Annotated in this window: 108 protein-coding genes and 1 pseudogene (1 of these 109 running past the window's edge); 76 read left to right on the plus strand and 33 right to left on the minus strand. The window is 69.9% G+C overall.

All coding sequences use genetic code 11. The annotated features are described in order from the left end of the window. Positions 1 to 298: 298 nt before the first annotated feature. On the minus strand, positions 299 to 1,210 hold the full coding sequence (locus tag ACWEOW_RS10595) for a DUF3152 domain-containing protein (RefSeq protein WP_452269160.1): 912 nt from the start codon (positions 1,208 to 1,210) through the stop codon (positions 299 to 301). A gap of 454 nt (positions 1,211 to 1,664) precedes the next feature. On the opposite strand from ACWEOW_RS10595, the gene rplJ reads away from it, so the two are divergent. Then, positions 1,665 to 2,285 (plus strand): 50S ribosomal protein L10, encoded by a 621-nt coding sequence (rplJ, locus tag ACWEOW_RS10600; RefSeq protein ID WP_452269161.1) that lies wholly within the window; start codon positions 1,665 to 1,667, stop codon positions 2,283 to 2,285. Between the two features lie 67 nt (positions 2,286 to 2,352). After that, complete coding sequence (gene rplL, locus ACWEOW_RS10605; protein WP_452269162.1) at positions 2,353 to 2,745, plus strand: 50S ribosomal protein L7/L12; 393 nt, start codon at positions 2,353 to 2,355, stop codon at positions 2,743 to 2,745. A 177-nt stretch (positions 2,746 to 2,922) separates the two neighbouring features. Here rplL and ACWEOW_RS10610 read toward each other — a convergent pair whose 3' ends face one another. Next, positions 2,923 to 4,323, minus strand: coding sequence for an FAD-binding oxidoreductase (locus ACWEOW_RS10610; protein WP_452269163.1), 1,401 nt, complete (start codon positions 4,321 to 4,323; stop codon positions 2,923 to 2,925). Between the two features lie 626 nt (positions 4,324 to 4,949). Here ACWEOW_RS10610 and ACWEOW_RS10615 point away from each other — a divergent pair. The 14 genes and pseudogenes from ACWEOW_RS10615 to ACWEOW_RS10680 all read left to right on the plus strand — a co-directional run bounded on the left by ACWEOW_RS10615 (position 4,950) and on the right by ACWEOW_RS10680 (position 18,361). Beyond that, positions 4,950 to 5,702: a hypothetical protein gene (locus tag ACWEOW_RS10615; RefSeq protein ID WP_452269164.1), complete on the plus strand. Its 753-nt coding sequence runs from the start codon at positions 4,950 to 4,952 to the stop codon at positions 5,700 to 5,702. A 101-nt stretch (positions 5,703 to 5,803) separates the two neighbouring features. After that, positions 5,804 to 6,811 (plus strand): ABC transporter ATP-binding protein, encoded by a 1,008-nt coding sequence (locus ACWEOW_RS10620; protein WP_452269165.1) that lies wholly within the window; start codon positions 5,804 to 5,806, stop codon positions 6,809 to 6,811. Next, a complete protein-coding gene (locus tag ACWEOW_RS10625) occupies positions 6,812 to 7,582 on the plus strand; it encodes an MlaE family ABC transporter permease (protein WP_452269166.1) in 771 nt (256 codons plus the stop codon). A gap of 7 nt (positions 7,583 to 7,589) precedes the next feature. Next, positions 7,590 to 8,435 carry an MlaE family ABC transporter permease gene (locus ACWEOW_RS10630; RefSeq protein ID WP_452269167.1) on the plus strand — a complete coding sequence of 282 codons (846 nt, stop codon included), beginning with the start codon at positions 7,590 to 7,592 and terminating at the stop codon, positions 8,433 to 8,435. Then, entirely contained in the window at positions 8,432 to 9,850 is a 1,419-nt protein-coding gene (locus ACWEOW_RS10635) for an MCE family protein (RefSeq protein WP_452269168.1), read from the plus strand. The genes ACWEOW_RS10630 and ACWEOW_RS10635 overlap by 4 nt, the downstream gene beginning before the upstream one ends. Then, complete coding sequence (locus tag ACWEOW_RS10640) at positions 9,847 to 10,884, plus strand: MCE family protein (RefSeq protein WP_452269169.1); 1,038 nt, start codon at positions 9,847 to 9,849, stop codon at positions 10,882 to 10,884. The genes ACWEOW_RS10635 and ACWEOW_RS10640 overlap by 4 nt, the downstream gene beginning before the upstream one ends. Then, a complete protein-coding gene (locus ACWEOW_RS10645; protein WP_452269170.1) occupies positions 10,881 to 11,918 on the plus strand; it encodes an MCE family protein in 1,038 nt (345 codons plus the stop codon). Before ACWEOW_RS10640 ends, ACWEOW_RS10645 begins: the two co-directional genes overlap by 4 nt. Continuing rightward, positions 11,915 to 13,132, plus strand: a complete 1,218-nt coding sequence (locus ACWEOW_RS10650; RefSeq protein ID WP_452269171.1) for an MCE family protein — start codon at positions 11,915 to 11,917, stop codon at positions 13,130 to 13,132. The genes ACWEOW_RS10645 and ACWEOW_RS10650 overlap by 4 nt, the downstream gene beginning before the upstream one ends. Then, positions 13,132 to 14,148, plus strand: coding sequence for an MCE family protein (locus ACWEOW_RS10655; RefSeq protein WP_452269172.1), 1,017 nt, complete (start codon positions 13,132 to 13,134; stop codon positions 14,146 to 14,148). The genes ACWEOW_RS10650 and ACWEOW_RS10655 overlap by 1 nt, the downstream gene beginning before the upstream one ends. Next, positions 14,145 to 15,443 carry an MCE family protein gene (locus tag ACWEOW_RS10660; protein WP_452269173.1) on the plus strand — a complete coding sequence of 433 codons (1,299 nt, stop codon included), beginning with the start codon at positions 14,145 to 14,147 and terminating at the stop codon, positions 15,441 to 15,443. The genes ACWEOW_RS10655 and ACWEOW_RS10660 overlap by 4 nt, the downstream gene beginning before the upstream one ends. A gap of 56 nt (positions 15,444 to 15,499) precedes the next feature. Next, positions 15,500 to 16,159, plus strand: coding sequence for a hypothetical protein (locus ACWEOW_RS10665; protein WP_452269174.1), 660 nt, complete (start codon positions 15,500 to 15,502; stop codon positions 16,157 to 16,159). Then, positions 16,143 to 16,865 carry a hypothetical protein gene (locus ACWEOW_RS10670; protein ID WP_452269175.1) on the plus strand — a complete coding sequence of 241 codons (723 nt, stop codon included), beginning with the start codon at positions 16,143 to 16,145 and terminating at the stop codon, positions 16,863 to 16,865. Before ACWEOW_RS10665 ends, ACWEOW_RS10670 begins: the two co-directional genes overlap by 17 nt. Before the next feature lie 207 nt (positions 16,866 to 17,072). Further along, positions 17,073 to 17,302: pseudogene (locus tag ACWEOW_RS10675) on the plus strand (nitrilase-related carbon-nitrogen hydrolase); the annotation flags it as partial. 48 nt (positions 17,303 to 17,350) lie between these two features. After that, positions 17,351 to 18,361, plus strand: coding sequence for an agmatine deiminase family protein (locus ACWEOW_RS10680; protein WP_452269176.1), 1,011 nt, complete (start codon positions 17,351 to 17,353; stop codon positions 18,359 to 18,361). 119 nt (positions 18,362 to 18,480) lie between these two features. Here ACWEOW_RS10680 and ACWEOW_RS10685 read toward each other — a convergent pair whose 3' ends face one another. After that, positions 18,481 to 19,014: a DUF4282 domain-containing protein gene (locus ACWEOW_RS10685; protein WP_452269177.1), complete on the minus strand. Its 534-nt coding sequence runs from the start codon at positions 19,012 to 19,014 to the stop codon at positions 18,481 to 18,483. A gap of 798 nt (positions 19,015 to 19,812) precedes the next feature. On the opposite strand from ACWEOW_RS10685, the gene rpoB reads away from it, so the two are divergent. The 7 genes from rpoB to tuf all read left to right on the plus strand — a co-directional run bounded on the left by rpoB (position 19,813) and on the right by tuf (position 33,160). Beyond that, complete coding sequence (rpoB, locus tag ACWEOW_RS10690) at positions 19,813 to 23,295, plus strand: DNA-directed RNA polymerase subunit beta (RefSeq protein WP_452269178.1); 3,483 nt, start codon at positions 19,813 to 19,815, stop codon at positions 23,293 to 23,295. Positions 23,296 to 23,424: 129 nt separating this feature from the next. After that, positions 23,425 to 27,324 (plus strand): DNA-directed RNA polymerase subunit beta', encoded by a 3,900-nt coding sequence (locus ACWEOW_RS10695; protein ID WP_452269179.1) that lies wholly within the window; start codon positions 23,425 to 23,427, stop codon positions 27,322 to 27,324. Between the two features lie 305 nt (positions 27,325 to 27,629). After that, positions 27,630 to 28,310 carry a hypothetical protein gene (locus tag ACWEOW_RS10700; RefSeq protein ID WP_452269180.1) on the plus strand — a complete coding sequence of 227 codons (681 nt, stop codon included), beginning with the start codon at positions 27,630 to 27,632 and terminating at the stop codon, positions 28,308 to 28,310. Between the two features lie 440 nt (positions 28,311 to 28,750). After that, complete coding sequence (gene rpsL, locus ACWEOW_RS10705; RefSeq protein ID WP_020143255.1) at positions 28,751 to 29,125, plus strand: 30S ribosomal protein S12; 375 nt, start codon at positions 28,751 to 28,753, stop codon at positions 29,123 to 29,125. Beyond that, on the plus strand, positions 29,125 to 29,595 hold the full coding sequence (gene rpsG / locus ACWEOW_RS10710; RefSeq protein WP_452269181.1) for a 30S ribosomal protein S7: 471 nt from the start codon (positions 29,125 to 29,127) through the stop codon (positions 29,593 to 29,595). Before rpsL ends, rpsG begins: the two co-directional genes overlap by 1 nt. A gap of 135 nt (positions 29,596 to 29,730) precedes the next feature. Next, entirely contained in the window at positions 29,731 to 31,848 is a 2,118-nt protein-coding gene (fusA, locus tag ACWEOW_RS10715) for an elongation factor G (RefSeq protein WP_452269182.1), read from the plus strand. Between the two features lie 115 nt (positions 31,849 to 31,963). Continuing rightward, entirely contained in the window at positions 31,964 to 33,160 is a 1,197-nt protein-coding gene (gene tuf / locus ACWEOW_RS10720; RefSeq protein WP_452269183.1) for an elongation factor Tu, read from the plus strand. Between the two features lie 228 nt (positions 33,161 to 33,388). On the opposite strand, the gene ACWEOW_RS10725 is transcribed toward tuf, so the two are convergent. Continuing rightward, positions 33,389 to 34,312, minus strand: coding sequence for an LLM class flavin-dependent oxidoreductase (locus ACWEOW_RS10725; RefSeq protein WP_452269184.1), 924 nt, complete (start codon positions 34,310 to 34,312; stop codon positions 33,389 to 33,391). Between the two features lie 174 nt (positions 34,313 to 34,486). Between ACWEOW_RS10725 and ACWEOW_RS10730 the strand changes: the two genes are divergently transcribed. The 28 genes from ACWEOW_RS10730 (at position 34,487) to ACWEOW_RS10865 (ending at position 52,941) form a co-directional block, all read left to right on the plus strand. After that, positions 34,487 to 35,797 (plus strand): M18 family aminopeptidase, encoded by a 1,311-nt coding sequence (locus ACWEOW_RS10730; RefSeq protein WP_452269185.1) that lies wholly within the window; start codon positions 34,487 to 34,489, stop codon positions 35,795 to 35,797. 260 nt (positions 35,798 to 36,057) lie between these two features. After that, positions 36,058 to 36,471: a thiol-disulfide oxidoreductase DCC family protein gene (locus ACWEOW_RS10735; RefSeq protein ID WP_452269186.1), complete on the plus strand. Its 414-nt coding sequence runs from the start codon at positions 36,058 to 36,060 to the stop codon at positions 36,469 to 36,471. Positions 36,472 to 36,889: 418 nt separating this feature from the next. After that, positions 36,890 to 37,198, plus strand: a complete 309-nt coding sequence (rpsJ, locus tag ACWEOW_RS10740) for a 30S ribosomal protein S10 (RefSeq protein WP_009775966.1) — start codon at positions 36,890 to 36,892, stop codon at positions 37,196 to 37,198. Positions 37,199 to 37,212: 14 nt separating this feature from the next. Next, entirely contained in the window at positions 37,213 to 37,869 is a 657-nt protein-coding gene (gene rplC / locus ACWEOW_RS10745) for a 50S ribosomal protein L3 (protein WP_452269187.1), read from the plus strand. Continuing rightward, on the plus strand, positions 37,866 to 38,501 hold the full coding sequence (gene rplD / locus ACWEOW_RS10750; protein ID WP_452269188.1) for a 50S ribosomal protein L4: 636 nt from the start codon (positions 37,866 to 37,868) through the stop codon (positions 38,499 to 38,501). Before rplC ends, rplD begins: the two co-directional genes overlap by 4 nt. Next, entirely contained in the window at positions 38,498 to 38,797 is a 300-nt protein-coding gene (gene rplW / locus ACWEOW_RS10755) for a 50S ribosomal protein L23 (RefSeq protein WP_452269189.1), read from the plus strand. The genes rplD and rplW overlap by 4 nt, the downstream gene beginning before the upstream one ends. Before the next feature lie 27 nt (positions 38,798 to 38,824). After that, positions 38,825 to 39,661: a 50S ribosomal protein L2 gene (gene rplB, locus ACWEOW_RS10760; RefSeq protein ID WP_452269190.1), complete on the plus strand. Its 837-nt coding sequence runs from the start codon at positions 38,825 to 38,827 to the stop codon at positions 39,659 to 39,661. 15 nt (positions 39,662 to 39,676) lie between these two features. Further along, positions 39,677 to 39,958, plus strand: a complete 282-nt coding sequence (gene rpsS / locus ACWEOW_RS10765) for a 30S ribosomal protein S19 (protein ID WP_026864141.1) — start codon at positions 39,677 to 39,679, stop codon at positions 39,956 to 39,958. A gap of 38 nt (positions 39,959 to 39,996) precedes the next feature. Beyond that, positions 39,997 to 40,377 carry a 50S ribosomal protein L22 gene (gene rplV, locus ACWEOW_RS10770; RefSeq protein ID WP_452269391.1) on the plus strand — a complete coding sequence of 127 codons (381 nt, stop codon included), beginning with the start codon at positions 39,997 to 39,999 and terminating at the stop codon, positions 40,375 to 40,377. Beyond that, positions 40,377 to 41,201: a 30S ribosomal protein S3 gene (gene rpsC, locus ACWEOW_RS10775; protein ID WP_452269191.1), complete on the plus strand. Its 825-nt coding sequence runs from the start codon at positions 40,377 to 40,379 to the stop codon at positions 41,199 to 41,201. The genes rplV and rpsC overlap by 1 nt, the downstream gene beginning before the upstream one ends. 3 nt (positions 41,202 to 41,204) lie before the next feature. Continuing rightward, positions 41,205 to 41,624, plus strand: a complete 420-nt coding sequence (gene rplP / locus ACWEOW_RS10780) for a 50S ribosomal protein L16 (protein ID WP_452269192.1) — start codon at positions 41,205 to 41,207, stop codon at positions 41,622 to 41,624. Next, positions 41,624 to 41,989 carry a 50S ribosomal protein L29 gene (gene rpmC, locus ACWEOW_RS10785; RefSeq protein ID WP_452269193.1) on the plus strand — a complete coding sequence of 122 codons (366 nt, stop codon included), beginning with the start codon at positions 41,624 to 41,626 and terminating at the stop codon, positions 41,987 to 41,989. The genes rplP and rpmC overlap by 1 nt, the downstream gene beginning before the upstream one ends. After that, positions 41,986 to 42,297, plus strand: coding sequence for a 30S ribosomal protein S17 (gene rpsQ, locus ACWEOW_RS10790; protein WP_452269194.1), 312 nt, complete (start codon positions 41,986 to 41,988; stop codon positions 42,295 to 42,297). The genes rpmC and rpsQ overlap by 4 nt, the downstream gene beginning before the upstream one ends. Before the next feature lie 91 nt (positions 42,298 to 42,388). Then, positions 42,389 to 42,757, plus strand: coding sequence for a 50S ribosomal protein L14 (gene rplN / locus ACWEOW_RS10795; RefSeq protein ID WP_142181405.1), 369 nt, complete (start codon positions 42,389 to 42,391; stop codon positions 42,755 to 42,757). Positions 42,758 to 42,759: 2 nt separating this feature from the next. Beyond that, positions 42,760 to 43,137: a 50S ribosomal protein L24 gene (rplX, locus tag ACWEOW_RS10800; RefSeq protein WP_452269195.1), complete on the plus strand. Its 378-nt coding sequence runs from the start codon at positions 42,760 to 42,762 to the stop codon at positions 43,135 to 43,137. Position 43,138: 1 nt separating this feature from the next. Continuing rightward, entirely contained in the window at positions 43,139 to 43,699 is a 561-nt protein-coding gene (rplE, locus tag ACWEOW_RS10805; protein WP_452269196.1) for a 50S ribosomal protein L5, read from the plus strand. 1 nt (position 43,700) lies between these two features. Beyond that, complete coding sequence (locus ACWEOW_RS10810; RefSeq protein ID WP_013493557.1) at positions 43,701 to 43,886, plus strand: type Z 30S ribosomal protein S14; 186 nt, start codon at positions 43,701 to 43,703, stop codon at positions 43,884 to 43,886. 130 nt (positions 43,887 to 44,016) lie between these two features. Next, positions 44,017 to 44,415: a 30S ribosomal protein S8 gene (rpsH, locus tag ACWEOW_RS10815; RefSeq protein WP_452269197.1), complete on the plus strand. Its 399-nt coding sequence runs from the start codon at positions 44,017 to 44,019 to the stop codon at positions 44,413 to 44,415. A gap of 12 nt (positions 44,416 to 44,427) precedes the next feature. Next, the gene (rplF, locus tag ACWEOW_RS10820; RefSeq protein WP_452269198.1) at positions 44,428 to 44,964 is read left to right on the plus strand and encodes a 50S ribosomal protein L6; all 537 of its coding nucleotides are present in this window, start codon (positions 44,428 to 44,430) and stop codon (positions 44,962 to 44,964) included. A gap of 3 nt (positions 44,965 to 44,967) precedes the next feature. Beyond that, entirely contained in the window at positions 44,968 to 45,342 is a 375-nt protein-coding gene (gene rplR / locus ACWEOW_RS10825) for a 50S ribosomal protein L18 (protein ID WP_452269199.1), read from the plus strand. 43 nt (positions 45,343 to 45,385) lie between these two features. After that, on the plus strand, positions 45,386 to 46,045 hold the full coding sequence (rpsE, locus tag ACWEOW_RS10830; protein WP_452269200.1) for a 30S ribosomal protein S5: 660 nt from the start codon (positions 45,386 to 45,388) through the stop codon (positions 46,043 to 46,045). Then, a complete protein-coding gene (rpmD, locus tag ACWEOW_RS10835; protein WP_034801586.1) occupies positions 46,045 to 46,227 on the plus strand; it encodes a 50S ribosomal protein L30 in 183 nt (60 codons plus the stop codon). Before rpsE ends, rpmD begins: the two co-directional genes overlap by 1 nt. Before the next feature lie 2 nt (positions 46,228 to 46,229). Continuing rightward, the gene (gene rplO, locus ACWEOW_RS10840) at positions 46,230 to 46,709 is read left to right on the plus strand and encodes a 50S ribosomal protein L15 (RefSeq protein WP_452269201.1); all 480 of its coding nucleotides are present in this window, start codon (positions 46,230 to 46,232) and stop codon (positions 46,707 to 46,709) included. Between the two features lie 180 nt (positions 46,710 to 46,889). Then, positions 46,890 to 48,212 (plus strand): preprotein translocase subunit SecY, encoded by a 1,323-nt coding sequence (secY, locus tag ACWEOW_RS10845; RefSeq protein WP_452269392.1) that lies wholly within the window; start codon positions 46,890 to 46,892, stop codon positions 48,210 to 48,212. A 52-nt stretch (positions 48,213 to 48,264) separates the two neighbouring features. Then, the gene (locus ACWEOW_RS10850) at positions 48,265 to 48,831 is read left to right on the plus strand and encodes an adenylate kinase (protein WP_452269202.1); all 567 of its coding nucleotides are present in this window, start codon (positions 48,265 to 48,267) and stop codon (positions 48,829 to 48,831) included. An 8-nt stretch (positions 48,832 to 48,839) separates the two neighbouring features. Continuing rightward, on the plus strand, positions 48,840 to 49,682 hold the full coding sequence (gene map, locus ACWEOW_RS10855; RefSeq protein ID WP_452269203.1) for a type I methionyl aminopeptidase: 843 nt from the start codon (positions 48,840 to 48,842) through the stop codon (positions 49,680 to 49,682). Between the two features lie 98 nt (positions 49,683 to 49,780). Then, positions 49,781 to 51,304 (plus strand): serine hydrolase domain-containing protein, encoded by a 1,524-nt coding sequence (locus ACWEOW_RS10860; protein ID WP_452269204.1) that lies wholly within the window; start codon positions 49,781 to 49,783, stop codon positions 51,302 to 51,304. A gap of 74 nt (positions 51,305 to 51,378) precedes the next feature. Further along, positions 51,379 to 52,941 carry a DHA2 family efflux MFS transporter permease subunit gene (locus ACWEOW_RS10865; protein ID WP_452269205.1) on the plus strand — a complete coding sequence of 521 codons (1,563 nt, stop codon included), beginning with the start codon at positions 51,379 to 51,381 and terminating at the stop codon, positions 52,939 to 52,941. Positions 52,942 to 52,970: 29 nt separating this feature from the next. Here the strand turns inward: ACWEOW_RS10865 and ACWEOW_RS10870 are convergent, their stop codons facing one another. After that, positions 52,971 to 53,645 (minus strand): hypothetical protein, encoded by a 675-nt coding sequence (locus tag ACWEOW_RS10870; RefSeq protein WP_452269206.1) that lies wholly within the window; start codon positions 53,643 to 53,645, stop codon positions 52,971 to 52,973. Positions 53,646 to 53,804: 159 nt separating this feature from the next. Between ACWEOW_RS10870 and ACWEOW_RS10875 the strand changes: the two genes are divergently transcribed. Then, positions 53,805 to 54,149 (plus strand): iron chaperone, encoded by a 345-nt coding sequence (locus ACWEOW_RS10875; protein ID WP_452269207.1) that lies wholly within the window; start codon positions 53,805 to 53,807, stop codon positions 54,147 to 54,149. A 340-nt stretch (positions 54,150 to 54,489) separates the two neighbouring features. Here ACWEOW_RS10875 and ACWEOW_RS10880 read toward each other — a convergent pair whose 3' ends face one another. From ACWEOW_RS10880 to ACWEOW_RS10905, 6 genes are all read right to left on the minus strand, one after another. Next, positions 54,490 to 55,245, minus strand: a complete 756-nt coding sequence (locus ACWEOW_RS10880) for a M15 family metallopeptidase (protein ID WP_452269208.1) — start codon at positions 55,243 to 55,245, stop codon at positions 54,490 to 54,492. Positions 55,246 to 55,256: 11 nt separating this feature from the next. Beyond that, entirely contained in the window at positions 55,257 to 56,306 is a 1,050-nt protein-coding gene (locus ACWEOW_RS10885; RefSeq protein WP_452269209.1) for a D-alanine--D-alanine ligase family protein, read from the minus strand. Next, on the minus strand, positions 56,303 to 57,487 hold the full coding sequence (gene alr, locus ACWEOW_RS10890; protein ID WP_452269210.1) for an alanine racemase: 1,185 nt from the start codon (positions 57,485 to 57,487) through the stop codon (positions 56,303 to 56,305). Before alr ends, ACWEOW_RS10885 begins: the two co-directional genes overlap by 4 nt. A 334-nt stretch (positions 57,488 to 57,821) precedes the next feature. Further along, positions 57,822 to 58,463 carry a response regulator gene (locus ACWEOW_RS10895; RefSeq protein WP_452269393.1) on the minus strand — a complete coding sequence of 214 codons (642 nt, stop codon included), beginning with the start codon at positions 58,461 to 58,463 and terminating at the stop codon, positions 57,822 to 57,824. A gap of 8 nt (positions 58,464 to 58,471) precedes the next feature. Then, entirely contained in the window at positions 58,472 to 59,818 is a 1,347-nt protein-coding gene (locus ACWEOW_RS10900; RefSeq protein WP_452269211.1) for a histidine kinase, read from the minus strand. Then, the gene (locus ACWEOW_RS10905; protein WP_452269212.1) at positions 59,815 to 59,955 is read right to left on the minus strand and encodes a hypothetical protein; all 141 of its coding nucleotides are present in this window, start codon (positions 59,953 to 59,955) and stop codon (positions 59,815 to 59,817) included. Before ACWEOW_RS10905 ends, ACWEOW_RS10900 begins: the two co-directional genes overlap by 4 nt. 214 nt (positions 59,956 to 60,169) lie before the next feature. Here ACWEOW_RS10905 and infA point away from each other — a divergent pair, with 214 nt between their 5' ends. The 7 genes from infA (at position 60,170) to rplQ (ending at position 64,338) form a co-directional block, all read left to right on the plus strand. Further along, positions 60,170 to 60,391: a translation initiation factor IF-1 gene (gene infA, locus ACWEOW_RS10910; protein WP_013493543.1), complete on the plus strand. Its 222-nt coding sequence runs from the start codon at positions 60,170 to 60,172 to the stop codon at positions 60,389 to 60,391. 159 nt (positions 60,392 to 60,550) lie between these two features. After that, on the plus strand, positions 60,551 to 60,664 hold the full coding sequence (gene rpmJ / locus ACWEOW_RS10915) for a 50S ribosomal protein L36 (protein WP_006592630.1): 114 nt from the start codon (positions 60,551 to 60,553) through the stop codon (positions 60,662 to 60,664). A 217-nt stretch (positions 60,665 to 60,881) separates the two neighbouring features. Continuing rightward, positions 60,882 to 61,256 (plus strand): 30S ribosomal protein S13, encoded by a 375-nt coding sequence (gene rpsM, locus ACWEOW_RS10920; protein WP_452269213.1) that lies wholly within the window; start codon positions 60,882 to 60,884, stop codon positions 61,254 to 61,256. 60 nt (positions 61,257 to 61,316) lie between these two features. After that, positions 61,317 to 61,712 (plus strand): 30S ribosomal protein S11, encoded by a 396-nt coding sequence (gene rpsK / locus ACWEOW_RS10925; RefSeq protein WP_034801606.1) that lies wholly within the window; start codon positions 61,317 to 61,319, stop codon positions 61,710 to 61,712. 31 nt (positions 61,713 to 61,743) lie between these two features. Further along, positions 61,744 to 62,352, plus strand: coding sequence for a 30S ribosomal protein S4 (gene rpsD / locus ACWEOW_RS10930; protein ID WP_452269214.1), 609 nt, complete (start codon positions 61,744 to 61,746; stop codon positions 62,350 to 62,352). 161 nt (positions 62,353 to 62,513) lie between these two features. Further along, positions 62,514 to 63,545 carry a DNA-directed RNA polymerase subunit alpha gene (locus ACWEOW_RS10935; protein ID WP_452269215.1) on the plus strand — a complete coding sequence of 344 codons (1,032 nt, stop codon included), beginning with the start codon at positions 62,514 to 62,516 and terminating at the stop codon, positions 63,543 to 63,545. A gap of 82 nt (positions 63,546 to 63,627) precedes the next feature. Next, positions 63,628 to 64,338: a 50S ribosomal protein L17, sunset domain variant gene (gene rplQ / locus ACWEOW_RS10940; RefSeq protein ID WP_452269216.1), complete on the plus strand. Its 711-nt coding sequence runs from the start codon at positions 63,628 to 63,630 to the stop codon at positions 64,336 to 64,338. Positions 64,339 to 64,689: 351 nt separating this feature from the next. Here the strand turns inward: rplQ and ACWEOW_RS10945 are convergent, their stop codons facing one another. After that, positions 64,690 to 65,244 (minus strand): AMIN-like domain-containing (lipo)protein, encoded by a 555-nt coding sequence (locus tag ACWEOW_RS10945; RefSeq protein WP_452269217.1) that lies wholly within the window; start codon positions 65,242 to 65,244, stop codon positions 64,690 to 64,692. A 156-nt stretch (positions 65,245 to 65,400) separates the two neighbouring features. Between ACWEOW_RS10945 and truA the strand changes: the two genes are divergently transcribed. Next, on the plus strand, positions 65,401 to 66,309 hold the full coding sequence (gene truA / locus ACWEOW_RS10950) for a tRNA pseudouridine(38-40) synthase TruA (RefSeq protein ID WP_452269218.1): 909 nt from the start codon (positions 65,401 to 65,403) through the stop codon (positions 66,307 to 66,309). On the opposite strand, the gene ACWEOW_RS10955 is transcribed toward truA, so the two are convergent. Beyond that, positions 66,277 to 67,509 (minus strand): cation:proton antiporter, encoded by a 1,233-nt coding sequence (locus tag ACWEOW_RS10955; RefSeq protein ID WP_452269219.1) that lies wholly within the window; start codon positions 67,507 to 67,509, stop codon positions 66,277 to 66,279. The genes truA and ACWEOW_RS10955 overlap by 33 nt on opposite strands. Before the next feature lie 62 nt (positions 67,510 to 67,571). Here ACWEOW_RS10955 and ACWEOW_RS10960 point away from each other — a divergent pair, with 62 nt between their 5' ends. The 5 genes from ACWEOW_RS10960 (at position 67,572) to ACWEOW_RS10980 (ending at position 72,393) form a co-directional block, all read left to right on the plus strand. Further along, a complete protein-coding gene (locus ACWEOW_RS10960; RefSeq protein ID WP_452269220.1) occupies positions 67,572 to 68,192 on the plus strand; it encodes a hypothetical protein in 621 nt (206 codons plus the stop codon). Between the two features lie 5 nt (positions 68,193 to 68,197). Further along, on the plus strand, positions 68,198 to 68,833 hold the full coding sequence (locus tag ACWEOW_RS10965; RefSeq protein ID WP_452269221.1) for a hypothetical protein: 636 nt from the start codon (positions 68,198 to 68,200) through the stop codon (positions 68,831 to 68,833). 152 nt (positions 68,834 to 68,985) lie between these two features. Continuing rightward, positions 68,986 to 70,668, plus strand: a complete 1,683-nt coding sequence (locus ACWEOW_RS10970) for an ABC-F family ATP-binding cassette domain-containing protein (protein WP_452269222.1) — start codon at positions 68,986 to 68,988, stop codon at positions 70,666 to 70,668. A gap of 27 nt (positions 70,669 to 70,695) precedes the next feature. Next, a complete protein-coding gene (locus ACWEOW_RS10975) occupies positions 70,696 to 71,751 on the plus strand; it encodes an NAD(P)H-dependent flavin oxidoreductase (protein ID WP_452269223.1) in 1,056 nt (351 codons plus the stop codon). Positions 71,752 to 71,811: 60 nt separating this feature from the next. Further along, complete coding sequence (locus ACWEOW_RS10980; protein ID WP_452269224.1) at positions 71,812 to 72,393, plus strand: YbaK/EbsC family protein; 582 nt, start codon at positions 71,812 to 71,814, stop codon at positions 72,391 to 72,393. Positions 72,394 to 72,493: 100 nt separating this feature from the next. On the opposite strand, the gene ACWEOW_RS10985 is transcribed toward ACWEOW_RS10980, so the two are convergent. Next, positions 72,494 to 72,775: a WhiB family transcriptional regulator gene (locus ACWEOW_RS10985; protein WP_452269225.1), complete on the minus strand. Its 282-nt coding sequence runs from the start codon at positions 72,773 to 72,775 to the stop codon at positions 72,494 to 72,496. Positions 72,776 to 72,928: 153 nt separating this feature from the next. Here ACWEOW_RS10985 and ACWEOW_RS10990 point away from each other — a divergent pair, with 153 nt between their 5' ends. Next, on the plus strand, positions 72,929 to 74,116 hold the full coding sequence (locus ACWEOW_RS10990; RefSeq protein WP_452269226.1) for a MerR family transcriptional regulator: 1,188 nt from the start codon (positions 72,929 to 72,931) through the stop codon (positions 74,114 to 74,116). A gap of 225 nt (positions 74,117 to 74,341) precedes the next feature. Further along, on the plus strand, positions 74,342 to 80,182 hold the full coding sequence (gene pulA / locus ACWEOW_RS10995; protein ID WP_452269227.1) for a pullulanase-type alpha-1,6-glucosidase: 5,841 nt from the start codon (positions 74,342 to 74,344) through the stop codon (positions 80,180 to 80,182). 233 nt (positions 80,183 to 80,415) lie between these two features. Here the strand turns inward: pulA and ACWEOW_RS11000 are convergent, their stop codons facing one another. From ACWEOW_RS11000 to ACWEOW_RS11020, 5 genes are all read right to left on the minus strand, one after another. Beyond that, complete coding sequence (locus ACWEOW_RS11000) at positions 80,416 to 81,414, minus strand: carbohydrate ABC transporter permease (RefSeq protein ID WP_452269228.1); 999 nt, start codon at positions 81,412 to 81,414, stop codon at positions 80,416 to 80,418. Then, positions 81,411 to 82,328 (minus strand): carbohydrate ABC transporter permease, encoded by a 918-nt coding sequence (locus ACWEOW_RS11005; RefSeq protein WP_452269229.1) that lies wholly within the window; start codon positions 82,326 to 82,328, stop codon positions 81,411 to 81,413. The genes ACWEOW_RS11000 and ACWEOW_RS11005 overlap by 4 nt, the downstream gene beginning before the upstream one ends. 34 nt (positions 82,329 to 82,362) lie before the next feature. Continuing rightward, positions 82,363 to 83,742, minus strand: a complete 1,380-nt coding sequence (locus ACWEOW_RS11010; RefSeq protein ID WP_452269230.1) for an ABC transporter substrate-binding protein — start codon at positions 83,740 to 83,742, stop codon at positions 82,363 to 82,365. 91 nt (positions 83,743 to 83,833) lie between these two features. Continuing rightward, on the minus strand, positions 83,834 to 85,555 hold the full coding sequence (locus ACWEOW_RS11015) for a glycoside hydrolase family 13 protein (RefSeq protein WP_452269231.1): 1,722 nt from the start codon (positions 85,553 to 85,555) through the stop codon (positions 83,834 to 83,836). Between the two features lie 63 nt (positions 85,556 to 85,618). After that, on the minus strand, positions 85,619 to 86,629 hold the full coding sequence (locus ACWEOW_RS11020; RefSeq protein WP_452269232.1) for a LacI family DNA-binding transcriptional regulator: 1,011 nt from the start codon (positions 86,627 to 86,629) through the stop codon (positions 85,619 to 85,621). A gap of 315 nt (positions 86,630 to 86,944) precedes the next feature. Here ACWEOW_RS11020 and ACWEOW_RS11025 point away from each other — a divergent pair, with 315 nt between their 5' ends. Then, positions 86,945 to 87,886 (plus strand): aldo/keto reductase, encoded by a 942-nt coding sequence (locus tag ACWEOW_RS11025; protein WP_452269394.1) that lies wholly within the window; start codon positions 86,945 to 86,947, stop codon positions 87,884 to 87,886. A gap of 382 nt (positions 87,887 to 88,268) precedes the next feature. Here the strand turns inward: ACWEOW_RS11025 and ACWEOW_RS11030 are convergent, their stop codons facing one another. Together ACWEOW_RS11030 and ACWEOW_RS11035 are read right to left on the minus strand one after the other, a co-directional pair. Continuing rightward, complete coding sequence (locus ACWEOW_RS11030) at positions 88,269 to 89,642, minus strand: MFS transporter (RefSeq protein WP_452269233.1); 1,374 nt, start codon at positions 89,640 to 89,642, stop codon at positions 88,269 to 88,271. Beyond that, positions 89,639 to 90,286: a winged helix-turn-helix domain-containing protein gene (locus tag ACWEOW_RS11035; protein WP_452269234.1), complete on the minus strand. Its 648-nt coding sequence runs from the start codon at positions 90,284 to 90,286 to the stop codon at positions 89,639 to 89,641. Before ACWEOW_RS11035 ends, ACWEOW_RS11030 begins: the two co-directional genes overlap by 4 nt. A gap of 281 nt (positions 90,287 to 90,567) precedes the next feature. On the opposite strand from ACWEOW_RS11035, the gene rplM reads away from it, so the two are divergent. From rplM to ACWEOW_RS11060, 5 genes are all read left to right on the plus strand, one after another. Further along, positions 90,568 to 91,011, plus strand: coding sequence for a 50S ribosomal protein L13 (gene rplM / locus ACWEOW_RS11040; protein ID WP_452269235.1), 444 nt, complete (start codon positions 90,568 to 90,570; stop codon positions 91,009 to 91,011). A 34-nt stretch (positions 91,012 to 91,045) separates the two neighbouring features. Then, the gene (rpsI, locus tag ACWEOW_RS11045; RefSeq protein WP_452269236.1) at positions 91,046 to 91,549 is read left to right on the plus strand and encodes a 30S ribosomal protein S9; all 504 of its coding nucleotides are present in this window, start codon (positions 91,046 to 91,048) and stop codon (positions 91,547 to 91,549) included. Positions 91,550 to 91,853: 304 nt separating this feature from the next. Beyond that, entirely contained in the window at positions 91,854 to 93,200 is a 1,347-nt protein-coding gene (gene glmM / locus ACWEOW_RS11050) for a phosphoglucosamine mutase (protein WP_452269237.1), read from the plus strand. Positions 93,201 to 93,242: 42 nt separating this feature from the next. Then, positions 93,243 to 95,297, plus strand: a complete 2,055-nt coding sequence (locus ACWEOW_RS11055; protein ID WP_452269238.1) for a M3 family metallopeptidase — start codon at positions 93,243 to 93,245, stop codon at positions 95,295 to 95,297. Positions 95,298 to 95,358: 61 nt separating this feature from the next. Further along, on the plus strand, positions 95,359 to 96,558 hold the full coding sequence (locus tag ACWEOW_RS11060) for a low temperature requirement protein A (RefSeq protein ID WP_452269239.1): 1,200 nt from the start codon (positions 95,359 to 95,361) through the stop codon (positions 96,556 to 96,558). A gap of 3 nt (positions 96,559 to 96,561) precedes the next feature. On the opposite strand, the gene ACWEOW_RS11065 is transcribed toward ACWEOW_RS11060, so the two are convergent. The 8 genes from ACWEOW_RS11065 to glpX all read right to left on the minus strand — a co-directional run bounded on the left by ACWEOW_RS11065 (position 96,562) and on the right by glpX (position 106,484). Further along, positions 96,562 to 97,035: a beta-class carbonic anhydrase gene (locus tag ACWEOW_RS11065; protein WP_452269395.1), complete on the minus strand. Its 474-nt coding sequence runs from the start codon at positions 97,033 to 97,035 to the stop codon at positions 96,562 to 96,564. A gap of 83 nt (positions 97,036 to 97,118) precedes the next feature. Continuing rightward, positions 97,119 to 98,831, minus strand: coding sequence for a fumarate hydratase (locus tag ACWEOW_RS11070; RefSeq protein ID WP_452269240.1), 1,713 nt, complete (start codon positions 98,829 to 98,831; stop codon positions 97,119 to 97,121). Positions 98,832 to 99,022: 191 nt separating this feature from the next. Next, positions 99,023 to 99,886 carry a carbohydrate ABC transporter permease gene (locus ACWEOW_RS11075; RefSeq protein ID WP_452269241.1) on the minus strand — a complete coding sequence of 288 codons (864 nt, stop codon included), beginning with the start codon at positions 99,884 to 99,886 and terminating at the stop codon, positions 99,023 to 99,025. Then, entirely contained in the window at positions 99,883 to 101,040 is a 1,158-nt protein-coding gene (locus ACWEOW_RS11080) for a carbohydrate ABC transporter permease (protein WP_452269242.1), read from the minus strand. The genes ACWEOW_RS11075 and ACWEOW_RS11080 overlap by 4 nt, the downstream gene beginning before the upstream one ends. After that, positions 101,040 to 102,392: an ABC transporter substrate-binding protein gene (locus ACWEOW_RS11085; RefSeq protein WP_452269243.1), complete on the minus strand. Its 1,353-nt coding sequence runs from the start codon at positions 102,390 to 102,392 to the stop codon at positions 101,040 to 101,042. Before ACWEOW_RS11085 ends, ACWEOW_RS11080 begins: the two co-directional genes overlap by 1 nt. A gap of 289 nt (positions 102,393 to 102,681) precedes the next feature. Next, entirely contained in the window at positions 102,682 to 104,409 is a 1,728-nt protein-coding gene (locus tag ACWEOW_RS11090; protein WP_452269244.1) for a substrate-binding domain-containing protein, read from the minus strand. A 127-nt stretch (positions 104,410 to 104,536) separates the two neighbouring features. Next, the gene (locus ACWEOW_RS11095) at positions 104,537 to 105,484 is read right to left on the minus strand and encodes a PfkB family carbohydrate kinase (RefSeq protein ID WP_452269245.1); all 948 of its coding nucleotides are present in this window, start codon (positions 105,482 to 105,484) and stop codon (positions 104,537 to 104,539) included. A gap of 7 nt (positions 105,485 to 105,491) precedes the next feature. Beyond that, a complete protein-coding gene (gene glpX / locus ACWEOW_RS11100; protein ID WP_452269246.1) occupies positions 105,492 to 106,484 on the minus strand; it encodes a class II fructose-bisphosphatase in 993 nt (330 codons plus the stop codon). Between the two features lie 97 nt (positions 106,485 to 106,581). On the opposite strand from glpX, the gene ACWEOW_RS11105 reads away from it, so the two are divergent. Beyond that, entirely contained in the window at positions 106,582 to 107,262 is a 681-nt protein-coding gene (locus ACWEOW_RS11105; RefSeq protein ID WP_452269247.1) for a DUF4245 domain-containing protein, read from the plus strand. Between the two features lie 39 nt (positions 107,263 to 107,301). Here ACWEOW_RS11105 and ACWEOW_RS11110 read toward each other — a convergent pair whose 3' ends face one another. Continuing rightward, a complete protein-coding gene (locus ACWEOW_RS11110; RefSeq protein ID WP_452269248.1) occupies positions 107,302 to 107,610 on the minus strand; it encodes an exodeoxyribonuclease VII small subunit in 309 nt (102 codons plus the stop codon). 10 nt (positions 107,611 to 107,620) lie between these two features. Next, positions 107,621 to 108,955: an exodeoxyribonuclease VII large subunit gene (gene xseA, locus ACWEOW_RS11115; RefSeq protein WP_452269396.1), complete on the minus strand. Its 1,335-nt coding sequence runs from the start codon at positions 108,953 to 108,955 to the stop codon at positions 107,621 to 107,623. Positions 108,956 to 109,142: 187 nt separating this feature from the next. Between xseA and ACWEOW_RS11120 the strand changes: the two genes are divergently transcribed. Then, the gene (locus tag ACWEOW_RS11120; protein WP_452269249.1) at positions 109,143 to 110,186 is read left to right on the plus strand and encodes a 4-hydroxy-3-methylbut-2-enyl diphosphate reductase; all 1,044 of its coding nucleotides are present in this window, start codon (positions 109,143 to 109,145) and stop codon (positions 110,184 to 110,186) included. Positions 110,187 to 110,262: 76 nt separating this feature from the next. Here ACWEOW_RS11120 and ACWEOW_RS11125 read toward each other — a convergent pair whose 3' ends face one another. Together ACWEOW_RS11125 and ACWEOW_RS11130 are read right to left on the minus strand one after the other, a co-directional pair. Continuing rightward, positions 110,263 to 111,972, minus strand: a complete 1,710-nt coding sequence (locus ACWEOW_RS11125; RefSeq protein ID WP_452269250.1) for a substrate-binding and VWA domain-containing protein — start codon at positions 111,970 to 111,972, stop codon at positions 110,263 to 110,265. A 97-nt stretch (positions 111,973 to 112,069) separates the two neighbouring features. Next, positions 112,070 to 113,278: a DNA recombination protein RmuC gene (locus tag ACWEOW_RS11130; protein ID WP_452269251.1), complete on the minus strand. Its 1,209-nt coding sequence runs from the start codon at positions 113,276 to 113,278 to the stop codon at positions 112,070 to 112,072. Between the two features lie 246 nt (positions 113,279 to 113,524). On the opposite strand from ACWEOW_RS11130, the gene ACWEOW_RS11135 reads away from it, so the two are divergent. After that, positions 113,525 to 113,564, plus strand: the beginning of a protein-coding gene (locus ACWEOW_RS11135; RefSeq protein WP_452269252.1) for a thioesterase family protein. 800 nt of this gene lie beyond the right edge of the window; 40 of the gene's 840 nt are visible here — the first part of the coding sequence; its start codon is at positions 113,525 to 113,527; its stop codon lies beyond the right edge, outside the window.

The raw sequence follows: 113,564 nt of genomic DNA on the forward strand, positions 1-113,564 counted from the left end.
ATGGCGGGGCCACTCGACGGGGCGTGTCCGCTCGAGTGGCCGCTGGGCCCCACCCGGCTGGGGGCGGCGTGTGATGGCGGGGCCACTCGACGGGGCGTGTCCGCTCGAGTGGCCGCTGGGCCCCACCCGGCTGGGGGCGGCGTGTGATGGCGGGGCCACTCGACGGGGTGTGTCCGGTCGAGTGGCCGCTGGGCCCCACCCGGCTGGGGGGCGGCGTGTGATGGCGGGGCCACTCGACGGGGTGTGTCCGCTCGAGTGGCCGCTGGGCCCCACCCGGCTGGGGCGGCGCCGAGCGCACTCAGACAGTCTTGGGGGGCACCGGCCAGGGCCAGGACGTGCAGCCCCTGAGACCGTAGGTCTGCTGCATCATGACCGGTGCCGGCTTGCCCTGGCCGCCGCAGTAGGCGTGTGCGTGGCCGATGCCGTGGCCCACCTCGTGGTTGACGAGGTAGGTGCGGTAGCCGTCGAGGTCGGAGCCGTATGCCGTCGCACCGAGCAGCCAGCGCCTCGCGTTGAGGACGACGCGGCCGCCGTTGTGACAGCTGACCTCGCCCCGGGTCTCGAGCGGCGCGCAGAGCTTGTCCGTCGTGTCAGGGCTGGCGAGCGTGATCCGCAGGTCGACGTGGCCGCCGGCGGCTGCCTGGGCAGGCGAGACGTCGACGAACCGGACGTGGTCGCGGGTCTGCCAGCCGCGCGGGTCGAGCAGCACTGAGGAGACCTTCGCGGCGACCTCAGCCGCGGACACTCCCAGCCCCCCTTCGAGCTCGACCGTGTAACTGACGGGCCGACCGGTGGCGCGGGCCACCTTCTGGCCCGGTGCCGGCACCGGGACCACGGCGAACGTACCGGTCCCGGACTCGACCACCGTGGGCGCCTTCGTGACGCCCGTGCCGGTGCTCGGCGCTCGGGCGCTGCTCGGCGGCGACGCGGCGGCGAGGCGCTCGGAGACCTGGGAGTCCGTCCCCGCGCCGGGGACCCGCTCGACCGGGTCGAGCAGGATCGCCGGGCCGGTCCCGGCGGCCACCGCCGCGCGGCTCGCCGCGACGAGCCGGCTCGCGGCCGTCGGCTCACGCGCACCGGCCGTGGTCACCGACCAGACGTCCGCCGCGATGCAGACCAGGACGGCCGCACCCGCGAGCGCGCGGCGCCGGCGCAGCGCCTGCCGCTGCTGCGCGCGGGTCGGACGCCCGTGGCCGTGCTCGGAGCCCATGGATGCCACGCTAGGGCAGAACCGCGCGCAGCTGCGGGACCGCGCGCCGCGCGTCCGTGAGGTCAGGGACACGGCAAAGGCCCAGCGACCCGGCGAAGGCCCAGCGACCCGGCGACGGGCCAGCGACGGCGCAGCGCGGCGGCGTCGCTGACCAACCCGAACGTCGCTGACCTTCTCGGCGCACACCGGCCAGCCGTATGCCGCCGATTTGGTCGGAAGCGCCCGCACCCCGTACTCTGGTCCGCGACCGATGACCGCCGGTTGGAGGGCGTGGGCAACCACGATCTCCCGAAGGTCCCGCACGATGTGGGCAGCCAGCGCAGGACACTCAGCAAGACGGCATACCTCCGTGTGTGCATTCGAGCCCCGAGCGCCCTGCGCCGGGGCTCTTTTCGTGTCGGCCCTTGGGGCTCCCTTCCATGCCGGTGGCAACACGCAAGGGAAGGAGGCCCCGATGGCGCACACCGACAAGACGGCAGCCATCGCCGAGATCGCGGACCGGTTCCGTGAGTCCGGCGCGGCCGTTCTCACCGAGTACCGCGGCCTGACCGTGAAGCAGCTGTCGCAGCTGCGCAGCTCGATCCGAGAGCACGCCACCTACGCCGTGGTCAAGAACACGCTCACGGAGATCGCCGCCAAGGAGGCCGGGATCACGGCCTTCGACGGCCAGCTCCAGGGCCCCAGCGCCATCGCCTTCGTTACCGGTGACCCGGTCGAGGCGGCCAAGGGCCTGCGTGACTTCGCCAAGGCTCACCCCCTCCTCGTGATCAAGGCTGGCGTCCTCGACGGCAAGCCGCTGACCCCCGAGGAGATCACGAAGCTCGCCGACCTCGAGTCGCGCGAGGTTCTCCTGGCCAAGCTTGCGGGCGCCATGAAGGGCTCCCTCAACAAGGCCGCCTACCTCTTCGTCGCTCCTCTGTCGCAGACGGCCCGCGTGGTCGACGCCCTGCGTCAGAAGGTCGAGGCGCAGGGTGGGCAGACCGCCGCGCCGGCTGCCGCCGACGAGGCTCCCGCCACGGAGGCTGCTGCCGCCGAGGTGACCACCGACGTCGCCGAGGGTGGCGACGAGAGCTGAGCGCCCCCGCGCTCCAGCTCGTGACAACAAACCGCCACTCACGGCAAGTAACAGGAAGGAAGCCATCATGGCGAAGCTCAGCACCGAAGAGCTCCTTGACGCCTTCAAGGAGATGACCCTCATCGAGCTCTCCGAGTTCGTGAAGCAGTTCGAGGAGACCTTCGAGGTCACCGCTGCCGCCCCGGTCGCCGTTGCGCCCGCCGGCGCTGCGGCCGCTGGCGGCGGCGCCGCCGAGGCCGAGGAGGAGAAGGACTCCTTCGACGTCATCCTCGCCGCTGCCGGCGAGAAGAAGATCCAGGTCATCAAGGAGGTCCGCGCGCTCACGAGCCTCGGCCTCAAGGAGGCCAAGGACCTCGTGGACGGCGCCCCGAAGCCCGTTCTCGAGAACGTCGACAAGGCTGCGGCCGAGAAGGCCAAGGAGCAGCTCGAGGGCGCCGGCGCCACCGTCGAGCTCAAGTGAGCCGTCCCGGCTAGTCCGGGGCTCCAGCATCACCGCGAAGGCGGGTCCGACCACCAGGTCGGGCCCGCCTTCGTCGTCCCCGGCGCCCGCCACTCTCTCCCGGGTCGATGTATCGGCGCGCCGTATGGCGCGCAGGAATACATCGAACTGCGTGGTCGGGGTCAGCGGGCGTGGCCGCTAGAAGCCTGCTCCCGGGTTGAGGATGCCCTGCGGGTCGAGGGCGTTCTTGATGCGGTGCGTCAGGGCCATGACGTCGGGTCCGAGCTGTTCGGGCAGAGCGGACCGCTTGAGACGGCCGACGCCGTGCTCACCGGTGATGGTGCCACCGAGGCTGATGGCAAGTGACATGACCTCGGCGAACGCCAGGGCCGCACGGGCCTTCGCGCCCGGGTCGCCGGGCGGGTGCACGACGATCGGGTGGGTGTTGCCGTCGCCGGCGTGCGCGACCACAGGGATCTCGACCTCGCGGTGGGCCGCGATCGCGGCAATGCCGGTGAGCAGCTCCGCCAGGCGCGGCACGGGCACGCCGACGTCCTCGAGCATGAGCATCCCGCGCTTCTCGATGGCGACGATGGCAAGGCGTCGCGCCGCGACGAACAGCTCGCCCTCCGCGGGGTCTGTCGTCGTGAACGTCTCGACCGCGCCGTTCGCCGAGCACAGCCGCTCCATCTCGGCGATCTCCTCGCCGCGGGCTGCGCCGGGTGCGTCCGACTGGGCGATGAGCAGGGCGCCGGCGGTCCGGTCGAGCCCCATGGACCGGTAGTCCTCGACGGCGTTGATCGACGCCTGGTCCATGAGCTCCATCATCGAGGCGCGGATCGTCGCGCCGATCGCGACAACCGCTCGCGCCGCGTCGGACACGTCGGCGAACGTCGCGACGAGCGTGGCTGCCGGCGCTTGGGCGGGCACGAGCCGAAGGATCGCCCGCGTCACGATGCCCAGGGTGCCCTCGCTGCCGACGAAGAGCTTCACCAGCGAGAGCCCGGCAGAGTCCTTGATCCGCTTTCCCCCGAGCTGGACCAGGGTGCCGTCCGCGAGCACGACGTCGAGTCCGAGCACGTAGTCGGTCGTCACGCCGTACTTCACGCAGCAGAGGCCACCGGCGTTGGTGGCGACGTTGCCGCCGATCGAGCAGATCTCGAACGAGGAGGGGTCGGGCGGGTACCAGAGCCCGTGCTCGGCCGCCGCGCGCTTGACCTCGACGTTGAGCGCGCCCGGCTCGACGACGGCCGTGCGCGTGGTGGGGTCGATCTCGATCGACCGCATCCGCTCGAGGCAGAGCACGACGCACCCGTCGACGGCGTTGGAGCCGCCGGACAGTCCGCTGCCCGCACCGCGCGGCACCACGGGTATGCCGTGTGCTCCGGCCCAGCGCACCGTTGCCTGCACGTCGGCCGCGGACGACGCGCGGACGACAGCCAGCGGCATACCCGCGTCCTCGTCGGCCGTGAAGTCGAAGCGGTAGGCCGCGACGCTGTCGCGCCCGGTGAGCAGCGCGCCGGGCGTCAGCGCCTCGGCGAGCCCGGTCAGTTCGTTGAGGTCGCTGAGGTCGGCAGCGTCGCTGCTGGTCGTCGACACGTCTCCACCGTAGTCACGTCGGCTGCGATCCAGCGGCCAGGTGGCCGGCAGGTCGGGTGCCATGGCGCTGCGGCGGCACCGCACCCGCTCGGGCGCCCGCCCCAGGTAGGTTTGCCGCCATGGGATGGCTATCGCGCAACAAGAGGCCCGCCGAGACCAGCGGTGCCGAGACGGCGGAGTCGCCGGCCGCCCCGGCCGACTCGTCCGGCCCATCAGACACCTCCGCGCCCGCCGACGCGTCGAGCACCGCGGACGCGCCGACACCAGCCGCGCCCGTCCCGTCCACCCCGCCGCCGTATGCCGTGCCCCCGGCTCCGGCGGAGCCCGAAAGTGCCGCGCCGGCGCCGCAGGCCCCGCCGGCCGTTCCACCTGCGCAGGCCCCGGCAGCCGCCCAGGTGCCGGAGGCGCCGACCACACAGATCCCGCAGACTGCGGCGCCCGACCCGCAGGCCCCGGCAGCTGCGCAGGCCCCTGATGCCGCGCCTCCTGCGCAGGCCCCGCCAGCTGCGCCTCCTGCGCAGGCCCCGCCAGCCGCGCCTCCTGCGCAGGCCCCGCCAGCTGCGCAGGTCCCACAGGCGGCACCGGCACCGCGGGCACCGCGTCCGATGGGGACCTACGGCCCGCTGGTGAGTGTCACCCGGTTCGACACGGCCCCCGCCGAGCTCGAGTGGCAGCTGCCGCTCAACGGCGAGCTCTACCGGCTCATGCCCGGCTCGGACCGACCCGACTACTCCCTGCTCGTGCTTGACCGGCCACTGCACTTCTACCCGAAGAAGGACTTCGACGTCTCGCGGGTCGAGCCGGAGATGCGGGTCGAGGACCGCAAGGGCCGACCGATGGTGCGCGTCCACGCGATGCTGCTCTGCGCCCGGTTCGTCGGCCAGCAGCTGCACCCCGGCATGGTCGACCTGGCCGTCAACCTCGCCTACGTCATCGACAACTCGCTCGCCCGTGACCCGCAGGTCGACTTCGGCAAGATCGAGTTCGCGGCGGTCGGCTTCCTCACCGAGGGCCACACCCCGCGACCCGACCCGCATGCGCACGGCGAAGCCGACCGGCATACCGGGGACGCGCTCGACGACAGCCTCGAGGACGTCCTCGACGAGCTCGCGCGAGAGCTGCACGCAGGAATCGTGGCCAAGCGCAGCGCGCCGGTGCAGAAGCTCACCGCCGCCCTCACGGTGAGCGCCGACCACCGGCTCACCGGGCTCAGCGGCAACGCCGACGGCCACGCGCCGGTGCCGACCGAGGAGACGTTCATCGAGCTCAACGACACGCTGGCCCGGCTCGAGGACCTTGGTGAGCAGGGCCGGGTAGCAGCCGTCACCATCCATGTCATCGACGGCGTCATCTCGCACGAGGTGACGGCAGCCCACTGATGGCCTGACCCGCCGAGCGCGCCGAACCGGCGCGTAACCTCCGCGCTCCCGCCTCGTTCTCCCCGGCATGACGCACTGCCGGTCGAGAGCGTAGGAGCCACATGGGCGTGGAGATCGAGGTCCGGAGCCTGACCAAGGCCTTCGGACCCCAGACCATCTGGAAGGACGTCTCGCTGACCCTTCCGGCCGGGGAGATCTCGGTCATGCTCGGGCCCTCGGGCACCGGCAAGTCCGTCTTCCTCAAGACCCTCGTCGGGCTCCTCAAGCCGGACCACGGGTCGGTCGTCGTCGACGGCGTCGACCTGACCCGCCTGCGCGAGCGCGACCTCTACGCCGTGCGCCGGCGGTTCGGGGTGCTCTTCCAGGACGGTGCGCTCTTCGGGTCGATGAGCCTCTACGACAACATCGCCTTCCCGCTGCGCGAGCACACGCGCAAGTCGGAGGCGGAGATCAGGCGGATCGTGGGGGACAAGATCGACCTCGTCGGCCTTCAGGGTGCGCAGGGCAAGCTCCCGGGCGAGATCTCGGGCGGCATGCGCAAGCGCGCCGGGCTGGCGCGCGCCCTGGTGCTCGACCCGGAGGTCATCCTCTTCGACGAGCCGGACTCCGGCCTCGACCCGGTCCGCACGGCATACCTCAACCAGCTCATCGTCGACCTCAACGCGCAGATCGAGGCGACCTTCCTCATCGTCACCCACGACATCAACACCGCCCGCACCGTGCCCGACAACATCGGGCTGCTCTACCACCGGCACCTGGCGATGTTCGGCCCCCGCGAGATGCTGCTCAGCTCCGAGGAGCCGGTCGTGCGGCAGTTTCTCAATGCGCAGCGGGTCGGCCCGATCGGGATGTCGGAGGAGAAGGACGCCGACGAGCTGGCGGCCGAGTCCGGCCAGGAGCTCCCGCCGCTGCCGCCGATCGCCCCCCAGCTCATGCCCTCCGACGGTTCGGTCCGGCATACGTCCCGGCCACCCGGACAGTGGTGCCGCGAGCACGGCGTCACGCCGCCGCCGGGGTCCTTCACGGACGCGCGCAGCGAAGCGGCCGCGCCTTCATCACCACCCTCCGCGTATGCCGCCGAGCTGGCTCTCACCGGGGAGGTGGGCTGAGTGCCCGCCGTGGTCACGGGCGCGCTGCGCCAGTCCGGGTCACTGTTCGCTCTCGCACTCGACGTGCTCCGGGCTGTGCCGCGGCGGCCGTTCCAGGTCAAGGAGCTGGTCTCGCAGGCGTGGTTCATCGCGAGCGTCACCATCCTGCCCACGGCGCTCGTCTCGATCCCGTTCGGCGCGGTCATCGCCCTGCAGCTCGGCACCCTGACGCGCCAGCTCGGCGCGCAGTCCTACACCGGTGCGGCGTCCGTGCTCGCGGTGCTGCGCGAGGCCAGCCCGATCGTCACGGCGCTGCTCATCGCCGGGGCGGGCGGCTCGGCGATCTGCGCCGACCTCGGATCGCGCAAGATCCGTGAGGAGATCGATGCGATGGAGGTGCTCGGCATCAGCCCCGTCCAGCGGCTCGTCGTGCCCCGGGTGCTGGCATCGATGCTCGTGGCGGTGCTGCTCAACGGGCTCGTATCGGTCGTCGGGGTCGTCGGCGGCTACTTCTTCAACGTCATCCTCCAGGGCGGCACCCCGGGCGCGTATGTCGCGTCGTTCACGGCGCTCGCCCAGCTGCCTGACCTCTGGACCGCGGAGGTCAAGGCGCTGATCTTCGGCGCCATCGCGGCGATCGTCGCCTCGCACAAGGGACTCAACGCCGGCGGCGGTCCCAAGGGCGTCGGTGATGCGGTCAACCAGAGCGTCGTCATCACGTTCATGCTGCTGTTCGTCGTCAACTTCGTCATCACGGCCGTGTACTTCCAGGTCGTCCCGCAGAAGATCTAGGCCTACCGTGTCGACGAACCTGACTCCAGAACGCCTGCTCGCCATCGCCGGCCGGCCGGCCCGTGCCATCGACTCGCTCGGTGAGCAGATGCGGTTCTATGTCCGCTCGCTCGCGTGGAGCGGACGCACCATCCGCCGCTACAAGCGGGAGGTGGTGCGGCTGCTGGCCGAGGTCTCTCTCGGGACCGGGGCACTCTCGGTGATCGGCGGCACCGTCGGCGTCATCGCGTTCCTCGCCTTCTTCACCGGCACCGAGGTCGGGCTCCAGGGCTACTCGTCCCTCGACCAGCTCGGCACCGGGGCGTTCACCGGCTTCCTGTCGGCCTACCTCAACACCCGGGAGATCGCCCCACTCGTCGCGGGCCTCGCCCTGGCGGCGACGGTCGGCTGCGGCTTCACCGCACAGCTCGGCGCGATGCGGATCTCGGAGGAGGTCGACGCCCTCGAGGTCATGGGCATCCCGTCCCTGCCGTTCCTCGTGACGACGCGGATGATCGCGGGCTTCGTCGCCGTCGTCCCGCTCTACGTGCTTGGCCTGCTCAGCTCGTATGCCGCGACCCGGTTCATCTCGACCGCGTACTTCGGGCAGTCCAAGGGGACCTACGACCACTACTTCCACCTGTTCCTGCCCCCGGGTGACGTCTTCTGGTCGTTCGCCAAGGTGATGGTCTTCGCGGTCGTCATCATCCTCATCCACTGCTACTACGGCTACACCGCGTCCGGCGGCCCGGCCGGGGTGGGAGTGGCCGTGGGCAAGGCGGTCCGCACCTCGATCGTCGCGATCAATGTCGTCGACTTCTTCCTGTCGCTGGCCATCTGGGGCGCCGGCTCGAGCGTGCGGATCGCCGGATGAGCGACACGAGCGAGACGAGCGACAGGAGGGACACCGGCGACACGGGCGACGCTGCGGCCGGCCCCCTCACCCAGCTGACCCGGTTCCGGATCGGCGTCCGGCTCTACGGCCTCGTCTTCCTGGTCGTCGTCGGGCTGTTGGTCGCGCTCGCGGTCGCCGTGTACCAGAAGGCATTCACTCCCGTCGCCCTCGTCACACTCGAGACCACGCGCGCCGGTAGCCAGCTCCAGGACGGTGCCGACGTCAAGCTCCGCGGCCTCGTCGTGGGCGAGGTCCGCCGGGTCGAGGCGACCCCGGACGGGGCACGGCTGACTCTCGCGATCCAGCCGGACCAGCTGGGCCAGATCCCGGCCGACGTGCGCGCGCGCCTGCTCCCGAAGACCCTCTTCGGCGAGCGCTACGTCGACCTGGAGACGGTCGCCCAGCCGAGCCGGGCCCGGCTCGCCGACGGAGATGTCATCGGCCAGGACCGCAGCGCCGTCGCGATCGAGCTCGAGACCGTCCTCGACAACCTCTACCCACTGCTGCGCACCGTCCAGCCGGGCCAGCTCGCGACCACCCTCAACGCACTCTCGACGACCCTCGAGGGGCGGGGCGACGAGCTGGGCCGGAACCTTGTTCTCGTCGACCGGTACCTGCGGGCGTTCAACCCGTCGATGCCCGTGCTCAAGCAGGACATCTCGCTGCTCGCCGACACGCTCGACGTCTACGCCGACGTGGCCCCCGACGCGTTCCGGCTCATGGAGTCGTTGCGGGTGACGAACCGGACCGTCGTCGAGAAGGACCAGCAGCTGGCCGCGTTCCTGGTCGGCACGGCCGGTTTCGCCAACACGACCGCCGGCTTCCTGCGGGACAACGAGGCACGCATCATCCAGGTGGGCGAGGTCGGCCGCCCGACCCTGCAGCTGCTGGCGGAGTACTCACCGGTCTACCCCTGCCTCGCACGCGGCCTGGTCGCGTGGCTGCCACGAATCAACGCTGCCTTTTCCGGTGGTGTCTTCCACATCACCCTGGAGGTCGTCCCGCCGAGGGCGGCGTACCGGCCCGGCGAGGAGCCGCGATGGGGTGAGAAGCGTGGGCCGAACTGCTTCGGGCTCCCGAACCCACCCGGCTCGCAGTCGAACCCGTTCCCCGGTCATCACTTCGACGACGGCACCCAGCCGGCCGGCGACGGCTCGCTGCAGTCGGCCCTTCCGGCTGCGCTGCTGGGCAACGCCGCAGCGGACTCGGGCACCGCGGGCACCGTCGAGGAGCAGCAGGTGGTGTCAGCACTGCTCGCACGCGACGGCACCGACGCGAGCCGCACAGGCGACGGGAGCGGTGCGGACGGAGGCTCAGCGGCGGCTCAGCCCAGCGGCATACAGACGCTGCTCGCGGGCCCCATCCTGCGCGGGACGGTGGTGAGCACGCGATGAAGGTCACCGGCTCGCTCGTCAAGCTCCTCGTCTTCGCCGCGGTCCCTCTCGCCGCGACGACCGTCCTCGCGATGACCATCGCCAACATCCAGCTCGGCTCGAAGGCGACGTACACCGCCGTCGTCAGCGACGCCACGGGGGTCAGCCCCGGGCAGGACGTGCGGATCGCGGGAGTCCGGGTCGGCGAGGTCACGGACGTGAGGGTTGCCGACAGGGACCAGCAGGGCTCGGGGCCGGCGACGGCGGAGATCGACTTCCAGGTGCTCAAGTCGTCGGTCCTCACCCAGGGGACGGAGGTCACCGTGCGGTACCGCAACCTCGTGGGCGAGCGCTACCTCGCACTGAGCCAGGGCACCGGGGCGTCCACGCCGCTCGCGGACGGGTCGACCATCCCGCTGTCGCGCACGCACCCGGCCCTCGACCTCACCGTGCTGTTCAACGGGTTCAAGCCGCTGTTCGCGGCGCTCTCCCCGACGGACGTCAACGAGCTCTCGGGGCTGCTCATCACGACACTGCAAGGGGAGGGCGGCGACATCGACGCACTGCTCTCACGGACGGCGAGCCTCACCTCGGCGATCGCCGACCGGGACGCGGTGATCGGGCGCACGGTCGACAACCTCAACGCGGTGCTCGGCACGGTCGACGCCCATGACCAGCAGCTGCTCGACCTCATCGACCAGCTGCAGCGGTTCACCAGCGGCCTGGCGGCCGACCGCGAGACGATCGGCCGCTCTCTCGCGGGCATCAACAGCCTGTCCGCCGAGACGGCCGACCTGCTCGTCTCCACGCGTCCGCTCGTCAAGGACGACATCGCCCAGCTTCGCACTCTCGCAACGATGCTCACGAAGCCGGCCAACGCCAAGGAGTTCGAGGACTTCATCACCCGTGCCCCGGACCGGATCACGACACTGACCCGCACAGCGACGTACGGCTCGTGGTTCAACTTCTACCTGTGCCGCTTCGACACGAAGAGCCCGATCCTGCCCGGCCTCTCTCCGGCCTATGACGTGGCGTCCGCGAGGTGCGACCGATGAGCGTGTTGACCCGACGGCTTCGACGGCACCCAGGGGTGCCCTTCCGCGACCGCAACCCGGTTCCGATCGGCGCGATCGGGCTGCTCGTCATCGCCCTGATCGTGCTGCTCGCCTTCAACGCCTCGAGCCTTCCGCTGATCGGTGGAGGAACGGCATACAGCGCCGCGTTCACGGAGGCCGGCGGCATCCGGCCCGACGACGACGTGCGCGTCGCGGGCGTCAAGGTCGGCAAGGTCACCGGCGTCGACCTCGAAGGCGACCACGTCCGGGTCGACTTCCTCGTCACCACCGACACCCCCCTCGGCAGCCGCACCGGCGCCTCGATCCGGATGAAGACGCTCCTCGGCGAGAAGTACGTCGCCCTCGACCCGGCCGGCTCTGGGTCGCTGGACCCCGGCACCCAGATCCCCACCTCGCGGACGGTGAGCTCGTACGACGTCATCGACGCGTTCTCGGACCTCACCACGACCACCGAGCGCATCGACACCGACCAGCTCGCGCGGTCCCTGTCGGTGATCGCCACGGAGTTCAAGGACAGCCCGCCGCACGTGCGCGCGGCCCTCGACGGGCTCAGCCGGCTGTCGCGGACCGTCGCCGGCCGCGACGAGCAGCTGTCCACGCTGCTTGCGCGGGCCAACCGCGTGACCGGCCTGCTCAAGAGCCGCAACGACCAGGTCGCCCGGCTCGTCAACGACGCCGACCTGCTCATGGTCGAGCTGGCCAGGCGCCGCAACGAGATCCGGACCCTGTTCACCAACACGTCGGCACTCGCACAGCAGCTCACGGGACTCGCCCGGGACAACCGCGCCCAGCTGCGGCCCGCCCTCGACGAGCTCGACCAGGCCCTCGCCCTGCTGCAGAAGCACGATGCCGACCTCCAGCGGACGATCCAGGCGATGGCCCCGTTCACCCGGGTCTACGCCAACACACTGGGCACCGGCCGCTGGTTCGACACCTGGGTCTCGAACCTCGTCGTGCCGGTCGGCACCCCGGGACTCGAGCTGCCGGGGACGACGGGAGGCACTCGCCGATGACCCGCATCACCAAGACCCTGGCGGCGCTCGTCGCGGTGGGACTCGTGGCGGCTGCGGTCGCCTTCTGGCCCCGCGGCGGCCAGGTCAGTGTCAGTGCAGACTTCACGCGCGCCGTCGGCCTCTACCCGGGGTCGGACGTGCGCATCCTCGGGGTCCGGGTCGGTCAGGTCGACGCCGTCGAGCCGGCCGGAGACCACGTGCACGTGACGTTCAGCTACGACGACCGCTATCGCGTGCCCGCCACGGCGAAGGCCGCCATCGTGGCTCCGTCGCTCGTCTCCGACCGTTACGTCCAGCTGCTCCCGGTCTACGAGTCAGGCCCGATCCTCGCAGGAGGTGCACGAATCCCATTGGGGCGCACGGCAGTCCCCGTCGAGCTCGACCGAGTGTCGCAGAGCCTCGATGACCTCATGGTCGCTCTCGGGCCGGACGGCGCCAACAAGGACGGCGCGCTGTCCGAGCTGCTGCGCACCTCGGCCGCGAACCTCGACGGCAACGGCGACCGGCTGGGCTCCACGGTTCACGACCTGTCGACCGCCCTCGCCACCCTGTCGGGCAGCAAGGAGGACCTGTTCGGCACGGTGCGGAACCTCCAGTCGTTCACGTCCATGCTGGCCGCGAACAACGCCCAGGTGCGGCGGCTCAACTCCGACCTGGCCACCGTCGCCGTGCAGCTGCGCGGGGAGCGTCAGGACCTGAAGGCCACCCTGGCCCAGGTTGGCACGGCGGTGGACGAGGTGTCGTCGTTCGTCCATGACAACCGAGCGCTGCTGCACCGCGACCTGTCGCGCGCGGTCGCAGTGACGAGCACGCTCGTGACGAACAGGCAGGCGCTGGCCGAGACCCTGGAGAACGCACCCGTGGCCCTGTCGAACCTTCAGAACGCCTACCACCCCCAGACCGGCACCCTCGACACCCGCAACAACGCCAAGGGTCTTGACGACCCGCTGCTGCTGGTCTGCTCGATCCTCACCGGCCCCACACGGACCGGCAACACCCGGCTGTGCGATGCGCTCAGGGCCGCCCTCCTGCCCAAGGTCGCCGCGATGCCTGCGGTTCCCGGACTGCCGACGCCACCGACGCTGCCGACGCTGCCGGCGCTGCCATTAGGCGCGGGTAGCCTTGCCCCGCAAGGGAGTCCGCTGAGCGCAGGGCCCGTCGACGTCCGCGGCGCCGACCCCACCCTCGGTGGCCTGCTGGGAGGTGAGCGCTGATGTATGCCGTCCGGTCGCGCTCCTGTCGCGCTGTCCTCTCGCTCGGGCTGGCGATGGTCGCGCTCGGGGGCTGCAGCGCCTACGACCTGCCACTACCCGGTGGCGCCGCCTCGGGCGACGACTCGTACACCGTCACGGCGGAGTTCGCCGACGTGCTCGACCTCGTGCCCCAGTCGTCCGTGAAGGTCAACCAGGTCACCGTCGGCACGGTCGAGGACATCTCGGTCAACGGGTGGACAGCCCTGGTGCGCATGCGGATCCCGCGGTCGGTGGTCCTCCCGGACAACGCCACCGCCGAGCTCGAGCAGACCTCGCTGCTGGGCGAGAAGTACGTCGCCCTCGCCGCGCCCACGGACGCCGCGCCGGTCGGTCGCCTGGGCGAGGGAGACCGGATCCCGCTCGCCAGGACGAACCGCAACCCGGAGGTCGAGGAGGTCCTCGGGGCGATGTCGCTGCTCCTCAACGGCGGTGGCGTGGCGCAGCTCAAGACGATCGAGGTCGAGCTCGGCGACGCACTGCGTGGCCGCAGCGGCGCCGTCAAGGACCTCGTCGGCCAGCTCAACACGTTCGTCGCCGGGCTCGACGCCCAGCGGTCCGAGATCGTCAGGGCCATCGACAGCATCGACCGGCTCTCCTCGACTCTTGCCAAGCAGCGCGACACGATCGGCCATGCCCTCGAGGAGCTGCCGAAGGGCCTGGGCATCCTGGCCGACCAGAGGTCCCAGCTCACCGCGATGCTCACGTCGCTGCGCGACCTCGGCGAGGTCGGCACGCGGGTCATCCGCGGGTCGCGGGACGACCTCGAGGCGAACCTCCGGGCCGTCGGCCCGATCCTGCGCCAGCTCAACGCGGCCGGCGACGACCTGCCGAAGAGCTACGAGCTGCTCCTGACCTACCCGTTCCCGAACCAGGCACAGAGCGCCATCCACGGCGACTTCACCAACCTCTGGGCCACCCTCGACACGAACGTCGCCACCATCGCAAAGAACCTCGGGGTCGCAGGAGGTGGCCGGTGATCACGCGCACGGTCCGGCTGCAGCTCGCCGCCTTCGCCCTGATCACGGTGACCCTGGTCGCCGTGCTGTCCGCCGGGTACGTCGGGCTGGCCGACAAGGTCCTCGGCGGCGGCTACCTCGTCTCGGCGGACCTGGCGCAGTCGGGCGGCATCTTCGTCGGGGCCGAGGTCACCTACAGGGGGGTGACCGTCGGCCGCGTGGAGGCGCTGCGCCTCTCGGGCGACGGCGTCGCGGCCCAGGCCCGGCTCGACCGCGGCACCCAGGTCCCCAAGGACACCGTCGCAGTCGTCGAGAACCGCTCGGCAGTGGGGGAGCAGTACCTCGACCTCCAGCCACGCACACCCTCCGGCCCGTACCTGAGTGCAGGCGACGTCATCCCACGCGACCGGACGGCATACCCGCTGCGGATCGACCTGCTGCTGCGTCATGTGAGCGACACGGTCGCGTCGGTGCCCAAGGATGCGCTCGTCACGACGGTCGACGAGCTGGGCCGCGCCTTCCGGGGCGGCGGAGCGGACCTCCAGCGCCTGGTCGACAGCGGCGATGCGCTCACCGCGGCAGCCACCGGTGCGCTGCCGGAGACGACCCGGCTCATCGACGACGGCCGGACCGTGCTCGGCACCCAGGTCGACAGCCAGGACGACCTGCGGTCCAGCCTCGCCGGCCTGGCGGACGTCGCCGACGCGCTGCGTGAGGCCGATCCCGACCTGCGACTCGTCCTCGACCGCGGATCCGTGGCTGTGCGGGAGCTCGACGCTCTCATCTCCGAGAACAAGCAGGGCCTTGCCGCGCTGCTCGCGAACCTCATCACCATCGGCAACGTCACGACGGCGCGTATCGACGGCATCGAGCAGATCCTCGTCACGTACCCGGACGTCGTCACGGGCGGCTTCACCGTCGTCCCCGGCGACGGGACCGCCCACTTCGGGCTGGTCCTCAACGCCGATGACCCCAAGGCGTGCGAGGTCGGCTACGAAGGCACCCACAAGGTGGACCCGCACCGCACCACCGGCCTGCCTCCGGTCAACACCGACGCGCACTGCGCCGCATCCCGCGCTTCCGGGATGAACGTCCGCGGAGCCCAGAACGCGCCCAGGCCGACTCCTTCAGGGCAGCAGGGCTCGAGCTACCCGCTCGCGCTCGGCTCCACACCCGTGCCCCTGACGAACCCGGGCGTGACCTCAGCGGACCCTGCCTCGTTGTCTGTGCAGTCACCGGTCGCCCCGGCCGGTGCGAACGACTCGACCGGCGACGGGACGAGCTGGCTCTGGCTGATGCGGGAGGCCCTGCGATAGGGCACCGACGGGCGGGCCGCGCGGACCGGGTCCGGGCACGGAAGGACGACCCCTCGATGACGATGGTCACCAGCCGCCCCAAGGGGCACCTGCGCGCCGTTCGCGACCCCGCCACAGAGGACCCGGGCCCAGCAACGGAGGGCCCGCGCCCCGCCACGGAGAGCCCGCGCCCCTACGCCCAGCCGGCCCCACGGCATACCGCGAGGTATGCCGTCCCGTCCCTGCGCGGTCGGCGTCCCTCCCCGCGCGTCCTCTGGGCGGCGACGGCGGTGCTCGTCCTCGCCGTCGTCGGCGTGGCGCTGACGCTCGGGCGGGCGACCTGGACGGACCAGCGGGCGGCGGACGACCGGGCTGCGGCGCTCGCTGCCGGACGCCAGATCGCCGTCAACTTCGTGACAGTGAGCGCGGCGGCGTTCGACACGGACACCAGGCGGGTGCTCGACGACGCCACCGGGAGCTTCAAGAAGGAGTACGAGGCGACCCTCGCGCAGCTGAAGCCGGTCGTCACAGCGAACCACACAGACTCCCGCGTCGAACGCGCGGAGGCGGCCCTCGTCTCGGCTGATGACCACTCGGCAAAGGTCATCGTGGGCATCGTCGCGCCCACCACGAACTCGGCGACCTCGACGCCGGAGAAGAAGACGTACCGGCTCCGCCTCGACCTGGTGAAGGTCGGCGACGCATGGAAGGTGAGCACCCTTGACTTCGTCAGCTGACCCGCGCCGCAGGCGCGTTGCGGGCGCACGCCGCCCGCGGCCGGTCGTGGAGCGGTCCGTCGTGGGGCGGCCGGTCGTGGAGCGGCCGGTCGTGGAGCGGCCGGTCGTGGAGCGGCCCGGCCGGAAACGGCCGTTGCTCAGGCGGCCCGCCCTGGGTCGTCACCCCGCGCACCACCCGGCCGCTCCCGGCGAGACGCTCCAGAGCGCCGGTCACCCTCAGCGCCCGCGGCTCTGGCCGGCACTGACCGCCGCCGCGCTCGCGGTCGCCGCTCTCGCCGCACTGCTCGCGTTCGCCCTTCCTGCGCGGCTGACCGACGCCGACCGGGCGGCGGCCGTCGCCTCCGCGCGCACGACGCTCGAGAGCCTGCTCAGCTACCGGGGCGCCGACTTCGACGCGCACGTCGCGCAGGTCACCCCGCAGCTCACCTCGCCGTTCCGCGAGCAGTTCGCCACGGTCGCGACCTCCGACATCAAGCCGATGGCCGTGAAGAACGCGGCCACCGTGCAGGCCAAGGTCTACGAGGCCGGCGTCATGGACTCGACCGGCGACGGTGCCGGCGGGTCGACGGTCCGCGTGCTCGCCTTCATCAACCAGGCGACGACGACGGCCGCCCAGAAGGCCCCGGCGATCGACCAGAACCGCGTGCTGGCGACCATGCGGAAGGTGGGCGACCGCTGGCTCGTCAGTGACCTCTCCGCGTTCTGAACGCCGGCCACCCCAGCTCGCAGCGTCGAGCGCGCCCACCACCCGCTCGGCGCTGCGGCATACTGCGGCGTGTGAAGCTCATCCAGGCCGATGGCGTCCCCGAGTCCTTCGCCCGCGTCGACCAGCCCGATGCCGCCCCGGTGCGGGTCGCTCTCGTGCAGCATGCGTGGGTCGACGACCCCACTGCGCTCGTCGAGACCCTCCGCGGGCACCGAGGGCCTTCGCACCTTCTACGGGTCGTCGTTCATCTCCGACCCGTACGGCCGGATTCTCGCCCAGGCACCGCGCGACGAGGCCGCCGTCCTCGTCGCGGACCTCGACCTGGCCCAGCGGCAGAACGGCTGGAGCTCTTCCCGTTCCTGGCCACCCGGCGCCCTGACTCGTATGCCGCCCTGACCGCCCCGATCCGCGACGAGCACCGTCGCGAGGTCGGCTGAGGCCCGACGGTGGCGGGGGAGGACGCGACTGCCGCGCCGGTCTGGCGGATGCCGTCGGAGACGGCGCCGCACGACTGCACCTGGATGGCGTGGCCGAGCCAGGGCTACACGCTCGGCGACACCCCTGACGAGGTCGACCTGGCCCGGCGCACCTGGGCCGCGGTCGCCAACGCCGTCATCGAGTTCGAGCCGGTCCGGATGGTCGTCGTGCCCGACGACCTCGCCGTCGCGGAGACGCTGCTGCACCCGCAGGTCGAGCTGGTGCCGGCCGCCCTGGACGATGCCTGGATGCGCGACATCGGCCCGAGCTTCGTCCACTCTGCCGACGGGACGCGCCTCGGCGCCGTCGACTGGGTCTTCAACGGGTGGGGCGCCCAGGAGTGGGCCACCTGGGAGCACGACGCACGCATCGCGTCCTTCGTCGCCGAGCTCGCCGGCGCGCAGCGGATCGGCTCGGAGCTGGTCAACGAGGGCGGCGGCATCCATGTCGACGGACTCGGCACGGTGCTGCTGACGGAGACGGTGCAGCTCGACCCGGGGCGCAATCCCGGCCTGACTCGGGCCGATGTCGAGGCCGAGCTGGCCCGGACGATCGGTGCGACGACGTGCATCTGGCTGCCGCGGGGTCTCACCCGCGACTACGACGAGTTCGGCACCCGTGGCCACGTCGACATCGTGGCGACGATCCCGAGCCCGGGCGTCATCCTGCTGCACGACCAGCGGGAGGCGGCCCACCCCGACCATGCGGTCAGCCGTGAGCTCCGGGAGCTGCTCGAGGACGCCCGCGACGCCCGCGGGGAGCGCTTCGAGGTCGTCGGGGTGCCGGCGCCGCGCACGCTCGCCGACGACGACGGCCCGGTCGACTGGTCCTACCTCAACCACCTCGTCGTCAACGGTGGCGTCATCGCGTGCACCTTCGGCGACGAGCAGGACGACGCCTCGCTGGGGGTCCTCGCCGACGCCTACCCGGGCCGTCGGGTGGTGGGGGTCGACGCCCGCCCGCTGTTCGACCGTGGCGGCGGGATCCACTGCATCACCCAGCAGCAGCCCACCCTCTGACATCGAGTGGCCGCTTCTATACCGCTCGACTGCTATGGAAGCGGCCACTCGACTCTGTCTAGCTCAGGCGACCCCGGCGAGCTCGACGGAACTCAGACGGCTCAGACGGCTCAGACGGCTCACGCCTGGGGGAGACGCTGGTGGATGTCCATGCTCATGCGCACGACCGACAGGTAGAACTCGAGGGTCATGCGGATGACGGCCAGGTAGATGATGAGGAAGACCGGGCCGAGGATGAGCACCGTGATGCCGCTGCCCACGTTCTGGGCGAAGGCCGCGAAGAGGAACACGAGCCACGACGCGACGAGCGCCGCCGTCGCGAGCAGGTAGACGATGCGCACGAGGATGGGGGTGACGAAGTTCGTGAAGCTGAAGTCGAAGAGCGCGTTGAAGAACCCGGCGCCCTCCTTGGCCGGGTCGGGAATGCTCGAGACGCCCGACGGGCCACCCGTCGGAGGTGCGGGCGGCGGAGGCGGGGGCGGCTGGGTGCCGCCTCCGACGGGCGGCGGTGTGCTGCCCACGGCCGGCATCGGCACGTCTTCTGGCGATCCGGGCGGTGGTGTCGCCGGCCCGCCAGTGGGCATCGGAGCCGTCGGGTCGCCCGGGGCGGGCTGGTTGAACGACGGCTGCTCGGGCGGGTTGGGGTCTGACATGGTGCTCCCCTCGATGAGTGATCGGTCGGTGGGTGATCGGTGAGGTGAACTCGGACGAAGCCATCGTAGGTATGCCGCACCCGTCCACCGGGGAAGCGCGCGGGCCACGTTCTCCCCGGCCGGGCTCCCGCGCCCGTCCACACCCAGTCGAGTGGGCGCCCCGTCACAGGGGCACCACCCGTCACGTGACCCGTGGGACGGAGCGCCCACTCGACAGTGAGGAATGGGGCGCGCGGGCGACGGGGGATGGAGCTCGCGGGCGACCTCGGGGATGGAGCGCGCGGTCCACATTCGCCCGACCCGGCCCCGCGCCCGTCCACACCCAGTCGAGTGGGCGCCCCGTCACAGGAGCACCACCCGTCACGTGACCCGTGGGACGGAGCGCCCACTCGACCACGACGGGGCTGGCAGGTTTCCGGCTTCGTCAGGGGGGCGGCATACGGGAGGTTGCGCCCGGTTGGGGCTGCTTTGGCCTCACGCTCTGCCGTCGCGCCACGCACGGAGGGTGGCAAGGCCCTTGACGTCGCGCCGCGAAGGGTCCATATTCGTCGCGTTCCTTCACGGGACTCCCGGTTCGGGAGGCGTAGAGGTCGTTCGAACTCCGCTTCTTGACCCGGCTGGACACACCTGCCCTTTGGGGGTAGGCTAGGCCTTTGCGCTGCCCATGCCCACCCTTCGCGATCTCAGTCAGGCATCTGCCCATGCCACCCGGCATTCGGTCTGACCCTTGGGACCTGCGAGCGGAGCCATGCGGCAACGCGGATCTGAAGATTCGAAAGGCCCGTGGAAGGACCCTCCTTGGCTGCCGCGCGTACTGCGACCAACATGTCCACCGCACAGACCCCTTCGGGGCGTCTGTCCTTCGCGAAGATTCGCGAACCACTCGAGGTCCCCGACCTCCTGGCCCTTCAGACGGAGAGTTTCGACTGGCTGCTCGGTAACGAGCGCTGGCAGGCTCGCGTCGCTGCGGCCAAGGCCGAGGGTCGTACCGACGTCCCCGACCGGTCCGGGCTGGAGGAGATCTTCGAGGAGATCTCCCCGATCGAGGACTTCAGCGGCTCGATGTCGCTGTCGTTCCGTGACCACCGCTTCGAGGAGACCCGCAAGACGATCGAGTCGTGCAAGGAGCGCGACCAGACGTACGACGCGCCGCTCTTCGTGACGGCCGAGTTCATGAACACCGTCACCGGCGAGATCAAGAGCCAGACGGTCTTCATGGGCGACTTCCCGCTCATGACCGAGCGCGGAACCTTCATCATCAACGGCACCGAGCGGGTCGTCGTCTCGCAGCTCGTCCGCAGCCCGGGCGTGTACTTCGAGCGCACCCCCGACAAGACGTCCGACAAGGACATCTTCACCGCCAAGATCATCCCGAGCCGCGGTGCCTGGCTCGAGTTCGAGATCGACAAGCGCGACATGGTCGGCGTCCGCGTCGACCGCAAGCGCAAGCAGTCCGTCACGGTGCTGCTCAAGGCCCTCGGCTGGACCGAGGCCCAGATCCTCGAGGAGTTCGGCGACTTCGAGTCGATGCGCCTCACCCTGGAGAAGGACCACACCCAGGGTCAGGACGACGCGCTGCTCGACATCTACCGCAAGCTGCGCCCGGGCGAGCCGCCGACCAAGGAGGCCGCGCAGACGCTGCTGGACAACCTCTACTTCAACAGCAAGCGCTACGACCTGGCCAAGGTCGGCCGCTACAAGGTCAACAAGAAGCTCGGTCTCGAGGCCCCGATCAACGACTCGACGCTGTCCATCGACGACATCGTCAAGACGATCAAGTTCATCGTGACCCTGCACGCCGGTCTGGACTCCATGAAGGGTCACCGCAACGGTGAGGAGATCGACGTCCGCGTCGAGGTCGATGACATCGACCACTTCGGCAACCGTCGCCTCCGCTCCGTCGGCGAGCTCATCCAGAACCAGGTCCGCACCGGCCTGTCCCGCATGGAGCGCGTCGTGCGTGAGCGCATGACGACCCAGGACGTCGAGGCGATCACGCCGCAGACCCTGATCAACATCCGCCCGGTGGTGGCGTCGATCAAGGAGTTCTTCGGCACCTCGCAGCTGTCGCAGTTCATGGACCAGAACAACCCGCTCGCGGGCCTGACCCACAAGCGTCGCCTGTCTGCTCTCGGCCCGGGTGGTATCTCCCGTGACCGTGCGCAGATGGAGGTCCGTGACGTCCACCCGTCGCACTACGGCCGCATGTGCCCGATCGAGACGCCGGAAGGCCCGAACATCGGCCTCATCGGCTCGCTCGCCTCGTACGGCCGGATCAACGCGTTCGGCTTCATCGAGACGCCGTACCGCAAGGTCGAGCGCGGCGTGGTCACCGACGAGATCCACTACCTGTCCGCCGACGAGGAGGACAAGTTCGTCGTCGCCCAGGCCAACGCGGCCTTGGACAAGGACGGCAACTTCGTCGACGAGCGCGTGCTCGTGCGCACCAAGGGTGGCGAGGTCGAGCTCGTGCCCGGCGACGAGGTCGACTACATGGACGTCTCGCCGCGCCAGATGGTCTCGGCCGCGACCGCGATGATCCCGTTCCTCGAGCACGACGACGCCAACCGCGCGCTCATGGGCGCGAACATGCAGCGTCAGGCCGTGCCGCTGGTCAAGAGCGAGGCGCCGCTGGTCGGCACCGGCATGGAGTTCCGTGCCGCGCTCGACTCCGGTGACGTCGTCCGGGCCGACAAGGCCGGCGCCGTCCAGGAGGTCTCCGCCGACCTCGTCACCGTCGCCAACGACGACGGCACCTACCAGACGTACCGCATCGCGAAGTTCAGCCGCTCCAACCAGGGCACGAGCTACAACCAGGTCGTCCGGGTCGACGAGGGCCAGCGGCTCGAGGCCGGCGACGTCATCGCCGACGGTCCGGCGACCGACGGCGGCGAGATGGCGCTCGGGCGCAACCTGCTCGTGGCGTTCATGTCGTGGGAGGGGCACAACTACGAGGACGCGATCATCCTGTCCCAGCGCCTCGTCCAGGACGACGTCCTCTCCTCGATCCACATCGAGGAGCACGAGGTCGACGCCCGTGACACCAAGCTGGGCCCCGAGGAGATCACCCGGGACATCCCGAACGTCTCCGAGGACGTCCTCGCAGACCTCGACGAGCGCGGCATCATCCGCGTGGGCGCCGAGGTGCGCGACGGCGACCTGCTCGTCGGCAAGGTCACGCCCAAGGGCGAGACCGAGCTGACCCCGGAGGAGCGCCTGCTCCGCGCGATCTTCGGTGAGAAGGCGCGCGAGGTCCGCGACACCTCGCTCAAGGTCCCGCACGGCGAGACCGGCACGGTCATCGGTGTCAAGGAGTTCCGCGCCGACCAGGGCGACGACCTGCCCCCGGGCGTCAACCAGCTGGTGCGCGTCTACGTGGCCAACAAGCGCAAGATCACCGACGGCGACAAGCTCGCCGGCCGGCACGGCAACAAGGGCGTCATCTCCAAGATCCTGCCGGTCGAGGACATGCCGTTCCTCGAGGACGGCACCCCGGTCGACGTCGTGCTCAACCCGCACGGTGTGCCGCGGCGCATGAACCTCGGCCAGATCCTGGAGCTGCACCTCGGCTGGGCCGCGAGCCGCGGTTGGAAGATCGAGGGCAGCCCCGAGTGGGCCGGCCAGATCCCGGGCGACGCGCACGAGGCCCCGGCCGGCACGCGCGTCGCGACCCCGGTGTTCGACGGTGCGTCGGAGGAGGTCGTGACGGGCCTGCTCGACTCGACCCTGGTGACGCGCGACGGCGTGCGTCTCGTCGACTCCTCGGGCAAGGCCCGCCTGTTCGACGGCCGCTCCGGCGAGCCGTTCCCGGAGCCGGTGTCCGTGGGCTACATGTACATCCTCAAGCTCCACCACCTCGTCGACGACAAGATCCACGCTCGCTCGACGGGTCCGTACTCCATGATCACGCAGCAGCCGCTCGGCGGTAAGGCCCAGTTCGGTGGCCAGCGCTTCGGTGAGATGGAGGTGTGGGCGCTCGAGGCGTACGGCGCGGCATACACCCTGCAGGAGCTGCTGACGATCAAGTCCGACGACGTCCCCGGACGCGTCAAGGTGTACGAAGCCATCGTCAAGGGCGAGAACATCCCCGACTCGGGCATCCCGGAGTCGTTCAAGGTCCTCCTCAAGGAGATGCAGTCGCTGTGTCTCAACGTCGAGGTCCTGAGCTCGGACGGCACGAGGATCGAGATGAAGGAAAGCGACGAGGAGGTCTTCCGCGCAGCGGAGGAGCTCGGCATCGACCTGAGCCGGCGCGAGCCGTCCAGCGTCGAGGAGGTCTGACGCGAGCTCACGTATGCCGCCGGGCACCGTCCCGGCGCGCGCCGGGACCGTCCGCGGCATACGTGAGCCCCCAGCCCCATCCAGTCAGACCACTTGAGACTTAACGAGAGTTACGAGAGAAGGAACCACGTGCTCGACGTCAACTTCTTCGACGAGCTGCGCATCGGCCTGGCCTCCGCGGAGGACATCCGTGGGTGGAGCCACGGCGAGGTCAAGAAGCCCGAGACCATCAACTACCGCACCCTCAAGCCGGAGAAGGAGGGCCTCTTCTGCGAGCGCATCTTCGGCCCCACCCGGGACTGGGAGTGCAACTGTGGCAAGTACAAGCGCGTCCGCTTCAAGGGCATCATCTGTGAGCGCTGTGGCGTCGAGGTCACGCGCGCCAAGGTGCGCCGCGAGCGGATGGGCCACATCGAGCTCGCCGCCCCCGTCACCCACATCTGGTACTTCAAGGGCGTCCCGTCGCGCCTCGGGTACCTGCTCGACCTCGCCCCGAAGGACCTCGAGAAGGTCATCTACTTCGCGGCCTACATGATCACGCACGTCGACGAGGAGCAGCGCCACCAGGACCTGCCCTCGCTCGAGGCGCAGATCCAGGTCGAGAAGAAGGAGCTCGAGAACCGCCGCGACGCCGAGATCGAGGCGCGTGCGCAGAAGCTCGAGAAGGACATCGCCGAGCTCGAGGCCGAGGGTGCCAAGGGCGACGCGAAGCGCAAGGTCCGTGACTCGGCCGAGCGCGAGATGAACAACATCCGCAAGCGCTCCGAGCAGCAGGTCGAGCGTCTCGAGCAGGTCTGGGACCGCTTCAAGAACCTCAAGGTCCAGGACCTCGAGGGCGACGAGATCCTCTACCGCGAGATGCGCGACCGGTTCGGCCTCTACTTCGAGGGCGGCATGGGCGCGGCGGCGATCCAGAAGCGCCTCGAGTCCTTCGACCTCGAGGCCGAGGCGGACGCGCTGCAGGAGATCATCGCGACCGGCAAGGGCCAGAAGAAGACCCGCGCCATCAAGCGCCTCAAGGTCGTCGCGGCGTTCCAGACCACGACCAACCGCCCGAGCGGCATGGTCCTCGACGCGATCCCGGTCATCCCGCCGGACCTGCGCCCGATGGTCCAGCTCGACGGTGGCCGTTTCGCGACCTCCGACCTGAACGACCTCTACCGTCGCGTCATCAACCGCAACAACCGGCTCAAGCGCCTGCTCGACCTCGGTGCTCCCGAGATCATCGTCAACAACGAGAAGCGGATGCTCCAGGAGGCTGTCGACAGCCTCTTCGACAACGGCCGTCGCGGCCGCCCGGTCACGGGCCCCGGCAACCGTCCGCTCAAGTCGCTGTCCGACATGCTCAAGGGCAAGCAGGGCCGGTTCCGCCAGAACCTGCTCGGCAAGCGCGTCGACTACTCCGGCCGTTCGGTCATCGTCGTCGGCCCGCAGCTCAAGCTGCACCAGTGCGGCCTGCCCAAGCAGATGGCGCTCGAGCTGTTCAAGCCGTTCGTGATGAAGCGTCTGGTCGACCTCGACCACGCGCAGAACATCAAGTCGGCCAAGCGCATGGTCGAGCGGGCCCGCCCGGTCGTGTGGGACGTGCTCGAAGAGGTCATCACCGAGCACCCGGTGCTGCTCAACCGTGCTCCCACGCTGCACCGTCTCGGCATCCAGGCGTTCGAGCCGCAGCTCGTCGAGGGCAAGGCCATCCAGATCCACCCGCTCGTCTGCTCGGCCTTCAACGCCGACTTCGACGGTGACCAGATGGCCGTCCACGTGCCGCTGTCGGCGGAGGCGCAGGCCGAGGCCCGCATTCTCATGCTGTCGAGCAACAACATCCTCAAGCCGGCCGACGGTCGCCCCGTGACCATGCCGACGCAGGACATGATCACCGGCATCTTCCACCTGACCGACGAGGTCGACGGTGGCGGCGCCGGCGCCGGACGTGCGTTCACCTCGCCCGCCGAGGCGCGGATGGCGTTCGACCGTGGCGAGATCCAGCTCGGCTCCAAGGTGCGGATCCGTCTGACGGACCTCGTCCCCCCGGCCGGCGTCGAGCTGCCCGAGGGCCTCGACGTGGGTCCCGAAGGCCTCGTGCCGGCGATCACGCTCGACACGACGCTCGGCCGCGCGCTGTTCAACGACACGCTGCCGGTGGACTACCCGTTCGAGAACCGTGCCGTCGACCGCAAGCGGCTCTCGGCCATCGTCAACGACCTCGCCGAGCGCTACAGCAAGGTGCAGGTCGCCGCGTCCCTCGACGCCCTGAAGGAGGCCGGCTTCTACTGGTCGACCCGCTCGGGCTGCACCGTGTCGATCTCCGACGTCACGACGCCGGACAACAAGTCCGACATCCTCGAGGGCTACGAGACCAAGGCCGCCAAGGTCCAGACCCAGTACGAGCGTGGTCTCATCACCGACGAGGAGCGCCGCCAGGAGCTCGTCGAGATCTGGACGCAGGCCTCCAACCAGGTCGCCAAGGAGATGGAGTCCAACTTCCCGCGCACGAACCCCATCTACCGGATGGTGTCCTCGGGTGCTGGTGGTAACTGGTTCCAGATCCGTCAGATCGCCGGCATGCGTGGCCTCATGGCCAACCCGAAGGGCGAGATCATCCCGCGTCCGATCAAGGCGAACTTCCGTGAGGGCCTCACGGTGCTCGAGTTCTTCATCTCGACGCACGGTGCCCGCAAGGGTCTGGCCGACACCGCTCTGCGGACGGCCGACTCGGGTTACCTCACGCGTCGTCTCGTCGACGTGTCGCAGGACGTCATCATCCGTGAGGACGACTGTGGCACCGAGCGCGGCCTGACGCTGCCGATCGCCACGGTCAACGAGACCACCGGCACGCGCAGCCTCTCCGAGGTCGTCGAGGCGTCGGTGTACGCCCGCACCCTCGCGGAGGACGTGACGGACCAGGACGGCACGGTGCTGGCCAACGCGGGCATCGACGTCGGCGACGTCGTCATCAGTGCCCTGTTCGAGTCCGGCATCGACCAGATCAAGGTCCGCTCGGTCCTGACCTGTGACAGCCGGGTCGGCACGTGTGCCGCCTGCTACGGCCGTTCGCTCGCGACCGGCAAGCTCGTCGACATCGGTGAGGCCGTGGGCATCATCGCGGCGCAGTCGATCGGTGAGCCGGGCACGCAGCTGACGATGCGTACCTTCCACACCGGTGGCGCCGCGGCGGCCGACGACATCACGCAGGGTCTGCCGCGTGTCGTCGAGCTCTTCGAGGCGCGCACGCCCAAGGGTGTCGCCCCGATCGCCGAGGCCACCGGCCGGGTCGAGATCGAGGACACCGACAAGGCGCGCCGCATCCTGCTCACGCCGGACGACGGTTCCGAGCAGCACGCCTACCCGGTCAGCAAGCGCTCGCGCCTGCTGGTCCAGGACGGTGACCACGTCGAGGTCGGCACCAAGCTGATCCAGGGCGCGATCGACCCGAAGCAGGTGCTTCGTATCCTCGGCCCGCGGGCCGCGCAGAAGCACCTCGTCGACGAGGTCCAGCACGTCTACCGCCAGCAGGGTGTGTCGATCCACGACAAGCACATCGAGGTCATCGTGCGCCAGATGCTGCGTCGCGTGACGATCATCGAGTCCGGCGACGCGGACCTGCTCCCGGGCGAGCTCGCCGAGCGTGGCCGCTTCGAGGAGGAGAACCGCAAGGCGATCGCCGAGGGCGGCCGCCCGGCCTCGGGTCGCCCCGAGCTCATGGGCATCACCAAGGCCTCGCTCGCGACCGAGTCGTGGCTGTCGGCCGCGTCCTTCCAGGAGACGACCCGCGTGCTCACGCAGGCCGCCATGGAGGCCAAGTCCGACCCGCTGCTCGGCCTCAAGGAGAACGTCATCCTCGGAAAGCTCATCCCTGCCGGCACGGGCCTGCCCCGCTACCGGAACATCAAGGTGGAGCCGACCGAGGAGGCCAAGGCCGCGATGTACTCGCTGCCGAACTACGACGCGTACGACTACGCCGGGTTCGGTTCGGGCTCCGGCGAGGCGATCCGCCTCGACGACGAGGCCCTCGGTCTCGACAAGTTCTGACCGGTCCGGGCCGCTCGGTTCCACCGGGCGGCCGGACGGCCAGCACCACATAGGTATGCCGCTGGGCCGGCTCCCACATCCGGGAGCCGGCCCAGCGGCATACTCCGCCGAGGCATCGGCACCCGGCACCGTCAAGGATCGCGGGATGGTCGGCTGGTTCCGGTGGTGATCACCCCCAGAACCAGCAGACCAACCAGCAGACCAACCAGCAGACCAACCGACAGGGCTACGGCCGGAACAGGGGCGACGTTGAGGCGGGAGGGTTCCGGCGCGCCGGGGTCGACGGCCTCTATAAGGTTGAGGCCATGACCGAGCCCACGGCAGCCACCCCGAACGCGCCCGAGTCCGCACCTGAGTCCGCACCTGAGTCCGCACCTGAGTCGGCACCAGAGTCGGCGGCGCCGGCGCCCGTCACGCCGGCGCCCGTCATGCCGGCGCCCGTCACGCCGGCGCCCGTCACCGCCGGGTCCGCGGCGCCGACCGATGACGCTCCCGCGGAGACGCAGCCGGCGCCCACGATCATCGTGCTGACCGAGGAGGCGCTCAAGCCGGTCGACGTCGACAAGATCGTGGCGCTGCACAAGGACGAGGAGCCGACCTACCGGGTGCTCGTCCCGGCCGACACGGAGCGCAACCTGCTCTCGACGTTCCTGGACCACCTCAGCCTGTTCGAGATGCGCGAGGCGCTGGACTCGCTACGCCCGATCGACCGCGGCGAGGCGCACGCCGACGCCGACACGGCGCTCGCGGCGACGCTGTCGGAGTTCGCCCGGCACGAGGTCGCCGCGACGGGCGAGATCACCGCCGACGACCCGGTGCCGACCCTCGTCGAAGAGGTCGCCCGGCTCAAGGCGACCGAGGTCGTCATCGTCACCGAGCCTCACGCGGTCGAGGACACCTTCCACCGGGACTGGGCATCGCGGGCCCGCGACGAGCTCGGCCTGCCCGTGCTGCACATGTATGCCGGGGACTGGCGTCTGGGCTGACCAGCGGAACCACGGGCAGAACCACGGGAAGATTCGCGGCCGGCCGGCCGTTGTACGACAGGCGTGACGGTGGCGGCTGCGGTCCGCGACCACGGTCGAGGGTGCACGGCGATCCCGTGTACCGATTTGGTCGCCGTCCACGCCCCCGGTACGCTTGAACACTGTGTCTGAGGCATGTCCTCAGTCATGCGCGATGACGGCCCCGGTGCCCTGTCCGCCAGCACGGCCTGACGCGACATCACTGAGGTCCAGAGCGAACCTCTCGCCGGGCAACCCGTTCCCTTCGATCGACCTCGTCGGTCGCCGGTTCGGGGAGTGCAGGGGAGAGAACCGGATTTCTCGACCGCGGGGACACACCCGACCTCGGGGGTCGAGAAGCCGAACAGCCAAGGAGTCGTCCACCGGACGGCCGACCACAGCAACGTAACGGAGTCACCAGGTTGCCTACCATCAACCAGCTGGTCCGCAAGGGCCGCCAGGACAAGGCCAGCAAGGCCAAGACCCCGGCGCTCAAGGGCTCGCCCCAGCGCCGCGGTGTGTGCACGCGTGTGTACACCACCACCCCCAAGAAGCCGAACTCTGCCCTTCGCAAGGTCGCCCGTGTGCGCCTCTCGAGCGGCATCGAGGTCACCGCGTACATCCCGGGCGTCGGCCACAACCTGCAGGAGCACTCGATCGTGCTCGTGCGTGGCGGTCGAGTGAAGGACCTCCCCGGTGTCCGCTACAAGATCGTCCGCGGCACGCTCGACACCCAGGGCGTGAAGAACCGCAAGCAGGCCCGTAGCCGCTACGGCGCGAAGAAGGAGAAGAGCTGATGCCTCGCAAGGGACCCGCTCCGAAGCGTCCGCTCGTCGTCGACCCGGTCTACAGCAGCCCGCTCGTCACGCAGCTCGTCAACAAGATCCTCCTGGACGGCAAGAAGTCGATCGCCGAGACCATCGTCTACGGCGCCCTCGAGGGCTGCCGCCAGAAGACCGGCACCGACCCCGTCGCCACGCTCAAGCGCGCGCTCGACAACGTCAAGCCGGCCATGGAGGTCAAGTCCCGTCGAGTCGGTGGCGCCACCTACCAGGTGCCGATCGAGGTCAAGCCGGGCCGCAGCACGACGCTCGCCCTGCGCTGGCTCGTCGGCTACTCGCGCCAGCGTCGTGAGAAGACCATGACCGAGCGCCTCATGAACGAGATCCTCGACGCCTCCAACGGCCTCGGTGCCGCGGTGAAGCGTCGCGAGGACACCCACAAGATGGCCGAGTCCAACAAGGCCTTCGCGCACTACCGCTGGTGACAGCGGCGCCCGGCGGTATGCCGTGAGCCCGCTTCACGGCATACCGCCCGGGCAGTGCCCGCCACCGCGCGCATCGAGCGTGCCCGGCGAGCCCCCAACGATTTCCACGCTAACGAATGAGACGAGACAACTGACGTGGCACTTGACGTCCTGACGGACCTGAAGAAGGTCCGCAACATCGGCATCATGGCGCACATCGACGCTGGCAAGACCACGACGACTGAGCGCGTCCTCTTCTACACCGGTGTCAACCACAAGATCGGTGAGACGCACGACGGTGCGTCGACGACCGACTGGATGGAGCAGGAGAAGGAGCGGGGGATCACCATCACCTCCGCCGCTGTCACCTGCTTCTGGGAGGGCACCCAGATCAACATCATCGACACGCCCGGTCACGTCGACTTCACGGTCGAGGTCGAGCGGTCGCTGCGCGTCCTCGACGGCGCCGTCGCGGTGTTCGACGGCAAGGAGGGTGTCGAGCCCCAGTCCGAGACGGTGTGGCGCCAGGCCGACAAGTACAACGTGCCCCGCATCGCGTTCGTCAACAAGATGGACAAGCTCGGCGCGGACTTCTACTTCACCGTGCAGACGATCAAGGACCGCCTCGGCGCGGAGCCGCTCGTGCTCCAGCTGCCGATCGGTGCCGAGAACGACTTCGTCGGTGTCGTCGACCTGATCCACCGCCGCGCCCTGGTGTGGCCCGGCGACGCCAAGGGTGATGTCACCATGGGCGCCAAGTACGAGATCCAGGACATCCCCGAGGACATGCTCGAGCAGGTGGAGGAGTACCGCCAGCACCTCGTCGAGCGCGTCGCGGAGTCCGACGACGACCTCATGGAGAAGTACCTCGGCGGTGAGGAGCTCACACCCGAGGAGATCAAGGCCGGCATCCGCCAGCTCACGGTCACCTCCGAGCTCTACCCCGTGATCTGCGGCTCCGCGTTCAAGAACCGCGGTGTCCAGCCGATGCTCGACGCCGTCGTCGACTACCTCCCGTCCCCGGTCGACGTGCCGCCGATGGTCGGCCACAAGCCGGGCGACGAGTCGGTCGAGATGACGCGTGAGCCGAGCAAGGACGCCCCGTTCTCGGCGCTGGCCTTCAAGGTCGCCGCGCACCCGTTCTTCGGCACGCTCACCTTCATCCGGGTCTACTCCGGCCGCATCGCCGCGGGCTCGCAGGTCGTCAACACGACCAAGGGCAAGAAGGAGCGCATCGGCAAGCTGTTCCAGATGCACGCCAACAAGGAGAACCCGGTCGAGGAGGCGCTCGCCGGTCACATCTACGCGGCCATCGGCCTCAAGGACACGACCACGGGCGACACGCTGTCCGACCCGAGCGAGCAGATCGTCCTCGAGTCGATGACGTTCCCCGAGCCGGTCATCCAGGTCGCCATCGAGCCCAAGACCAAGGGCGACCAGGAGAAGCTGTCGACGGCCATCCAGAAGCTCTCCGCCGAGGACCCGACCTTCCAGGTCCACCTCGACGAGGACACCGGCCAGACGATCATCGCCGGCATGGGTGAGCTGCACCTCGACATCCTCGTCGACCGGATGAAGCGCGAGTTCAAGGTCGAGGCCAACGTCGGCAAGCCGCAGGTCGCGTACCGCGAGACGATCCGTCGCTCGGTCGAGAAGTACGACTACACGCACAAGAAGCAGACCGGTGGTTCCGGCCAGTTCGCGAAGGTCCAGGTGACCTTCGAGCCGCTGGGCGAGACCGAGGACGGCTCGATGTACGAGTTCGTCAACGCTGTCACCGGTGGCCGCGTGCCGCGTGAGTACATCCCGTCGGTCGACGCCGGCATCCAGGACGCGATGCAGTACGGCGTGCTCGCGGGCTACCCGCTCGTCGGCATCAAGGCAACGCTCGTCGACGGTGGCTACCACGACGTCGACTCGTCCGAGATGGCGTTCAAGATCGCCGGCTCGATGGTCCTCAAGGAGGCCATCCGCAAGGCGGACCCCGTGCTCCTCGAGCCGATGATGGCCGTCGAGGTGCGCACGCCCGAGGACTACATGGGTGACGTCATCGGCGACATCAACTCCCGCCGTGGCCAGATCCAGGGCATGGAGGACATCAGTGGTGCCAAGGTCGTTCGCGGCCTCGTCCCCCTGTCCGAGATGTTCGGCTACGTCGGCGACCTGCGCTCCAAGACGCAGGGCCGCGCGAGCTTCTCCATGGAGTTCGACTCCTACGCAGAGGTCCCCAAGGCTGTCGCCGAGGAGATCATCAAGAAGACCCGCGGAGAGTGACCTCGGGAGCCACCTGACGGCATCCCGTAGTCTCTGTTCTCGGAATCCAACCCAACAGCGCCCCGTCCTGCCCTGGTCGTACGGCGTAACACAGAAGTCCTGAGGAGGACACACAGTGGCGAAGGCAAAGTTCGAGCGGACCAAGCCGCACGTCAACATCGGCACGATCGGTCACATCGACCACGGCAAGACGACGCTGACGGCTGCGATCTCCAAGGTCCTGCACGACAAGTACCCCAACCTGAACCCCCAGTTCGCGTTCGAGGACATCGACAAGGCTCCTGAGGAGCGTCAGCGCGGCATCACGATCTCGATCGCTCACATCGAGTACCAGACCGAGACGCGTCACTACGCGCACGTCGACTGCCCGGGTCACGCCGACTACGTCAAGAACATGATCACCGGTGCTGCCCAGATGGACGGCGCGATCCTCGTGGTCGCCGCCACCGACGGCCCGATGCCGCAGACGAAGGAGCACGTGCTCCTGGCTCGCCAGGTCGGCGTGCCCTACATCGTCGTGGCGCTCAACAAGGCCGACATGGTCGACGACGAGGAGATCCTCGAGCTCGTCGAGATGGAGGTCCGTGAGCTCCTGTCGCAGTACGAGTTCCCGGGCGACGACCTGCCGGTCGTCAAGGTCTCGGCGCTCAAGGCGCTCGAGGGCGACGCCGAGTGGGGCCAGTCGGTCCTCGACCTCATGGACGCCGTCGACAACTCCATCCCGGAGCCCGAGCGTGACGTCGACAAGCCGTTCCTGATGCCGATCGAGGACGTCTTCACGATCACGGGTCGTGGCACGGTCGTCACCGGTCGTATCGAGCGCGGTGTCCTCAAGGTCAACGAGGAGGTCGAGATCGTCGGCATCCACACCGGCCCGCCGGCCAAGACCACCGTCACCGGTGTCGAGATGTTCCGCAAGCTCCTCGACGAGGGTCGCGCCGGTGAGAACGTCGGCCTGCTTCTTCGTGGCACCAAGCGCGAGGACGTCGAGCGTGGCCAGGTCGTCGTGAAGCCGGGCTCGATCACCCCGCACACGGACTTCGAGGCGCAGGTCTACATCCTGTCCAAGGACGAGGGCGGCCGTCACACGCCGTTCTACGACAACTACCGCCCGCAGTTCTACTTCCGTACCACGGACGTGACGGGTGTCGTGCACCTGCCCGAGGGCACCGAGATGGTCATGCCCGGCGACAACACCGACATGAAGGTCGAGCTCATCCAGCCGATCGCCATGGAGGAGGGCCTCAAGTTCGCCATCCGCGAGGGTGGCCGCACGGTCGGCGCCGGCCGCGTCACCAAGATCCTCAAGTGATCTGACGCTGCACCAGCAGTAGATCTCCGGCAGGGCCCGGACCGCTTCGGCGGTCCGGGCCCTGTCTTTTCCCGGATTGCGCTGGTCGCGTCCGCGGGCGGGCACCGTGGATCGCGGCGTGGAGCGTCGGCGCCGTTCCAGCCTCACGCCGAGGCTGTATGCCGGGTGGCCGCCTCCGATGCCGCTCCCCACAGCGCCCGCCCGCTCCCTGATCGAGGGGCAGGGCGGTCAGGGGGTGCGGTCGAGCCGGGCGAGGGCGGGGCGAAGGGCGGAGATGGTCTCGACGGTGATCGGGTCCAGGACGAGCTGGACGTGGGTCGCGCCGGCCTGCGCCATGGCCTCGAGGTGCTCGGCGATCGCACCTGGCTCGCCGGGCACGGGGGAGACCGATGCGGCATACTCCGAGTCGCCCATGACCCGGCCCGCGCCGCCCTCGAACTGCACGAAGACGGCCGCCGTCGCGGCGACCTCGCCCTCGGCCCGGCCCGCCTCGAGAGCCGCGGCGTCCACGCGGGCCTTGAGACGAGCGAACTCGGCGGGGGAGTTGTCGTAGTCGCTCCACCACGTGTTCCACAGGTCGACGTGAGGCAGGCCGATGCGCATCATCCGCGGCCCGGTCGAGCCGAGCATCAGCGGCGGACCGCCGGGACGGGCCGACCCCGGGTCGAGCACGCAGTCGTCGACGTCGTAGTACCGGCCGTGGAAGTCGACCCGACCCTCGCGCAGCAGGCGCCGGATGACCGTGAACGCCTCCTCGAAGCGCCCGACCCGGTTGTCGAAGGGGAAGCCGTATGCCCTGTACTCCCGCGCGTTCCAGCCCGCGCCGAGGCCCAGGACGAGCCGTCCGCCGGAGATCGCGTCGACGGTCGCGGCCATCTTCGCCAGCATCGCGGGGGTGTGGAAGCTCGTCGAGGCGACGAACGGTCCGAGCTCTACGCGCTCCGTGACTGCGGCGAGGGCCGCCAGCGAGGTCCAGGCCTCCCACGGGCCACGGGCCACCCCACCAGGCAGGTCGTAGAGCAGGTGGTCGCCGAGCCAGAGCGAGTCCAGGCCGACATCCTCGGCAGTGCGGGCCATCGTGACCAGCTCGGGCCACTCGACCCGCCTCTCGACCTCGGGCAGCTGCACACCGACCCGAAGCGGGCGGCTCATCGGACGGCATACGGGACGGGGCACATGCCCGCCATCCTGCCAGCGCGCCCGGACTGCGGGTGGCCGGTCGCGCGGATACGCCGACCAGGGAGCCGAGGTCGTGCTGAAGGCCGTGCGGACCAGCTGACCCGGCCGTGTATGGCCCGACCGGGCCGGTAGGTAGGGTCGGGAACCATGCCGCACTCCTTCGACACCGACACCGAGGCCCAGGGTCTGATCGACTTCGTCGATGCGTCGCCCACGCCGTTCCACGCCTGCGAGCAGGCTGCCGCCCGGCTCGCCGAGGCCGGCTTCACGGAGGTCGTCGAGACCGAGCCCTGGCCAACGGGTCCGGGGCGCCACTGGCTGGTCCGGGGCGGCTCCCTGGTCGCCTGGGACACCACGGGTGCGCAGGCGGCCGGCGCCGGCCCGGCGGCCGGGTTCCGGGTCGTGGGCGCGCACACGGACAGCCCGAACCTCCGGCTGAAGCCGCACGCCGACCACGTCAAGGCCGGGTGGCAGATGCTGGCCGTCGAGCCGTACGGCGGGCTCATCCTCAACTCGTGGCTCGACCGTGACCTCGGCCTCGCCGGCCGCGTGGCGGTGCGCACCGCCGACGGTGTGGACACCCGCACGTTCCACGACCGCCAGCCGATCCTGCGGGTCGCCCAGCTCGCGATCCACCTCGACCGCAGCCAGAACGACGAGCTCACGCTGAACCGCCAGCAGCACATGGTCCCCCTGTGGGGCGTGGGCGACGAGCCGGGCGACGTCGTCCGATACCTCGCCGAACAGGTCGGGGTCGACCACGAGGACGTCCTGTCCTGGGACGTCATGACCCACCCGACCCAGCCCTCGGCCCGGATCGGTCGCGAGCGCGACCTCATCGCCGCGCCACGCCTGGACAACCTCGCCACCTCGTATGCCGGGGTGCGGGCGATGGTCGACGCCGTATCGCAGGGGTCCCGGCTTCCTCACGTCCCCGTCCTCGTGCTCTTCGACCACGAGGAGATCGGCAGCACGTCCGAGCGGGGCGCGACCTCGACGCTGCTGCCCGCGGTGCTCGAACGGATCGTCCTGGCCGGCGGCGGCACGCGCGACGACTACTGGCGGGCGCTCGCCGCGACCGTCATCGCCTCCGGCGACATGGGCCACGCGACCCACCCCAACTACGCTGACCGGCACGAGCCGCTGCACCAGATCGCGGTCAACGCCGGGCCGGTGCTCAAGGTCAACACGAACCTGCGGTACGCGACCGACTCGGTCGGCGCCGCGGCATTCCGCCTCGCCTGCGAGCAGGCCGGGGTGCCCATGCAGACGTTCGTCTCGCGCAGCGACCTGCCGTGCGGCTCGACGGTCGGCCCGGTCACCTCGTCGCTGACGGGCGCGACGACCGTCGACTTCGGCGCCGCGGCGCTGTCCATGCACAGCGCGCGCGAGCTGATGGGCGCGAAGGACCCCGCGATGTATGCCGCTGCACTGGCGGCCTTCCTCGCCCCCGCCTGAGTGCCAGCTGAGCATGTGGCGAAGCGGCCACTCGACCCGTTCAGGTGCCTCCCTTTGAGACTCGAGTGGCCGCTGCGCCCCACGGGTCACACGCCGTGGTGTGATGGCGCGGCCACTCGACGGGGTTGGGTGTGATGGCGCGGCCACTCGACGGGGTTGGGTGTGATGGCGCGGCCACTCGACGTGGTCACCTGGCCCCCCTTTGTGACTCGAGTGGGCGCTTTGTCCCACGTGTCACTGGTCGTGGCAGGATGGGGTGCGTGAGCGAGCATCGTCTCGACGTGCCGCACCGGCCCACCCTCGTCTACGACGCGGACTGCGGGTTCTGCACGAGGAGCGCCGAGTTCGCCAAGCGCTGGGTGGACCGCCGGGACCGGTTCGACGTGCGCCCCTTCCAGGAGCTGGACCTGGCCGCGGTCGGCCTCTCGCGCGAGGACTGCGACGATGCCGCCCAGTTCGTCACCGCCGAGGGCTCGATCCGCTCCGGACACCGGGCCATCGCGACGGCCGCAACCCACGGCGCACCGCCCTGGCGGCCGGTCGGCTACCTGCTCCTCGCCCCCGGGGTGTCGCGGGTCGCGGCGCGGGCGTACCACTGGGTTGCCGAGCACCGGTACCAGCTGCCCGGCGGCACGGCCGCGTGCGCGAGGCCACCGGAAGAACACCGTCACTGACCGACGAACCGGACCGGACGGCATACTGGCGGGGTGGGCGGCCGAGCGCCCCGGGACCGAAGGCCGGGTGCGTCCGGACCCGACCGCGCCACGCCATGAGACCTGGCCTGCGACGACGAGGTCCCTCGATTTGATAGTGCGGCGTGCGCTCTGGCACACTTGTCGGGTTGCTTGACGCGCGTCGCTGACCCATGTCGGCGTCGCCGCCCCTTGAGAGCCTCCTGACGGGGACTCGCCCGGACTCCTTTGTGAGGCCCGAGGGAAGCGCAAGCCACCCGGTTCGGCCGGGCTTTCCACCACGAGGGTCTGCACTCCGGTGCGCGACTTTCACCGCGGAGCGGGCGCGACACGCCCGACCTCGGGGGTCGGAGAGCCAAGGGAACCGGCAGTCAGAAGCGAGAGAGAGACGTTACTTCAGATGGCGGGACAGAAGATCCGCATCCGGCTGAAGTCGTACGACCACGAGGTCATCGACAACTCGGCCCGGAAGATCGTTGACACAGTCACGCGCGCTGGCGCCACCGTGGTGGGCCCCGTCCCGCTGCCGACGGAGAAGAACGTCTTCGTCGTCATCCGGTCGCCGCACAAGTACAAGGACAGCCGCGAGCACTTCGAGATGCGCACGCACAAGCGCCTCATCGACATCATCGACCCGACGCCCAAGGCCGTCGACTCGCTGATGCGTCTCGACCTGCCGGCGGACGTCAACATCGAGATCAAGCTCTGAGGCGGTTGGTACTGATGACGACTGTTGCAGAGAAGACCATCAAGGGCCTGCTCGGCGAGAAGCTCGGCATGACCCAGGTGTGGGACGCCGACAACCGTCTCGTCCCCGTGACCGTGGTGAAGGCCGGCCCCTGCGTCGTGACGCAGGTCCGCAACGGCGACGCCGACGGCTACGACGCGGTCCAGATCGCCTTCGGCGCGATCGACCCGCGCAAGGTCAACAAGCCGATGACGGGCCACTTCGAGAAGGCCGGCGTCACGCCGCGCCGTCACCTCGTCGAGCTGCGCACCGCCGACGCCGGCGACTACACCCTCGGCCAGGAGATCACCGCCGAGGCGTTCGAGGCCGGCCAGCGCGTCGACGCCACGGGCACGACCAAGGGCAAGGGCTTCGCGGGTGTCATGAAGCGCCACGGCTTCCACGGCGTCTCCTCCTCGCACGGTGCCCACCGCAACCACCGCAAGCCGGGCTCCATCGGTGGCTGCTCCACGCCGGGCCGTGTCTTCAAGGGCATGCGCATGGCGGGCCGCATGGGCGGCGTGCGCCAGACCACCCAGAACCTCACGATTCACGCCGTTGACGCCGAGAAGGGCCTGCTGCTCATCAAGGGTGCCGTTCCCGGCCCCCGTGGCGGCATCGTCCTGATCCGCACGGCCGCGAAGGGTGCATGAGAGACATGGCAACCAAGACTCCGAACCTTCCCGCCGAGATCTTCGACGTCCAGACGAACGTCCCGCTGATCCACCAGGTGGTCGTCGCGCAGCTCGCGGCGGCCCGCCAGGGCACGCACGCGACGAAGACGCGCGGCGAGGTGCGCGGCGGTGGGCGCAAGCCGTACCGCCAGAAGGGCACCGGCCGCGCCCGTCAGGGCTCGACCCGCGCTCCGCAGTTCGCCGGCGGTGGCGTCGTCCACGGTCCGCAGCCGCGTGACTACTCGCAGCGCACCCCCAAGAAGATGAAGGCTGCCGCGCTCCGTGGCGCCCTGTCCGACCGGGCCCGCTTCGACCGCATCCACGTCGTCGACTCGATCATCAAGGGCGACGTGCCCTCGACCAAGGAGGCCGCGGCCCTGCTCGCCGGCCTGACCGAGCGTCCGAACCTGCTCGTCGTGCTCGAGCGTGGCGACGCGGTCGCGTTCCAGTCCGTGCGCAACCTCACGAACGTCCACGTCCTGGTCGCAGACCAGCTCAACACATACGACGTTCTCTGCGCCGACGACATCGTCTTCACCCAGGCCGCCCTCGACGCGTTCGTCGCCGGCCCGGTGAAGGCCGACAAGGCCGACAAGGAGAACTCCAAGTGAGCATCCACGCCAAGGACCCCCGCGACATCCTCATCGCACCGGTCGTCTCCGAGAAGTCGTACGGGCTCCTCGACGAGGGCAAGTACACCTTCCTCGTCGACCCCCGTGCGAACAAGACGGAGATCAAGATCGCGATCGAGCAGATCTTCGACGTCAAGGTCGACAAGGTCCACACCCTGAACCGCCAGGGCAAGAGCCGCCGCACCCGTTTCGGCATCGGCAAGCGCAAGGACACCAAGCGCGCGATCGTCTCCCTCCGCGAGGGCTCGATCGACATCTTCGGTGCGGGCGCCTGAGACCGACGGATCATAAGGACTTAGAACATGGGTATCCGTAAGTACAAGCCGACCACGCCGGGCCGTCGTGGCTCGTCGGTCGCCGACTTCGTCGAGATCACGCGTTCCACCCCGGAGAAGTCGCTCGTTCGCCCCCTGGCGAAGACCGGTGGTCGCAACAACGCCGGCCGCATCACGACGCGTCACATCGGTGGTGGCCACAAGCGCGCCTACCGCGTCATCGACTTCCGTCGCCACGACAAGGACGGCGTGCCGGCCAAGGTCGCTCACATCGAGTACGACCCGAACCGCACCGCGCGCATCGCGCTCGTCCAGTACGCCGACGGCGAGAAGCGCTACATCCTCGCGCCGAACCGCCTCAAGCAGGGCGACCCGATCGAGAACGGTCCCGGCGCCGACATCAAGCCGGGCAACTCGCTCCCGCTGCGCAACATCCCGGTCGGTACGGTCGTGCACGCGATCGAGCTCAAGCCGGGTGGCGGCGCGAAGATCGCCCGCTCCGCGGGCGCGCGTGTCCAGCTCGTCGCCAAGGACGGCCCCTACGCCCAGCTGCGTATGCCGTCCGGTGAGATCCGCAACGTCGACGCGCGCTGCCGCGCGACCGTCGGCGAGGTCGGCAACGCCGAGCAGAGCAACATCAACTGGGGCAAGGCCGGCCGCATGCGGTGGAAGGGCAAGCGCCCGACCGTCCGTGGTGTGGCGATGAACCCGGTCGACCACCCGCATGGTGGTGGCGAGGGCAAGACGTCCGGTGGACGTCACCCGGTCAGCCCGTGGGGTCAGGCCGAGGGCCGGACCCGCAAGGGACACAAGGAAAGCGACAAGCTCATCGTGCGTCGCCGTCGTACTGGCAAGAAGCGCTGATAAGGAGCCTTTGGAATGCCTCGTAGCCTGAAGAAGGGCCCCTTCATCGACGACCACCTTCAGAAGAAGGTGGACGCCCAGAACGAAGCGGGCACCAAGAACGTCATCAAGACCTGGTCGCGTCGTTCGGTCATCAGCCCGGACATGCTCGGCCACACCTTCGCCGTGCACGACGGCCGCAAGCACGTCCCGGTGTTCGTCACCGAGTCGATGGTGGGCCACAAGCTCGGCGAGTTCGCGCCGACCCGCACGTTCAAGGGTCACGTGAAGGACGACAAGAAGGGTCGTCGTCGCTGATGTCGAACGCAACCACCTCACCAGAGGGCAAGGAAGTCATGGAAGCCAAGGCCTCGGCGCGTCACGTCCGAGTCAGCCCGCAGAAGGCTCGCCGTGTCGTGGAGCTCATCCGCGGCAAGGCCGCCACCGACGCGGTCACCGTGCTCACGTTCGCGCCGCAGTCGGCTTCGGACCCGGTCAAGAAGGTGCTCGAGAGCGCCATCGCCAACGCCCGGTTCAAGGCCGACCGTGAGTCGGTCGCGTTCGACGAGCGCAACCTCGTCGTCACGGCCGCCTTCGTCGACGAGGGCCCGACCATGAAGCGTTTCCGTCCGCGCGCCCAGGGCCGCGCCGGTCGCATCAACAAGCGCACGAGCCACATCACCGTGGTCGTGACGCAGCCCGAGTCCGCAAGCAACAGCAAGAAGGGAGCCCGCTGATGGGTCAGAAGGTCAACCCCACCGGCTTCCGTCTGGGCATCACCACCGACCACAAGAGCCGCTGGTTCGCCGACTCCACCAAGCAGGGTCAGCGCTACCGCGACTACGTGAAGGAAGACGTCGCCATCCGCCGCCTCATGGAGACGGGCATGGAGCGCGCCGGCATCGCCAAGGTGGACATCGAGCGCACGCGTGACCGCGTCCGCGTCGACATCCACACCGCGCGGCCCGGCATCGTCATCGGCCGCCGCGGCGCCGAGGCCGACCGCATCCGTGGCGAGCTCGAGAAGCTCACGGGCAAGCAGGTCCAGCTGAACATCCTCGAGGTCAAGAACCCGGAGATCGACGCGCAGCTGGTCGCCCAGGGCATCGCCGAGCAGCTCTCGGCACGTGTCTCCTTCCGTCGCGCGATGCGCAAGGGCATGCAGTCGGCCCAGCGCGCCGGCGCCAAGGGCATCCGCGTGCAGGTCTCCGGCCGCCTCAACGGCGCCGAGATGAGCCGCACCGAGTTCTACCGCGAGGGTCGCGTCCCGCTGCACACGCTGCGCGCCTACATCGACTACGGCTTCTACGAGGCCCGCACGACGTTCGGCCGCATCGGCGTCAAGGTGTGGATCTACAAGGGTGACCTGACGGCCAAGGAGCTCGCGGCCCAGCAGGCCGCCGCCCCGCGCCCGTCGCGTGGCCCGCGTCGTGACGGCGCCGACCGCCCGAACCGCGCTCGCCGCGGTGACCGCACCGAGAACGCCGGCGCGCCGGCTGTGACCGACACCGCTGCTACGGAGGCCCCGGCCGCCGCCAGCACCGAGAATGAGCAGGCCTGACCCATGTTGATTCCCCGCCGAGTCAAGCACCGCAAGCAGCACCACCCGGGTCGCTCGGGCGCTGCCAAGGGTGGCACGAAGATCGCCTTCGGTGAGTACGGCATCCAGGCTCTCGAGCCGGCCTACGTCACCAACCGTCAGATCGAGTCCGCTCGTATCGCGATGACCCGCTACATCAAGCGTGGTGGAAAGGTCTGGATCAACATCTACCCGGACCGCCCGCTGACCAAGAAGCCCGCCGAGACCCGCATGGGCTCTGGTAAGGGCTCGCCGGAGTGGTGGATCGCCAACGTCAAGCCGGGCCGGGTCATGTTCGAGCTCTCGGGCGTGTCCGAGCCGGTCGCGCGTGAGGCCATGCGTCTCGCGATGCACAAGCTCCCCATGAAGTGCCGCTTCGTTCAGCGTGAGGGTGGTGACATCTGATGGCAGTCGGAACCAAGGAACTGGCTCCCGACCAGCTGCGTGGTCTTGATGACAACAAGCTGGCGGACGAGCTGAAGAAGGCCAAGGAGGAGCTGTTCAACCTCCGGTTCCAGTCGGCCACCGGTCAGCTGGACAACCACGGCCGCCTGCGCGCCGTCAAGAAGGACATCGCCCGGATCTACACCGAGATGCGCGAGCGCGAGCTCGGCATCGGCTCGGCCCCGGCCGCGCCGAAGGTCGAGGAGAAGTCCGAGAAGGCCGACAAGAAGGCCAAGGCCGAGAAGAAGGCTGACAAGGCCGAGAAGGCCGACAAGGCCGAGAAGAAGGCCAAGAAGGCTGACGACGCCGAGGAGGCCCAGGCATGAGCGAGAAGGACACCGTGAGCGCCGACAGCACCGGCACCACCGCCACCCAGCCCAGCGAGCGCAACTACCGCAAGACCCGTCAGGGCTACGTGGTGAGCGACAAGATGGACAAGACCGTCGTGGTCGAGGTCGAGGACCGCGTCAAGCACGCGCTCTACGGCAAGGTCATCCGTCGCAGCTCCAAGGTCAAGGCGCACGACGAGAAGAACGAGGCCGGCGTCGGCGACCGCGTGCTCATCATGGAGACGCGTCCGCTCTCCGCGACGAAGCACTGGCGCGTCGTCGAGATCCTCGAGAAGGCCAAGTAAGCCAACCCCCATTTCCGTTCGGCAAGGCTTCGCCGAGGGTGAGCCCGTCTCGCCCCCGGCGAAGAACCAGCACGACGACAGGAGTTAGACAGTGATTCAGCAGGAGTCGCGACTGCGCGTCGCCGACAACACCGGTGCCAAGGAGCTCCTTTGCATCCGTGTTCTCGGTGGTTCGGGCCGTCGATACGCCGGCATCGGCGACACCATCGTCGCCACCGTCAAGGACGCGATCCCGGGCGGCAACGTGAAGAAGGGTGACGTCGTCAAGGCCGTCATCGTCCGCACGGTCAAGGAGCGTCGCCGCGCCGACGGTTCCTACATCAAGTTCGACGAGAACGCAGCCGTGATCCTCAAGGCCGATGGCGACCCCCGGGGGACCCGCATCTTCGGTCCGGTGGGCCGCGAGCTGCGCGAGAAGAAGTTCATGAAGATCATCTCGCTCGCGCCGGAGGTGCTGTGAACATGGCCAAGGCGACCACCAAGATGAAGATCAAGAAGGGCGACCTCGTCCAGGTCATCTCGGGCCGCAGCCAGAAGAACGGCGGCGACCGGGGCAAGCAGGGCAAGGTCATCGCGGTCTACCCGGAGACCCAGCGCGTGCTGGTCGAGGGCATCAACCGCGTCACCAAGCACATCAAGGCCGGTGCCACCGCCCGCGGCACCCGCACCGGTGGCCTGACGCACACCGAGGCCGCGATCCACGTGAGCAACGTCGCGATCGTCGACCCGGAGACGAAGAAGCCGACCCGCGTCAAGACGCGTGTCGAGACCGTCGAGCGCAACGGCCGTCAGAAGGCGACGCGCGTGCGCGTCGCCGTGAAGTCGGACAAGGACCTCTGAGATGACTGACACCATCACCAAGCCGCGCCTCAAGCAGCGCTACCAGGACGAGATCAAGGGCGCGCTGCAGGGGCAGTTCGGCTACGACAACGCCATGCAGGTGCCGGGCGTCGTCAAGGTCGTCGTCAACATGGGTGTCGGCGACGCCGCCAAGGACAGCAAGCTCATCGAGGGCGCGGTCCGCGACCTCACGGCGATCACCGGCCAGAAGCCGGTCGTGACCCGGGCTCGCAAGTCGATCGCGCAGTTCAAGCTGCGCGAGGGTATGCCGATCGGCGCGCACACCACGCTCCGCGGCGACCGCATGTGGGAGTTCCTCGACCGTCTCGTGTCGATCGCGCTCCCGCGTATCCGCGACTTCCGCGGCCTCTCGCCCAAGCAGTTCGACGGACGCGGCAACTACACGTTCGGTCTGACCGAGCAGTCGATGTTCCACGAGATCGACCAGGACCGGATCGACCGGGTCCGGGGCATGGACATCACCGTGGTCACCACCGCGACCACCGACGACGAGGGTCGCGCGCTGCTCAAGGCGCTCGGCTTCCCCTTCAAGGAGAACTGACATGGCCAAGACCGCGTTGATCAACAAGGCGAACCGGAAGCCGAAGTTCAAGGTCCGCGCGTACACCCGTTGCCAGAAGTGCGGCCGTCCGCACTCGGTGTACCGCAAGTTCGGCCTCTGCCGCATCTGCCTTCGCGAGATGGCGCACGCGGGAGAGCTGCCGGGCGTGACCAAGAGCTCCTGGTGACCCCAGCCAGCCTGACAAGCCAAGCCAAAGACCAAGCAAACCTCTGACACCGTAGGTCGACCAGTCGGCATACGCCGGCGGCCGCACAGGCCGTGGTCGAAACCCCGGTGAGGAAGGGCAAAGAGCCCACATGACCATGACTGACCCGATTGCGGACATGCTGACCCGTGTGCGGAACGCCAACTCGGCGCACCACGACGCGGTCTCGATGCCGTACTCGAAGCTGAAGAAGAACATCGCCGAGATCCTCCAGGCCGAGGGCTACATCGCCTCCTGGAAGATCGAGGAGGCCGAGGTCGGCCAGACGCTGACCATCGACCTCAAGTACGGCCCGAACCGCGAGCGCTCCATCGCCGGTGTGCGTCGCGTGAGCAAGCCCGGTCTGCGCGTCTACGCCAAGTCGACGAACCTGCCCCGGGTTCTCGGTGGGCTCGGCGTCGCGATCCTGTCGACCTCGAGCGGTCTCCTGACCGACAAGCAGGCACACGAGAAGGGCGTGGGTGGGGAAGTCCTCGCCTACGTCTGGTAAGGAGACGAAACCATGTCGCGAATCGGACGACTCCCCGTCTCCATCCCCTCGGGCGTGGACGTGAAGGTCGAGGGCCAGGACGTCCTGGTCAAGGGCCCGAAGGGCGAGCTCACGCTGACCGTGCCCAGCCCGATCACCGTCGAGGTGGCCGAGGGCACCCTCGAGGTCAAGCGCCCCGACGACGAGCGCGAGTCGCGCTCCCGTCACGGCCTGACCCGCTCGCTCATCAACAACATGGTCCTCGGTGTCACCGAGGGCTACGAGAAGAAGATGGAGATCCACGGCACGGGTTACCGTGTCGCCGCGAAGGGCTCGGACCTCGAGTTCTCGCTCGGATACTCGCATTCCATCCTCGTCAAGGCCGAGGACGGGATCAGCTTCGCGGTCGAGAACCCGACCCGCTTCTCGGTGCAGGGCATCGACAAGCAGCGCGTCGGCGAGGTCGCCGCGAACATCCGCAAGCTGCGCAAGCCCGACCCGTACAAGGGCAAGGGCGTTCGCTACGCGGGCGAGCAGATCCGTCGCAAGGTTGGAAAGGCCGGTAAGTAAGCCATGGCAATGATCATCAAGCGCGGCAAGTCCAAGGCTGCCGCCCGCATCCGTCGCCAGGTGCGCGGTCGCAAGAAGATCGCCGGTACCGCCGCCCGTCCCCGCCTCGTCGTGTCGCGCTCGAGCCGCCACATGTTCGTCCAGGTCGTCGACGACACCATCGGCAAGACGGTGGCGTCCGCCTCGACGATGGAGGCCGACCTGCGTGCGTTCGAGGGTGACAAGACCGCCAAGGCCCGCAGGGTCGGCGAGCTCGTCGCGGCGCGCGCGAAGGAGGCCGGCGTCGAGAGCGTCGTCTTCGACCGTGGTGGCAACAAGTACCACGGCCGCGTCGCAGCCATCGCCGAGGGCGCCCGCGAAGGTGGGCTGTCCCTGTGAGCAAGCACTTCGTGAACGCAATTGTTGAGATGAGGAACATCTGATGCCCGGACAGCAGCGTCGAGGCACCGGCCCCGGTGAGCGCTCCGAGCGCGATCGCAACGAGCGTCAGGACCGCCGCGGCGGTCGTGACAACCGCGAGGGCCGTGACGCCGAGAAGAACCAGTACGTCGAGCGCGTCGTGACCATCAACCGCGTCGCCAAGGTCGTCAAGGGTGGTCGTCGCTTCAGCTTCACCGCCCTGGTGGTCGTCGGCGACGGCGACGGCACCGTGGGTGTCGGCTACGGCAAGGCCAAGGAAGTTCCCGCGGCCATCGCCAAGGGCGTCGAGGAGGCCAAGAAGGGCTTCTTCAAGGTCCCGCGCATCCAGGGGACGATCCCGCACCCGGTGCAGGGTGAGGCCGCCGCTGGTGTCGTCATGCTCCGTCCCGCCGCTCCCGGTACTGGCGTCATCGCCGGTGGCCCGGTGCGTGCGGTCCTGGAGTGCGCCGGCATCCACGACGTCCTGTCCAAGTCGCTGGGTTCGGACAACGCCATCAACATCGTGCACGCGACGGCCCAGGCCCTGCGTGAGCTCGAGCGCCCCGAGTCGGTTGCCGCGCGCCGTGGCAAGTCGCTCGAGGAGGTGGCTCCGGCCGCCATGCTCCGGGCCCGTGCCGCCGGCATCGCCGAGGCCAAGGCTGCCGAGAAGGCCGGTGCGTGATGGCTCGTCTCAAGGTGACCCAGATCCGGTCCGAGATCGGTGGCAAGCAGAACCAGCGTGAGACGCTGCGCAGCCTCGGTCTGAAGCGCATTGGCGACGTCGTCGTCAAGGAGGACCGTCCCGAGATCCGCGGGATGGTCAAGACGGTGACGCACCTCGTCGCCGTCGAGGAGGTTGACTGACCATGGCTGACACGGCCAAGAAGACGGGCGGCGAGTCCGCCCTCAAGGTCCACCACCTGCGGCCCGCCCCCGGAGCCAAGACCCCCAAGACCCGCGTGGGTCGTGGTGAGGGCTCCAAGGGTAAGACCGCCGGTCGCGGCACCAAGGGCACCAAGGCCCGCTACCAGGTCCCGGAGCGCTTCGAGGGTGGCTCGATGCCGCTGCACATGCGCCTGCCGAAGCTCCGCGGCTTCAAGAACCCGTTCCGCACCGAGTACCAGGTCGTGAACCTGGACCGCCTGCAGGTCCTCTTCCCGGAGGGCGGGCAGGTCTCGGTCGAGGACCTCGTCGCCAAGGGGGCCGTCCGTGACGGCTTCCCGGTGAAGGTGCTCGGGACGGGCGAGATCACGGTCAAGGTCGAGGTCGAGGCGCACAAGTTCTCGGCATCGGCCAAGGAGAAGATCGAGGCCGCCGGCGGCTCGGTCACGTCTCTCGACGCCTGACCGACCAGACCAGCGTGACCACCACACATCCCGTGTGAGCAGCGCCCCGGGCGCCTGTCCGCGGACCGACGTGATGTCGGTAACCGCGGGCGGGGAGGTCCGGGGCGCTGTGCCTTTGTTACCCTTCCACGGATTGCATGACTCATGTCGCGCTACGAGCGCGACCCCCAGGAGGACCCAGTGCTCGCCGCCTTCGTACGCGCGTTCCGAACCCCGGACCTGCGCAAGAAGCTGCTCTTCACGCTCGGCATCATCGTGCTGTTCCGACTCGGCTCGCACGTGCCCACGCCGGGCATCAGCTACAGCCTGGTCCAGCAGTGCCTTCAGGCCGGCAAGGCCCAAGGAGGCAGCGACCAGAGCGGGTTCCTCAACCTGGCCAACCTGTTCAGCGGTGGCGCGCTGCTGCAGCTGTCGGTGTTCGCGCTCGGGATCATGCCCTACATCACGGCGAGCATCATCATCCAGCTGCTCACCGTCGTCATCCCGCGCTTCGAGGCACTCAAGCAGGAGGGGCAGTCGGGTCAGACCAAGCTGACCCAATACACGCGCTACCTGACCATCGGCCTCGCGGTGCTCCAGTCGGCGACGCTGGTCACCTTCGCGCGCAACCCGTCCAGCCTCTTCGGCGGCAGCTGCCCGACGATCATGACCGACGACTCGATGGTCACCATCGTCATCATGGTGCTGACCATGACGGCCGGCACCGGCCTCATCATGTGGTTCGGTGAGCTCATCACCGACCGAGGCGTCGGCAACGGCATGTCGCTGCTCATCTTCACCTCCATCGCCGCCGGCTTCCCGGCCTCGCTGTGGGCGATCAAGGAGAACAAGGGCTGGGGCACCTTCCTGCTCATCGTCACCCTCGGCATCTTCGTCATCGCGGCGGTCGTGTTCGTCGAGCAGTCGCAGCGCCGCATCCCGGTGCAGTACGCCAAGCGCATGGTTGGCCGGCGGATGTACGGCGGCACCTCGACGTACATCCCGCTCAAGGTCAACATGGCCGGTGTCATCCCGGTCATCTTCGCCTCGTCGCTGCTGGCGCTGCCGGGTCTCATCGCGCAGTTCAACACGAACGCCTCGGGCAACCCGGGCTGGGTGCAGTGGATCCAGGACAACCTGGTCCGCGGCGACCACCCGGTCTACATGGCGATCTACGTCATGCTCATCCTCTTCTTCACGTTCTTCTACGTGTCGATCACGTTCAACCCGACCGAGGTCGCCGACAACATGAAGAAGTACGGCGGCTTCATCCCGGGTATCCGGGCCGGGCGACCCACGGCCGAGTACCTCAACTACGTCCTGACCCGAATCACCGTGCCGGGTGCCATCTATCTCGCAGCCATCTCCTTGATCCCGCTCGTGGCTCTCGTGCTCGTCGGTGCGAACCAGAACTTCCCCTTCGGCGGAACCTCGATCCTCATCGTCGTCGGTGTGGGCCTCGAGACGGTCAAGCAGATCGAGGCGCAGCTGCAGCAGCGCCACTACGAAGGGTTCCTCCGTTGATGTCACCCCACGAGATCCTCCGCTTCGCTCCGCCTCCCGCGGGGGCCCCGACATGCGCTTGATCATCCTCGGCCCGCCCGGCGCGGGTAAGGGCACCCAGGCGGCACGGATCGCCGAGCGGCTCGGCATCCCCGCCATCTCCACCGGCGACATCTTCCGCGCCAACATCAAGGAGCAGACCGAGCTCGGGCGCCGCGTCCAGGACATCCTCGCCTCGGGCGGCTACGTCCCCGACGAGGTGACCAACGAGATCGTCGAGGACCGCCTCTCGTGGGACGACGCCACGAACGGCTTCCTGCTCGACGGCTACCCGCGCACGTCCGGCCAGGTCGACGCGCTCGATGCCATGCTGGCCCGTCACGACCACGCGCTCGACGCCGTGATCGAGCTCGAGGTCGACGAGGACGCCGTCGTCGAACGGCTGCTCATGCGCGCCGAGACCGAGGGCCGCGCGGACGACACCGAGGACGTCATCCGCGAGCGCCAGGCGATCTACCGCAAGGAGACGGCTCCGCTGGCGGAGCACTACGGGCTGGTCGGCCTGCTGGTCAAGGTCGACGGAATGGGCGCGGTCGACGAGGTCACCGACCGCGTCATCGCGGCGCTGCCGCACCACTGAGCGCCTCGATGTTCGGACGCCGTCGGCTCCAGGGCCGCACCGACGAGCAGCTCCTCCTCATGCGTGAGGCGGGGCTGCTCGTCGGTCGTACCCTCGAGCTGCTGGCCGCGCACGTGCGCCCGGGCGTGACGACCCTGGAGCTCGACGGGCTCGCCGAGGACTTCATCCGCAGCCACGGCGGCATCCCGAACTTCCAGCTGGTCCCCGGGTACCACCACACGCTGTGCACGAGCGTCAACGAGGAGGTCGTCCACGGCATACCCGGTGGGCGTGTCCTCGAGCCAGGCGACGTCGTGTCCATCGACTGCGGGGCCGAGGTGAAGGGCTGGAACGGCGACGCCGCGTTCACGGCGGTCGTCGGCGGCCCGGAGGCCGCCCGGCCCGAGGACCTGGACCTCATCGCGGCGACCGAGCAGAGCCTGTATGCCGGCATCGCCGCCATGCAGGTTGGTGGCCGCCTGTATGCCGTGGGCGACGCCGTCGAGGCAGCGATCGGCGGCGCGGCCACGCGCGACGGCCACACCTACGGCGTGGTCGACGAGTACGTCGGCCACGGCATCGGGCAGCAGATGCACATGGACCCGCAGATCCCCAACTACGCCGTGCGGGAGAACGGGCCGAAGCTCGTCGACGGGTTCACCGGTGCCATCGAGCCGATGGTGACCCTGGGGACGACTCAGACCACGGTCCTCGACGACGACTGGACGGTCGTGACGACCGACGGATCGCGGGCGGCGCACTGGGAGCACTCGGTGGCCGTCCGTGATGGTGGGCTGTGGATCCTCACCGCGATCGACGGCGGTCAGGCGGCGCTGGAAGCCCGCGGCGCGGCATACGCACCGCTGTCGTAGGCACTGTCCCGGCCGCGTTCCCGGCGCTTTCGTGAACCGCTCAGACAACGGGCGAGCGAAGGGGCCCACGCGCCCGGGCCACCGCGTAACGTGCGCTCGTGACCCTTCCTCGCAGCCACCCCTCCGCGCAGGGTGTCGACGCCCGCGGCCTCCTTGCGTTCCTCGACGTCGCCGAGCGCGACGACCTCGGGCTGCACAGCCTCATGGTCGTCCGTGGCGGTCACGTCGTCGCCGAGGGCTGGTGGAGCCCGTATGCCGCGGACCGGGTCCATCTCGGGTACTCGCTGTCGAAGACGCTGACCGCAACGGCCGTGGGGTTCCTGGCGCAGGAGGGGCGGCTCTCGCTCGATGACCTCGTGCTCGACCACTTCCCGCAGATCGACCGCGCGGCGGTCCCGCCGGGGTGGCGGGATGTGCGGATCAGGCACTGCCTGTCGATGACGGTGGGACATCCGGGCGAGGCCTGGGGCGAGGTGTTCGACCGCATGAGCAGCAGCCCGTCGGGCGAGGCCGGCGCCGGTGCCGATGCATTCGGTCAGGAGGCAGACGAGTCCGACATCTCGGGGAGGTCCGAGGCTGCGTCGGCCGACTGGGCGGCCGCGGTCGACTGGGTGCCCCGAGTCTTCGGGACCGTGCCGACCCATGAGCCGGGGACGTTCTTCGCCTACAACCAGGTGGCGACCTATCTCCTGTCCGTGATCGTCCGGCAGCTCGCCGGCGTCGGGGTGGCCGAGGTGCTCCGGCCGCGCCTGCTCACTCCGCTCGGGCTCCCGGACATCCCCTGGCATCGCGACCCGCTGGGGCGCGAGCTGGGCTTCTCCGGGGCGCACGTCACGACCGAGGCCATCGCGTCCGTCGCTCAGCTCTACCTCGACCGCGGGTGGTGGGAGGGACACCAGCTGCTGCCCGAGTGGTGGGTCGACGAGGCGACGGTCGGTTTCGGGCCGCTCAACACCGACCCCGTCGCCGACGAGGACTGGCGCAGGGGCTACGGCTACTCGTTCTGGATGCAGCGGCACGGGTATCGCGGCGACGGGGCGTACGGCCAGTTCCTCATCGTCCTGCCCGATCACGACACCGTCGTCGCGATCACGTCCGAGATCGCCCGGATGCAGTCCACGCTCGACGCGCTCTGGGAGCTCGTGGTGCCCGCGATCGGCGCGAGCGGCCCCGCGGAGGCGGACGCCGCGCTCGCCGCCCGGCTCGCCTCGCTCGAGATCCCGCCGCTCGCCGGCGACGCCCTCGGGCCCGAGTACGCCGAGTTCACCCGGTCGGCCGCCTCCGACCTGGCCGCCGGGTATGCCGCCGTGTCCGTCGCGCGGGACGGCGCGGACCACGTGCTCGGCCTCAACCGCGACGGGGAGTGGCTGTACATCCCGGTTGCGGTGGGTCAGTGGCGCGAGTCCGACCTCGTCGGTGCCGGTGGCACGCTCCCGGTCGTCGCGAGCGGCGGCTGGGTCGACGAGGACACCTACCGCGCGGAGGTCATCGTCATCGAGACTCCCCACCGTTTCCGGGTGGAGGCGCGGCTGCGCGGGGCCGATGCCGACCTCGTGTGGCGGATGGTCCCGCTCACCGGCTACGACCCGCTCTGGCTGGCAACCCGCTGGGGATCCGGCTGACCGTTTCACGACTGTCGGTGGCCAGGTGCAGAATCGAGGGATGCCGTAGCAGACGGCGGAAGGGGACGACGACGATGGCTGCAGACGAGCGGACGACGGACGTGACGCGGACGGGCCAGGCGGCATACGCGCCTGGTGGGGTGCCCGACGGGCACAGCCCATGGCCGGCGTTGTGGGCGATGGTCATCGGCTTCTTCATGATCCTCGTCGACTCGACCATCGTGTCGGTGGCGACCCCGGCGATCCTGCGCGGCCTCGACACCGACGTCAACAGCGTCATCTGGGTGACGAGCGCGTACCTGCTGGCCTACGCGACGCCGCTGCTGATCACCGGCCGCCTCGGGGACCGGTACGGCCCGAAGAACCTCTACCTCTCGGGTCTGACCATCTTCACGCTGGCCTCCCTGTGGTGCGGCCTCACGGGCACGATCACCGGGCTCATCATCGCCCGGGTCGTCCAGGGGCTCGGTGCGTCGATGCTGACGCCGCAGACCATGGCGGTCATCACCCGCACGTTCCCGGCGGCCTCGCGGGGTCAGGCGATGGCCCTGTGGGGCGCGACTGCCGGCGTCGCGATCCTCGTCGGCCCGATCGTCGGCGGACTGCTGGTCGACGGGCCCGGGTGGGAGTGGATCTTCTTCATCAACGTGCCGGTCGGCATCATCGCGTTCGTGCTCGCCGCGCGTCTCGTCCCGCACCTCGAGACCCACAGCCACACCTTCGACTGGCTCGGCGTCGCGCTGTCGGCGATCGGCATGTTCCTGCTCGTCTTCGGCGTGCAGGAGGGCGAGAGCTATGACTGGGGGACGATCACCGGGTTCATCAGCGTCCCGCTGCTCATCGCAGCGGGGATCGTCGTGCTCGGCATCTTCGTGTGGTGGCAGTCGCGCAACACCCGTGAGCCGCTGCTTCCGCTCGGTCTCTTCCGCGACCGCAACTTCTCGCTCGCCAACGTCGCCATCACGACGATTGGGTTCGCGATCACCGCGATGGCATTCCCGTTCATGCTCTACGCCCAGGCGGTTCGCGGGATGTCGCCGACCGCCTCGGCGCTGCTGCTCGCCCCGATGGCCGTCATCTCCGGTGGCCTGGCTCCCGTGGCGGGCAAGATGGCCGACCGGGTGCACCCGCGTGGCATCACCACGGTGGGCATCGGGCTGACGTCGCTGTCGCTGTTCTGGGTCGCCTTCGTCATGCACCCCGCGACCGAGACCTGGGAGCTGCTGCTGCCGATGGCGCTCATGGGCGTCGGCAACGCCTTCATGTGGGGCCCGCTCGGTGCGACGGCCACCCGCAACCTGCCGCTCACGTCGGCCGGGGCCGGGTCGGGCGTCTACAACACGACCCGTCAGTTCGGGGCGGTGCTCGGCAGTGCCGCCATCGCTGCCGTCATCGAGGCCCGGCTCGCCGCCAACCTGCCGATCGCCACCGGCAACATCGGCTCGATGCAGGCGGCCGGTGGCCGCGCGATGCCGCCTGCCATCGCCGATGGTTTCTCCGACGCGATGTCACAGGCGATGCTGCTGCCGGCCGCGGTCCTGCTCATCGGTGTGGTCGCGGTGCTGTTCTTCCAGCGTCCTGCTGTGCAGGTGCAGGCCGCCAAGGCGCGCGCCGTCGACGTTGCCGCCGAGGCCTGACCAAGACGACCTGGGACGACTCGATCCGGTCAGCGGCCGAGCGAGCCGGCGCGTCCGCCGACGTGCACCACGAGGCGCTCGGCGACGGCTCGCGCGTTGGCCTGGAGCACCTCGAGCGGGACGCGCGGGAGGTTCTCCTCCCAGTCGATGAGCGGAGACCCGCGGAACTGCGGGATGCGGGCCGGGCGGCCGAGGAAGAGCAGGTGCAGGTGCGCGCCACCGTCGCCGTACTTCGCCAGCTGCACGCGGCCGACGCTCGGCACGTGCTCCGCGGCGTCCGACACCGCGACGATCAGCTGGCCCATCTCAGCGGCGAGGTCGAGCGGGAGCGAGGGCAGGTCGTGGTGCTCCAGCGGCGAGAGCACGAGCATCAGCGGCAGGCCGGTCTCGCGACTCAGACCGAGCCGCCAGCGCGGGTTGGTCCACACTGTGGTGCCGTCATCGTCGCCGAAGCCGGAGGCGCACCAGCAGTCGGCCGCCGACTCGCCTCGGCGCGCTGGCTCCTCGTCGGCCAGCGGCTGCAGCGGCTTGAGGCGCAGGGTGTCCGTCTCGTACGGGTAGATGTCCCAGCCCGGCATCTCCTCGACCGCGACGGGCAGCCGCCCGTCTCGGTCGGTGGCCGCGACGATCCGGGCGTAGTAGTCCTCGATGCTCTCGGCCTCGGCCAGCAGGTCGGGCTCGAGTCGGGTCGCGTCGTCGCTCACATGCGCCAGTATGCCGTCCGGCCGGTTCTCACACGCCGGCGCGGCCTTGACGGGACGGCACATCCAGACGACCGCTCCCGCCGGAGTGGTAGCCGGTGGCGAGAAGTGCGTGCGCCGACAACGGCCTCCGCTGTCGGTGCCAGATGGCACGATCGACCCATGGGGACGCTCTCTGACTATCTCGCCGAAGTGCCCGACGACCAGCGACCAGCGCTGCAGCGCGTCGTCGACGTGGCACGCGGCATCGTTCCAGACGCGGAGGAGGGCCTCAGCTACGGCATGCCGGCCCTGCGCTACCGCAACAAGCCGCTCATCGGCGTGGTCGCCGCGGCCAAGCACCTGTCGGTGTTTCCGTTCAGCCCGGCCGTCGTCGAGGCCGTGGCCCCGGACCTCGAGGGCTTCTCGCTGTCGAAGGGCACGATCCGGTTCAGCGCAGAGCAGCCGGTCCCGGACGAGGTCGTCGAGCGGATCGTCACGCTGCGCCTCGCCGAGATCGAGGGCTGAGCGACACCCGTCCGCCCTCGGCCCCCGGTCGAGCGACCAGCCACTGGGGGAGTCGTGGCGGGCCCAGCGTCGAGTGGGCGCCCCGTCACCGCGAGTGGCCCAGCGGGTGGTGACGGCCTCTGGTCGAGTGGGCGCCCTGTCACGGGGGTCACTGTGGTTTGCGGGTCTGGTGTGACGGGAGTGACCATGCGCCCACTCGACGGGGTGTTGTCGGTGTGTGCCTCCTCCGGTCGAGTGGGCGCCCCGTCACAGGGTCACTGTTGTTTGCGAGTGTTGTTTGCGGGTCTGGTGTGACGGGAGTGACCAAGCGCTCACTCGACGGGGGCGCTGTCCAGGGCGTTCACGGCTCCCAGCCGGCGACGGGGCCGTGGATCGCGAAGGGCTTGCCCGTCATATGAGCCCAGTATCTGTCGCCGAAGGACCAGTGCCACCACTCGGTCGGGTAGTTGACCAAGCCTGCGCGCCCTAGGGCCGAGGCGAGCACCGTTCGCAGCCTGCGCGCCTCGGCTCCGATCTGCGGCGCATCGAAGTAGCATGCGCCGCCGCTCGCCTCCGGTGTGGCGTCGATCGGGGTGCCGAGATCGAGTGGTTCGCCGTTGTCGGCGACGAGGGTCAGGTCGACGGCAGCGCCGCTCACGTGGGGCGCCGAGTTCGGTGACGCGACGAAGCGGCTCACCAGCCGGTCGAGGTCGAGTTCCTCGAGCCCGGGGTGGTCGGCCGCCAGACGAGCCCGGTAGGCCGAATGGATCGCCCGCTGGGTGCCGAGAGGCCGCACGCCTTCGACGACGAGCAGGTGGACACCCTCCGGCAGAAGGGCATCGGCCTCGCCCAGCCGTTCGGCAACCGTGCGACGCACCAGGCGGTGCCACCCGGCCGTCGGCACCTCGAGCGCCGCCGCCGACGTCGTCCCCGGCGACGGCCCCGGGGCCTGGGCAGCGGCATACGGTGCGAGTCCCAAGCCCGGCGGTGGCGCGGGGGCCGGCGCGCGGACCCGGAGGCCGATAGTCGCGAGGTCGACGAGCGGCGACCCGTCCTCGACGACCCGGATGCTCGCGACGACTGGATCGGACAGCAGGACGGGCCCGAAGCCTGCCATCGCGGGCGCCGTCACCGGTCGGCCCAACTCGGCGTGATGGCGACAGCTCGCCGCGCCGCCGTGCGGACGAGAACGTCGACCAGCTCGGGGTACGTCCAGCCTGCTGCCGCCCACATCCGCGGGAACTGCGACATCGGCGTGAAGCCGGGGAAGGTGTTGACCTCGTTGAGCACCGGCCCGTCGAGACCGACGAGGAAGTCCATGCGAGCCAGGCCGCGACAGCCGAGGACCCGGTACGCGGTGCTCGCGAGGCGCTCCAGCTGCTCGGTCACCTCTGTCGTGGTCGGGGCGGGCACCGTGAACCGGGTCGCCGCGCTCGCGTACTTCGCCGTCTCGGTGAAGAACGGCTCGTCGGGGTCGCTCTCGACCAGGAGCGATGGGCCGCACCGCACCTGCCCGTCGGGCAGCTCCAGCACCGGCACATCGATCTCGATCCCGGCCACTTCGGCCTCGATGAGCACGTGGTCCGTCCGCGTCGCGAGGGCGGCTCCGAGCGCCGCTGCGAGCGCCGACGACAGGCCGCTGCCCGACGAGACGCCGTCGACCCGCGTGACTCCCACGCTCGACCCACCGTGCACGGGCTTGACGAAGAGCGGCCCGCTCAAGCCCATATCTGCCAGCTCCGCCACGAGCCGTGCGAGCTCGTTCGCCGAGCGAGTCGCGGCGAGCGCGCGGTCCGCCGGCACGAGCAGACCCGGCGCGACGGGCAGTCCGGCGGCTGCGACGACCAGCTTCGTCAGCTGCTTGTCGAGGCAGACTGCGCTCGCCGCAACGGGGGAGCCGACGTAGGGGACGCCGAGGACCTCGAGGAACCCCTGCACCGTCCCGTCCTCGCCGAGGACGCCGTGCAGGGCGGGGACCGCGACGTCGCAGCCCAACAGGGTCTCGACGGCTGCGAGCCGGCCCGAGCCGGTCGGGGTGTGCCACTCGCCGGCGCGGTCGATCAGGACCCGGACGACGTCGTGCCCCGCTCGGCACAGCCCGTCGACGATGCCTTCCCCGCTCGCCAGCGACACGTCGTGCTCGGAGCTCGTCCCGCCGTGGATGACTGCGACCCTCATGCCTGCTCCCTTCCAGAGCTGAACTCGTCGACGGCGCCGATGTGCCGGCGCACGACCCGGGCGCCGATCCCGGTGTAGATCTCGTGCTCGTTGGTGCCGGACCACCCGGCCCAGTCGCGTGCGGTCGGCTCACCACGGTCGCCCGGACCGAGGACGACGACCTCGGTGCCGACCGAGGCCGGTTCCGGGCCGAGATCGGCGACGACCTGGTCCATGCAGATCTGGCCGATGAGTGGCACCAGGCGCCCGCCGACCCAGACGCGTGCCCGCCCGGTGGCGGCGCGGGGAAGCCCGTCGGCGTACCCCACCGGGATGAGGGCCAGGTGCGTGTCGCGTGTCGTGCGGCCCACGTGGTCGTAGCCGACACCGCGTCCGGCCGCGACCCGGCGGACCTGGACCACCCGGCTGCGGACCGTCAGCGCGGGCCGCAGGCCCTCGCCGATGCCGTAGATGCCCGCTCCGACCCGGACGAGGTCGTATGCCGTCGGGCCCGGGTTCGATTGCACCGCAGCGGTGTTCGCAAGATGAACAACCTCGGGCCGAAGGCCCGCCGCGCGGGCCAGGTCGATGCCGACGCGGAACATGAGCAGCTGTCGATGCGTCGCGACGGCGTCCGGGTCACCGCCGTGCGACAGGTGCGACCACAGGCCCGCGACGCGGACCGTGCCGGCCGACTCGAGGGCGGCGGCGGCCGTCACGAGCCGCACCCAGTCCTCGCCGGGACAGCCGCTGCGGTGCAGGCCTGTGTCGAGCTTGAGATGGATCCGCGGACGCAGCCCGATCCGGGCGACCCGGGCGATGGCGGCAAGGTCGCCCGGGCTGCTCACGGCCAGGTCCACGCGCTCCGCGACCGCACCTGGGGCCTGCGCGAGGTCGAACAGCCAGGCGAGCACGGGGGCGCGGATGCCGGCCTGCCGGAGCTCGAGCGCCTCCGCGATCCGGGTCACTCCGAGCCAGGACGCGCCGGCCGCCAGACAGGTGCGCGCGACCGGCACCGAGCCGTGCCCGAACGCGTCGGCCTTGACGACCGCCATGAGACGGGTGCCCGCGGCCGCGCGCAGTCCGCGCACGTTCGCAGCGATGGCGACGTGGTCGACGACGGCCTCGGCCAGCTCGCCCGCAAGCGGGGCGAGCTGCACGAGCTCGACTGCGGCGGTGGCTGACTCGCCTCGTTCGATCATGTCTCGACGCTAGGAGCGCGCCCCGGCGACCACATCGGGCCGCGGGCCGAACGGCGCCTCCTCCCACGGGAGGATGGTCGGGCGTCCCGGGCGGAGGCCCGCGTCCCAATTCACCTGTCGAGTGGCCTGGTGGTCACTCGGGGGGCGGGGTCGGGGGTGGGGTTGCGGGGCCACTCGAGTGGCGAGTGGCCTGGTGGTCACTCGGGGGGCGGGGTGGGGGGTGGGGTTGCGGGGCCACTCGAGTGTCGAGTGGCCTGGTGGTCACTCGGGGGCGGGGTCGGGGGTGGGGTTGCGGGGCCACTCGAGCGTCGAGTGGCCTCCTCGTCGCACTGACTCAGGGCAGCGCCACGGCGCCCGTCTGGTAGGCCAGCACCACGAGAGCGACGCGGTCCCGCACCCCGGTCTTGGCCAGGATGTGCCCGACGTGGGTCTTGACCGTCGTCTCGGACACGAACAGCGCCTCGGCGATCTCGGAGTTGGTCAGGCCGTTCGCGATCGCCACCCAGACCTCGCGTTCGCGGTCGGTCAGCGCAGTGGTGCGGTCCACGAGGGCGCGGGCCACTGGCGCGCTGCGGACGTACGTCTCCACGAGCCGCCGGGTGGTCGAGGGCGCGATGACGGCGTCTCCGGCGTGCACGGTCCTGATGGCGGCCAGGAGGTCCTCGGGTGGTGCGTCCTTGAGCAGGAAGCCCGACGCGCCCGCGCGCAGCGCGGTGAAGGCGTACTCGTCGAGGTCGAACGTCGTGAGCACGAGCACCTTGGTGGCACAGTCGCGTTCGACGATGAGGCGGGTGGCCTCGATACCGTCCATCCGCGGCATACGCACGTCCATGAGCACGACGTCGGCCGGGACGGTACTCAGGGTGTCGAGGCACTGCTGCCCGTCAGCGCACTCCGCGACGACGGTGAGGTCGGCCTGTGAGCGCACGAGCATGGCGAAGCCGGCGCGGACCAGCGCCTGGTCGTCGACGATCATCACCCGGATCACGGGATGACCTCGATCGGCCGGGTCGCCTCGGGAGCGAGCCGGGGCAGGGTCGCCACGACCCGGAAGCCGCCGCGCGGGTCGGGCCCGGTGACGAGCGAGCCCCCCAGCATGTCGACCCGCTCGGCCATGCCGCGCAGCCCGTGCCCGGGGGCGCCGGCGTCCACCGGGCCGCCGAGGCCGTCGTCGACGACCTCGACGACGACGCGCGAAGGGTGGACCGAGACGGTGACCCACGCGGTCGCTTCGTCTCCGGCGTGCTTCATGACGTTCGTCAGGGCCTCTTGGACGATCCGGTATGCCGTCAGGCCCGTCGCAGAGCCCTCCTCGCTCCCAGGTCCCGACGACAGCTCGCCGTCGACCCGCAGGTGGACCGTCCGCCCGCCCGCGGTGAGCCCCGCCACGAGTGTCTCGATGTCGGCCAGGCCCGGCTGAGGGGCATCGGGGCTCGCCGACTCGTCGTCGCGGAGCACGCCGAGGAGCCGACGCATCTCGGCGAGCGAGGACCGCCCCGTCGCGGCGATCGTCGCGAGCGCCGCGGTCGCCGCGTCGGGGTCGGTGGCGGCGGCGAAGCGGGCTCCGTCGGCCTGGACGATCATGACCGACAGGCCGTGGGCCACGACGTCATGCATCTCGCGCGCGATCCGCTGCCGGTCGGCGAGGGCGTCGGCCCTGCTCACCGCCGCCCGTTCGGCCTGCTGGTGGGCGGCGGCGTCGGCCGCGTGCGACTCCGACTCCCGCTGGAGCGCGCGCCGCTCCCGTGCGGCCCTGACCTGGTCGGCGACGGCCCACGTGAGCACGACGACCGCACCGCTGTTGAACAGGAAGATGGCGACCCGGTCGGTGAGGAAGGTCTGAAGAGGCGGGAGGTAGTACCCGTAGCGCACGAACAGCAGGACCGTGGCGAGGCCGAGCGATCCCAGGGCCGCGGAGAGGGCCCAGAGCCCGTTGCGCCGATCGGTCCAGAGGGTCACGCCGAACAGGGCGATGAGAGCCATGATCACCGTCGGGAGGCCGAGCATGATGCCGACCGCATAGAGCAGGTACGCCAGCCCGCCGCAGGCCAGGAAGGTGGTGCGCGGGAACCGGGGGAGGAACAGCAGCGCCACCGCTCCGAGGCCGATGCCGAGGTAGCTGATGACCGCGGGCTGCTCCCTGACATTGACCCACCAGACGCCGAAACCCATGACGGCCGCGACGGTGATCGACCCGACGAAGTAGAGCAGTGCGATGATCGCCCCGACGCGGTCGACGAGGGGCCGTGGTGGGGCCGCAGGCTGCGGGGCTCGCGGTGCCCGGCCGCCGGTCGGCGTGGCGGGGTCCGAGGAGTCGGGCCAGGCGGTCACGCGAGCACGCTACCCAACCGGACGGCATACGTGATCATCCCGCGGGAGGAGCCGGCGCCCGCCTGTCGGCAGCGGCGCACGTGGGGCACGGCTGCGGTGCCGGGACCGGCCGTGGGAGCGACCGTGGGAGCGACCATGGCACGGACCGTGGGAGCGACCGTGGGAGCGACCGTCGCGACGACCTGTGGCCGACCGCCACGATTTCAGGGAAACGGGCAAGGTGGCGTATTCTTGTGCGTTGGGTGTCGTGTGCCTCGACGCTCGGATAACGCCTGTGCCTACGCATGGGCATCCTAGGCACGCTCAAGGCCGCTCCACTCCGGGTCGGCCACCAACAGATTGACGGAGGATATGGCCAAGAAGGACGGTGTCATCGAGATCGAGGGCACGATCGTCGAGGCTCTCCCGAACGCGATGTTCCGGGTGGAGCTATCCAACGGTCACAAGGTGCTCGCACACATCTCGGGGAAGATGCGCCAGCACTACATCCGGATCCTTCCCGAGGACCGGGTCGTGGTGGAGCTCTCGCCCTATGACCTGACCCGCGGTCGGATCGTCTTCCGATACCGCTGAGCACCTGGGTCGGCTGATGGGGCGCGCACCAGCGCGCCCGCCCAGCCGGAACACGTGCGAGGCACCCAACAGCACCACCACCCCGACAACACAGCACCTCGTCGTGGCGAGCCCTCCGGGCGCGCACCGGCAGGCGCACGATCTGAAGACAGCAGGCAGATGAAGGTTCAGCCCAGCGTCAAGAAGATCTGCGACAAGTGCAAGGTGATCCGCCGCAACGGGCGGGTCATGGTGATCTGCGAGAACCTGCGCCACAAGCAGCGCCAGGGCTGAGCAGCCACCACCTCGCCGTCGACAGAACTTCGACAGCACGCAACACAAGTGAATGACAGCAGCACCCGGCCCCTGATGACCGACCGTCGAGTCGGCGCAGGATGTCACCCCCGGCTCGGAGGCCGGGGACCGGTGACCGCCCTTCTGCGTGGCGGACCAGAACCGGATCGGCGCTGCTCCAGACCTCCGCGAAACAGAAAACAGGAGAACACCCAACATGGCTCGTCTTGTTGGAGTTGACCTTCCGCGCGAGAAGCGCGTCGAGGTCGCACTGACCTACATCTTCGGTGTGGGTCGCACCCGTAGCAAGGAGGCGCTGGCCGCGACCGGCGTCAACCCGGACACCCGCGTCAAGGATCTCGGTGAGACCGAGCTCGTTGCGCTTCGTGACTTCCTCGAGGGCAACTACCGCCTCGAGGGCGACCTTCGCCGCGAGGTTCAGGCCGACATCCGCCGCAAGGTCGAGATCGGCTCCTACGAGGGTCTTCGTCACCGTCGTGGTCTGCCCGTGCGCGGACAGCGCACGAAGACCAACGCGCGCACCCGCAAGGGCCCGAAGCGCACCGTGGCCGGCAAGAAGAAGGCCAAGTGACGCTGAACGCCATGTGGCGTCGCGTCTCACCGACTCATCAGTTCTGACGTAGGAGAAACATTGCCTCCCAAGGCTCGAGTGACGAAGGTTCGTCGCAAGGAGAAGAAGAACGTCGCCCACGGGCACGCTCACATCAAGAGCACGTTCAACAACACGATCATCTCGATCACGGACCCCACCGGTGCCGTGATCTCGTGGGCCTCTGCCGGCCAGGTCGGCTTCAAGGGCTCGCGTAAGTCCACCCCGTTCGCTGCCCAGATGGCGGCCGAGGCTGCTGCCCGCCGCGCCATGGAGCACGGCATGCGCAAGGTCGACGTCTTCGTCAAGGGCCCCGGCTCGGGCCGCGAGACGGCGATCCGCTCGCTGACCGCAACCGGCCTCGAGGTCGGCGCGATCAGCGACGTCACGCCCACGCCGCACAACGGTGTCCGTCCGCCCAAGCGCCGTCGCGTTTGATCAGGCCTGAGCGAAGGATTAGGTAAGAACCATGGCTCGTTACACCGGCCCGATCACCAAGAAGTCGCGTCGTCTCAAGATGGACCTCGTCGGCGGCGACAAGAACTTCGAGCTCCGTCCGTTCCCGCCCGGCCAGCACGGCCGTCGCCGGATCCAGGAGAAGGAGTACCTCACCCAGCTTCAGGAGAAGCAGCGCGCTCGCTTCACCTACGGCGTCATGGAGAAGCAGTTCGTCCGGTACTACCAGGAGGCGGCTCGCCGCCCCGGCAAGACCGGTGAGAACCTGCTCACCATCCTCGAGTCGCGCCTCGACAACGTGGTCTACCGCGCGGGCCTGGCCCGCACGCGTCGTCACGCTCGTCAGCTCGTGACGCACGGCCACTTCGAGGTCAACGGCGTTCGCGTCGACGTGCCCTCGTACCGCGTCGAGCAGTACGACATCATCACGGTCCGCAAGCAGTCCGTCGAGTCCTTCCCGTTCGAGCTGGCCCGCCAGACGTACGGCGAGCGTCCCGTCCCGGCCTGGATGCAGGTCGTCCCGGGCTCGCTGCAGATCCTCATCCACCAGCTCCCGGTGCGCGCGCAGATCGACTCGCAGCTCACCGAGCAGCTGATCGTCGAGCTCTACTCGAAGAACTGACGAACCACTCACTGCCCGTATGCCGCTGGGCCCGCCCAGCGGCATACAGGCGGGAGTGCTAGGGGCTGGCTCGCAGACAGAGCCGGGCCGGCCCGCCCGGATCACGACCGGGCAGTTTCACGCGGCGTCATATGGCGGTCGCCCGTGGGAAGGAATGAAGAGTGCTCATCGCACAGCGTCCCGTGCTCTCCGAAGAAGTTGTTGTGGACAACCGCAGCCGCTTCACGATCGAGCCGCTCGAGCCTGGCTTCGGCTACACGCTCGGCAACTCCCTCCGTCGCACCCTGCTCTCGAGCATCCCGGGCGCGTCGGTCACCTCCATCCGCATCGACGGCGTGCTCCACGAGTTCACGACCGTGCCGGGTGTCAAGGAGGACGTCACCGAGGTCATCCTCAACATCAAGGGTTTGGTCGTCTCCTCCGAGCACGACGAGCCGGTCGTGATGTACCTGCGCAAGCAGGGCCCTGGCGCGGTCACCGCAGCCGACATCACCCCGCCCGCCGGTGTCGAGGTGCACAACCCCGACCTGCACATCGCGACCCTCAACGACAAGGGCAAGCTCGAGATGGAGCTGACCGTCGAGCGTGGCCGCGGCTACGTGTCGGCGCAGCAGAACAAGTCCGGTGACCAGGAGATCGGTCGCATCCCGGTCGACTCGATCTACAGCCCGGTGCTTGCCGTCACCTACAAGGTCGAGGCGACCCGCGTCGAGCAGCGCACCGACTTCGACAAGCTCATCGTCGACGTCGAGACGAAGAACTCGATGACTCCGCGCGACGCCATGGCCTCGGCCGGCAAGACGCTCGTCGAGCTGTTCGGCCTGGCGCGTGAGCTCAACGTCGAGGCCGAGGGCATCGACATGGGCCCGTCGCCGACGGACGCCGCGCTCGCCGCGGACCTGGCGCTGCCGATCGAGGATCTCGACCTCACCGTCCGTTCCTACAACTGCCTGAAGCGCGAGGGCATCCACACCGTGGGTGAGCTCGTGAGCCGCAGCGAGGCCGACCTGCTCGACATCCGCAACTTCGGTGCGAAGTCGATCGACGAGGTCAAGGCCAAGCTCGTCGGCATGGGTCTCTCCCTCAAGGACAGCCCGCCCGGGTTCGACCCGTCCGCCCTCGTCGAGGGCTACGGCGAGGACGACTTCAGCGACGACGACGACCAGTCGTTCGTCGAGGACGAGCGTCTCTGACCAACCTTGTTGACCGAGTCGCCTCAGCAGACGAGTCAGCGACAGGCCACCTGGCTCGGTCAGACCTTCTAGGAGAAACGAAATGCCCACCCCCACCAAGGGTCCCCGCGTCGGTGGCGGCCCCGCCCACGAGCGGCTGATCCTGGCAAACCTGGCGACGTCGCTGTTCGAGCACGACAGCATCACCACGACCGAGGCCAAGGCCAAGCGGCTGCGTCCGCTGGCCGAGCGTCTCATCACCTTCGCCAAGCGTGGCGACCTGTCGGCTCGCCGCCGCGTGCTGACGGTCGTGCGTGACAAGGGTGTCGTTCACCGTCTCTTCGCCGAGATCGCCCCCGACATGGCGGCTCGCGAGGGCGGCTACACCCGCATCACGAAGATCGGCCCGCGCAAGGGCGACAACGCCCCCATGGTCGTCATCGAGCTCGTCCGCGAGCCGCTGTCGGCCAAGAAGGCGACGGTCAAGGAGGCCGAGGCCGCCACGAAGCGCGCCGCCAAGCAGGGCGAGGCCAAGAAGGCCGCCGCGGCGACCAAGGCTGCGGAGGACGCCGAGAAGGGCGAGGCGACCGAGGCGACCGAGGCTGCTAAGGCTGTCGAGGTGCCCGAGGGCGCCGTCGCGGCCACCGAGGACGGCTCGGCCCCCGAGGGCTACACCGTCAAGGGCAATGCCGACTCGGGCCTGTACCACGAGCCGGACGGCCAGTGGTACGACGCCACCGTCGCGGAGTTCTGGTTCAAGTCCGCCGAGGACGCCGAGGCCGCTGGCTTCAAGAAGGCCGGCTCCGGCTCCTGAGCCTGGCTGCACCATCGCCGAGAGGCCACGTCCGTTGCGGACGTGGCCTCTCGGCATGGAGTGCCCCCATGGCGCCGGATCCGCACCATTTGGGGGCCGCGGCCCTCGTCCGGGTGCCCGGGGCGCTGGATCCGCACCATTTGGGGGCCGCGGCGCTCGTCCGGGTGCCCGGGGCGCTGGATCCGCACCATTTGGGGGCCGCGGCGCTCGTCCGGGTGCCCCGGGGCGCTGGATCCGCACCATTTGGGGGCCGCGGCGCTCGTCCGGGTGCCCCGGGGCGCTGGATCCGCACCACTTGGGGGCCGCGGCGCTCGTCCGGGGTCGGCGGCCGACGGTGGAGTGGGGCTGGCGTCACCAGGCGTTCGCGACGTCGACGACGAGGCGTTTGCTGCCGTCCGTGTTCGTGAGCGTGAAGACCCGCATCGGCAGCCGAGCTCGCACGCCCAGACCGAAGTCGGTGTAGCCCTCGAAGCTCCCGAGGTTCTTCAGCTGCCGGAACGTGCGCCAGCCGGTGTAGCCCACCGCCACGAATCCCAGAGTCGACGGTGCGTTGACCGTGATCTGGATCTTGGCACCGCCCGTCAGCGCGACGGGCAGCCCGCTCCCGGGCATCGTGACGGTGCTGACGTAGCGGACGTTGTAGCCGAGCTTGCCGCCGCCCCTGGCGATGTCGAAGACCAGTCGGTCGAAGCAGGTGTGCTGACCGGAGCGGACACCGGCGACCGCGCCGGTCCAGAGCCAGGCCGGGGTGGTCGCCTTGGGCAGCGAGCCCCAGGTGATGCCGCAGTACGGCGCCGAGGCCGTGCTCGCTGTGGCCGAGCCGCTCGTGCCGGCGACAGCCGCAGGAATCGCAAGGGCGGCGAGTGCCGCGGCGACGCTGAGACGGCGACGTGTGGTTGTGCTCATGGTGAGCCCCCTTGTGCGAAGGCCGGGCCCCGCTGCCCGGTGTCCATCTCGATGACGGATGAGGCCGCACCGTGGTTGACGCTGCTGACGAGTCCGCGTGGCCGGCGGCGTCCCGCGTTGTCCCCGTCCAGCGGCTGGAGATTAGGCTCGGGCACCATGAGCGAGCACGGGCCGAGCATCCGGGTGCGGCTCGACCTCGCCTACGACGGGACGGGCTACTCCGGCTGGGCCACGCAGCCTGGACGCAAGACGGTGGAGGGCGAGCTGACCTCTGCACTGACGACCGTGCTGCGTACGGCCGAGCCGGTCCAGCTCACCGTCGCGGGACGCACCGACGCCGGCGTCCATGCTCGCGGCCAGGTCGCCCATCTCGACGTCGAGGTCGCGGCCTGGGCAGCGCTGCCCGGACGGTCAGACCGCGCTCCGGGCGCCGCCCTCGTGAGCCGGCTGAGCGGCATACTGCCCCCGGACGTAGTGGTCCGGCGGGCGGCGGAGGCACCGATCGGCTTCGACGCGCGCTTCGGCGCGGTCGAGCGCCGATACCGCTACCGGATCGCCGACCCCGAAGCGACCCGCGATCCGCTGCGCAGGCACGACACCGTCTGGTGGCGCAGGCCGCTCGAGGTCGTTGCGATGGACGAGGCGGCGCGTGGGCTGCTCGGGCTTCGCGACTTCGCGGCGTTCTGCAAGCGCCGAGAAGGGGCCACGACGGTCCGCACGCTGCACGAGTTCTCCTGGCGCCGCCTCGACGACGGTGTCATCGAGGCGACGGTGCGGGCCGACGCGTTCTGCCACTCGATGGTGCGCTCGCTCGTCGGCTCAATCGTGCCGGTGGGGGAGGGGCGCCGCGAGCCGGACTGGCCGATTCGCTTGCAGGAGCGGGGAGTCCGTGCATCCGAAGTGCTCGTCATGCCGGCGCACGGCCTCAGCCTCGAGGAGGTCGTCTACCCTCCCGACGACGAGCTGGCCGCGCGTGCCGTCGCGGCTCGCGCCCGACGCGACACCCCGCCAGCCGCTGCCGAGCGGGGGTCCTCAAGCGTCGGGGGATCCTCTGTCGGAAGGTAGCTCGTCGGTGGCGACCGGCTCGTCGACCCGTCGAGGCTGGAGCAGGGCCGCGGTCATCGGCAGGAGCAGCACCGTGACGGCACCGCCGGCAACCAGGAGCGAGGCCGCGCCAGAGGTGAGGTACCCACCGTCGACGGCCACCGAGGTCACGGCAACGATGATGGGCAAGCCTGTCGCGCCGTAGAGTCCGACACGGACGGCATCGCGAGTGCCGAACGTCGGCGGCCCAGAAGGCTCGTCACGCTGCCGGCGGCTGGCCACGAAGACGGCCCCGCCCCGGACGACGATGATGAGCAGCACGAAGACGACGAGCGTCCAGGGGTGCTTGGCGACGGCCGAAGGGTCGATCGCCATCCCCGAGGTGACGAAGAACACCGGGATGAGCAAGCCGTAGGCGATGCCGTCGAGCTTGTGCTCCAGCGCTCGGTCGCCCTCAGGCAGGGCCCGGCGCAGGATGAATCCCGCGGCGAAGGCGGCGAGCACCACATCGAGGTCGAAAGCCTGCGCGAGCGCCATCAGCCCGACCAGCAGCAGCACGACGACCCGGACGGTGGTCTGGGAGGTCGTCTCCGCGCCCGCCGCGATCCGGCGGTGCACCTCAGTCCCGCGGTGCATCCGGGTCAGCCACGTGATGACCACGGCCGCGAGGGCGAAGACCACGAGCACCGCGATGGAGGCGAGGGACCCGCGGCTGCTCAGCAGCAGCGCCATCGCGATGACCGGGCCCAGCTCGCCGAAGGCGCCGTGAGCCATCACGGTGGCGCCGAGCCGAGTGGACAGCATCCCGCCGTCCTTGAGGATCGGCAGGAGGGTCCCGAGGGCGGTCGATGTCAAGGCGATCGCGACAGCGATGTTGCCGTGCGCGGTCGGCTCCGGCTGCAGGATGAACGTCAGGCCCAGGGCGACGGCGATACAGACGAGCCAGGTCACCAGGGCCCGGCGACCGAGGCGCCCGGTGAGCTCCTTGAGCTCGATCTCGTAGCCCGCGAGCAGGAAGAGCATCCCGAGGCCGAGCTGCCGCAGGACGTCGACGCCCTCGCTCGTGGTGGCCAGCCCCAGCACGTGCGGCCCGACGACCACACCGAGCACGAGCAGGACCACGACCTCGGGCAGCAGCCGGCGCGGCACCAGACCGGCGAGGAGGGGCGCCACGGCCGCGATGAGCGCGATCCAGAACAGCGATGTCGCAGCCTGCGCCATGGTTTCCTCCCCCAGACGGATCGGAATCGATGCTACTGACGGCCTGTGGTTGGATCGAGCGCATGACCCTCCGCCCGGTCCGTTTTGTCGCGGTCTCCGTCCTCACGTGCACGTTCGTGCTGACGGGCTGCACCCCGGGCTCCGCTCCTGTGGCGTCCGGCACCTCTGGGGGCGTGACCTCAGGCGGGTCCACCAGCACGGCCGCCACCGGGTCGGGGACGAGCAGCGAGGCACCAGGGGATGAGGTCACCGGGCGGTCGGGCAGCTTCACCGTGGTGCCACCGGAAGGCTGGGCGGAGGCGACCGACCGGGCCAAGGACGTCGCGAACATCGACCTCGTGCTGCTGTCCTCCCGCAAGGTCGACGGCTTCGCGAACAACCTCGTCGTCATCACCATCGGCGGCGACGAGTCGGCGCTGGAGCAGGAGCTCGCCAAGGGCCGGGAGCAGATGGCGGCCCTCGGACGGACCGTGACCGACGCGCCCGACCGGACGGTGGCCGGCACCGCAGCCCGAGGGTTCACGACGACGTTCAAGCAGCAGGGCATCGACGTCGTGGCGCGGTCCTATGCACTCCAGCGCAACGGCAAGATCTACCTGCTGACCCTCAGCGCGTCGCACGACGACGCCGACCACGCCCTGGCCGAGCTGGACGACCTCGCGTCCACGTGGGTCTGGAAGTAGGCCGTATGCCGTTGCGCCACAGGTCACCGCTCCTGCCGACCACGGCGGTCGCCCTCGCCGCGTCCCTGGCACTGGCTGCGTGCGGCGGTGCGGATCCGACCACCGCGCCCCAGCCCACCGACGTGGGCACCGTGCACCTACCGACCGCGAAGGTGCAGACGACCGACTCATCGGGTCACCGGATCGAGCAGCTGCCGGTCCTGCCGCCCGCACCGATGAGCGAGCACCGCGTGCGCGGCGAGGACTACAGCTACGCGCTTCCCGTCGCGTGGAGTCCGGGCCACGAGGCCGTCGACCCGCCCGCCGACACCCTCGTGCTGCCCGACGACCCGGACACCGCGGCGGTGATCGCGGTGGAGCGCCCGTTCAGGGCCGGCTCCCGCACCCTCGCAGAGGTCGTCGACAAGCTGCGGGCCGGGTTCGCGGCCAAGGGCTTCCAACCGAAGGCGGCCCCCGAGCGCGACATCGCCGGCTACCACGCGCAGGGGATCGTCGTGGACCAGTCCGACGAGCTCCGGCACGTCTACTACGTCGTCGTCTACACGGACCAGGTGTATGCCGTCCGGCTCAGCTACAAGCCGGCGAGTCCCGATCCGCTTGCCGTCTTCCGCGGTGTGCTCGACTCGTGGCTCTGGGGGTGACCGCGGCGTCCCCCCCCGACACACCAAGTCCACCGCGCCTGTGCTCTGCGAGCGTGGCGCAGCGCCGGACCGGTGGGTTGGTGTGTCCGCCGGGACGCGAGCAGGGTTATCCGCGTGACTCAGCCCGCCGGCATACGTCAGGCTTGACCTTCGTGGGCCACGTCGACGTCAACTCTGTCTTCTTCAGCCTGCCCGACGGCAGGCCACTGCTCAACGACGTCTCCGTGCGGGTCGGCGAGGGCGCGAAGGTCGCGCTGGTCGGCCCGAACGGCACGGGCAAGACGACGCTCGTGCGGATCATCGCCGGCGACCTGCCTGCCGACGACGGCGCCGTGACGCGGTCCGGCGGTCTCGGCGTGATGCGCCAGTTCATCGGCAAGGTCCGCGACGACTCCACCGTGCGCGACCTACTCGTGTCGGTGGCGCCGACCCGTATCCGCGAGGCCGCGCAGGAGGTCGACCGCAGCGAGCTGCTCATGATGGAGCGGGACGAGGAGGCCGACCAGATGGCCTACGCGCACGCGCTCGTCGAGTGGGGCGAGGCCGGCGGGTACGAGCAGGAGACCGTCTGGGACCAGTGCACGATGTCCGCGCTCGGCGTCCCGTACGAGTCGGCGCAGTGGCGCCGCGTCAACACCCTCTCCGGCGGCGAGCAGAAGCGGCTCGTGCTCGAGGCGCTGCTGCGCGGTCCCGAGGAGGTCCTGCTCCTCGACGAGCCGGACAACTACCTCGACGTGCCCGGCAAGCGATGGCTCGAGGAGGCGCTCATCGCCTCTCCGAAGACGGTGCTGTTCATCAGCCACGACCGCGAGCTGCTCGACCGGGTTGCGACCCGGATCGCGACGCTCGAGCCCGGTCCCGCGGGGGCGACCGTGTGGGTGCACCCAGGACGTTTCGCCACGTACGCGCAAGCGCGCATCGACCGCAACTCCAAGCTCGAGGAGATGCGCCGCCGTTGGGACGAGGAGCACGCCAAGCTCAAGGCCCTCGTGCTGATGTACAAGCAGAAAGCGGCCTACAACGACGGCATGGCCTCGCGGTACCAGGCGGCGCAGACGCGGCTGGCGAAGTTCGTCGAGGCCGGACCGCCCGAGGCAGTGCCGATGACCCAGCGGGTGACGATGCGGCTCTCGGGCGGTCGGACCGCCAAGCGGGCGATCGTTGCCACGCAGCTCGAGCTGACCGGGCTCATGAAGCCGTTCGACCTCGAGGTCTGGTACGGCGAGCGGGTCGCCGTGCTCGGTTCGAACGGGTCGGGCAAGTCGCACTTCCTGCGCCTGCTCGCGGCCGGCGGCACCGACCCCGAGCGTGAGCACCGGCCCGTCGGCGATGTCCAGCCCGACCCCGTCGCGCACACGGGCGTCGTCCGGCTCGGCTCACGCGTGCGCCCGGGCTGGTTCGCCCAGACCCACCAGCACCCGTCGCTGATGGGCCGGACCCTGCTCGAGATCCTGCATCGCGGCGACGAGCACCGCGCGGGCAAGCCCCGAGAGGAGGCGGCTCGCGCGCTCGACCGCTACGAGCTGGCTCGGTCGGGGGAGCAGCTCTTCGAGTCGCTGTCAGGGGGCCAGCAGGCCCGCTTCCAGATCCTGCTCCTCGAGCTGTCGGGCGCCACGCTGCTGCTGCTCGACGAGCCGACGGACAACCTCGACCTGCAGTCGGCCGAGGCCCTCGAGGAGGGGCTCGACCGCTTCGAGGGCACCGTCGTGGCGGTGACCCACGACCGGTGGTTCGCCAAGGGGTTCGACCGCTTCCTCGTGTTCGGCGCCGACGGCCGCGTCTACGAGGCGAACGAGCCGGTCTGGGACGAGGGCCGGGTCGTCCGTCCGCGCTGACCTGCTGAGCTGGAGTAGCGTCGAGCCATGCTGCTTCGCTCGCTCGACACGGGCGTCGTCGGCGCGCCCATGGCCGGGGGACCGACGACCCCTGAGCTCGTCGCGGCCGTCGGCGATGCCGGCGGTCTGGGGTTCCTCGCGGCCGGCTATCTCACCGCCGAGCAGCTCGCCACGCGGATCGCCGACGTCTGGGACGCAACGTCGCGACCGTTCGGCGTCAACCTCTTCGTCCCCGCCTCCGCCAACACGTATGCCGCCACGCCACCCTCGCTCGACCGCGCGGACCGCGCGGCCGCGGTGACGGCATACCGGGAGCGGCTCGAGGGCGATGGCGCCGCCTTCGGGGTGCAGCCGGGCGAACCACGTCCCGGCGACACCGACGACTGGGACCGCAAGGTCGACCTCGTGCTGCGAGAACGGGTCCCGGTCGTGTCGTTCACCTTCGGGCTGCCCGGGCGCGCCGTCATCGGGGCCCTGCAGCGAGCCGGCATCGAGACGGTGGCCACGGTGACGGACCTCGACGAGGCCGCGGCCGCGATCGAGGTTGGCGTCGATGCGCTGTGCGTCCAGGGGGCCGAGGGTGGTGGCCATCGCGGCACGCTCGACGAGAACAAGGTCCCCGACGAGACGGACCTGCTCGAGCTGGTGGCCGGGGTGCGGCACCTGACCGACCTGCCGATCGTCGCGGGCGGTGGCATCGGGACCGCGCAGCGGGCGCGGCAGGTCCGCGAGGCCGGAGCCGACGCCGTGCAGGTCGGCACCGCGCTGCTGCTCACCCCCGAGGCCGGCACCGGCCTGGCGTACCGGCGCGCCCTGGGCGACCCGGCATACGACCGCACCGCGGTGACCCGCGCCTACTCGGGTCGGCTCGCCCGGGGTCTCGAGACCGACTTCATCCGGTCCCACGACGGCCACGCGCCTGCGGCGTACCCGGAGGTGCACCACCTGACGGTGCCGCTGAGGCGCGCGTCCGCGCAGGCCGAGCGGCCGGACCTGCTCGCACTCTGGGCGGGCACAGCATGGCAGTCAGCCCGGTCCGTGCCGGCCTCGACCGTCGTCGCCGAGCTCGCCGCCGCGGTCTGACCCGGCCGCGACTCGCGACCGTCTGACCCCTTCGGTCCGGCGTTCGCCTAGCGTGTGCGTATGCCCTCAGCCGTTGGAAACCTGACCTGGGTCGATGCCTCCGACCGGCCCGACCTCGTCGCGCCGCCCGTCGCGGACGCGCTGCCGCTCGTGCCGCGGGCGCGGGTGGCCGAGATCGACGAGACCCTCGCCGACACAGCCGCCTTCTGCGCGGCCTATGACGTCGCGCCCGAAGCCTCGGCGAACTGCGTCGTCGTCGAGGCCCGGCGCGGCGAGACGACGACGCTGGCGGCGGTGATGATCCTCGCGACGGACCGCGCCGACATCAACGGCGTCGTGCGGCGGTACCTCGGTGCCCGCAAGATCTCGTTCGCCGACCAGGCCAAGGCCGAGGCACTGACCGGGATGCAGCAGGGCGGCATCACGCCCGTCGGCCTGCCGGACGACTGGCCCATCCTCGTCGACCGTGGCGTGGCGGCTGCGGGCGATGTCGTCATCGGCGCGGGGCTGCGCCGCGCGAAGCTGCTGCTCGACGGCGCCTCGCTGGCCGAGCTGCCGAACGCCGAGGTCCTCGACCTCGCGATCGACCTGAGCGAGGAGCCGCCGGACGACCCGTCTCGCCCCTTGGCCCGCCCCAGCTGAAGTCACCCCGTCGAGTGGCCACGTCGACACGCGTGTGCTGGTTCGAAGTGGCCACTCGACCCGGGGTTTTCTCGACCGGGGGTCGGGGTGGTGCGTCGGATCAGCCGGCGACGTCCCAGAGCAACCGGGCGCGCTCGGCTGCCGTCGTGCCGCCCCAGATGCCGAACGGCTCGGGCACCCGCATGGCGTGGTCGAGGCACTCGCGCGCGACCGGGCACGAGGCGCAGATCGCCTTGGCTGCCTCGGTCTGGCGACGCCGCGCGACCTGGCCGATCTCGGGGTCGTCGGTGAAGAACTGCTCGGCGTCCTTCCCGCGGCAGAGGCCTTCCTCCTGCCAGGCGTAGGAGGAGTGGACGGGCCGGGGGAGTCGGGTGACGGTCATGGGTCCTCCACAGTCGGTGGACGCCGGTTCCGACGTCCGCGGTCGATGGTGTTCTTCGAACTTACGCATAACCAGTGCATTGCACAAGATCAATGCACAAGTTTATGCTGGAGAGGTGCCGAACCCCCACGAGCAAGGCTCCGACCAGCCCAGATGACCGACGACCACCCGTCACGCGACCCAGCCGCCCCCGGCGTCACCGATCCGGGGGACGCGGCAGGCCTGCTGCCGCCCCCTGCCGACGACAGCACGGTCCTGCTCAGCTGGCCCGTCGGCACCGTGGCCGACCAGGTGGGCGTGTCGACCTCGACGCTGCGGTCCTGGGAGCGCCGGTACGGCCTCGGCCCGACCCGCCGCACGGGCGGCGGCCACCGCAGGTATGGCCCGACCGACGTGCTCCGGGTGCGCCTGATGGCCCGCCTCACCGCCCAAGGAGTGCCCGCCCGGGCGGCGGCCGACGCGATCGCGGGCATGGACGACCGCGCGGTGGTCGCCCGGCTCCGCGCACCCGCTACCGAGATGCTGGGGGCGGTCGCGGGCGAGGCCAGTGGGCCTGCCGCGGGCCCCGACCGTGTGGGGATCGCCGGGCGCGCGTCAGCCGAGGGCGCGTCAGCCGAGGGTGCGTCAGCCGAGGGTGCGTCGGCCGAGGGTGCGTCGGCCGAGGGCGGCCCGGTCGACCACGCGTCGGCCCAGCACCGGTCGGCCGAGCTCGGGGTGGTCGACGCGGAGGCGGTGGCGAGCATCGTGTCCGCGGCGGCGGCGCTCGACCCGCTCAGCCTCGTCCACCTTTACCGCGCTGCGCTCCGGCGGCTCGACTTCGAGCACGCCTGGACCGACGTGCTCGCCCCGTCCTTGCGCCGGATCGGCGAGCAGTGGGCCGCGGGCCGGCTCGGGGTCGAGAGCGAGCATCTGGCCAGCGACGTGCTCCAGGCCGAGCTCCGGGCAGTCGCTCGCGCGCACCGCGTGGACCAGGCGGGACCGCCCGTCCTGCTCGTGTCTGCCGATGACGAGCAGCACCACCTACCCCTGCTTGCGCTCGAGGCCGAGCTGGCCCGGCTGGGCGTCTCCGCCATCCACCTCGGCCCACGCGTGCCCGGTCGCTCGGTCGTCGAGACCGCGCGTCGCACCCGCGCGCGGGCGGTGTTCGTCTGGGCGTCCATGGCGCGGGACGCGTCCGAGCCGTTCTGGGACCTGCTCGACGACGTCGCCGAGCCGGCGCGCGTCGTCGTCGGTGGGCCGGGCTGGCCGGCCGGTGTCGAGGACCGTCACCGGGCCGCAGACATATGCCGCGTGGCCGACCTCTCGTCGGCCGTGGCCGCGCTGCTTCCGAAGGCCGAGTAGAACCCTCTCGGGGGCCCAATGGCCGGGTCTGCGGGGGTTTTGAAAGCATCTTGCAGGCTCGACAGCTGATTCCGCCGCAAGAAATCCGCCCCGGTTGCAAAAAGTTGCAGGAAACCCCTTCCGTCCGGGGCGATTCGGGCGCTAGGTTCCCCGTGGCCGCACTCGCCACTCCGCCCCATCGGCGCGACGCGGCACCACCCCCCTGTCACGCACGAAGGAGTGCGCATGCGCCGACGCCCGGCACTGTCCGCAGTCAGCATCTCGGCCCTGGTCCTCGCCGGACTCGTGGTGCCGCTCACCGGAACCACGGCCCGGGCGGCAGACCCGCGGACCGTCACCCTCGTCGGCTCGCTCCAGGACGAGCTGGGCTGCCCCGGCGACTGGCAGCCCGACTGCGCGGCGACGGAGCTGACCCCGCAACCCGGCTCGACGGCATACGTCCGCGAGTTCGACGTGCCCGCAGGCAAGTTCGAGCTGAAGGTGGCCATCAACCACTCGTGGGACGAGAACTACGGCGCCGACGGCGTCAAGAACGGGCCCAACCTCCCGCTCGTGCTGCAGGGGCCTGCGAAGCTCCGCTTCTCGTACGACGACAAGAGCCACCTGATCACCGTCGCGCCGGCGACCCTGTCCGGGCCCGCGACCGACGCGGACGCCGCGCTGGCCGGCGACTCGCTGCGCAACCTCTCGACGCGTGAGCGCTTCTACTTCGTCATGGCCGACCGGTTCGCGAACGGCGACACCAGCAACGACACGGGCGGGCTCACCGGAGGCCGCCTCGAGACCGGCTTCGACCCGACGGACGAGGGTTTCTACCACGGCGGCGACCTCAAGGGCATCACCCAGCGCCTGGACTACATCAAGGGCCTTGGCACGACGGCGATCTGGCTCACCCCGTCCTTCAAGAACCGCCCGGTCCAGGGATCCGGCTCGGACGCCAGCGCCGGCTACCACGGTTACTGGATCACGGACTTCACCCAGATCGACCCGCACCTGGGCACCAACGCGGACATGAAGGACCTCATCGCCGCCGCGCACGCCAAGGGCATGAAGGTCTACTTCGACATCATCACGAACCACACCGCGGACGTCGTCGACTACGAGGGTGGCAACCACGGCTACGTGACCAAGGAGGCGAGCCCCTACAAGGACAAGGACGGCAAGGTCTTCGACGACGCCGCGGTCGCGGGCAAGCCGACCTGCACCGCCGGACAGGCGCCGCCGACCTGCTTCCCGGAGCTCGACGCCGCGACGTCCTTCCCGTACAAGCCGGTCTTCCGCACCGAGGCGGACAAGACGGTCAAGGTCCCGGCCTGGCTGAACGACCCGACGATGTACCACAACCGCGGCGACTCCACCTTCGCCGGTGAGTCCGCGACCTATGGCGACTTCGTCGGGCTCGACGACCTGTTCACCGAGCGTCCCGACGTCGCCAAGGGCATGGGCGACATCTACGCGCAGTGGGTCGACTTCGGCATCGACGGCTTCCGCATCGACACGGTCAAGCACGTCAACATGGAGTTCTGGCAGTCGTTCGCACCGCGAATCCTGAACCACGCCAAGGAGATCGGGCGCCCGGACTTCTTCATGTTCGGTGAGGTCTACGACAGCAACCCCGCGTACGTCAGCCAGTTCACGACGACCGGCAAGCTGCCGTCCGCCCTCGACTTCGGCTTCCAGAACGCGGCGCTCCGCTTCGCCCAGGGCAAGGAGACGACCGGCGTCCGCGACCTCTTCGAGGGCGACGACTACTACACCGACCTCGACTCCAACGCCTACGAGCTGACGACGTTCCTCGGCAACCACGACATGGGCCGCATCGGCGCGATGCTCAAGCCGGCGGCATACGACCGGAACGACCAGGCACAGCGTGCCGACCTGCTGTCCCGCACCGAGCTCGCCACGTCGCTGATGTACCTCTCGCGCGGCAACCCCGTCGTCTACTACGGCGACGAGCAGGGCTTCACGGGGCCGTCGACCGACATCGGTGACAAGCGCGCTCGCCAGGACATGTTCGGCACGCAGACGCCGATCTACAAGGACGACGACATCATCGGCAGCACCGAGCTGGCCGGCACGAGCTCGCACTACTCGACGAACGTCCCTCTCTACCAGCAGATCAAGGAGCTCGCGGCCCTGCGCGCCGCCAACCCTGCGCTCGCCGACGGCGCGCAGATCCACCGCTACTCGTCCGACTCGGCCGGCATCTACGCGATGAGCCGGATCGACAAGGCTGCCCACCGCGAGTACCTCGTCGTGGCCAACAACGCGACGACCGAGAAGAGCGCGACGTTCTCGACCTACTCGCCGCAGACGACCTTCCAGCGCCTTTACGGCAGCGCCGACGGCGTGGTCTCCGACAAGGCCGGGCGGGTCACGGTGACCATCCCGCCACTGTCCGTCGCGGTGTTCAAGGGCAAGACAGCCTTCCACGCTCCTGAGTCGGCGACCACCGTCTACCCGGTGTCCCCCTCAGCCGGCGGGACCGTCGGCGGCCGCGCGGAGATCGGCGCAGCCGTCCCGGGCAACGCCTTCGCGGAGGTCACCTTCCTCTACCGCCCCGTCGGCACGACCGCGTGGACGTCGATCGGCACCGACGACAACGCGCCGTACCGCGTGTTCCAGGATGTGACGGGCCTGGCCAAGGGCACGCTCGTCGAGTACCGGATGCTGGCCAAGGACATCGAGGGCCGGATCTCCGCGACCTCGACCTACGGCGTGGTCGGGGACGCCCAGGCCGCGGGCGGCGGCGGTGGCGGGGGCACCGGGCCGGTCGTCCAGCCGGACGCGGTCTCGATCCCGGGCAGCCACAACTCCGAGATGGGCTGCCCCGGCGACTGGCAGCCGGACTGCGCCCAGGCGCAGCTGACCCGCGACCCCAAGGACGACATCTGGAAGGGCGCCATCACGATCCCGGCCGGCGACTACGAGTACAAGGCCGCGATCAACAAGAGCTGGGACGAGAACTACGGGGCCGGAGCCGTGCGCGGCGGCGGCAACATCGCCTACAAGAACCCCGGCACCGAGACGAAGTTCTACTACGACCACCGCACGCACTGGGTCACCAGCGACGCACAGGACCCGATCATCACGGCCCCGGGCAGCTTCCAGAGCGAGATCGGCTGTCCGGGAGACTGGTCGCCCGACTGCATGCGGTCCTGGCTGCAGGACTCCGACGGCGACGGCACGTACACGTGGTCCGGCGAGATCCCGGCCGGCAGCTACGAGTTCAAGATCGCCCACAAGCTCTCGTGGTCCGAGAACTACGGCGCGGGTGGCGCGAAGGACGGCCCGAACGTCGCCTTCTCGGTGCCGGGCGCTGGTGTGGTCACCACCATCACCTACGTCCTGTCGACCCACCAGATGTCGGTCAAGACGTCGCGCGCAGGAGCCACGCCCGACCTGAGCAAGGCCAAGGCGTTCATCGTCGGTCCCGACCTCGTGGCGTGGCCGGCGAGCGCGCTCCCGGCCGGCGTCGACCCGGCGACGCTGAGCTGGCGCCTGCACTGGTCGCCCACCGGCGGGCTCGGCCTCGACGCCGAGGCGGTCACGGGCGGCTCGGTCGTGAGCCTCGTGCGCGAATCGAAGGGCCTTCCGGCCGCGCTGCTCGCGGCGCACCCGGAGCTCAAGGGCGCACTCGCGCTGCGGGTCGACCAGAGCACCAAGCCCTCCATGGCCGAGATCCTCAAGGGCCAGGTGGCCGTCGGGATGTACGACCCCACCGGCAAGCTGCTCGACGCCACGGGGGCACAGACCGCGATCGCGCTCGACACGATGTATGCCGCGTCGGCGGGCTCCCGCTCCTTCGGCGTGACCTTCGGCTCGGGTGGCGTCGGGTTCTCGCTCTGGGCGCCGACCGCACAGTCGGTGTCCCTGCTGACCTGGCCGAAGGATGCGGCCGCGAACGCGCCCGTGTCCGCTGCGACCCGCACGGCCATGACCCGGGGCAGCGACGGCTCGTGGTCCGCGACGCTCGGGTCCTCGGCGAAGGGGGATCGCTACCTCTACGAGGTGAAGGTGTGGGCACCGACGACCCGCAAGGTGGAGACGAACCGCGTCACCGACCCGAGCTCCGTTGCGCTGACGCTGAACTCGACCAGGTCCGTGGCCGTCGACCTCAAGGACCCGGCATACATGCCGTCGGCGTGGAAGGCCACGCCGTCGCCCAAGCTCGCCCGTGGTGTGGACTCGACCATCTACGAGCTGCAGATCCGCGACTACTCGATGTCCGACGCGAAGGTGCCGGCGAGCCTGCGCGGCAGCTATCTCGCCTTCGCGCAGAACGGCGACGGCCGATCCCACCTCAAGGCTCTCGCCGCAGCCGGGCTCAACACCGTCCACCTGCTGCCCAGCTTCGACATCGCCTCGATCGAGGAGGACCCGGCCAAGCAGGATCAGCCGGCGTGCGACCTCGCGTCGTACGCGCCCGACAGCCAGGAGCAGCAGCAGTGCGTCGGCGCGGTCGCGAGCAAGGACGCCTTCAACTGGGGCTACGACCCCTACCACTGGTCGGTGCCCGACGGCTCCTTCGCCTCGACGGCCGAGGCGGCCGACGGCGGCACGCGAGTCGCCGAGTTCCGCACGATGGTCGGCGCCCTGCACCAGGACGGCCTGCGCGTCGTGCTCGACCAGGTGTTCAACCACACCGCGGCGTCCGGTGAGGACGACAAGTCGGTGCTCGACCAGGTCGTGCCCGGCTACTACCACCGGCTCAACGCGACCGGTGCGGTCGAGACCTCGACCTGCTGCCAGAACATCGCGACCGAGCACGCCATGGCGCAGAAGCTGATGGTCGACTCCGTCGTCTCGTGGGCACGTAACTACAAGGTCGACGGCTTCCGCTTCGACCTCATGGGGCACCACAGCCGGGACAACATGCTCGCCATCCGCAGCGCCCTCAACCAGCTGACTCTGGCGCGGGACGGGGTCGACGGCGCGTCGATCTACCTCTACGGCGAGGGCTGGAACTTCGGCGAGGTGGCCGGCAACGCGCTGTTCGAGCAGGCCACTCAGGGCCAGCTCGGCGGCACCGGCATCGGCACCTTCTCCGACCGGCTCCGCGACGCGGTGCGCGGCGGCGGGCCGTTCGACGACGACCCGCGCAAGCAGGGCTTCGGCTCTGGCGAGGCGACCGACCCTAACGGTGCTGCGACCAACGGCGACGCCGTCGCGGGCCTGGCTCACGACACCGACCTCGTGCAGCTCGGCCTCGCCGGGAACCTGCGGTCCTTCTCGTTCCGGAGCCAGGCGAGCGGGAACGTCGTGAACGGCACCCAGGTCGACTACAACGGCTCACCGGCCGGGTATGCCGACCAGCCGGACGAGGTGGTGACGTACGTCGATGCCCACGACAACGAGACGCTCTTCGACTCGCTGACGTACAAGCTGCCGGTGGCCACATCGATGCGTGACCGCGTGCGGATGAACACGCTGTCGCTCGCGACGACGGCCCTCGCGCAGACCCCGTCGTTCTGGCACGCGGGCGCCGACCTGCTCCGCAGCAAGTCGCTCGACCGCAACTCCTACGACAGCGGTGACTGGTTCAACCGCCTCGACTGGACCGGCGCGGACAACGGCTTCGGCCACGGCCTGCCGCCGGCCGGGTCGAACGAGTCCAAGTGGACCTTCATGAAGCCGCTGCTCGCGAACCCGGCCCTCAAGCCGGCGGCGACCGACGTCCAGACGGCCTCGGCCATGGCGCAGGACCTGCTGCGGCTCCGGTTCAGCACGCCGCTGTTCCGCCTCGGGACCGCGGCCGCGATCAACGCCAAGGTCAGCTTCCCGGTGTCCGGCACGGCCGAGGCCAAGCGCGGTGTCATCGTGATGCGCATCGACGACACGGTGGGCAGCGACGCCGACCCGGCGCTGCGCGGTCTCGTCGTCGTGTTCAACGCATCACCGGATGCCGTGTCGCAGCAGGTCCCCGGACTGGCTGGAGCGGTGCAGCTGAGCCCGGTCCAGGCAACCGGGGCCGACAGTGTCGTCAAGCAGGCGGCATACGACGCCTCGACCTCGATGTTCTCCGTGCCTGCGCGGACGGTCGCTGTCTTCGTCCAGCCCAGCTGAGGATCCGACCACCCTCGAGTGGCCGCCTGATCCCATCTGCCTCTCCTCGTCGAGTGGCCACTTCGTCACACGAATCGTGTGGCGGAGGGGCCACTCGACGGGTGGGGTGTGTGGCGGAGGGGCCACTCGACGGGTGGGGTGTGTGGCGGAGGGGCCACTCGACGGGTGGGGTGTGTGGCGGAGGGGCCACTCGAGGGGTGGGGTGTGTGGCGGAGGGGCCACTCGACGGGAGGTCAGCCCTTGACGGCGCCGTCGAGACCCCCGCCGAGGAACGCCCGCTGGAAGAGCAGGAAGAACACGATCGGCACTGCCGAGCTGATCAGCAGTGCGGCGAGGAAGACGTCGAGCTCGGTCGATCCCGAGATCGCCGGCAGGCGAACCGACAGGGGCTGCTTGCTCGGGTCGGGCAGCACGATGAGCGGCCAGATGAAGTCCTTCCAGGCCGCGAGGATCGCGAAGACCGAGACGACCCCGAGAACCGGCTTCGACATCGGCAGCACGATGTTCCAGAACAGCCGGTAGTCGCCCGCTCCGTCGACGCGCGCGGCCTCGATGATCTCGCGAGGAAGGTTGTCGAAGAAGCGTTTGACGACGGCCACGTTGAACGCGCTCGCACCGGCCGGCAGGATCACACCCCACCAGGTGTTGACCAGCGACACGTGCGCGAACGGGATGTCGAGGATCGTCAGGTAGAGCGGGACAAGCAGCACGACCGCGGGGACGAACATCGTCGCGAGCACCGCGGCATACACGATCCGGTGGCCGGGCGGCCGGAGCACCGACAGTGCGTACCCCGCAGTCGTCGCGACGACCATCTGCACCAGCCAGGAGCCGACGGCGATGACGACCGTGTTGACGAAGTACATGTCGAGATGGAGCTCGTTCCAGGCCGTCGACAGGTTCTCGAGATCGATTCCGTTGGGCCACAAGGCAAGCGGCTGACGGAGCGTGTCCTGGGTCGGTGTCACGGCCGACTTCGCGAGCCACAGGATCGGGCCGAGCGCTGCCACGACGAGGAACACCAGCAGCCCGACGTTGACGGCGCCGCGGAGGGTGCGCGTCCGGGGCTGGCGGCGCTCCTGGGTGGAGGTGATGCCGCGCGCCTCGGCCTCGCTCGGCCGCCGGCGACGGTGCCCGCGGACGCGCCGGCCGCTGTCGCCCGCGGCGGCACCCTCGGGGGCATCCGGCGATGGCTCAGAGGTGGGCGCGGGCAGCTGGGTGGCAGTCGTCATGACGAGCTCCACGACCGGGTCAGGCGGAAGTAGACCGCGGACAGGATGGCGAGGAACGCGGCGAGCATGAGGGACAAGGCAGTTGCCTCACCGTAGGCGCCGCCGGTGGTGTTGCCGAACGCATACCGGTAGACGAGCAGCAGCACCGTGAGCGAGGCGTTGTCCGGCCCGCCGTCGGTGAAGAGGTATGGCTCCAGGAAGACCTGAGTAGTGCCGATGATCTGCAGGATCAACGTGATGAGCATGACTCCGCGAACGTGCGGCATCGTCACGTGCCACACCTTGCGCCACACGCCCGCCCCGTCGACCTCCGCAGCGTCGTAGAGCTCCGGCGGCACGGAGACGAGGGCCGCGAGGTAGATGATCACCGTGGCGCCGGCCGCCGCCCACGTCGCCTCGATGACGAGCGACGGCATCACCATCGACGTCGACTCGAGCCACTGGACCGGCCCCAGCCCGAACCAGCCGAGGATCGTGTTGAAGACCCCGGTCGGGCTCGCGTCGTAGAACACTCGCCACAGCAGCACCGCGACAGCCGGTGGGATGACGACCGGGAGGTAGGCGAGCACGGCATACAGGCCCCGTGCGCGCCGCAGGTCGCTCATGACCACGGCGAGGAAGAGCGGGACGGGGTAGCCGATGACGAGCGCCAGCAGCGCGAAGTATGCCGTGTTCTTGATCGCGACCGGCAGGAGCGGGTCCTCGAGGACGGCCCTGACGTTGTCCATGCCGACCCAGGTCGCCGGCTCGACGAGGTTGGTCTCCTGCAGGCTCATGACGAACGACCGGATGATCGGGAACCAGGAGAACAGGCCGAAGACGAGGAGCATCGGCAGCAGGAAGACGAGTCCGCCCAGCGCCGGACGCCGCGGGGTGCGGCGTCCGGAGCTGGGCTGCGTGGTCACATCGCTCATGAGGTGAGTTCGGTTGGGGGAGTGAGCGGTCGGCTCACTTGGAGAGCAGCTTCGTGGCCTGCTCGTTGGCCGAGGCGAGCAGCGCGTCGACATCGGCGTTCTGGTCGGTGAGGACCTTCTGCACGACCGAGTCGAGCAGGGCGTAGAGGGCCTGGGTCTGCGAGGCGGGCTCGGCGACGAGGTTCTGGTCGAAGACGTTGTCGGTGAACGACGTCATCTGTGCCTCGGGCACGTTGATGTAGTCCTTGATCCAGGTGCGCGACTCCTCCCACGTGGCCTTGTCGAAGATCGGCAGGCTCGGCGTGCCGATCGGCTGCTTGGCGTCGGAGAGCACCTTCGCGTCCGCGACGGCCGCCTCCTCGTCGACGAGCTTGCGCATCCGGTAGAAGTCGTTCCACTTCACCGCTGCCTCCTGCTCGGACGCGCTCGCCTTGGCGTTGACGGCGGCCACCGAGCCCCCGCCGAGGATGCCGGCGTCGGGGCTCGTCACCAGCGGCAGCGCCGCGAGGCCGTACATCTCGGGCTTGATCTGGTTCGTGGTCACCAGCGCGTTGTACACGTCGGAGCCACTCATGTACATGCCGACCTTGCCGGCCGCGAACGCCGTGTTGATGGAGCCCCAGTCGAAGACGGTGTTGTTGCCCATCGACTTGTCCTGCCACTTCATCGCCTTGAGCAGCTCGAGGCCGGCCTTGGTGCCCGGATTGTTCACCGTCGCGGTGACCTGCTCACCGGACGCCTGCTCCATGCGGCCGCCCTGGCTGTACGTGAGGGTCGTGAGCATCCAGCCGCCGGTGTTGTCCTTGGTCATCTGGACGTAGCCGGCCTGCCCGGTCTTGTCGGCGATCTGCTTGGCGTCCGCACGCACCTCGTCCCACGTGGTGGGCGGCTTGTCGGGGTCGAGCCCGGCCTGCTTGAACAAGTCCCGGTTGTAGTGGAGCCCCACGCCGTAGGCCTCGGTGGGGATTCCGTAGATCCGGCCGTCCGGCCCCTTGGCCGCGGCGAGGACGCTCGGGTTGAACTTGCTCGCATAAGGCAGCTTGTTGACGAGGTCGGTGACGTCGGCGATCTGCTTGCGCTCGGCGAGACCCTTGGTGTCGGTGAACGGCACCCGGAAGGTCGTCGGCAGCTGGTTGCCGGCGAGCTGGGCGGCGAACGTCTCGGCCTTCCACTCCCACTCGACCGGCTCGACGACGATCCCCGGGTTGGCCTTGTTGAAGGCTGCGGCCTGCGCCTTGACGGCGTCGATCGTCGGCTGCTTGTCGCCCGGCCGCCAACCCTCGACCCTGATCGTCACTGTGTTGCCCCCTGACGACGAGTCCGACGACCCGTTCGACGAGCTGCACGCGGCGACGGCGGTCACCGACGCCATGGCGACGACGGCCGCCAGGCCCCGGAATCGTGCTGAGTTCATTTCTAACGCTCCCTTGCGCTGGTGTTGCTGGTGAATCGTGCTGGTGCCGAACGGTTTTCGTGAACTGCTGGGGTATGCCGGCTCGTGTCGTTCAGTGGGCGAGGCGGAGCCAGGCGGTGGCGTCAGTGGGCAGCCGCCCGTCCTCGAGGGGGGCGCTCGCCAGCCACAACGCGGCGTGAGGTGGCAGGCCGACAGCCTGACTGGAGAGGTTGACGACGCAGGCGAAGTCGGAGCCGCGGCGGAAGGCCAGGACGTCGGGTGCCGAAGCGAGCCAGTCCATCGGCCCGTCGCCGAGGTCGGGATGGGTTCGGCGGACGAGCAGCGCCCGGCGGTGGAGGGAGAGCATCGAGGCCGGGTCGGACGACTGCGCCTGGACGGTGAGCTCGGCCCAGGTCTGCGGCTGGGGGAGCCAGGTGGTGACCCCGTCGGGGCTGAAGCCGTAGGGCGGCCTCGCCCCTGACCACGGCAGGGGCACGCGGCAGCCGTCACGGCCGGGATCCACTCCGCCGGACCGGAAGTGCATCGGGTCCTGGAGCAGCTCGAGGGGGATGTCCTCGACCTCGGGCAGGCCGAGCTCGTCGCCTTGGTAGAGGTAGTAGGCGCCGGGAAGAGCCATCGCGAGAAGGACGGCTGCCCGGGCCCGGCGGCGCCCGAGGTCGAGGTCGGTGGTGGTGCCGAACCGCTTGGTGTCGAATGAGAATGCTGTGTCGGCGCGGCCGTAGCGGGTCACCGGTCTGGTCACGTCGTGGTTCGACAGGACCCACGTCGGGGGTGCCCCGACCTGTGCGTGGGCCGATACGGTCCGGTCGATCGAGTCCCGGAGCCGGGCGGCGTCCCACGGAGCGGCCATGAACTCGAAGTTGAAGGCGGTGTGGAGCACGCCGGGGCGGAGGTACCGCGTGAAGCGCTCCACGTCCGGCAGCCAGATCTCGCCGATGAGGGCCCGGTCCGGGCCGTACGACTCGGCGATGGTGCGCCAGCTGCGGTAGATGTCCTGCAGCTCGTCCCGGTCGGTGTAGGGGTGGGTGCCCGGGGCGACTCCGTCGGCGACGTCGGTGAGTCCGGAGTCCTTGGACACCAGGGCAGCCGAGTCGATGCGGATCCCTGAGACGCCGCGGTCGAACCAGAACCGCAGCACCTCCTCGTGCTCCTGCCGGACGTCGGGGTGCTCCCAGTTGAGGTCGGGCTGGCCGGAGGCGAACAGATGCAGGTACCACTGCTCGGGAGTTCCGTCGGCGGCGACCAGGCGTGACCACGGCACGCCGCCGAACTCCGAGACCCAGTTGTTCGGCGGCTCGTCGCCACCGGGGCCGCGGCCGTCGCGGAACCAGAACCGCTCGCGCTCGGGGGACCCGGGCCCGGCTGCGATGGCGGCCTGGAACCATCGGTGCGCGGACGAGACGTGGTTCGGGACGACGTCGATGATGATGCGGATTCCGTAGCCGAGCGCGTCGCTGATGAGGGCCTCGGCTTCGGCGAGGTCGCCGAACAGCGGGTCGATGTCGCGGTAGTCGGCGACGTCGTAGCCGCCGTCGGCCATGGGGGAGGGGTACCACGGAGTGAACCAGATCGCGTCGATGCCGAGGTCGCGAAGGTAGGGCAGCCGCCCGCGCACGCCCGCCAGGTCACCGGTGCCGTCGCCGTTGCCGTCGGAGAAGCTGCGTGGGTAGACCTGGTAGATGGCGGCACCCCGCCACCAGTCGGCCGACGACGCGATGGCTTCGGTCGGTCGGTGCAGCTGACTGGTGCTCACGTGTTGGGCCCGCCTCGTCGTCGAGTTCGTGCCAGGCAGGTGCCCGACGACAGCGACCATAGAGAAGCGAACAGAGCGCCGCAAGAATTTGACAGATGAAAGTTATTTTCGCGACTTGCGTGATCAGGCCCGGCACGGACCGGTCGACCGGCGGACGACGAGCTCGGGCTCGAAGAGCAGCTCGTCGGACACCGCGTCGGCGCCGCCGATCTGGGCGACGAGAGCCGCGACGGCGGCTCGGCCCATCGCCTCGATGGGCTGGCGCACGGTCGTCAGGGGCGGGTCGACCGAGCCCATGAAGGCGGAGTCGTCGTAGCCGATGACCGACACGTCCGTCGGGACCTCGAGATGAGCCCGACGGACCGCGCGGATCGCGCCGAGGGCGATCGGGTCACTGGCGCAGATCAGGGCGGTGGCCCCCTTCCCGAGCAGCCGCGTGGCCGCGGCCTGACCACTCTGCTGGGAGTAGTCGCTGTGGGCAACGAGCTCGTCCTCGATGGGCGTACCCGCCCTGGCCGAGACGATGCGCGCTGTCTCGATCTTCCGATTGGACGGGAGATGGTCGTCCGGTCCCATGACGAGACCAATTCGTTTGTGCCCCAATGACTCCGCGTGCGCCCATGCCTGCTCCATGGCGATGCCGTCGTCGCACACGACGCGGGCGAAGGGGAGCGTGTCGATGGACGCGTTGATGGTCACGACGGGCAGGTTGCGGCGGATCAGCCGCTCGTAGTGGGAGTGGTCGGCATCGGCCTGGCTGTAGAGCCCGCCGGCGAACACGATGCCGGCCACCTGCTGCTGCTCGAGGAGCAGGTCGATGTAGTCCGACTCGGTGACGCCGCCGATCGTCTGCGTGCACAGCACCGGGGTGAGGCCGTGCTGCGCAAGACGCGACCCGAGCACATCGGCCAGCGCGGGGAAGATCGGGTTCTGCAGCTCGGGCAGGACGAGGCCGACGAGACGGGCCCGCTCGCCCCGCAGCTTGGACGGCCGCTCGTAGCCCAGGACGTCGAGGGCCGTGAGCACCGTCGAGCGGGTCTCGTCGGAGACGCCCGGCTTGCCGTTGAGGACCCGGCTGACGGTGGCCTCGCTGACCCCTGCGCGTGCGGCCACCTCGGCCAGTCGTCGTGTCACGAGCCTGAATCTAGCGGCAAGCGGAGGCAAAGGGAATGCAAAACCCGCGCAAGAAATCGACATCGGTGGTGCCTGCGTGTCACGACGGGGTCTCTCGAGGTGAAATCGCCACGGTGCCCTCCCGTCGAGTGGCCGCTTCCTCCCACCGTGGCCCACCCCCAACGTGTCGAGCGGCCGCGTCTTCCCACCCTGGCCCGAGCCACACCTGTCGAGTGGCCGCTGCGTCACAGACGTCGCGAACCGGGCGCGATCGCAGAACCGGGCCACGCGGCATACGGCCGTCCGATTACGTTGGGAGACGTGACGACTTCCGAAATGACCTACCGGCAGCTCGGCGACAGTGGCCTCACCGTCTCGACGGTCGGCCTCGGCTGCAACAACTTCGGCCGCCGGATCGACCAGGAGGCCACCACAGCCGTGGTGCGGCAAGCGCTCGACTCGGGCGTGACCCTGTTCGACACCGCCGACATCTACGGCCTCGGCGCGAGCGAGGAGATGCTGGGGCTCGCCCTCGGGCCTGAGCGGCAGAACGTCGTCGTGGCGACGAAGTTCGGCATGGACATGCAGGGGGTCAACGGTCCCGACTGGGGAGTGCGCGGGTCGCGCCGCTACATCCGGACAGCCGTCGAGGCGAGCCTGCGCCGACTTGGCACTGACTGGATCGACCTCTACCAACTGCACCGGCCGGACCCGGTCACGCCCATCGACGAGACGTTGGCCGCTCTCGACGAGCTCGTGCGCGAGGGCAAGGTGCGCTACATCGGCAGCAGCAACTTCAGCGGCTGGCAGGTCGTCGACGCCGACTGGACCGCTCGGGCCGGCGGCACGACGCGGTTCGTGTCGGCACAGAACGAGTACTCCCTGCTGGAGCGCGACGTGGAGGACGAGCTCGTCCCCGCGTGCGCGCACGTCGGCGTCGGGCTCCTGCCGTTCTTCCCGCTCGCGTCCGGCCTGCTCACGGGCAAGTACCGCCGCGGGGAGGCAGCGCCCCAGGGCACGCGCCTGGCCGGCATGGCCGACCGGCTCGCGGCGGCCGACTGGGACACGATCGAGCGCCTCGAGGCGTATGCCGCTCAGCGCGACCTCGCGCTGGTGGACGTCGCGATCGGCGGGCTCGCCGCCCAGCCCGCGGTTGCGTCGGTCATCGCCGGCGCGACCCGGCCCGAGCAGGTGCTCGAGAACGTCCGCGCGGGGCTGTGGGAGCCGACCGCCGACGACCTGGCCGACCTCGACGACGCCACGAGCCCATCCGCCTGAGCCCACGGATGCGACGGAGCGCCCACTCGACGCCGCGGGTAGGTGTGGGTGCGGACGCCGCGGATGTGACGCATCGGCCACTCGACGCCGCGGGTAGGCGTGGGTGCGGACGCCGCGGATGTGACGCATCGGCCACTCGACGCCGCGGGTAGGTGTGGGTGCGGACGCCGCGGATGCGACGGAGCGGCCACTCGACGCCGCGGGTAGGTGTGGGTGCGGACGCCGCGGATGCGACGGAGCGGCCACTCGACGCCGCGGGTAGGCGTGGGTGCGGACGCCGCGGATGCGACGGAGCGCCCACTCGACGGTCGAGTGGGCGCTCAGCCTCGGGACGGTCGAGTGGGCGCTCCGTCACAGGGCAGGGCGTCCGGATGGCGCCGGTTCAGGCGATCCTGACGTCGGCGGTCTGCTCGACGGGGCCATCGGCCGCCTGCTCGGGTTGCACGTCGGGCGCCTGCTCGGGCAGCGCCTCTGGGGCGGGCGCCGTGCCGCGCGCTCGCTCGGCCCGTAGGGCCGCTCGGTAGAACCAGGCTCCGCCGACGCTGAACGCTCCGGCCGCGACCATCGCGATCTGGGTGCTCGTGCTCTCTGCAAGCAGACCGAGCAGGGGAGCAGCGACGCCGAACGCGACCGAGGCGACCATCGAGTTCATCGAGAGCACGGTGGCGCGGTTGCGCGCGTGGGCCTCCCGGTGGAGCAGCGTCGCGTGGGCGGGGCCCGCCGAGCCGTGCAGCAGGTAGGTCACGCCGTATGCCGCGATGAGCGCTGCCGGCCCGGCCACGAGTCCCATGACCACCGCGCCGAGCCCGTTGAGGACCCGGGCCAGGATCGCGGTGCGGGCGACGCCGACCCGGCGGCTCGACCAGCCGGAGAGTGCCGCACCGACCGCGAACACCGCCCACCCGGCCGCCGCGACGGGCCCCATGATGGCGCCCGCACGCTCCTCGCCACCGACGAGCTCGGCGAGGCGGATCGGCTGGAACGTCTCGAAGACGATCATCGCGACCGACCAGAAGATCTCGACGGTGACGATGCCGCGCAGCGCTGCGTTGGTCCGCAGGAGGCCGAGCCCGTCGCGGACGACGACCGGCGCATCCTTCGCCGAGGCCAGCGCGCGTCGGGCTCCCGACCGGTCGACGTGCTCCGCAGTGCGCGGCTCGCGGAGGAGCGCGAGCACCGCAACGAGGTGCAGCACGTTGAGCAGGACGAACACGGCAATCGGCAGGACCAGTGCCGAGGCCGCTGCGAACGGGTGCCACCAGATGAGCGCACCGGACAGCAGCGCCCCGGCCGCGATGCCGCCGCCGACGATCGTCCCCTGAGCAGCGAGAGCACCGTCGACGTCGGCGTCCGGCGTCGTCGCGTGGACGGTGTCGACGAACCACGCCTCGAGCGGCCCGGAGTCGAGTGCACGGAAGACACCCATGAGCAGGGCGGATGCGAGGAACGCCCAGAACGAGTGAGCGAGCAGCAGGACGGTGCTGGCCAGGACGTTGACGACGGCGGAGACGACGAAGACGGGCCGGCGCCCGAACGCGTCGGCAAAGCCGCTCGTCGGCAGCTCGAGCGCGAAGACCACGAGCCCGGCCGCCGAGGTGACGGTCATGGCCTCGGCGACGGTGAGCCCGCGCTCGAGCTGCCAGAGCGTGAGCAGCCCCACGACGAGACCGACCGGGAACCAGCGAGTGAAGGTGAGAGTGAGGAAGACCCGCCGGGCGGCGGTCGGTGACAGGACATCGGAACGTGCGGCGTTCATCGGGCACTACCTCCTGTGGGCGGGCGGTCGAGGTCGATCGGGAAGGCGAAGGCGTACACGGCGATCCGGCGGGCCTGCGGGTTGCCCTGCCCGACCCGCCGGTACTTCTGGATGAGCTCCCACATCTCGTCCTGCATCTGACCCAGGGCCTCTGCCGTGACGAGGACGGCGCCGTCGTTGGAACCGCACACGTCCTGCCAGGAGGTCGGCCAGGTCGTCGAGACGTCGAGCCACTTGTCGTACTGCTCGCTGAAGTGCCGCGCATAGTCACGGGTCAGCCAGTTGAGCGCGGTCTCCGCGTCCTCGTCGCCCGCGAAGTCGCTGGGGTTCCAGGCGGTGTACTCCGACGCGGCCCGCCACAGTCGTCGCTTGCCCTCGCCCTCACCGGTGTCGCGGACCAGGCCGACCGACTCGAGCTTGCGCAGGTGGTAGCTCGTCGCGCCGGAGTTGGTCCCGAGCTCGGCGGCCAGGTCGGTCGCGGTCGCGGGACCACCGCGCCGCAGCGCCCCGAGGAGCCGGGAGCGCAGCGGGTGGGCGAGCACCCGCACGCTCTCGGCGGTGAGCCAGACGTTGTCGTCGCCCGGGGTGGCAGGGCCGCCAGGGGCTCCTGCTGGGGGGTGCTGGGGTGGGTCCTGTGCAGCCATAGTGTGCACACTACCTTTGCACAGTCTGTTTGCACAAGAGTTATGCACGAAAAATGTGTACGGTCATCTGTGCAGGTCAGAGCCGGTTCTGCCGCCATCTTGCCGCGATTTGGGCCACGGCTCGCGTCCCCGTAAACTTGATTCCTGTTGCGCCGTACCGGCATCGAGCGCCCAGCCGCCCGCCTCGCCCTGACCATGGGCCGGGAGCGACGCGGACGTCGGCGCGGGCCCGGCCACACGGCATACCGCAGCTCAAACCACAGCAACGAAGGCAGACTCCATTGCGCACGTACACCCCGAAGCCAGGCGAGGTCACTCGCACGTGGCACGTCATCGACGCGACCGACGTCGTGCTGGGCCGGCTCGCCAGCCAGGCTGCGGTCCTGCTCCGCGGCAAGCACAAGCCGCAGTTCGCGCCGCACGTCGACACCGGCGACTTCGTCATCATCATCAACGCCGACAAGGTTGCCCTGACGGGCGCCAAGGCCGAGCAGAAGAAGGCGTACCGCCACTCGGGCTTCCCGGGCGGCCTGCGCGCGACCTCCTACACCGAGCTGCTCGCGAAGAGCCCGGAGAAGGCCATCGAGAAGGCCGTCCGCGGCATGCTCCCGAAGAACTCGCTGGCCCGCCAGCAGCTCTCCAAGCTCAAGGTCTACCGCGGCGCGGAGCACCCGCACGCCGCCCAGAAGCCCGTCCCCTTCGAGATCTCCCAGGTCGCGCAGTAAGCCCCTGCGGCCTGCGTAGAAAGCGAATTGACACGTGACTGACATCATCAACGACGACGTCCTCGACACCGACGAGCCGGAGCTGTCCGAGTACACCTCCGAGTCCGACGCGTCCGCCTCGGGCGAGCCCAAGCGCGCGCGCCAGGTCTCGACCCCCGGCTCGGCGACCGGCCGCCGCAAGCAGGCCATCGCCCGCGTCCGGATCGTCCCGGGCAACGGCGAGTGGAAGATCAACGGCCGCACCCTCGAGGACTACTTCCCGAACAAGGTGCACCAGCAGATCGTCCGCGAGCCGCTGACGATCCTCGAGCTCGAGGGCTCCTACGACGTCCTCGTGCGCGTGCACGGCGGCGGCCCCTCCGGTCAGGCCGGCGCGGTCCGCCTCGGCGTCGCCCGCTCGCTCAACGAGGTCGACACCGAGCTCAACCGCCCCGCCCTCAAGAAGGCCGGCTTCCTCACCCGTGACCCCCGCGTCCCGGAGCGCAAGAAGGCCGGTCTCAAGAAGGCCCGCAAGGCTCCGCAGTACTCCAAGCGCTGATACTTCGGCTGGCGCCGAGCATCGTCGCTTGGCTCCACAAGCGCTGATGCTTCGGCTGGCGCCGAGCATCGTCGCTTGGCTCCACAAGCGCTGATGCGTCGCTGGCGCCAGGCCATGTGCCTGGCGCCAGTCGCTCAGCCCGCACCAGCCGCATACGACGCTTTTGTCCGTATGCTGCCCGGTGTGCTCCCGCTCGAAAGGCCCCGAGTGCCTCGGGGCCTTTCGGCTTTGCTGGAGTAAGTTCTCCTCGACGGCACGCGCTCCCTCCCACGCGCCGGTGCCAGGCAGAAAGGCTCTCATCCAAGTGGCTCGACTCTTTGGCACTGATGGCGTCCGTGGGCTCGCGAACCAGGACATCACCGCTGAGCTGGCGCTCGACCTCTCGGTCGCCGCGGCCCACGTGCTCGCTGAGGTCGGGGAGTTCAACGGGCATCGCCCGGTTGCGGTCGTCGGCCGCGACCCGCGCGCGTCCGGTGAGTTCCTCACCGCCGCGACGATGGCCGGACTCGCGTCGGCCGGTGTCGACGTGCGCGACGCCGGCGTGCTGCCCACGCCCGCGATCGCCTACCTCGTCGGCGAGCAGGACGCCGACCTCGGGGCCATGCTCTCGGCCTCGCACAACCCGATGGCCGACAACGGCATCAAGTTCTTCGCCCGCGGAGGGCACAAGCTGGCCGACGAGCTCGAGGACAAGATCGAGTCCCGGCTGCGCGACGACTGGCAGCGCCCGGTCGGCGGCGATGTGGGCCGCATCGTGCCGCTCGCCGACGGTGCCGACCGCTACGTCGCGCACCTGCTCTCCGTGCTGCCGCACCGTCTCGACGGTCTGCACATCGTGATCGACGCCGCGCACGGCGCGGCCTACGAGGTGGCCCCGCGGGCCTTCCGCGAGGCCGGAGCGCGCGTCACCGTCATCGGCTGCGAGCCCGACGGCATCAACATCAACGACGGCTTCGGCTCGACACACATCGACGAGCTCAAGAAGGCCGTCATCGCGGCCCGGGCCGACTTCGGCATCGCCCTCGACGGCGACGCGGACCGGTGCCTCGCGGTCGACGCCGCGGGCAACGAGGTCGACGGCGACCAGATCATGGCCATCCTCGCGCTCGCCATGAAGGAGCAGGGCGTCCTGCGTGGCGACACCCTCGTGGCCACCGTGATGTCCAACCTCGGCATGATCCAGGCCCTCGGGGCCTCGGGGATCAAGGTGCTCCAGACGGCCGTCGGTGACCGCTACGTGCTCGAGGCGATGAAGGTCGGCGGGTTCTCGCTCGGCGGCGAGCAGTCCGGCCACGTCGTCATGCTCGACCACGGCACGACCGGCGACGGCACCCTCACCGGGCTCATGCTCGCCTCGCGGGTGGCCCAGACGCAACGGACCCTCGCCGACCTCGCCGGCATCATGACGCACTTCCCGCAGGTGCTCGTCAACGTCAAGGGCGTCGACAAGTCCGCCCTCGATGCCAACGCGGTCGTCGCGGACGCCGTCAAGGCCGCCGAGGGCGAGCTCGGCGCCAGCGGACGCGTGCTCCTGCGCAAGTCGGGCACCGAACCGGTCGTGCGGGTCATGGTCGAGGCCGCCGACGGCGACCAGGCCCGGCTCCTGGCGGACCGCCTCGTCGGCGTCGTCAAAGCCGAGCTCTCCTTCTGACCCACGCTCCACCGGGGACCGAGCCTGGTTAGGGTCGGGGTCATGTCTGAGCCGACCAGCGCACCGCCCGCGACGTCCGACAACCCGTTCTTCGAGCCCTCGAGTCTGCCGTTCGCGCTCCCGCCCTTCGACCGGATCCGTGAGGAGCACTACGGCCCTGCTCTCGACCGCGGCATGAGCGAGCAGCTCGCCGAGGTCGCCGCGATCGTGGACAACCCGGAGCCGCCGACCTTCGAGAACACCGTGGCGGCGATCGAACGCAGCGGGCAGCTGCTCACCCGGGTGACCGTCGCCTTCTTCGGGATCACCTCCGCCCACGCCACGCCGGGCGTCCAGGCGCTCGACGAGGAGTACTCGCCACGCCTCACCGCACACTCCGACGCGATCCGCCTCGACTCAGGGCTGCTCGCGCGCCTCGTCGCGGTGCGTGACGGTGGCGAGACCCTCGACCCGCAGGCGCGCCGCCTCGTCGAGCGGTACGTCACCGAGTTCACGCTCGCCGGTGCCGGCCTGGGTGACGACGACAAGCAGCGCCTGCGTGACTACAACGAGCGCCTCAGCTCCCTCGGCACGGAGTTCGAGAAGCGCCTGCTCGCCGAGGCGAACGACCTGGCCGTCCTCGTCGAGGACGTCGCCCTGCTGGACGGCCTGACCGCCGGGGAGGTCTCCGCCGCGGCCGAGGCGGCGAAGGAGCACGGGCATGAGGGCAGCTGGCTCGTCACGCTGGTGCTGCCGACCGGCCACCCGCATCTGGCCGTCCTCACCGACCGTGACCTGCGCCGCCGGATCCACGAGGCGCAGGTCGCCAGGGGCGGCCGGGGTGGCGCCGGTGACACGCGCGATCTGGTTCTCGAGATCGTGCGCCTCCGGGCCGAGCGGGCGCGCCTGCTCGGCTTCCCGACGCACGCCCATGCCGCACTGGCCGACTCGACCGCCGGGTCCCCGGACGCTGTGGCGCAGCTGCTCGGTCGGCTCGCTCCGGCGGCACGCCGCAACGCCGACGCCGAGCGGGAAGCCTTGGAGGCCAAGGCTGGTGGCCCTATCGAGGCGTACGACTGGGCCTTCTGGACCGAGCAGGTGCGGTCCGCGACCTACGACGTGGACCTGGCGGCGATGCGGCCGTACTTCGAGGCCGAGCGCGTGCTGCACGACGGGGTCTTCCTCGCAGCCGGTCGCCTCTACGGGCTGACCTTCCACGAGCGTCACGACCTCGTCGGCTACCACCCCGACGTACGCGTCTTCGAGGTACGGCAGGACGGCGCGCCGTTCGGGCTGTACCTGCTCGACCTCTACACGCGCGACACCAAGAAGGGCGGGGCCTGGATGAACAGCCTCGTCCACCAGAACGACCTTCTCGAGCAGCCGTATGCCGTCGTGTGCAACAACCTCAACGTGCCCAAGCCGGCCGCCGGGGAGCCGACCCTGCTGACCTACGACCAGACCCGGACGCTGTTCCACGAGTTCGGCCACGCGCTGCACGGCCTGCTCGCCAGGGTCACCTACCCGCACTTCGCGGGCACTCGCGTCTTCCGCGACTTCGTGGAGTTCCCGAGCCAGGTCAACGAGATGTGGATGCTGTGGCCCGAGGTCCTCGCGAGCTACGCCGTGCACCACGAGACAGGCGAGCCGCTGCCCCAGGACGTCGTCGACCGGCTCCTCGCTGCGGAGTCCTTCAACCAGGGCTTCGCCACGAGCGAGTACCTCGCGGCGAGCCTCATCGACCAGGCCTGGCACGCGCTGTCGGTCGAGGAGGCGGCTGCGGTCGACGACGTGGGCACCTTCGAGGCGGCCGCGCTGGAGCGCGTGGGGCTTGCGAATCCCGTTGTGCCACCGCGCTACTCGACTCCGTACTTCGCGCATTCGTTCGCCTACTCCTATGACGCGGCGTACTACGCCTACATCTGGAGCGAGGTCCTCGATGCGGACACGGTCGAGTGGTTCAAGGAGAGCGGCGGCCTGACACGCGAGAACGGCGACCGCTACCGCACGTACGTCATCGGCATCGGCGGGTCCGCCGACCCCCTCGAGTCATACCGGGAGTTCCGCGGGCGCGATGCCGACCTCGAACCCTTGCTCCGGCGCCGCGGACTCGGCTGATCCGACACTGCGCGGGCGGGCAGGGCTCGGCTGACGGCATACCCGCTGGCAGACTCGCCCTGTGAGCCCGGTCAACATCGTCCCGCTGCATGTCCGGATGACGCCGAGGGACCCGCACGAGCCGCATCGTGTCGCGACGCCGCTCGAGCTGTTCTTCGACCTCGTCTTCGTGGTCGCGGTGTCGAGCGCCGCGGCGCAGTGGCACCACGGCATCAGCGACGGCGACCTCAGCAAGCTGCTCAGCTTCGTCATCGTCTTCGTCGCCATCTGGTGGGCGTGGATGAACTACACCTGGTTCGCGTCCGCCTACGCCACCGACGACGTCGTCTTCCGCTTGATGACGTTCGTCATCATGGTGGGCAGCCTCATGCTCGCCGCCGGTGTGCCCGAGATGTTCGGCGCCCGAAACTCGAAGCTGCTCGTGGCGGGCTACGTCGTCATGCGCCTGGCGATGGTCGTCCTGTGGCTGCGCGCCGCCGCCAGCCATCCGGAGGGACGCCGCACCGCCCTGACGTATGCCGTGGGTATCGCGATCGTGCAGGTGTACTGGGTGCTCCGGCTGTTCACGTCGGGCGACACCTCGCTCGTCGTGACGTGGTTCGTCGGGATGGCCCTGGAGATGTCCGTGCCGATCATCGCGGAGCGGCGGGGTGTCACGCCGTTCCACCCGCACCACATCGCCGAGCGCTACAGCCTGTTCACGATCATCGTGCTCGGCGAGGTGATCCTCTCGACCATGCAGGCGGTCCAGGGCGCCCTGAACCACACGACCTTCGAGCTGGTCGAGCTCATCGCCGGCGGCCTGCTCATCGTCTTCTCGATGTGGTGGCTCTACTTCAAGCGCGACCAGGTGGAGCTCTTCGCGGGGGAGTTCTGGACCGTCTTCACGTGCTCCTACGGGCACCTGTTCATCTTCGCCTCGGTCGCCGCCAGCGGGGCAGCCCTCGCGGCGGGCGTCGACGTGGTGCAGCACCACGCCCACGCGAGCGTCCGGTTCGTCGCGCTCGCGCTGGCGGTGCCGCTCGCGATCTACGTCGTGGCGCTGGCCGGTATGCACGCGCTGGGCGAGCGCCGCGCGGTAGTGGCGCGGCCGGGCGTCGTGGTGGCCGTCGTGCTGCTCGTCGTCGGCCTGTGGGCACCGTCGATGGGCGCGAGCGTGCTGCTCATGGGTGTCGTCCTCGCGCTCGCGGTGGCCGAGCACGTGTGGTTCGGCGCGCGCTCGGTCCGCGCCATCGCCGCACCACAGGACCGCGCAGGCTGAGCGCTACTCGATCGGCTCGAGCAGGCCGGTGTCGACGTCGTACAGGAACCCCCCGACCAGCGTGCCGTCGGCGATGAGGGGGTGCGACCGCACTTTCGCGCAGTCCTCGCGCAGGGCCTGCACCTGGTTCGTGATGGCGTGGAAGGCCATCCACGTGGCGTCCTGACCGGCGCTCTCACCGACCCGGGACTGCAGCTCGGCCTCGGTGTTCGAGGCCATGGCGCAGCGCGTATGAGGCACGATGAGGATGCGACCGACGTTGAGCAGGTGCGTCGCCAGCACGAGCGCCTCGAGGGCGTTGCTGTCGACGCGGGCGCCGGGGTTGCGGAAGATCTTGGCGTCTCCGGGCTTGAGGCCGACGAGGTTGAGCGGGTCGATCCGCGAGTCCATGCACGTGACGATCGCGACGCCCGCCTGCGCGATGCCGTCGAACCCGGACAGGTCGAAGGCACCGGCATACGCACGGTTTGCTGCGATGAGGTCGTCGAATCCCGCTGGGCCAGAAGGGCGCCCGAGTCCCGGCTGATCGGGCTGGCCGGGCTGGTCGGGCTGGCCGGCGCTCACTGGAGCCCCGGCCGCTTGGTGATCGTGAACGCCATCGGCTTGCTCACCTCCGCGAAAAAGTCGTTTCCCTTGTCGTCGACGACGATGAAGGCGGGGAAGTCCTCGACGTCGATCTTCCAGACCGCCTCCATGCCGAGCTCTTCGTACTCGAGCACCTCGACGTGCCTGATGCAGTCCTGGGCGAGCCGGGCCGCCGGGCCGCCGATCGAACCGAGGTAGAAGCCGCCGTGCGAGGCGCAGGCCTCGGTCACCTGCTTGCTCCGGTTGCCCTTGGCGAGCATGACCTTGGAGCCGCCCGCAGCCTGGAACTGGTCGACGTAGGAGTCCATGCGGCCCGCGGTCGTCGGCCCGAAGGAACCGGACGGCATACCCTCCGGCGTCTTCGCGGGGCCGGCGTAGTAGACCGGGTGGTCCTTGAGGTACTGCGGCATCTCCTCGCCGGCGTCGAGCCGCTCCTTGATCTTGGCGTGCGCGATGTCGCGGGCGACGACGAGCGGACCGGTCAGGGACAGGCGCGTCTTGACGGGGTGCTTCGAGAGCTCCGCGATGATGTCGTCCATCGGCTGGGTCAGGTCGACCTTGACGACGACGTTCCGGCTGATCGAGGAGACACCGACCGCGTCGTCCTCGTGATCCCCCAGGTCGACGGCACCGGCGTCAGGCAGGAAGCGCGCCGGGTCGGTCTCGAGCTGCTCGATGAAGACGCCCTCCGGCGTGATCTTCCCCAGCGCCTGCCGATCGGCCGAGCACGAGACGGCGATGGCCACCGGCAGCGACGCGCCGTGGCGGGGAAGCCGGACGACGCGCACGTCGTGGCAGAAGTACTTCCCGCCGAACTGCGCGCCGATGCCGAACTGGCGGGTCAGCTCCAGAACCTTCTCCTCGAGCTCGGTGTCCCGGAACGCGTGCGCCGTCATCGAGCCGGTCTTCGGCAGTGTGTCCAAGTACTTCGCCGACGCGTACTTGGCTGTCTTCAAAGCGAACTCGGCGCTCGTGCCGCCGATCACGATGGCGAGGTGGTAGGGCGGGCAGGCGGCCGTGCCGAGGGAGCGCAGCTTCTCGTCGAGGAAGCGCATCATCGCGTCCTCGTTGAGGATCGCCTTCGTCTCCTGGTAGAGGTAGCTCTTGTTCGCCGAGCCACCACCCTTGGCCATGAAGAGGAACTTGTATGCCGTCTCGTGGCCCGGCGTCGTGTCGGCGTACAGCTCGACCTGCGCGGGCAGGTTGGAGCCGGTGTTGCGCTCCTCCCACATCGTCAGCGGTGCCATCTGCGAGTAGCGCAGGTTGAGCCTGGTGTAGGCGTCGAAGACGCCCTCGCTGATGGCGCGCTCGTCGGTGCCCGGCGTGAGCACCTGCTGGCCACGCTTGCCCATGACGATCGCCGTGCCGGTGTCCTGGCACATCGGCAGCACCCCGCCGGCGGCGATGTTGGCGTTCTTGAGCAGGTCGAGCGCGACGAACTTGTCGTTGTTGCTCGCCTCCGGGTCGTCGAGGATGTTGCGCAGCTGCTGCAGGTGCGCCGGCCGCAGGTAGTGCGCGATGTCGTGCATCGCCGTCTCCGTGAGCAGCCGCAGCGCCTCCGGCTCGACCTCGAGGAAGGTGCGGCCCCCCGGGCCCTCGACGGTGCGCACCCCCTCGGTCGTCAGCAGCCGGTACGGCGTCTCGTCGCTGCCGACCGGCAGCAGGTCCTCGTAGGCGAACTCGGCCACGGAGGTCTCCTTGCATGTGGGGTGAGGCGGTCGCGGACCGGCGTATGCCGCCTCGGCCCGTAGGGGCCTACCCGGGCACCCTGGCCCACGCGGCGGCATACGAAAGTCCCCTCCCAGCCTAGTGACGGCTGGGAGGGGACTGACGAGGAGGTCGACCTGGCTTGTCTGCGGCCGGCCGGGCCGACCGGGGATCAGCCCTTGACGGCGCCCGACGTGAGGCCGCGCACCATGAACCGCTGGAGCGCGAAGAACACGATCAGGGGCACCACCATGGTGATGAACGCTCCCGCTGTCAGGAGCTCAGCCCCTTGGCCTTGGGTTCCGAGCAGCTGCTGCAGCTTGACGATGACCGTCGTGTTGCCGCTGTTGAGGAACAGCTTGGCGATGAGCAGGTCGTTCCACACCCAGAGGAACTGCAGCGTCGCGAAGGCCGCGATGGCCGGGATCGACATCGGGAACACGAGCCTCCAGAAGGTCTGGAAGTGCGAGCACCCGTCGATCTTCGCCGACTCGACCACGCTGCGCGGCAGCGTGCTCATGTAGTTGCGCAGGGTATAGATGCACAACGGCATACCGAAGCCCGTATGCAGGATCCACACCGCGATGTACTGGCCGGAGATGCCCAGGCCACGCGGGCCGAAGATGTTGAGCATCGGCTGGAAGGCGACCTGGATCGGCACGACGAGCACGGCGATGATGAGCAGGAAGAAGAACTCCTTCAGCGGGAAGTTCATGAACGTGAAGGCGTATGCCGCGAACGCCGCGAACATGATCGGGATCAGCGTCGCCGGGATGGCCACGACGATGCTGTTGATGAACCCCGTGCCGAGGTCGGCGCCCGTCCAGGCCCCGCTGTAGTTGCTCGTCGTCCACTCGGAGCTGCCCGGGTTGAACAGCGCCGTCCACCAACCCGAGGTGGCCGCGGCGTCACGCGTGCGGAACGACGTGACGAGCAGGCCGATCGTCGGGATGGTCCACAGGAGCACGAAGATCGTCATCGTGACCATCGAGAACGGGCTGCGAGGCCGCCCGTCCTTCATGAGCTTTCGGCTCATCGGTTGGCCTCCTCGTTCTTGAAGTGGCGGATCTGGTACCAGATCAGCGGGATCACCGCGACGAGCAGCACGACGACGATCGCCGTCGCCTGGCCCGCCTGGCTGGCCGCGAACAGCTTGTTGAAGAAGAGGTTCGCGATGACGTTGGTGTTGTAGGCACCGTTGGTCGAGACGTAGACGATGTCGAACACCTTGAGCACGAGGATGAAGACCGTCACGAAGACGGTGATGATCGTGCCCTTGACCTGCGGGATGATCACGCGGAAGAAGATCTGCAGCTCGCTGGCGCCGTCGATGCGCGCGGCCTCGATGGTGTCCTCAGGGACACCCTTGATGGCCGAGCTGAGCAGCACCATCGCGAACCCGACCTGCAGCCAGATGAGGATCACCATGAGCAGGATCGAGTTGAGCTTGGCGGTCTCGATGGACAGCCACGTCTGCGGCTGGCCGCCGAGCCCGACCCAGATCGCGTTGAGCAAGCCGGTCTGCGCCTGGCCGGGGTTGTTGTAGGCGTAGATGAGACCCCAGATGGCGGTCGCGCCGACGAACGAGATCGCCATCGGCAGGAACACCATGCTCTTGGCGACCTTCTCACCGGTGCCCGAGAGCTTGTCGGAGAGGACCGCGACGGCGACGCCGAGCGCGACGACGACGGCAGGGACGATGATCAACCACAGGATGTTGTTGAGGATCGACTGCCAGAACTCCGGGTCGCTGAAGATCGTCTTGTAGTTCTGCAGCCCGACGTAGGCCGTGCTGTCGGCGTTCGCGAACGAGTAGTTGATCGTCTGGAACGTCGGGTAGATCAGCATCAGGCCGACGAGTGCCAGGCCCGGCAGCAGGAAGGCGTACGGGATGAAGCCCTCGGACAGCCGCTGCGGCAGCGCCTCGACGAACATGTTGAGGAAGTAGAAGATCAGCATCGCCCCGCCGACCCCGACGACCATCGCGATGAGGCCGATCAGCGCCTTGTTGTTGGCGAACCACTGCGGGTAGTACCCGAGGGCGAGCAGGAGGTTGATCATCAGCCAGACGCTGACGACCAACCCGATGATCCCGATGATGAGCTTCATCGGCTGGAGGCCGACGTTGCCCTCGGGAGACCGGGCGCGGGTCCGTGGCGCGGAGCCCGCCGTGGTGGTGTCGGTAGTCATCACTTGGGCCACGAATTCTCGATGTTGTCGACCGTGGTCTTCGTGTCCTGCCCGTTCTCCCACTTGACCATCTCGGTCCAGAAGGTGCCCGAGCCGACCTCCTTCGGCATCGCGTCAGAGCCGTCGAAGCGCACCACGCTGGCCTTGTTGGCGATCTCTGCGATCTTCTTGGTCGTCTCGTTCGGGTAGTTCGACAGGTCGAACGTCTTGTGCGGTGAGAGCCAGCCACCGGCCTGCGCCCACTTGTCGCCGAACTTGTCGGAGGTGAGGAACTGCATGACCTTCTGGGCGTCGGGGTCGTTGCCGTTGAAGAGCGCCGCGAGGTCACCGCCACCGAGGATGCCGACGCCCTGGTAGCCACCCGCGAACGGCGGGTAGACGAAGATGCCGACCTGGTTGTCGAGGTCCGCCTGGACGTTCTTGGGGTAGAACGTGGTCGCGAAGTTGCCCTGGCGGTGCAGCATGCACTTCGGCGGGTTGGAGAACGCCGGGGTCATCGCGTCACCGAAGGCGGTGTTGAGCACGCCCTTGGAGCCGCCGAGCACCTGGGTCGGGTCCTTGGCGATCGTCGCGAAGTAGTCGAACGCCTTGATGACGCGCGGGTCGTTGAACGGGATGCGGTGCGCGACCCAGTCGTCGTAGACGTCCGGGCCCCACATGCGGAGCATGAGCTCCTCGATCCAGTCCGTGCCGACCCAGCCGGTCGCCTGGTCGGAGCCCCATCCCATGCACCACGGGGCGATGCCGGCTGCCTTGATCTTGTCCGCGACGTTGGTCTGGAGGTCCTGGACCGTCGCGGGGTGCGTGTCGTACCCGGCCGACTCGTAAGCCTTCTTCGGGTACCACACGATGCTCTTGACCGCGTTGCGCATCGGAGCGCCGTAGACGCGGCCCTTGTACCGGGCGACGTCGAGGAAGCCGGGCAGCAGGGTCTGCTGGAGCTTGTCGTAGTCGAGGTACGTGTCGATCGGCTGGACCTTGCCCTGCTTGGCGAACTCGATGAGCCCGCCGGGCTGCGGGAACAGCGCGATGTCGGGCGAGTCGCCCGAGTTGACCTTCTGCTTGACGGTCGTCGTGAAGTCCTGGTCGGACGTGTACTGGATGTCGATGCCGCTGGCCTTCTCGAAGGCTGCCAGCGATGCGTTGAAGTTCTTCTCCTCGTCTCCACCGAACGCGCCAAGGATGGTGACCACCTTGTCGTTGTCCGGCGTCCCCCCGTCGACGTATCCACTCAGTCCCGCACTGCCCCCGCCACCTGCGGCATTGGGGTTCTGTAGGCACCCGGACAGCATGGCTGCGGCTGCCGCGGCCGCTCCTGCCGCCATGAGTGCCCGTTTCGGGATTCCGGTCATCGTCGCTCCTCGTCGTTGAGTTGTGCGTTGATCCCCACCGATCAACGTGACGCGCGTCACGTGAGGTAGTCCATTCCTACCGCGTGTAGTGGGACCGGTCTAGTCACTTGACCTGCACGTGACCTTTGGGCTCTGGAGCCGCGAATGCCCTAGAGAACGCTGGAAACACGAGGAGACCCCCGGGTCGGACCGGGGGTCTCCTCGTGTGACGTGTGTGTCTGGTGTGCTTGGTGTGCCGTGTCGAGCGGCTGCGAAGCGGCCTACCACGGCGGCCTCGGCGGCCTACGGGCTAGACGCAGCGGCCGTCCTTGCACTCGTGGTCGAACAGGGCCCGGGCGAGCACGGTCGTCATGTCGGCCGGAGACGGCGCCGAGTAGAAGTCGGAGTACGTCATCTTCGAGATCTCGCTCATCGACTTCGAGTCCACGTCGGGCCCGATGCCGATGGTCGTGATCGCGATCGGCTTCTTCGGGTCGCTGGCGGCGCGCAGGTTGGCCTTGAGCTGCTCGAGCGTGATGCCGTTGGGGTCGTCGTTGCGGCCGTCGGTGAGGATGACCACCGCGTTGACGCGCTCCGGGTCGTAGTTGCGCTGGGCCTGCTGGTATGCCGCCCACATCGTGTCGTAGAGGCCGGTGCCCCCGCCGACGTTCTTGGCCAGGTTGGCCGCCGCGGTGGCGACCTGCGCCCGGTGCGTGTCGTCGTCGAGCCGGCCGATGGGCACCATCGGCTTGTAGTCCGCGCCACCTGCGCCGATCCCGATCGAGAAGACCCACAGGCCGAGCTTGGTGGTCTTCGGCAGAGCGGCCAGCGCGATGCCGGCGGCCTCCTGGGTGATCGCGACCCGGGTGGTGTTGCCGACCTTGTCGTTCATCGACCCGGACACGTCGAAGACCGCCAGGATCGAGAAGTCGGTCGTCGCGGTCTGCCACACGTCGGTGGCGGCGGCCACGGCCTCGGCGTCGGGCGTCGGGCCGATGTCGACCGCGCCCACGCTGCCTGCTGGGGTCGGCATCGTCACCGGCACGGCGGTGGAGCGCATTCCGTACTGCGCGAAGAGCTTTGCGGCCGCCGGTGTCATGAGGTAGGCGCGCAGCAGCTCGACGGCCTGGTCGCGGACCGGGTCGGTGGCCACGTTGATGAGGGAGAACTCGAAGGCCGGTGTGCCCTCGGTCGGCGTCACGGAGACCATCTTGTGCTCGGGGTAGAGCCGGTTGTGGTCGATGAGGTCGGCCTCGGAGACCGGGAAGGCCGCGGCATCCTGGGGGGTCTCGTTGTACGTCGCGAAGAGGTCGTCGATAGACGCCGCGGCGCCCTTGGCGAGCTTCGGGATGATGACGCGGCCCTGCTCGCCGCTCAGCTGCGGCAGCGCGGACGCGAGCGTCAGCATGCCGGCCGTCGTCGACCGGGGGTCGCTCATCCGGATCGGGTTGTCGGACGCGACGAGCTCGAGCCACTTGGGCTGGCCCTCGAGCTTGCTGGCCTGGGTCGGGTCCATCGCGATGACGAGGGGGCTCTTGGCGAAGGCCTTGGCCGGCTTCGCGTTGAGGTGTGCGGTCTCGTTGACTCGCTCCACCCATCGCGGGGAGTCGGGGATCCACGCGTCGGGCCGGTCGGGCTGGCCCTGGCCGAGGCCGATCATGGCCTCGATCGGCGACTTGCCCTTGACGACGTAGTCGACGCACGGTGACTCCGGGTCCGCCTGGTACTCCTTGGCGAGGGCGAGAACCGCGGGCTGGGCGGCCTCGGAGGCCCACACCGAGACCGGTGTGCGCTCGGGACACGACTTGCCGGTCGGGATGGCTGCGGCCGCCACCGGCGTCTCGCCGCGTCCCTGCCACCACTTGAACCCGCCGACGCCGGCGCCGACGAGCAGCACGACACCGAGCACGGCCGCAAGGATCCGGTTGCGTCGTGCTCGGGCGATCTTGGCTTCGAGAGCCTTGCGCGAGGCCCGGCTCTCGATCAGGCTCTGCTCATACGGGCCTGGAGGGCGTTGTGGAGGGGAGGGGTTGGACACGGGGTTTCCTCACATGAGGACGCCCCGGTACCGGGGCGTCAGGGTGAACCACCGGCCAAAACTACCCGGCGATCCGCGCAGAATGGTGCCCGACCCCTCGGTTCTTTGTCGAATGTCCGATTTGCGCTCAGCCCAGATCGGCGCGCACGGGGGCGTGCGCACCCGCGCGCCCGACCGTGAGCGCCGCTGTGCACAAGGCCCGTTCGACGGCCGGGAGCACGTCCTGGAGCGACGCGGAGTGCAGCGCCTGCCGTGCCTCCGGGCCGCCGAGCAGGCCCGCGTCGAGCAGGCCGGACACGAGTCCGGCCATGAAGGAGTCGCCCGCCCCCACAGTGTCGACGACGATGACGGCGGGTGCCGGGAGGGTGAGCTGCTCGCCCGTCCGGCTGAGCCGCACCACCGCGCCGGCGCCGCCCCGGGTCATGACCACGAGCGCCGGGCCGAGCCGTCCCCATGCCGCGAGGACGTCGTCGACGAGCTCGCCCGGGCACAGCCACGCGATGTCCTCGTCACTGACCTTGACGACGTCCGACAGCGCGATCGAGCTCTCGATGACGCGCCGCGCCTCATCGGCCAGGCCCATGAGCGACGGGCGGGCGTTCGGGTCGTAGGACACCGTCGCCCCGAGGCTGCGCGCCTGCACGAGCGTCTCGCGCACCTGGCCGCCGCCCGGCTCCAGCACCGCAGCGATGCTGCCCGTGTGGACGTGGTCGTATGCCGTGAGGCCGGGAACCGCGGCCACCTGCCACTCGAGGTCGAACACGTAGGTCGCCGCCCCGGCGGCGTCGATCGTCGCGTGGGCGACCGACGTGAAAGGGGCCCCCAGCGAGCCGGCGGTCAGCGCGACCCCGTGCTCACGGCATACCTGCTCGATGCGGGCGCCGCGGGCGTCGGTGGCGATCCACGTCGCGAGGTCGACGGGGTGGTCGAGCGCGGCGAGGCCGAAGGCGACGTTGGCGGGGCTCCCGCCGACGTGCTCGTCGGTGGCGCCGTCCGGCGTGGTGACAGCGTCGATGAGGGCCTCGCCCACGACCAGCGTGCGAGCCGGGGGAGCAGCCGAGGGAGTGCTCGTCATCGTCCGCTCACTCGTCGATCATGTCGACGCTGCCGAACCAGCCGGGGCGGTCGAACCGGTGCTGGCTCTCGATGGTCCGAATGGTGCCGCTGCGCGAGCGCATGACGAGGGAGTTGGTGCGAGCCGATCGGGCGCCGTAGCGCACACCCCGGAGCAGCTCGCCGTCGGTGATCCCGGTGGCCACGAAGAAGCACTCGCCCACGACGAGGTCGTCCGTCGACAGGACCCGGTCGAGGTTGTGCCCCGCGTCGAGCGCCTTCTGCCGCTCGTCGTCGTCCTTGGGCCACAGCTTGCCCTGGATGACGCCGCCGATGCACTTGATCGCGCAGGCGGCGATGATCCCCTCGGGCGTCCCGCCGACGCCGAGGAGCAGGTCGACACCGGTGTCGGGCCGTGCCGCCATGACGGCGCCGGCGACGTCGCCGTCGACGATGTAGCGGATGCGGGCGCCGGTGCGACGCACTTCGTCGGCCAGGTCGCTGTGGCGCGGACGGTCGAGCATGACCACCGTGACGTCGGCAGGCGTCTCGCCCTTGGCCCGGGCGATCCGGCGGATGTTCTCGGCAACGGGCAGGCGGATGTCGACGACGTCGGCGGCGTCCGGGCCGGTCGCGAGCTTGTCCATGTAGAAGACGGCGGACGGGTCGTACATGGCGCCCCGGTTGGCCACGGCCATGACGGACACGGCGTTCGGCATGCCCTTCGCGGTGAGGGTCGTGCCGTCGATCGGGTCGACGGCGACGTCGACCTCCGGGCCGGTGCCGTCTCCGACGAGCTCGCCGTTGAAGAGCATCGGGGCGTTGTCCTTCTCGCCCTCGCCGATGACGACCACCCCGCGCATGCTGACCGTCGAGATCATCGCGCGCATCGCCTCGACGGCGGCACCGTCGGCGCGGTTCTTGTCGCCGCGGCCCACCCAGCGGCCACCGGCCATCGCGGCCGCCTCCGTGACCCGCACCAGCTCGAGTGCGAGGTTGCGGTCCGGCGTGCTGTGCTTCATGGGCGGTCCTCCGTCGGCGCTGAACGAGTCGGCGCCAGCCTAGCGGTGGCCCGGCCCCCGGTTTGGAGCGTGTCCGGGAGTCGGGGACGATGGGGCTATGACCACCCCGTCGACGCCGTCGACATCGCCAGCCCACCCCGGCCCCGCGGATCTCCCGGAGGCCCGCTCGCTGGTGTCCCCGACGTCCGGCTCGGGCGTACCCGCCGCGGACGGCTCGGGCGAGCAGGCGCCGCCGCGCAGCCGCTACTCGATGGGCACGCTGCCCAACATGCTGCGGTCGCTGCTGGTGATCGGGGCGCTCGTCCTCGCTCTCGTGGCCATCGTCCCGCGGATCAGCTCGGTCCAGCGCACGGCCGTCGACGCCTCCGCCAAGGCGGGCCAGGTCGCTGCGCAGACGTCATGGCCCGTCGAGCTGCCCCAGGGCCTCGGCGACGGCTGGGTCCCCACCGTCGCCACGTATGCCGCCGGCACCGAGAAGGTGCCCACGTTCACCACCGTCTGGACGACCCCGGGCGGCGGCGACATCGCCCTGAAGCAGGCCGTCAAGGTCACCGACGGATGGCTCAAGCGCTCGGTCAACGACGGCGTCCCGAGCGGCAGCGCGAACGTCGGCGGCCGGACGTTCGAGCGGTACCTCTCGGGCAGCGCCGGGCAGGTCAGCTACGTCGTGCGTGGCGCTGGCGCCGACGGCCTCACCATCGTGGCGACCACGACCGCGCCCGAGGACGAGCTCAAGGCCTTCGTCGCCGCTCTCCGCCCCGTCAGCCCGACTCGCTGACCCCGACCGCAGACCGTCTGCCAGCGACCTGCTGCGCGGTCAGGTCTCGTCGTCGAAGATCTCGTCATCGGCGTGCAGCGGGGCAGCGGCGGCAGCGCCGCGTCCGACGGGAGCAGCGGCCTGTGGCTGGGTGGCTCGCTCGATCTCGGCCTGCGCGCCGTCGAGCCACCGGGCGCAGTGCGCCGCGAGAGCCTCGCCACGCCTCCACAGGCGCATCGAGTCCTCGAGCGGCGCCTGACCGGCCTCGAGCTTGGCGACGATCGCGATGAGCTCCTCGCGGGCGTCCTCGTATCCCATCTCGGCGATGTCCGGGAAGGAGGCGCTGTCGGGCGTCGTCGGGTCAGCCATGGCCAACACCCTAGGCGGTGCCCCCGTCGCTCTTCTTCGCGCGACTCGCTGGGCGACGGGCCGCGCCCCCAGCGCCACTGGCCGGACGCTTCGCCTTCGGAGTGGTCCGGTCCGCCGCGCCGTCGCTGACCGGCCGCACACCGAAGTCCCCCCGCGCCACACGGACCCGCAGCAGCTCGCCGACCCCGACGTCGTCACGGTCCATGACCACGCGGCCGTCGCGATGCTGGACGACGGCATACCCGCGTTCCAGGGTCGACTGCGGCGACAGGGCCACGACCTGGCGGCGCAGGTGCTCCGCCTCGTCGGCGGCCCGGTGCAGCCGTGCCTCGATGCGCGACGACACGCGCGAACGCAAGGCCGACACCTCCTGGCGCCTCGCCCGCACGAGCGAGACCGGGTCGGCCATGACGGGCCGGGTCACGAGGGACCGCAGACCTGACCGCTCCGCCACGAGCCGTCGCCCGAGGGCACGCCGGAGCCGGTCGCGTCCACCGTCGACGAGCCCCAGCTCGCGCTCGGCATCTGGCACGACCTTCTTGCCGGCGTCCGTGGGCGTCGAGGCTCGCCAGTCGGCGACGAGGTCGAGCAACGGCTGGTCGACGTCGTGCCCGATCGCGCTGATCACCGGGGTGCGAGCTTCGGCCACAGCGCGGATCATGGCCTCGTTGCTGAAGGGGAGCAGCTCCTCGAGCGCGCCACCTCCGCGCGCGATGACGATGACATCGACCATTGAGTCTGCATCGAGCTCACGGAGCGCCTCGATGACCTCCGTCACTGCGGTGGCGCCTTGGACCGCAACCTCGCGGATCTCGAAACGCACTGCGGGCCAACGACGCCGGGCGTTCTCGACGACGTCCTTCTCCGCCGCGGAGCTACGTCCGGTGATCAGGCCGACGCGGTTCGGCAGGAACGGGATCCGCCGCTTTCGTTCGGCATCGAAGACACCCTCCGACGCGAGCGTCCGCTTGAGGATCTCGATCCGTGCGAGCAGGTCGCCGATGCCGACGGGCCGGATCTGTCGTGCCTCGAGCTGCAGCGTGCCGCGCTTGGTCCAGAACGTGGGCTTGGCCTGGAGCACGACCCGCGCGCCCTGCGTCAGCGGGACCGCCATCGCGTTGACCGCGTTCATCGGCACCGAGACGGACAGCGACATGTCGACGTCCGGGTCGCGCAGCGTGAGGAACGCCGTGCCGCCGCGCGGCGTGAACTGCACGACCTGTCCCTCGACCCAGAGCTGGCTCATCCGGTCGACGTAGTCGCTGATCTTGAGACTGAGGACGCGCACCGGCCACGGCCGCTCGGCCGTCGTGTCGGCCGCCTTGTCGGGCAGCGGGCTGGGCATGCTCACGCGCGCAACGATAGGCCGTCATCGCTCCGCGAGGCGGCACACGGCCGAGGCGTATGCCGTCCGGCCGGGTCCACGAGCGAGTGCCCGCTCACCGGTGGTTCGGCCGGGTGCCCCGAGTGCTCGACGGAGGGAGCGGCCTTCCCGGCGCGGGTCGCGGCGATCAGGAACGTACGATGGCCACATGAGCGCCAGCACCGAGACGCCCGAGTCCGCCACGCCCAAGAGGGTCCTGCTCGCTGCTCCGCGCGGCTACTGCGCCGGCGTCGACCGCGCCGTCGTGACGGTCGAGAAGGCTCTCGAGCTCTACGGCCCGCCCGTCTACGTGCGCAAGCAGATCGTGCACAACAAGCATGTCGTGACGACCCTCGAGAAGCGGGGCGCGATCTTCGTCGACGAGACCGACGAGGTGCCGGAGGGCGCCACGGTCATCTTCTCGGCCCACGGCGTCGCGCCGGTCGTGCACGAGGAGGCGGCGGCGCGCAGCCTCAAGACCATCGACGCGACGTGCCCGCTCGTGACCAAGGTCCACCGCGAGGCGGTGCGGTTCGCGAACGACGACTTCGACATCCTGCTCATCGGCCACGAAGGCCACGAGGAGGTCGTCGGCACCTCGGGCGAGGCTCCGGAGCACATCACCCTCGTCGACGGCCCCGACGATGTCGAGAACGTCACCGTCCGCGACCCCGAGAAGGTCGTGTGGCTGTCGCAGACGACCCTGTCGGTCGACGAGACGATGGAGACGGTGGCCCGGCTCAAGGAGAAGTTCCCAGCCCTGCAGAGCCCTCCGTCCGACGACATCTGCTACGCGACCCAGAACCGCCAGCTCGCGGTGAAGCAGATGGCCAAGGACACCGACCTCATGATCGTCGTCGGCTCGCGCAACTCGTCGAACTCGGTCCGGCTCGTCGAGGTCGCACTCGAGCACGGCGCTGGCGCGGGGCATCTGGTCGACTACGCCGACGAGATCGACGAGTCGTGGCTCGACGGTGTGACGACAGTCGGGGTCACGTCGGGGGCGAGCGTGCCGGAGGTGCTGGTGCGCGACGTGCTGTCCTGGCTGGGAGATCGGGGCTACGACACGGTCGAGCCGGTCATCGCAGCCGAGGAGTCGCTGTTGTTCGCCCTGCCCAACGAGCTGCGGCGCGACATCAAGAGGCTCTCGGGGACCGAGGTCGGCACGGTGCGCCACGATGCCGCATTCGAGGAGTCTGGCTCGCTGCACTGAGCCGCCCCCCGCCACCCTCCCGATCTTCTGGTCGAGTGAGCGGCCGAGCTGCGACGCTGCCACGAGGTGGGGGCGGTCAGCCGCCCAGTGCCTTGATGAGCGCTGGACCGAGGTCGTCGACGCTCTTGGTCGGGACGTACTCGCCACCGGTGATGGCGACGATCTGCCCCATTGCGGCGGCGTCGGCCCGGTCGCCGATGCCGAGGACGACGAGCCGGACGGGCTTCGCGGAGCTCTTCGCCCGTGCCAGCTGCTTCTTGAGCAGGTCGAGCGACAGGCCGTAGTCGTCCTCGTTGGGACCGTCCGCGACCACGATGACGGTGTTGGTGTAGCCGGGCTTCCAGGCGGAGGTCGCGCGGCTGTAGGCCGCCGCGATCGTGTCGTAGAGCCCGCTGCCGCCGCCGACCGCCTTGTCGAGGCCGGAGACGGCCCGGTCGAGGTCGCCGAGATGCTTGCTCGTGCCGAGCCCGCCGTAGTCGACCAGCTGCTTGTAGTCGTCGGCCTTGTCGCCCACGTGCAGCGAGTAGATCCACATCGCGGCGATGGTCGTGGGCGAGACGGCGGCGGTCGCCCGGACCGTCGAGCGCTGGACGATCGACAGGCGGGTGCCGTTCTCGCCGCGCTCGAGCATCGAGCCCGATACGTCGACCGCAAGCAGCGCCTGCACCTTGGGTGCGGCGGCGTTCCACAGCCCGGCCGCATGGTTGACCACGTCGTCCTTGGGCCGGTCGGTCACCTTGACCTCGCCGTACATCGGCGACGGTGGCTTCGGGTCAGCGCCACCTGGCGTGCGGAATCCGTTGTCCTGCAGCACCTTTCGAGCCTCATCGGACCTGAGGAAGTCGCTGAGGGCCGTGACGAGCGGAACAACGGCGTTGTCCTTGCTCAAGGTGGCCAGGGAGTACTCGAGGGCGGCGGACCCCTCGGAGGGGGCCACGGCGGCGAGCTGCTCCTCGGGGTGGGCGGCATTGAAGGCGATGAGCTGGGCCTCGGCGACCACGGCTCCGGTCGCCGGCTTGCTCTGGGCGAGTCCGTCCAAGGTGATCGTCGTGGCGCTTCGCGGGGCGGCCGCGGCCAGGACCGTCCGAAGCTGCTGCTCCGCCATGGTGGCGGCCGCGGCCCCGATCGCCACCCGCCCGGTGATCGAGCGGTTGGGGTCAGGGATCCGCAGCGGCGTGCTGCCGGTCAGCAGGTCGGCCCACCCGCGCTTCTCCCCGAGCGCAGCGGCCGTCTCGGTGGGCATCGCCACGACGAGGGGGCTGGACGCGAACGCCGGGTCGGTCTGGACCGTGCTGCCGGACACCGCGGCGGCGCGTCCCAGCCAGTAGGTCGAGTCGGTGATCCAGGCGTCCGGGCGTCCGGAGACGAGGGAGCCGGCGACGGCGAAGGACTCGGCAGGCTCGATGGAGTATGCCGCACATGGGCCGTCGGAGTGGGTGCTCAGGGCCTGGGCCGCTGCGGCGACCGCCGGAGCGATCACCGGAGCGACGGCGACGCGCACCGTCGCCGGGTCGGGGCAGGACGTGGGCCGGGCGGCGGACTCGGGCACGGTGGTGGCGATCTCGCGCTTGGTGAGCACGGTCCACGTGCCGTATGCCGCGCCACCGACGATCGCGAGGGCCGCGACGGCCGCGATCGCGCGGTTGCGACGACGCCGCCTCGTGCGCTGGCGTGTCTCCTGCTCGATCCGGTCCCGGGAGTCGAGCAGGCTCTGCTCGTACGGACCGACTCGGCGCGTCGGCGTGGCGCTGTGCTGTTCTGGACCTGGCCCCCCTGAACCGGTCACGCTCTGTTCACTCTCACGGCGGGTATTCTCCGTGGCCGACCGTCAGGTGTCCACTTCTCTCCCATATCGGACGTCTGCGGCGCAACTCGACACGCCCTCAGCCGGTGCCCTCGTGACGAACCTGACTCCGGCCGAGCTCGTCCCGGAGGTAGGCGTCATCGCGGGCCTCACGGGCCTCGCGGCCCAGGTCGTCGGTGAGCTCGCTCGCGCTGAGGGTCCTCGGCGAGGCCTCGACCGGCTCCAGGGTGGCGGGACGCTCCGACGTCAGGTGCAGCTCGTGCATGCGCCTGGCGGTGACGAGGACCCGGGACTCGAGCGTCCCGACGAAGCGGTTGTACTGCTCGACCGACCTGGCGAGCGACTGGCCCATCGTCGTCACGTGCCCGCCGAGGGTGGCCAGCCGGGCGTAGAGGTCCTGCCCGAGCGCGAGCAGCTCCCGTGCGTTCTGCTCGAGGGAGTCCTGCTGCCAGATCGCACCGATGGTGCGCAGCACCGCGAACAAGGTGCCCGGAGATGCGAGCACGACCTTGCGGGACAGCGCGTGCTCATAGAGACCTGGGTCGTCGGCAAGGGCCGCGGCAAGGATCGCCTCGCCCGGCACGAAGCACACGACCACCTCGGGGGAGCGGCTGAACGCGGACCAGTAAGCCTTGCCGGCGAGCGACTCGACGTGTCGCCGCAGGGCGGTGGCATGGGCCGCCAGCAGCTCGGTGCGCTCCGTGTCGGACACCGTCTCGCCATGGGCCTGCAGGAAGTGCGCCATCGGTGCCTTGCTGTCGACCACGACGTGCCGCGACCCAGGCAGGTTGATGACGGCATCGGGACGCACGGTCGCTCCGTGCCGGCTGACCCGGGTCACCTGCTCGTCGAAGTCGCAGCGCGCGATGAGGCCGGAGAGCTCGAGGACCCGACGCAGCTGCACCTCACCCCACGCACCCCGGACCGTCGACGCGTTGAGAGCGGTGGCGAGCGTGGCCGTCTCGGAGCGAAGCGACTCCGTCGAGCGGCTCACCTCGCTCAGCCGCTCACCGAGCTGGCCGAACTGCTGGGCCCGGTCGCGCTCGAGCGCCCCGACTTGGCGCTCGACCCGGCCGATGGTGTCGCGCAGCGGGGACAGCAGCGCGACCGTCGCGTCCTCGTCGGCGCGGGACGACTCGAGGTCGACGACGCGCTCACGCAGCACGTTGCGCTCGGCCTCCGCTGCCGCCGACCGCGCGAGCAGCGTCGAGCGGACTCCCAGCCAGGCCAGGAGGGCTCCGACGGCGAGACCCACGACGAGCCCGACGAGCAGCGAGGTTGCATCCATGGCGCAACCGTCGCAGAAGGCGCCGACAGCGGCCCGCGCCGACACGGCATACGCCGCCGGTTTCAGCGAAGCCCGTCGTGCTGGTGGTCGGGTTGCCGGTCACGGCCCCCGTCCTGGTGAGCCCGGCCCCCCGACCGGGCTCATCTGCACTGACGCGCCCAGCACCGGGAAAGGTTGCCTCCCGGCGAGACGTGACCTTCGTGACCGCCCGGCGTCCTCGCCGCCGCGGTCTGTTAGACACGACTCGTGAGCGAGTACGACGACGCGATCCGGCTCGAGGCCGGCG

Source organism: Monashia sp. NPDC004114, assembly GCF_053603855.1.

Excerpts from the sequence above, each read along its gene's own strand:
- infA (WP_013493543.1), top strand. The coding sequence starts at position 60,170 with ATGGCCAAGAAGGACGGTGTCATCGAGATCGAGGGCACGATCGTCGAG.
- xseA (WP_452269396.1), bottom strand. The coding sequence starts at position 108,955 with ATGCCCAGCCCGCTGCCCGACAAGGCGGCCGACACGACGGCCGAGCGG.
- ACWEOW_RS11035 (WP_452269234.1), bottom strand. The coding sequence starts at position 90,286 with ATGGCTGCACAGGACCCACCCCAGCACCCCCCAGCAGGAGCCCCTGGC.
- ACWEOW_RS11095 (WP_452269245.1), bottom strand. The coding sequence starts at position 105,484 with ATGACGAGCACTCCCTCGGCTGCTCCCCCGGCTCGCACGCTGGTCGTG.
- ACWEOW_RS10875 (WP_452269207.1), top strand. The coding sequence starts at position 53,805 with ATGGGGACGCTCTCTGACTATCTCGCCGAAGTGCCCGACGACCAGCGA.
- ACWEOW_RS10640 (WP_452269169.1), top strand. The coding sequence starts at position 9,847 with ATGAAGGTCACCGGCTCGCTCGTCAAGCTCCTCGTCTTCGCCGCGGTC.
- ACWEOW_RS11010 (WP_452269230.1), bottom strand. The coding sequence starts at position 83,742 with ATGAACTCAGCACGATTCCGGGGCCTGGCGGCCGTCGTCGCCATGGCG.
- ACWEOW_RS11105 (WP_452269247.1), top strand. The coding sequence starts at position 106,582 with ATGACCACCCCGTCGACGCCGTCGACATCGCCAGCCCACCCCGGCCCC.
- ACWEOW_RS11110 (WP_452269248.1), bottom strand. The coding sequence starts at position 107,610 with ATGGCTGACCCGACGACGCCCGACAGCGCCTCCTTCCCGGACATCGCC.
- rpsM (WP_452269213.1), top strand. The coding sequence starts at position 60,882 with ATGGCTCGTCTTGTTGGAGTTGACCTTCCGCGCGAGAAGCGCGTCGAG.
- ACWEOW_RS10850 (WP_452269202.1), top strand. The coding sequence starts at position 48,265 with ATGCGCTTGATCATCCTCGGCCCGCCCGGCGCGGGTAAGGGCACCCAG.
- ACWEOW_RS10985 (WP_452269225.1), bottom strand. The coding sequence starts at position 72,775 with ATGACCGTCACCCGACTCCCCCGGCCCGTCCACTCCTCCTACGCCTGG.
- ACWEOW_RS10895 (WP_452269393.1), bottom strand. The coding sequence starts at position 58,463 with ATGATCGTCGACGACCAGGCGCTGGTCCGCGCCGGCTTCGCCATGCTC.
- ACWEOW_RS10725 (WP_452269184.1), bottom strand. The coding sequence starts at position 34,312 with ATGAGCCGCCCGCTTCGGGTCGGTGTGCAGCTGCCCGAGGTCGAGAGG.
- rpsD (WP_452269214.1), top strand. The coding sequence starts at position 61,744 with ATGGCTCGTTACACCGGCCCGATCACCAAGAAGTCGCGTCGTCTCAAG.
- ACWEOW_RS10955 (WP_452269219.1), bottom strand. The coding sequence starts at position 67,509 with ATGGCGCAGGCTGCGACATCGCTGTTCTGGATCGCGCTCATCGCGGCC.
- ACWEOW_RS11015 (WP_452269231.1), bottom strand. The coding sequence starts at position 85,555 with ATGGTCGCTGTCGTCGGGCACCTGCCTGGCACGAACTCGACGACGAGG.
- rplR (WP_452269199.1), top strand. The coding sequence starts at position 44,968 with ATGGCAATGATCATCAAGCGCGGCAAGTCCAAGGCTGCCGCCCGCATC.
- rpsC (WP_452269191.1), top strand. The coding sequence starts at position 40,377 with ATGGGTCAGAAGGTCAACCCCACCGGCTTCCGTCTGGGCATCACCACC.
- rpsS (WP_026864141.1), top strand. The coding sequence starts at position 39,677 with ATGCCTCGTAGCCTGAAGAAGGGCCCCTTCATCGACGACCACCTTCAG.
- ACWEOW_RS10620 (WP_452269165.1), top strand. The coding sequence starts at position 5,804 with ATGGGCGTGGAGATCGAGGTCCGGAGCCTGACCAAGGCCTTCGGACCC.
- ACWEOW_RS11025 (WP_452269394.1), top strand. The coding sequence starts at position 86,945 with ATGACCTACCGGCAGCTCGGCGACAGTGGCCTCACCGTCTCGACGGTC.
- ACWEOW_RS10730 (WP_452269185.1), top strand. The coding sequence starts at position 34,487 with ATGCCGCACTCCTTCGACACCGACACCGAGGCCCAGGGTCTGATCGAC.
- map (WP_452269203.1), top strand. The coding sequence starts at position 48,840 with ATGTTCGGACGCCGTCGGCTCCAGGGCCGCACCGACGAGCAGCTCCTC.
- ACWEOW_RS10880 (WP_452269208.1), bottom strand. The coding sequence starts at position 55,245 with ATGGCAGGCTTCGGGCCCGTCCTGCTGTCCGATCCAGTCGTCGCGAGC.
- ACWEOW_RS11000 (WP_452269228.1), bottom strand. The coding sequence starts at position 81,414 with ATGACGACTGCCACCCAGCTGCCCGCGCCCACCTCTGAGCCATCGCCG.
- ACWEOW_RS10635 (WP_452269168.1), top strand. The coding sequence starts at position 8,432 with ATGAGCGACACGAGCGAGACGAGCGACAGGAGGGACACCGGCGACACG.
- ACWEOW_RS10645 (WP_452269170.1), top strand. The coding sequence starts at position 10,881 with ATGAGCGTGTTGACCCGACGGCTTCGACGGCACCCAGGGGTGCCCTTC.
- ACWEOW_RS10885 (WP_452269209.1), bottom strand. The coding sequence starts at position 56,306 with ATGAGGGTCGCAGTCATCCACGGCGGGACGAGCTCCGAGCACGACGTG.
- ACWEOW_RS11085 (WP_452269243.1), bottom strand. The coding sequence starts at position 102,392 with ATGACCGGAATCCCGAAACGGGCACTCATGGCGGCAGGAGCGGCCGCG.
- rpsG (WP_452269181.1), top strand. The coding sequence starts at position 29,125 with ATGCCTCGCAAGGGACCCGCTCCGAAGCGTCCGCTCGTCGTCGACCCG.
- ACWEOW_RS10960 (WP_452269220.1), top strand. The coding sequence starts at position 67,572 with ATGACCCTCCGCCCGGTCCGTTTTGTCGCGGTCTCCGTCCTCACGTGC.
- ACWEOW_RS10990 (WP_452269226.1), top strand. The coding sequence starts at position 72,929 with ATGACCGACGACCACCCGTCACGCGACCCAGCCGCCCCCGGCGTCACC.
- ACWEOW_RS10665 (WP_452269174.1), top strand. The coding sequence starts at position 15,500 with ATGACGATGGTCACCAGCCGCCCCAAGGGGCACCTGCGCGCCGTTCGC.
- rplL (WP_452269162.1), top strand. The coding sequence starts at position 2,353 with ATGGCGAAGCTCAGCACCGAAGAGCTCCTTGACGCCTTCAAGGAGATG.
- rplX (WP_452269195.1), top strand. The coding sequence starts at position 42,760 with ATGGCCAAGGCGACCACCAAGATGAAGATCAAGAAGGGCGACCTCGTC.
- ACWEOW_RS10680 (WP_452269176.1), top strand. The coding sequence starts at position 17,351 with ATGCCGTCGGAGACGGCGCCGCACGACTGCACCTGGATGGCGTGGCCG.
- ACWEOW_RS11075 (WP_452269241.1), bottom strand. The coding sequence starts at position 99,886 with ATGAGCCGAAAGCTCATGAAGGACGGGCGGCCTCGCAGCCCGTTCTCG.
- alr (WP_452269210.1), bottom strand. The coding sequence starts at position 57,487 with ATGATCGAACGAGGCGAGTCAGCCACCGCCGCAGTCGAGCTCGTGCAG.
- rpsQ (WP_452269194.1), top strand. The coding sequence starts at position 41,986 with ATGAGCGAGAAGGACACCGTGAGCGCCGACAGCACCGGCACCACCGCC.
- ACWEOW_RS10905 (WP_452269212.1), bottom strand. The coding sequence starts at position 59,955 with ATGGTCGCTCCCACGGTCGCTCCCACGGCCGGTCCCGGCACCGCAGCC.
- rpsJ (WP_009775966.1), top strand. The coding sequence starts at position 36,890 with ATGGCGGGACAGAAGATCCGCATCCGGCTGAAGTCGTACGACCACGAG.
- glpX (WP_452269246.1), bottom strand. The coding sequence starts at position 106,484 with ATGAAGCACAGCACGCCGGACCGCAACCTCGCACTCGAGCTGGTGCGG.
- rplO (WP_452269201.1), top strand. The coding sequence starts at position 46,230 with ATGGCTGACACGGCCAAGAAGACGGGCGGCGAGTCCGCCCTCAAGGTC.
- rplJ (WP_452269161.1), top strand. The coding sequence starts at position 1,665 with ATGGCGCACACCGACAAGACGGCAGCCATCGCCGAGATCGCGGACCGG.
- rplF (WP_452269198.1), top strand. The coding sequence starts at position 44,428 with ATGTCGCGAATCGGACGACTCCCCGTCTCCATCCCCTCGGGCGTGGAC.
- ACWEOW_RS10945 (WP_452269217.1), bottom strand. The coding sequence starts at position 65,244 with ATGAGCACAACCACACGTCGCCGTCTCAGCGTCGCCGCGGCACTCGCC.
- rpmJ (WP_006592630.1), top strand. The coding sequence starts at position 60,551 with ATGAAGGTTCAGCCCAGCGTCAAGAAGATCTGCGACAAGTGCAAGGTG.
- rplD (WP_452269188.1), top strand. The coding sequence starts at position 37,866 with ATGAGAGACATGGCAACCAAGACTCCGAACCTTCCCGCCGAGATCTTC.
- rplQ (WP_452269216.1), top strand. The coding sequence starts at position 63,628 with ATGCCCACCCCCACCAAGGGTCCCCGCGTCGGTGGCGGCCCCGCCCAC.
- ACWEOW_RS10965 (WP_452269221.1), top strand. The coding sequence starts at position 68,198 with ATGCCGTTGCGCCACAGGTCACCGCTCCTGCCGACCACGGCGGTCGCC.
- ACWEOW_RS11055 (WP_452269238.1), top strand. The coding sequence starts at position 93,243 with ATGTCTGAGCCGACCAGCGCACCGCCCGCGACGTCCGACAACCCGTTC.
- truA (WP_452269218.1), top strand. The coding sequence starts at position 65,401 with ATGAGCGAGCACGGGCCGAGCATCCGGGTGCGGCTCGACCTCGCCTAC.
- ACWEOW_RS11120 (WP_452269249.1), top strand. The coding sequence starts at position 109,143 with ATGAGCGCCAGCACCGAGACGCCCGAGTCCGCCACGCCCAAGAGGGTC.
- ACWEOW_RS11005 (WP_452269229.1), bottom strand. The coding sequence starts at position 82,328 with ATGAGCGATGTGACCACGCAGCCCAGCTCCGGACGCCGCACCCCGCGG.
- ACWEOW_RS10655 (WP_452269172.1), top strand. The coding sequence starts at position 13,132 with ATGTATGCCGTCCGGTCGCGCTCCTGTCGCGCTGTCCTCTCGCTCGGG.
- ACWEOW_RS11080 (WP_452269242.1), bottom strand. The coding sequence starts at position 101,040 with ATGACTACCGACACCACCACGGCGGGCTCCGCGCCACGGACCCGCGCC.
- rplC (WP_452269187.1), top strand. The coding sequence starts at position 37,213 with ATGACGACTGTTGCAGAGAAGACCATCAAGGGCCTGCTCGGCGAGAAG.
- ACWEOW_RS10650 (WP_452269171.1), top strand. The coding sequence starts at position 11,915 with ATGACCCGCATCACCAAGACCCTGGCGGCGCTCGTCGCGGTGGGACTC.
- pulA (WP_452269227.1), top strand. The coding sequence starts at position 74,342 with ATGCGCCGACGCCCGGCACTGTCCGCAGTCAGCATCTCGGCCCTGGTC.
- rpsE (WP_452269200.1), top strand. The coding sequence starts at position 45,386 with ATGCCCGGACAGCAGCGTCGAGGCACCGGCCCCGGTGAGCGCTCCGAG.
- rplV (WP_452269391.1), top strand. The coding sequence starts at position 39,997 with ATGGAAGCCAAGGCCTCGGCGCGTCACGTCCGAGTCAGCCCGCAGAAG.
- ACWEOW_RS10810 (WP_013493557.1), top strand. The coding sequence starts at position 43,701 with ATGGCCAAGACCGCGTTGATCAACAAGGCGAACCGGAAGCCGAAGTTC.
- rplE (WP_452269196.1), top strand. The coding sequence starts at position 43,139 with ATGACTGACACCATCACCAAGCCGCGCCTCAAGCAGCGCTACCAGGAC.
- rpsH (WP_452269197.1), top strand. The coding sequence starts at position 44,017 with ATGACCATGACTGACCCGATTGCGGACATGCTGACCCGTGTGCGGAAC.
- ACWEOW_RS11030 (WP_452269233.1), bottom strand. The coding sequence starts at position 89,642 with ATGAACGCCGCACGTTCCGATGTCCTGTCACCGACCGCCGCCCGGCGG.
- rpmC (WP_452269193.1), top strand. The coding sequence starts at position 41,624 with ATGGCAGTCGGAACCAAGGAACTGGCTCCCGACCAGCTGCGTGGTCTT.
- ACWEOW_RS10980 (WP_452269224.1), top strand. The coding sequence starts at position 71,812 with ATGCCCTCAGCCGTTGGAAACCTGACCTGGGTCGATGCCTCCGACCGG.
- rplB (WP_452269190.1), top strand. The coding sequence starts at position 38,825 with ATGGGTATCCGTAAGTACAAGCCGACCACGCCGGGCCGTCGTGGCTCG.
- ACWEOW_RS10700 (WP_452269180.1), top strand. The coding sequence starts at position 27,630 with ATGACCGAGCCCACGGCAGCCACCCCGAACGCGCCCGAGTCCGCACCT.
- ACWEOW_RS10685 (WP_452269177.1), bottom strand. The coding sequence starts at position 19,014 with ATGTCAGACCCCAACCCGCCCGAGCAGCCGTCGTTCAACCAGCCCGCC.
- ACWEOW_RS10865 (WP_452269205.1), top strand. The coding sequence starts at position 51,379 with ATGGCTGCAGACGAGCGGACGACGGACGTGACGCGGACGGGCCAGGCG.
- ACWEOW_RS10975 (WP_452269223.1), top strand. The coding sequence starts at position 70,696 with ATGCTGCTTCGCTCGCTCGACACGGGCGTCGTCGGCGCGCCCATGGCC.
- ACWEOW_RS11130 (WP_452269251.1), bottom strand. The coding sequence starts at position 113,278 with ATGGATGCAACCTCGCTGCTCGTCGGGCTCGTCGTGGGTCTCGCCGTC.
- rplP (WP_452269192.1), top strand. The coding sequence starts at position 41,205 with ATGTTGATTCCCCGCCGAGTCAAGCACCGCAAGCAGCACCACCCGGGT.
- rpmD (WP_034801586.1), top strand. The coding sequence starts at position 46,045 with ATGGCTCGTCTCAAGGTGACCCAGATCCGGTCCGAGATCGGTGGCAAG.
- ACWEOW_RS10595 (WP_452269160.1), bottom strand. The coding sequence starts at position 1,210 with ATGGGCTCCGAGCACGGCCACGGGCGTCCGACCCGCGCGCAGCAGCGG.